General features: G+C 67.8%; 101 protein-coding genes and 1 riboswitch (1 of these 102 only partly in view). Of the genes, 45 read left to right on the top strand and 56 right to left on the bottom strand.

The window, feature by feature from the left end; all coding sequences use genetic code 11:
* Window positions 1–347, top strand: partial view of a cupin domain-containing protein gene (locus tag AC1DIX_RS02510; RefSeq protein ID WP_477251277.1) — the 3' portion only. The gene continues 43 nt to the left of window position 1, outside the view; only the last 347 of its 390 coding nucleotides appear in the window; its start codon lies beyond the left edge, outside the window; its stop codon occupies window positions 345–347.
* A gap of 24 nt (window positions 348–371) precedes the next feature.
* Here the strand turns inward: AC1DIX_RS02510 and AC1DIX_RS02505 are convergent, their stop codons facing one another.
* Together AC1DIX_RS02505 and AC1DIX_RS02500 are read right to left on the bottom strand one after the other, a co-directional pair.
* Window positions 372–998: a hypothetical protein gene (locus AC1DIX_RS02505; protein ID WP_477321762.1), complete on the bottom strand. Its 627-nt coding sequence runs from the start codon at window positions 996–998 to the stop codon at window positions 372–374.
* A 385-nt stretch (window positions 999–1383) separates the two neighbouring features.
* Window positions 1384–3798, bottom strand: coding sequence for a glycoside hydrolase family 31 protein (locus tag AC1DIX_RS02500; protein WP_477321760.1), 2415 nt, complete (start codon window positions 3796–3798; stop codon window positions 1384–1386).
* A 232-nt stretch (window positions 3799–4030) separates the two neighbouring features.
* Here AC1DIX_RS02500 and AC1DIX_RS02495 point away from each other — a divergent pair, with 232 nt between their 5' ends.
* Genes AC1DIX_RS02495 through AC1DIX_RS02480 form a run of 4 tightly spaced genes read left to right on the top strand, consistent with a single transcriptional unit; the run spans window position 4031 to window position 6474 of the window.
* Entirely contained in the window at window positions 4031–4684 is a 654-nt protein-coding gene (locus AC1DIX_RS02495) for an HAD family hydrolase (protein WP_477321758.1), read from the top strand.
* A 2-nt stretch (window positions 4685–4686) separates the two neighbouring features.
* On the top strand, window positions 4687–5307 hold the full coding sequence (locus AC1DIX_RS02490; protein ID WP_477321756.1) for an NUDIX hydrolase: 621 nt from the start codon (window positions 4687–4689) through the stop codon (window positions 5305–5307).
* Window positions 5308–5341: 34 nt separating this feature from the next.
* Window positions 5342–6118: an exodeoxyribonuclease III gene (gene xth, locus AC1DIX_RS02485; RefSeq protein WP_477321754.1), complete on the top strand. Its 777-nt coding sequence runs from the start codon at window positions 5342–5344 to the stop codon at window positions 6116–6118.
* A complete protein-coding gene (locus tag AC1DIX_RS02480) occupies window positions 6115–6474 on the top strand; it encodes a DUF7668 domain-containing protein (protein ID WP_477321752.1) in 360 nt (119 codons plus the stop codon). The genes xth and AC1DIX_RS02480 overlap by 4 nt, the downstream gene beginning before the upstream one ends.
* Window positions 6475–6484: 10 nt before the next feature.
* On the opposite strand, the gene AC1DIX_RS02475 is transcribed toward AC1DIX_RS02480, so the two are convergent.
* Both AC1DIX_RS02475 and AC1DIX_RS02470 read right to left on the bottom strand, forming a co-directional pair.
* A complete protein-coding gene (locus tag AC1DIX_RS02475; RefSeq protein WP_477321750.1) occupies window positions 6485–6880 on the bottom strand; it encodes a YybH family protein in 396 nt (131 codons plus the stop codon).
* 181 nt (window positions 6881–7061) lie between these two features.
* On the bottom strand, window positions 7062–7685 hold the full coding sequence (locus AC1DIX_RS02470) for a TetR/AcrR family transcriptional regulator (protein ID WP_442121483.1): 624 nt from the start codon (window positions 7683–7685) through the stop codon (window positions 7062–7064).
* A 93-nt stretch (window positions 7686–7778) separates the two neighbouring features.
* Between AC1DIX_RS02470 and AC1DIX_RS02465 the strand changes: the two genes are divergently transcribed.
* Genes AC1DIX_RS02465 through AC1DIX_RS02450 form a run of 4 tightly spaced genes read left to right on the top strand, consistent with a single transcriptional unit; the run spans window position 7779 to window position 11500 of the window.
* Complete coding sequence (locus AC1DIX_RS02465; protein WP_477321748.1) at window positions 7779–9257, top strand: flavin-containing monooxygenase; 1479 nt, start codon at window positions 7779–7781, stop codon at window positions 9255–9257.
* Window positions 9254–10063, top strand: coding sequence for an SDR family NAD(P)-dependent oxidoreductase (locus AC1DIX_RS02460; RefSeq protein ID WP_477321746.1), 810 nt, complete (start codon window positions 9254–9256; stop codon window positions 10061–10063). The genes AC1DIX_RS02465 and AC1DIX_RS02460 overlap by 4 nt, the downstream gene beginning before the upstream one ends.
* Complete coding sequence (locus tag AC1DIX_RS02455) at window positions 10060–11049, top strand: alpha/beta fold hydrolase (RefSeq protein WP_477321744.1); 990 nt, start codon at window positions 10060–10062, stop codon at window positions 11047–11049. The genes AC1DIX_RS02460 and AC1DIX_RS02455 overlap by 4 nt, the downstream gene beginning before the upstream one ends.
* A 4-nt stretch (window positions 11050–11053) precedes the next feature.
* Entirely contained in the window at window positions 11054–11500 is a 447-nt protein-coding gene (locus AC1DIX_RS02450) for an N-acetyltransferase family protein (RefSeq protein ID WP_477321742.1), read from the top strand.
* On the opposite strand, the gene AC1DIX_RS02445 is transcribed toward AC1DIX_RS02450, so the two are convergent.
* The gene (locus AC1DIX_RS02445; RefSeq protein ID WP_477321740.1) at window positions 11490–14711 is read right to left on the bottom strand and encodes a PAS domain S-box protein; all 3222 of its coding nucleotides are present in this window, start codon (window positions 14709–14711) and stop codon (window positions 11490–11492) included. The two genes, AC1DIX_RS02450 and AC1DIX_RS02445, sit on opposite strands and share 11 nt — an antisense overlap.
* A gap of 130 nt (window positions 14712–14841) precedes the next feature.
* Between AC1DIX_RS02445 and AC1DIX_RS02440 the strand changes: the two genes are divergently transcribed.
* From AC1DIX_RS02440 to lpdA, 5 genes are all read left to right on the top strand, one after another.
* Complete coding sequence (locus tag AC1DIX_RS02440) at window positions 14842–15987, top strand: SMP-30/gluconolactonase/LRE family protein (RefSeq protein WP_477321738.1); 1146 nt, start codon at window positions 14842–14844, stop codon at window positions 15985–15987.
* Window positions 15988–16198: 211 nt separating this feature from the next.
* Window positions 16199–17431 carry a thiamine pyrophosphate-dependent enzyme gene (locus AC1DIX_RS02435; RefSeq protein WP_477321736.1) on the top strand — a complete coding sequence of 411 codons (1233 nt, stop codon included), beginning with the start codon at window positions 16199–16201 and terminating at the stop codon, window positions 17429–17431.
* Window positions 17432–17471: 40 nt separating this feature from the next.
* Window positions 17472–18476: an alpha-ketoacid dehydrogenase subunit beta gene (locus AC1DIX_RS02430; RefSeq protein ID WP_442121491.1), complete on the top strand. Its 1005-nt coding sequence runs from the start codon at window positions 17472–17474 to the stop codon at window positions 18474–18476.
* Window positions 18477–18478: 2 nt separating this feature from the next.
* Window positions 18479–19834 carry a dihydrolipoamide acetyltransferase family protein gene (locus AC1DIX_RS02425; RefSeq protein WP_477321734.1) on the top strand — a complete coding sequence of 452 codons (1356 nt, stop codon included), beginning with the start codon at window positions 18479–18481 and terminating at the stop codon, window positions 19832–19834.
* Window positions 19835–19855: 21 nt separating this feature from the next.
* Window positions 19856–21298 (top strand): dihydrolipoyl dehydrogenase, encoded by a 1443-nt coding sequence (lpdA, locus tag AC1DIX_RS02420; RefSeq protein WP_477321732.1) that lies wholly within the window; start codon window positions 19856–19858, stop codon window positions 21296–21298.
* 60 nt (window positions 21299–21358) lie between these two features.
* Here lpdA and AC1DIX_RS02415 read toward each other — a convergent pair whose 3' ends face one another.
* On the bottom strand, window positions 21359–21634 hold the full coding sequence (locus AC1DIX_RS02415) for a hypothetical protein (RefSeq protein WP_442121494.1): 276 nt from the start codon (window positions 21632–21634) through the stop codon (window positions 21359–21361).
* Between the two features lie 21 nt (window positions 21635–21655).
* A complete protein-coding gene (locus AC1DIX_RS02410; RefSeq protein ID WP_477321730.1) occupies window positions 21656–22009 on the bottom strand; it encodes a hypothetical protein in 354 nt (117 codons plus the stop codon).
* Between the two features lie 101 nt (window positions 22010–22110).
* Between AC1DIX_RS02410 and kefF the strand changes: the two genes are divergently transcribed.
* The 4 genes from kefF (at window position 22111) to AC1DIX_RS02390 (ending at window position 26307) form a co-directional block, all read left to right on the top strand.
* Window positions 22111–22632, top strand: coding sequence for a glutathione-regulated potassium-efflux system oxidoreductase KefF (gene kefF, locus AC1DIX_RS02405; protein WP_477321728.1), 522 nt, complete (start codon window positions 22111–22113; stop codon window positions 22630–22632).
* Window positions 22633–22636: 4 nt separating this feature from the next.
* Window positions 22637–24445, top strand: a complete 1809-nt coding sequence (gene kefC / locus AC1DIX_RS02400) for a glutathione-regulated potassium-efflux system protein KefC (RefSeq protein ID WP_477321726.1) — start codon at window positions 22637–22639, stop codon at window positions 24443–24445.
* Window positions 24446–24579: 134 nt separating this feature from the next.
* Entirely contained in the window at window positions 24580–25236 is a 657-nt protein-coding gene (locus AC1DIX_RS02395) for a PEP-CTERM sorting domain-containing protein (protein ID WP_477321723.1), read from the top strand.
* 159 nt (window positions 25237–25395) lie between these two features.
* Window positions 25396–26307, top strand: coding sequence for an alpha/beta fold hydrolase (locus tag AC1DIX_RS02390; RefSeq protein WP_477321721.1), 912 nt, complete (start codon window positions 25396–25398; stop codon window positions 26305–26307).
* A gap of 52 nt (window positions 26308–26359) precedes the next feature.
* On the opposite strand, the gene AC1DIX_RS02385 is transcribed toward AC1DIX_RS02390, so the two are convergent.
* The 10 genes from AC1DIX_RS02385 to AC1DIX_RS02340 all read right to left on the bottom strand — a co-directional run bounded on the left by AC1DIX_RS02385 (window position 26360) and on the right by AC1DIX_RS02340 (window position 40068).
* A complete protein-coding gene (locus AC1DIX_RS02385; RefSeq protein ID WP_477321719.1) occupies window positions 26360–27340 on the bottom strand; it encodes a glycoside hydrolase family 43 protein in 981 nt (326 codons plus the stop codon).
* A 24-nt stretch (window positions 27341–27364) separates the two neighbouring features.
* Window positions 27365–30181 (bottom strand): TonB-dependent receptor, encoded by a 2817-nt coding sequence (locus AC1DIX_RS02380; protein ID WP_477321717.1) that lies wholly within the window; start codon window positions 30179–30181, stop codon window positions 27365–27367.
* Between the two features lie 85 nt (window positions 30182–30266).
* Complete coding sequence (locus AC1DIX_RS02375) at window positions 30267–31310, bottom strand: LacI family DNA-binding transcriptional regulator (protein WP_477321715.1); 1044 nt, start codon at window positions 31308–31310, stop codon at window positions 30267–30269.
* 9 nt (window positions 31311–31319) lie between these two features.
* Window positions 31320–32456, bottom strand: coding sequence for an ABC transporter ATP-binding protein (locus AC1DIX_RS02370; protein ID WP_477321713.1), 1137 nt, complete (start codon window positions 32454–32456; stop codon window positions 31320–31322).
* 22 nt (window positions 32457–32478) lie between these two features.
* Window positions 32479–33324: a carbohydrate ABC transporter permease gene (locus tag AC1DIX_RS02365; RefSeq protein WP_477251240.1), complete on the bottom strand. Its 846-nt coding sequence runs from the start codon at window positions 33322–33324 to the stop codon at window positions 32479–32481.
* Complete coding sequence (locus tag AC1DIX_RS02360) at window positions 33321–34208, bottom strand: carbohydrate ABC transporter permease (RefSeq protein ID WP_477321711.1); 888 nt, start codon at window positions 34206–34208, stop codon at window positions 33321–33323. Before AC1DIX_RS02360 ends, AC1DIX_RS02365 begins: the two co-directional genes overlap by 4 nt.
* 8 nt (window positions 34209–34216) lie before the next feature.
* Window positions 34217–35518 carry an extracellular solute-binding protein gene (locus tag AC1DIX_RS02355; RefSeq protein WP_477251238.1) on the bottom strand — a complete coding sequence of 434 codons (1302 nt, stop codon included), beginning with the start codon at window positions 35516–35518 and terminating at the stop codon, window positions 34217–34219.
* Between the two features lie 59 nt (window positions 35519–35577).
* Complete coding sequence (locus AC1DIX_RS02350) at window positions 35578–37608, bottom strand: glycoside hydrolase family 2 protein (protein WP_477321709.1); 2031 nt, start codon at window positions 37606–37608, stop codon at window positions 35578–35580.
* Between the two features lie 108 nt (window positions 37609–37716).
* Window positions 37717–39540 carry a family 43 glycosylhydrolase gene (locus AC1DIX_RS02345; protein WP_477321707.1) on the bottom strand — a complete coding sequence of 608 codons (1824 nt, stop codon included), beginning with the start codon at window positions 39538–39540 and terminating at the stop codon, window positions 37717–37719.
* A 195-nt stretch (window positions 39541–39735) separates the two neighbouring features.
* Complete coding sequence (locus AC1DIX_RS02340) at window positions 39736–40068, bottom strand: DMT family transporter (RefSeq protein WP_477321705.1); 333 nt, start codon at window positions 40066–40068, stop codon at window positions 39736–39738.
* Between the two features lie 69 nt (window positions 40069–40137).
* Between AC1DIX_RS02340 and AC1DIX_RS02335 the strand changes: the two genes are divergently transcribed.
* From AC1DIX_RS02335 to AC1DIX_RS02310, 6 genes are all read left to right on the top strand, one after another.
* On the top strand, window positions 40138–40686 hold the full coding sequence (locus AC1DIX_RS02335) for a TlpA family protein disulfide reductase (RefSeq protein ID WP_477321702.1): 549 nt from the start codon (window positions 40138–40140) through the stop codon (window positions 40684–40686).
* A 79-nt stretch (window positions 40687–40765) separates the two neighbouring features.
* Window positions 40766–41890, top strand: coding sequence for a transglutaminase-like domain-containing protein (locus AC1DIX_RS02330; RefSeq protein WP_477321700.1), 1125 nt, complete (start codon window positions 40766–40768; stop codon window positions 41888–41890).
* A 13-nt stretch (window positions 41891–41903) separates the two neighbouring features.
* Entirely contained in the window at window positions 41904–42257 is a 354-nt protein-coding gene (locus AC1DIX_RS02325) for a mercuric transporter MerT family protein (RefSeq protein WP_477321698.1), read from the top strand.
* 10 nt (window positions 42258–42267) lie between these two features.
* A complete protein-coding gene (merP, locus tag AC1DIX_RS02320; protein WP_442121513.1) occupies window positions 42268–42555 on the top strand; it encodes a mercury resistance system periplasmic binding protein MerP in 288 nt (95 codons plus the stop codon).
* A 96-nt stretch (window positions 42556–42651) separates the two neighbouring features.
* On the top strand, window positions 42652–43053 hold the full coding sequence (locus tag AC1DIX_RS02315) for a hypothetical protein (protein WP_442121514.1): 402 nt from the start codon (window positions 42652–42654) through the stop codon (window positions 43051–43053).
* A gap of 49 nt (window positions 43054–43102) precedes the next feature.
* Window positions 43103–43423, top strand: coding sequence for a hypothetical protein (locus tag AC1DIX_RS02310; protein ID WP_477321696.1), 321 nt, complete (start codon window positions 43103–43105; stop codon window positions 43421–43423).
* 311 nt (window positions 43424–43734) lie between these two features.
* Here AC1DIX_RS02310 and mntP read toward each other — a convergent pair whose 3' ends face one another.
* The 3 genes from mntP to wrbA all read right to left on the bottom strand — a co-directional run bounded on the left by mntP (window position 43735) and on the right by wrbA (window position 45489).
* A complete protein-coding gene (gene mntP, locus AC1DIX_RS02305; RefSeq protein WP_477321694.1) occupies window positions 43735–44301 on the bottom strand; it encodes a manganese efflux pump MntP in 567 nt (188 codons plus the stop codon).
* Window positions 44302–44310: 9 nt separating this feature from the next.
* Window positions 44311–44495, bottom strand: a riboswitch (yybP-ykoY riboswitch).
* 173 nt (window positions 44496–44668) lie between these two features.
* A complete protein-coding gene (locus AC1DIX_RS02300; protein WP_477321692.1) occupies window positions 44669–44893 on the bottom strand; it encodes a hypothetical protein in 225 nt (74 codons plus the stop codon).
* Entirely contained in the window at window positions 44890–45489 is a 600-nt protein-coding gene (gene wrbA, locus AC1DIX_RS02295) for an NAD(P)H:quinone oxidoreductase (RefSeq protein WP_477321690.1), read from the bottom strand. The genes AC1DIX_RS02300 and wrbA overlap by 4 nt, the downstream gene beginning before the upstream one ends.
* A 138-nt stretch (window positions 45490–45627) precedes the next feature.
* Here wrbA and AC1DIX_RS02290 point away from each other — a divergent pair, with 138 nt between their 5' ends.
* Complete coding sequence (locus tag AC1DIX_RS02290) at window positions 45628–47433, top strand: ATP-binding protein (protein WP_477321688.1); 1806 nt, start codon at window positions 45628–45630, stop codon at window positions 47431–47433.
* Between the two features lie 62 nt (window positions 47434–47495).
* Here AC1DIX_RS02290 and AC1DIX_RS02285 read toward each other — a convergent pair whose 3' ends face one another.
* The gene (locus AC1DIX_RS02285) at window positions 47496–47774 is read right to left on the bottom strand and encodes a substrate-binding domain-containing protein (RefSeq protein WP_442121520.1); all 279 of its coding nucleotides are present in this window, start codon (window positions 47772–47774) and stop codon (window positions 47496–47498) included.
* A 149-nt stretch (window positions 47775–47923) separates the two neighbouring features.
* Between AC1DIX_RS02285 and AC1DIX_RS02280 the strand changes: the two genes are divergently transcribed.
* Together AC1DIX_RS02280 and AC1DIX_RS02275 are read left to right on the top strand one after the other, a co-directional pair.
* Window positions 47924–48232 (top strand): hypothetical protein, encoded by a 309-nt coding sequence (locus AC1DIX_RS02280; protein ID WP_442121521.1) that lies wholly within the window; start codon window positions 47924–47926, stop codon window positions 48230–48232.
* A 198-nt stretch (window positions 48233–48430) separates the two neighbouring features.
* Complete coding sequence (locus AC1DIX_RS02275) at window positions 48431–50881, top strand: sensor domain-containing protein (RefSeq protein WP_477321686.1); 2451 nt, start codon at window positions 48431–48433, stop codon at window positions 50879–50881.
* On the opposite strand, the gene AC1DIX_RS02270 is transcribed toward AC1DIX_RS02275, so the two are convergent.
* Window positions 50882–51847 (bottom strand): diacylglycerol/lipid kinase family protein, encoded by a 966-nt coding sequence (locus AC1DIX_RS02270; RefSeq protein ID WP_477321684.1) that lies wholly within the window; start codon window positions 51845–51847, stop codon window positions 50882–50884.
* Between the two features lie 134 nt (window positions 51848–51981).
* Between AC1DIX_RS02270 and AC1DIX_RS02265 the strand changes: the two genes are divergently transcribed.
* Complete coding sequence (locus AC1DIX_RS02265) at window positions 51982–52515, top strand: LmrA/YxaF family transcription factor (RefSeq protein ID WP_477321682.1); 534 nt, start codon at window positions 51982–51984, stop codon at window positions 52513–52515.
* A 26-nt stretch (window positions 52516–52541) separates the two neighbouring features.
* Here AC1DIX_RS02265 and AC1DIX_RS02260 read toward each other — a convergent pair whose 3' ends face one another.
* Entirely contained in the window at window positions 52542–53669 is a 1128-nt protein-coding gene (locus AC1DIX_RS02260; RefSeq protein ID WP_477321680.1) for a branched-chain amino acid ABC transporter substrate-binding protein, read from the bottom strand.
* An 85-nt stretch (window positions 53670–53754) separates the two neighbouring features.
* Here AC1DIX_RS02260 and AC1DIX_RS02255 point away from each other — a divergent pair, with 85 nt between their 5' ends.
* The 3 genes from AC1DIX_RS02255 to AC1DIX_RS02245 are packed head-to-tail and all read left to right on the top strand — an operon-like array spanning window position 53755 to window position 55578.
* Window positions 53755–54636 (top strand): MaoC/PaaZ C-terminal domain-containing protein, encoded by an 882-nt coding sequence (locus AC1DIX_RS02255; protein WP_477321678.1) that lies wholly within the window; start codon window positions 53755–53757, stop codon window positions 54634–54636.
* A 38-nt stretch (window positions 54637–54674) separates the two neighbouring features.
* The gene (locus tag AC1DIX_RS02250) at window positions 54675–55112 is read left to right on the top strand and encodes a universal stress protein (protein ID WP_477321676.1); all 438 of its coding nucleotides are present in this window, start codon (window positions 54675–54677) and stop codon (window positions 55110–55112) included.
* 13 nt (window positions 55113–55125) lie between these two features.
* Complete coding sequence (locus AC1DIX_RS02245; protein ID WP_442121528.1) at window positions 55126–55578, top strand: universal stress protein; 453 nt, start codon at window positions 55126–55128, stop codon at window positions 55576–55578.
* On the opposite strand, the gene AC1DIX_RS02240 is transcribed toward AC1DIX_RS02245, so the two are convergent.
* The 4 genes from AC1DIX_RS02240 to AC1DIX_RS02225 form a co-directional block, all read right to left on the bottom strand.
* Window positions 55575–56495 carry a hypothetical protein gene (locus tag AC1DIX_RS02240; protein WP_477321963.1) on the bottom strand — a complete coding sequence of 307 codons (921 nt, stop codon included), beginning with the start codon at window positions 56493–56495 and terminating at the stop codon, window positions 55575–55577. The genes AC1DIX_RS02245 and AC1DIX_RS02240 overlap by 4 nt on opposite strands.
* Before the next feature lie 5 nt (window positions 56496–56500).
* Window positions 56501–58903: an LTA synthase family protein gene (locus AC1DIX_RS02235; RefSeq protein WP_477321674.1), complete on the bottom strand. Its 2403-nt coding sequence runs from the start codon at window positions 58901–58903 to the stop codon at window positions 56501–56503.
* Complete coding sequence (locus tag AC1DIX_RS02230) at window positions 58897–60144, bottom strand: YaiO family outer membrane beta-barrel protein (RefSeq protein WP_477321672.1); 1248 nt, start codon at window positions 60142–60144, stop codon at window positions 58897–58899. Before AC1DIX_RS02230 ends, AC1DIX_RS02235 begins: the two co-directional genes overlap by 7 nt.
* Before the next feature lie 171 nt (window positions 60145–60315).
* Window positions 60316–60864, bottom strand: coding sequence for a flavin reductase family protein (locus AC1DIX_RS02225; protein WP_477321670.1), 549 nt, complete (start codon window positions 60862–60864; stop codon window positions 60316–60318).
* Window positions 60865–60940: 76 nt separating this feature from the next.
* Between AC1DIX_RS02225 and AC1DIX_RS02220 the strand changes: the two genes are divergently transcribed.
* A complete protein-coding gene (locus AC1DIX_RS02220) occupies window positions 60941–61960 on the top strand; it encodes a DUF3108 domain-containing protein (RefSeq protein WP_477321668.1) in 1020 nt (339 codons plus the stop codon).
* Between the two features lie 21 nt (window positions 61961–61981).
* Here the strand turns inward: AC1DIX_RS02220 and AC1DIX_RS02215 are convergent, their stop codons facing one another.
* From AC1DIX_RS02215 to AC1DIX_RS02185, 7 genes are all read right to left on the bottom strand, one after another.
* A complete protein-coding gene (locus AC1DIX_RS02215) occupies window positions 61982–66253 on the bottom strand; it encodes a pilus assembly protein (RefSeq protein WP_477321666.1) in 4272 nt (1423 codons plus the stop codon).
* A gap of 13 nt (window positions 66254–66266) precedes the next feature.
* Complete coding sequence (locus AC1DIX_RS02210; RefSeq protein ID WP_477321664.1) at window positions 66267–66869, bottom strand: pilus assembly PilX family protein; 603 nt, start codon at window positions 66867–66869, stop codon at window positions 66267–66269.
* Window positions 66869–68065, bottom strand: coding sequence for a PilW family protein (locus tag AC1DIX_RS02205; RefSeq protein ID WP_477321662.1), 1197 nt, complete (start codon window positions 68063–68065; stop codon window positions 66869–66871). The genes AC1DIX_RS02210 and AC1DIX_RS02205 overlap by 1 nt, the downstream gene beginning before the upstream one ends.
* Before the next feature lie 8 nt (window positions 68066–68073).
* Window positions 68074–68514 (bottom strand): type IV pilus modification PilV family protein, encoded by a 441-nt coding sequence (locus AC1DIX_RS02200; RefSeq protein ID WP_477321660.1) that lies wholly within the window; start codon window positions 68512–68514, stop codon window positions 68074–68076.
* Complete coding sequence (locus AC1DIX_RS02195; protein ID WP_477321658.1) at window positions 68511–69149, bottom strand: pilus assembly FimT family protein; 639 nt, start codon at window positions 69147–69149, stop codon at window positions 68511–68513. The genes AC1DIX_RS02200 and AC1DIX_RS02195 overlap by 4 nt, the downstream gene beginning before the upstream one ends.
* Complete coding sequence (locus tag AC1DIX_RS02190; RefSeq protein WP_477321656.1) at window positions 69137–69571, bottom strand: type IV pilin protein; 435 nt, start codon at window positions 69569–69571, stop codon at window positions 69137–69139. The genes AC1DIX_RS02195 and AC1DIX_RS02190 overlap by 13 nt, the downstream gene beginning before the upstream one ends.
* Window positions 69572–69686: 115 nt before the next feature.
* Window positions 69687–70178, bottom strand: a complete 492-nt coding sequence (locus AC1DIX_RS02185; protein ID WP_477321654.1) for a GNAT family N-acetyltransferase — start codon at window positions 70176–70178, stop codon at window positions 69687–69689.
* 317 nt (window positions 70179–70495) lie between these two features.
* On the opposite strand from AC1DIX_RS02185, the gene AC1DIX_RS02180 reads away from it, so the two are divergent.
* The 3 genes from AC1DIX_RS02180 to AC1DIX_RS02170 are packed head-to-tail and all read left to right on the top strand — an operon-like array spanning window position 70496 to window position 76088.
* A complete protein-coding gene (locus AC1DIX_RS02180; RefSeq protein ID WP_477321652.1) occupies window positions 70496–72829 on the top strand; it encodes a GH92 family glycosyl hydrolase in 2334 nt (777 codons plus the stop codon).
* Window positions 72826–75114 carry a GH92 family glycosyl hydrolase gene (locus AC1DIX_RS02175; protein WP_477321650.1) on the top strand — a complete coding sequence of 763 codons (2289 nt, stop codon included), beginning with the start codon at window positions 72826–72828 and terminating at the stop codon, window positions 75112–75114. The genes AC1DIX_RS02180 and AC1DIX_RS02175 overlap by 4 nt, the downstream gene beginning before the upstream one ends.
* On the top strand, window positions 75114–76088 hold the full coding sequence (locus AC1DIX_RS02170; protein ID WP_442124564.1) for a LacI family DNA-binding transcriptional regulator: 975 nt from the start codon (window positions 75114–75116) through the stop codon (window positions 76086–76088). The genes AC1DIX_RS02175 and AC1DIX_RS02170 overlap by 1 nt, the downstream gene beginning before the upstream one ends.
* On the opposite strand, the gene sigJ is transcribed toward AC1DIX_RS02170, so the two are convergent.
* The gene (gene sigJ / locus AC1DIX_RS02165) at window positions 76076–76966 is read right to left on the bottom strand and encodes an RNA polymerase sigma factor SigJ (RefSeq protein WP_477321648.1); all 891 of its coding nucleotides are present in this window, start codon (window positions 76964–76966) and stop codon (window positions 76076–76078) included. The genes AC1DIX_RS02170 and sigJ overlap by 13 nt on opposite strands.
* A 110-nt stretch (window positions 76967–77076) precedes the next feature.
* On the opposite strand from sigJ, the gene AC1DIX_RS02160 reads away from it, so the two are divergent.
* Window positions 77077–77514: a carboxymuconolactone decarboxylase family protein gene (locus tag AC1DIX_RS02160; protein WP_477321646.1), complete on the top strand. Its 438-nt coding sequence runs from the start codon at window positions 77077–77079 to the stop codon at window positions 77512–77514.
* Window positions 77515–77546: 32 nt separating this feature from the next.
* Here AC1DIX_RS02160 and AC1DIX_RS02155 read toward each other — a convergent pair whose 3' ends face one another.
* Together AC1DIX_RS02155 and AC1DIX_RS02150 are read right to left on the bottom strand one after the other, a co-directional pair.
* Window positions 77547–77873, bottom strand: a complete 327-nt coding sequence (locus tag AC1DIX_RS02155; RefSeq protein WP_477321641.1) for a hypothetical protein — start codon at window positions 77871–77873, stop codon at window positions 77547–77549.
* 37 nt (window positions 77874–77910) lie between these two features.
* Window positions 77911–78069 (bottom strand): hypothetical protein, encoded by a 159-nt coding sequence (locus tag AC1DIX_RS02150; RefSeq protein WP_442124560.1) that lies wholly within the window; start codon window positions 78067–78069, stop codon window positions 77911–77913.
* Window positions 78070–78308: 239 nt separating this feature from the next.
* Here AC1DIX_RS02150 and AC1DIX_RS02145 point away from each other — a divergent pair, with 239 nt between their 5' ends.
* Window positions 78309–80768, top strand: coding sequence for a PAS domain S-box protein (locus tag AC1DIX_RS02145; RefSeq protein ID WP_477321639.1), 2460 nt, complete (start codon window positions 78309–78311; stop codon window positions 80766–80768).
* A gap of 14 nt (window positions 80769–80782) precedes the next feature.
* On the opposite strand, the gene AC1DIX_RS02140 is transcribed toward AC1DIX_RS02145, so the two are convergent.
* The 3 genes from AC1DIX_RS02140 to prsT all read right to left on the bottom strand — a co-directional run bounded on the left by AC1DIX_RS02140 (window position 80783) and on the right by prsT (window position 84939).
* Window positions 80783–81166: a nuclear transport factor 2 family protein gene (locus AC1DIX_RS02140; RefSeq protein ID WP_477321637.1), complete on the bottom strand. Its 384-nt coding sequence runs from the start codon at window positions 81164–81166 to the stop codon at window positions 80783–80785.
* 25 nt (window positions 81167–81191) lie between these two features.
* Window positions 81192–82049, bottom strand: a complete 858-nt coding sequence (locus AC1DIX_RS02135) for a protein phosphatase 2C domain-containing protein (RefSeq protein ID WP_477321635.1) — start codon at window positions 82047–82049, stop codon at window positions 81192–81194.
* Between the two features lie 139 nt (window positions 82050–82188).
* Window positions 82189–84939 carry an XrtA/PEP-CTERM system TPR-repeat protein PrsT gene (gene prsT, locus AC1DIX_RS02130; protein WP_477321633.1) on the bottom strand — a complete coding sequence of 917 codons (2751 nt, stop codon included), beginning with the start codon at window positions 84937–84939 and terminating at the stop codon, window positions 82189–82191.
* Here prsT and AC1DIX_RS02125 point away from each other — a divergent pair.
* Window positions 84929–85105 (top strand): hypothetical protein, encoded by a 177-nt coding sequence (locus tag AC1DIX_RS02125; protein ID WP_477321631.1) that lies wholly within the window; start codon window positions 84929–84931, stop codon window positions 85103–85105. The genes prsT and AC1DIX_RS02125 overlap by 11 nt on opposite strands.
* Before the next feature lie 105 nt (window positions 85106–85210).
* Complete coding sequence (locus tag AC1DIX_RS02120; protein ID WP_442124557.1) at window positions 85211–86005, top strand: hypothetical protein; 795 nt, start codon at window positions 85211–85213, stop codon at window positions 86003–86005.
* On the opposite strand, the gene AC1DIX_RS02115 is transcribed toward AC1DIX_RS02120, so the two are convergent.
* The gene (locus AC1DIX_RS02115; protein ID WP_477321628.1) at window positions 85992–86885 is read right to left on the bottom strand and encodes a LysR family transcriptional regulator; all 894 of its coding nucleotides are present in this window, start codon (window positions 86883–86885) and stop codon (window positions 85992–85994) included. The genes AC1DIX_RS02120 and AC1DIX_RS02115 overlap by 14 nt on opposite strands.
* Window positions 86886–86988: 103 nt before the next feature.
* On the opposite strand from AC1DIX_RS02115, the gene AC1DIX_RS02110 reads away from it, so the two are divergent.
* Window positions 86989–87984, top strand: coding sequence for an NAD-dependent epimerase/dehydratase family protein (locus AC1DIX_RS02110; RefSeq protein WP_477321626.1), 996 nt, complete (start codon window positions 86989–86991; stop codon window positions 87982–87984).
* 5 nt (window positions 87985–87989) lie between these two features.
* On the opposite strand, the gene AC1DIX_RS02105 is transcribed toward AC1DIX_RS02110, so the two are convergent.
* The 4 genes from AC1DIX_RS02105 to paoA form a co-directional block, all read right to left on the bottom strand.
* Window positions 87990–88436 carry a hypothetical protein gene (locus AC1DIX_RS02105; protein WP_442124554.1) on the bottom strand — a complete coding sequence of 149 codons (447 nt, stop codon included), beginning with the start codon at window positions 88434–88436 and terminating at the stop codon, window positions 87990–87992.
* Window positions 88437–88542: 106 nt separating this feature from the next.
* On the bottom strand, window positions 88543–90744 hold the full coding sequence (paoC, locus tag AC1DIX_RS02100; protein WP_477321624.1) for an aldehyde oxidoreductase molybdenum-binding subunit PaoC: 2202 nt from the start codon (window positions 90742–90744) through the stop codon (window positions 88543–88545).
* A gap of 3 nt (window positions 90745–90747) precedes the next feature.
* Complete coding sequence (locus AC1DIX_RS02095) at window positions 90748–91701, bottom strand: FAD binding domain-containing protein (protein ID WP_477321622.1); 954 nt, start codon at window positions 91699–91701, stop codon at window positions 90748–90750.
* The gene (gene paoA, locus AC1DIX_RS02090; protein WP_477321621.1) at window positions 91698–92378 is read right to left on the bottom strand and encodes an aldehyde dehydrogenase iron-sulfur subunit PaoA; all 681 of its coding nucleotides are present in this window, start codon (window positions 92376–92378) and stop codon (window positions 91698–91700) included. The genes AC1DIX_RS02095 and paoA overlap by 4 nt, the downstream gene beginning before the upstream one ends.
* A 236-nt stretch (window positions 92379–92614) precedes the next feature.
* Between paoA and AC1DIX_RS02085 the strand changes: the two genes are divergently transcribed.
* Window positions 92615–95458 (top strand): PAS domain-containing hybrid sensor histidine kinase/response regulator, encoded by a 2844-nt coding sequence (locus tag AC1DIX_RS02085; RefSeq protein WP_477321620.1) that lies wholly within the window; start codon window positions 92615–92617, stop codon window positions 95456–95458.
* On the opposite strand, the gene AC1DIX_RS02080 is transcribed toward AC1DIX_RS02085, so the two are convergent.
* The 6 genes from AC1DIX_RS02080 to AC1DIX_RS02055 all read right to left on the bottom strand — a co-directional run bounded on the left by AC1DIX_RS02080 (window position 95455) and on the right by AC1DIX_RS02055 (window position 102180).
* Entirely contained in the window at window positions 95455–95781 is a 327-nt protein-coding gene (locus AC1DIX_RS02080; protein ID WP_477321619.1) for a DUF5710 domain-containing protein, read from the bottom strand. The genes AC1DIX_RS02085 and AC1DIX_RS02080 overlap by 4 nt on opposite strands.
* 36 nt (window positions 95782–95817) lie before the next feature.
* A complete protein-coding gene (locus AC1DIX_RS02075) occupies window positions 95818–98385 on the bottom strand; it encodes a response regulator (RefSeq protein ID WP_477321618.1) in 2568 nt (855 codons plus the stop codon).
* 113 nt (window positions 98386–98498) lie between these two features.
* Window positions 98499–99380, bottom strand: coding sequence for an ABC transporter permease (locus AC1DIX_RS02070; protein WP_477321616.1), 882 nt, complete (start codon window positions 99378–99380; stop codon window positions 98499–98501).
* Window positions 99377–100216, bottom strand: coding sequence for an ABC transporter ATP-binding protein (locus AC1DIX_RS02065; RefSeq protein ID WP_477321614.1), 840 nt, complete (start codon window positions 100214–100216; stop codon window positions 99377–99379). Before AC1DIX_RS02065 ends, AC1DIX_RS02070 begins: the two co-directional genes overlap by 4 nt.
* A gap of 15 nt (window positions 100217–100231) precedes the next feature.
* Complete coding sequence (locus tag AC1DIX_RS02060) at window positions 100232–101272, bottom strand: ABC transporter substrate-binding protein (protein ID WP_477321613.1); 1041 nt, start codon at window positions 101270–101272, stop codon at window positions 100232–100234.
* A 20-nt stretch (window positions 101273–101292) separates the two neighbouring features.
* Window positions 101293–102180: a TauD/TfdA dioxygenase family protein gene (locus tag AC1DIX_RS02055; RefSeq protein WP_477321611.1), complete on the bottom strand. Its 888-nt coding sequence runs from the start codon at window positions 102178–102180 to the stop codon at window positions 101293–101295.
* Between the two features lie 183 nt (window positions 102181–102363).
* Between AC1DIX_RS02055 and AC1DIX_RS02050 the strand changes: the two genes are divergently transcribed.
* Complete coding sequence (locus AC1DIX_RS02050) at window positions 102364–102810, top strand: DUF2231 domain-containing protein (protein ID WP_477321609.1); 447 nt, start codon at window positions 102364–102366, stop codon at window positions 102808–102810.
* The gene (locus AC1DIX_RS02045) at window positions 102803–104125 is read left to right on the top strand and encodes a PQQ-dependent sugar dehydrogenase (RefSeq protein ID WP_477321607.1); all 1323 of its coding nucleotides are present in this window, start codon (window positions 102803–102805) and stop codon (window positions 104123–104125) included. The genes AC1DIX_RS02050 and AC1DIX_RS02045 overlap by 8 nt, the downstream gene beginning before the upstream one ends.
* 42 nt (window positions 104126–104167) lie before the next feature.
* Here the strand turns inward: AC1DIX_RS02045 and AC1DIX_RS02040 are convergent, their stop codons facing one another.
* The 5 genes from AC1DIX_RS02040 to AC1DIX_RS02020 all read right to left on the bottom strand — a co-directional run bounded on the left by AC1DIX_RS02040 (window position 104168) and on the right by AC1DIX_RS02020 (window position 111333).
* Complete coding sequence (locus AC1DIX_RS02040; RefSeq protein ID WP_477251153.1) at window positions 104168–105331, bottom strand: efflux RND transporter periplasmic adaptor subunit; 1164 nt, start codon at window positions 105329–105331, stop codon at window positions 104168–104170.
* Entirely contained in the window at window positions 105321–108533 is a 3213-nt protein-coding gene (locus tag AC1DIX_RS02035; RefSeq protein WP_477321960.1) for an efflux RND transporter permease subunit, read from the bottom strand. The genes AC1DIX_RS02040 and AC1DIX_RS02035 overlap by 11 nt, the downstream gene beginning before the upstream one ends.
* A 220-nt stretch (window positions 108534–108753) precedes the next feature.
* Window positions 108754–109719, bottom strand: coding sequence for a diguanylate cyclase (locus tag AC1DIX_RS02030; protein WP_442123812.1), 966 nt, complete (start codon window positions 109717–109719; stop codon window positions 108754–108756).
* 43 nt (window positions 109720–109762) lie between these two features.
* Window positions 109763–110722: a chemotaxis protein gene (locus AC1DIX_RS02025; RefSeq protein ID WP_477321605.1), complete on the bottom strand. Its 960-nt coding sequence runs from the start codon at window positions 110720–110722 to the stop codon at window positions 109763–109765.
* A 125-nt stretch (window positions 110723–110847) separates the two neighbouring features.
* Complete coding sequence (locus AC1DIX_RS02020; RefSeq protein WP_477321603.1) at window positions 110848–111333, bottom strand: Lrp/AsnC ligand binding domain-containing protein; 486 nt, start codon at window positions 111331–111333, stop codon at window positions 110848–110850.
* Between the two features lie 107 nt (window positions 111334–111440).
* Here AC1DIX_RS02020 and AC1DIX_RS02015 point away from each other — a divergent pair, with 107 nt between their 5' ends.
* Together AC1DIX_RS02015 and alr are read left to right on the top strand one after the other, a co-directional pair.
* Window positions 111441–112733, top strand: coding sequence for a D-amino acid dehydrogenase (locus AC1DIX_RS02015; protein ID WP_477321601.1), 1293 nt, complete (start codon window positions 111441–111443; stop codon window positions 112731–112733).
* Between the two features lies 1 nt (window position 112734).
* Window positions 112735–113841 (top strand): alanine racemase, encoded by a 1107-nt coding sequence (alr, locus tag AC1DIX_RS02010; protein WP_477321599.1) that lies wholly within the window; start codon window positions 112735–112737, stop codon window positions 113839–113841.
* The last annotated feature ends 195 nt before the right edge of the window (window positions 113842–114036 follow it).

Genomic DNA, 114036 nt, shown 5'->3' with positions numbered 1-114036 from the left:
GTAACAACTTCCGCGAGGTCCTGTACACGACCCCGCGCAGCCAGCTGGTCATCATGACCCTGCAGGCCGGCGAGGAGATCGGCATGGAACACCACACCGGCCACGACCAGTTCATCCGCGTCGAAGCCGGCACCGGTGTCGCCATCCTCGACGGCGAAGAGCACAAGCTGGAAGACGGCGTGGCCGTGGTGGTGCCGGCCGGTACCGAGCACAACGTGATCAACACCTCGAAGACCGAGCCGATGCGCCTCTACACCCTGTACACGCCGCCGGAGCACCCGGACGGCATCGTGCATGCCACCAAGGCCGAGGCCGACGAGTACGAGAAACACCACCACGAAGAGTGATGCCGCCCGCCGCGGCCTCAGGCCTCAGCCCTTGCAGGCGAAGCCGTAGCGGGTCATTTCGCAACCGCGCTGCAGGCACTGGCGTTCGTCATAGCCGTGGGCGCGGCATTGCATCAGCGTTTCCTCGCGGCGCTGGCGGGCCGAGGGTTCGGCGTCGGCGGCCCTGGCGCTGGCCTCGGCCTTGACGCGCTTGCGGACATGGCTGCGCTGGCGCTTGGGCGGCGGCGCGGTGTCGGCGGGCTGGTCTTCGGCCGGCACGGGCTGGCCTGCGCCGGCGTCGGTCTGCGCCGCTGCCGATCCGCCCACCGCGGTGCTTCGCTCCGCGGTGCTTGCCTCCGCACTGACAGGCGCAGGCGGCGCGGGCGCAGGCGTGACGGGCGCCGCCACGCTTGCCGGCAAGGCCCGCGATGCCTGCGCCGCTTCCGGGCCGGGGGCGGCGGATGCGGGGGCGGGATTCGTGTTCGCCACCACCACCAGCGCGTCTTCGACCTGGCTCTGGTCGTACAGATAGAGGCCGCCGCTGGCCAGCAGTGCCAGCAGCACGCCGGCCGCACCCCAGGCGACGAGGCGCCGCCCCCAGAGACGGCTGCGTTCCGTGCGCCGCTGCTCCTCGGCGTCCAGGGCCAGGCGTTCGGCGAGCCAGCCCGGCACCTGCTCCTCCGTGCTGTCGGCCGGTGCCCACGGTTCGGTCGCCTGCGCCGTCGCCCGCATCGGCGGCGGCCTTGGCGCTGGCGGCGGGATGGGCTCGGCGAAGGCCGGGGGCTGCGGCGCAAATCCCGTTGCCGGGACGGTGTCGCCGGGCTCCGCCGCTTGCGGACGCGGCTCGACGGTCGGGCGCGGCCGCGTGACTTGCTCGGCGGCGCCAGGGATTGGCGGCTTGGACTGCGCTGAGCCGCTTTCGTTGAGATCCTGCAGGAGTTGAGGCTTCATGGTGCGGTAGATCGCTTCTGCTTCCCCGCAGTTTAACGAATCGCCGACCATGCCGGAGCGCGCCTGAACACGGGCGCGCCCCCGACTCAAGCGTATGGGGCCCTGCTCAGAGCGCGATCGCCACCGCCATCGGCGCCTGGCGCAGAGCCGGCAGGCTCACTTCCAGCAGGCGCCGGCGGGCGTCCCAGCGGAAGACCTGGGCCTTGCCGTTGACCTGCACGGCACGTGGTTGTCGCCCCACGTTGTGGACCTTCAGCGTGAAGGCATGCGAAGTCGGGGCATAGCTGGCGCCGGTCTCCGGTTGCAGCGCGATCTCGAGCCTGCCGGCATCGAGCCGGCTGCTGAAGCGCACCAGCTCGTACTTGCCGGCCTCGAAGGCGTTCGGGGTCTTGCCGTCGTCGTCGTACAGCTGGCCGGACGAACTCTTCACGCCGGCGTCGTGCCAGTAGTGCAGGTCGAGCGCACGGGTCGAGTAGTCGCGGGTGCTCTGCACCACCTTCGCCAGCGGCACGAAGGCACCGGCCCGCACATAGGTCGGAATATGGTCGGCGACGGGCTTGACCACTTCGGTGATGCCGCCACGGTGCGGTTCGTCGGTATGGAAATCGAACCACGTAACGCCCTTGTCGGGGAAGTGCACTTCCTTGCGCGTCGCGCCCGGCTCGACCACCGGCGCCACCAGGAAGCTCGGGCCCCACAGATAGGTCGAAGAGATCGCCGCCGCCGCTTCCTCGTCCTGCTCCTCGAACAGCATCGGACGCATCATCGGCATGCCGCTGCGGCTGTTCTCGAAGGCGATCGTGTAGTTATACGGCAGCATCGCGTAACGCAGGCGCACCGCCTCGCGCGCCAGCGCTTTCGTCTTCGGTTCGCGGAACACCGGCTCGGCCGCCACCTCTTCCTGGGCGTGCGGGCGGAACAGCGGCTGGAACACGCCGTACTGCAGCCAGCGCACATAGAGTTCGTCGTCCAGCACCGGACCGGCAAAGCCGCCGAGGTCGGAATGCATCCAGGCCTGGCCCTGCATCYCCATCTGCAGCGAGATCTCCATCTGCGACTGCAGGCCACCCCAGCCGCGGCTGACGTCGCCGGACCAGGGGATCATGCCGAAGCGCTGCGAGCCCGAATAACCCGAGCGCATCAGGATGAAGGGGCGCTCGTCGGGATAGTCGCGCGCATAGCCGTCGTGGATCAGGCGCGCCCACTCGTGGCCGTAGATATTGTGGACCTGGTCGGCCGTGCCGGCCGCGTGCCGGGCTTCGGCCGGATGCACTTCGGGCTCACCCAGGTCGCCCCACCACCCGGCCACGCCGCCCGACTTCAGGTTCTTGTAGATGTTCCAGAACCAGGTCCGGGCTTCCGGCTTGAAGACGTCGACCAGGCCGGTGTTCCCGAAGTAGAAATCGTAGCGCAGGGGCTGGCCGTCGCTGCCGGTGGCGAGCACGCCCTGCTGCGAAGCTTCGTTCCAGCGCTTCGAGGTCGTCAGGATGAAGGGCTCGGTGATCAGGACGGTCTTGACGCCCTTCTGCAGGAAGTCCGCCATCATCTTTTCGGGCTGCGGGAAATTGTCGCGGTCCCAGGCCAGGTTGCCCATGGTGCCCTTGACGGTCTTGCCGAACCAGTAGAGGTCGAGCACGACCGCGTCCAGCGGAATGCCGTCGGCGATGAACTTGTCGACCACGGCGCGGGTTTCAAGCTCGGTGTGATAGCCGAAGCGGCTCGCGAAATTGCCGAAGGCCCAGCGCGGCGGCAGCGGCTGGCGGCCCGTCAGGCGGGTATAGCCGTCCATGATCTGGGCCCAGTCGTCGCCCGCCACCACCTGGTAGGTCTTGGGACCGCCGATGGCTTCGAAGCGCAGGGTGCCGTCCTTGCGGCTGTCGAGATCGAGGTAGCCGGCCTGCGGATTGTCGAAGTGGATCGCATAGCGCTTCGAGGACAGCGCCATCGGAATCCCGTAACCCATCTGCTCGGCGTGGCTGCCGAAGCCGTAGGAGGCCTTGTTATACAGCGGGAAGCGGTAGCCGCGGCGGTTCATGCCGACCGCGCGCGAACCGGCGCCGTACAGGGCTTCGCTGCCGTCGACCGCGAATTCGATCGACTCCAGCTGGTCGCCGCGGCCGTAGCCGCGCTTTTCGGCCACCAGCGGCTTGCCCTTGTAGCTGTAGCCGATGCGGAAGGGCGACTTCTCGACCGTGACCGTGATGCCCTCGGTGGCGAGCACGACGCGCGCCGCGTCTTCCTGCACCCGCACCGGCACCTGGCCCGCCGCCAGCACCACGGCGTGGGAGGCGGCCTGCGGCATGCCCTCTTCCGCGCTGGGCACGAAGCTGGTCTCGACGATGTTGGGCGCGTAGGGCTTGATCAGGTAGCGGCCGTCGCTGGTGGCGATCTCGTAGCCCTTGCCGCCGACGCTCTTGAAGCCGAGGAAGTGGCGGTCGGCGTTCTGGGCCTGGGCGAACGGGCTGGCGGTCAAGGCGGCGAACGCGGAGGCGAACGCCACCGCAAAGGTGGTGAATTTCATGGTCTCGTGGTCGTTGTCGTGATCTTGGCGGCCTGGGCGGCCGCAGGCAAGAGCATGCCAGAATTTACATGGTTGAGGTAGTTAATTTACACGCACGGGGCAAACGAGCTGGTATACCTCAGAAATTGCAAGCGACAGCCGTACGTAGTTTGACTACGCCGACTCAGCCCCTAACCGGTGCGGCAGCCCCTCCTCTGCTTGAGGTAACATCCAGGGGCCAGCCAGGAGAGCCATGAGTCCGACTACCCAACCCCGAGTACCGCCGCTTGTTCACACCGTCGTTTTTGATCTCGGCAATGTTCTGATTCGATGGGATCCGCGCATCCTGTACAGGAAGCTGTTTGCCGACGACGAAGCGGCAATGGAGCATTTCCTGTCCGAGGTGTGCAACATGGAATGGAACGAGCAGCAAGACCGGGGCCGTTCATGGAAAGATGGAATCGACATGGCGATTCAAACCCACCCTTCCCATGAACGTCATATCAGGGCTTTTCGTGAGCGTTGGGAAGAGATGATCCCGGGCGCGATCGAGGAGACCGTAGAGGTCCTCGCGGAACTCCGCGCGCTCGATGTCCGTCTGCTGGCCCTCACCAACTGGTCGGACGAAACCTTCCCCATCGCTCTCAGGCGTTTTCCATTCCTTGCCTGGTTCGAAGGCATCGTGGTGTCCGGCCGCGAACAACTCGTGAAGCCGGATCCGGCGATCTTCAGGCTTCTGATCGATCGCTACAAACTGGTCCCGGAGAACACCGTTTTCATCGATGACAGCATTCGCAATGTCGAGGCCTCCACGAAGGAAGGCCTGCGCGGCATTCATTTTCAAAGCGCCGCCGACTTGCGCTTCAGGCTGAGGGCATTGGGACTTCCCCTGCCTGTGACGGAATAAGAATGGAAAACGAATGGCTGACGTATGCCAAGCGCCTGCAGGCTACGGCGCTGACCGGCCTGGCATACGCCAAAGGGGAATACGACATCGAACGCTATCGGGAAATCAAGGAGATAGCCGATGCCATGTTGTCGAAGCTGTTCATGGCACCGACTACGCAGATCGCTGCGCTTGCGCCAGGCTCCAGGACCTATGTGACCCCGATGAACGACGTCCGCGGTGCCGTGATCGAAGATGACCGGATTCTGCTGGTTCGGGAAAGGGTCTCGGGCTTGTGGACTCTGCCAGGGGGATTCGCCGATGTCGGGCTCTCCGCCGCGGAGAATGTCGTCAAGGAGATCGCGGAAGAAGCATGCATCGATGTCGTCGCAAAGCAGCTCTACGGCGTCAGGCACAAGGCCAAGGGGCCGTTCAACCCCGATGCCCGCGAGTTCTACAAATTCTATTTTCTTTGCGAGCGTACCGGCGACGCAGTCCCCAGGCCCGGCCCCGAAGTGTCGGACGCCGCATTCTTCCCGCTGGACCGTTTGCCCAGGCTGTGCAAGGATAGAATCGTCGAGGAGGACATCGAGCGGGCATTCGCGCACTATCGTAGCCCTGGCCAAAGCACATTGTTCGATTAAAACAACCACATGGATACGGACCATGAAGCGAAGAATGAGAGTAGCGACCTTCAACGTCAACGGCATCAACAGCCGCCTGCCCGCCCTGCTGCAATGGCTGGAAGAGACCCGGCCTGACGTCGCCTGCCTGCAGGAGCTGAAGGCGCCGCAGGAGAAGTTCCCGGAAATGGAGATCCGTGCCGCCGGCTATCATCCGATCTGGCACGGCCAGAAAAGCTGGAACGGCGTCGCCATCCTCGCGCACGATGCGGAACCGCAGGAAATCGGGCGCGGCCTGCCGGGCGACCCGGAGGACGAGCAGAGCCGCTACATCGAAGCGGCGGTGAACGGCATCCTGATCGGCTGCCTGTATCTCCCGAACGGCAATCCGGCGCCGGGTCCGAAGTTCGACTACAAGCTGCGCTGGTTCGAACGCCTGCATGCGCGCGCCCAGGAATTGATCGACACTGGCGCGCCGGTGATCCTGTGCGGCGACTACAACGTGATGCCGACCGAACTCGATGTCTACAAGCCCGAGCGCTGGCTCGACGACGCCCTGTTCCGCCCCGAGACCCGCGCCGCCTACCGCAAGCTGCTCGACCAGGGCTGGACGGATGCCCTGCGCACCATGCATCCGGACGAAGTGATCTACACCTTCTGGGATTACTTCCGCGATGCCTACGGCCGCAACGCCGGCCTGCGCATCGACCACCTGCTGCTCAGCCCGGCGCTCGCGCCGAAGCTGAAAGCGGCCGGCGTCGACCGTGACGTGCGCGGGCGCGAGAAACCGAGCGACCACGCGCCGACCTGGGTGGAACTGGACTGGCCATGAGCGAAGACCAGCAAACGCCGGTGCCGGCCATCTGGCGGCCAACCCTCGCCGCCATCGTCGACGCCTTCCGCGAGGGCGACTTCGAACTGGCGCGCGGCATCCCCGAGGTCAGCCCCCTGTCGCCGGAGGACGCGCAGATCACCGCCGATAACATCGAGGATTACGGCGCGACCCTGGTCAGCCTGCCCGACGAAGCCTGGGAGACCTCGGTCTCCCAGTGGATGGACGGCTACTGGCATGTACTGGTCGACCTGTACACCGAGGACGAAGGCGCCAGCGACCTGGTGCTCGATGTACGGGTGCGCGAGCACGGCGCGGGCTACCTGTTCGAAGTCCACCTGGTGTACGTGCCCTGAGCAATGCCCGCTAGGCGTCCAGCAGCGCCGTCCCGTAGGAATTATCGATCGCGCACAGCCAGCGCCCGTCCGCGCCGCGCCTGAACACATAGGTGGCGCGGCGGTTCGCGTGCACCTGCGTCCCGTCCGCGTCCATGTAATCGAGGGTCGATTCCATGATCACCATCGCGCTGTCGCCGGCCTCCAGCACCTCCATCCTGCCCTGGCCCACGCGCAGGGTATGGCGGACGATTTCCGCGATCTTCACGAAGGCCGCGCGGATGCCCGCCTTGCCGGCCACGTTCAGTCCGGGCTTGACGACCAGGACGGCGTCGTCGGTATAGAAATCCATGAGCGCGTCGAAATCCTCGGCGGTGATGGCGCGGTCGGCGGACTGGATGAGTGCTTGCAGCGGATGCGGTGCCATAGGTGAGTCTCCTTGAAGTGAATGCGCGGAGACAGGCACTGGACAACCCGCCTCCAGGCGGGTTGCGATGATTGACAAGCGCTAACCCACCATCGAGGGAATGGCGGGAATAATGATGGCCAGGGTGGCGGATGCGCTCTTCATGCCTTCAGGCTAACAGCGAATCCAGGGCCGTGCAAGCTCAGGGCGCGGGCCTGGGCCTGGCGTCGACCATCACCAGGCGCATCGCGCTGTCGGTGACACTGTCGATGTCCGGGCTGTAGTCGTCCTCGATCCAGCGCAGCGCGATGTGGATCACGCCGCCCACCACGCCGGCCTGCAGCAGCGGGTCGGCGCCTTCTGCTTCGGGTCCGGCGATGCGGCCGACTTCCTCGCCGATCGCGCGCAGCGATGCATCGAAGGCCTTGTCGACGGCACGGCTGACGCCACGGATTTCGACCAGGAACACGCGCGCCGAGCGCGGATCCCTTTGCAGGGCCGTGAAGTAGGCGCGCAGCATGGCGCGCGCGCGCCCGGTGCGGACCGGCCCCGCTTCTTCGGCGGCCTTGCGGATCTCGCCGAACACGGAATACGTCACTGCGTTGTACGACGCGATCAGCAGGTCCTCGCTGTTGGCGAAGGATTCGTAGAAGTAGCGTTCCGTCAGGCCTGCCGCTTCGCAGACCGCCTTCACGGTGGCCTGGCGGTAGCCGCGCTCTCCGTACACTTCGATGGCGGCGGCGATCAACTGGCTGCGGCGCTGGGCGCGGCGCTCGTCTTGCGACATGCCGCGGTAGGGACGCGCTGGGAGAGTTTCTCGAGACATCCCTCTATTCTGGCATAGAACATTGCAAAATTGTTGTCAGACATAAACTGACAATGTACAGTGTCAGTACCAAGAACCAGAACAAGAGACACCATGCCCCAAGCTTCCACTGCGGGCGGCGAGATCCTGGACGTGCTGATCGTCGGCGCCGGCCTGTCCGGCATCGGCGCCGCCTGGTACCTGCAGCAGCGCTGCCCGGACAAGCGCTACGCGATCCTCGAGGCGCGCGCTGCCATCGGCGGCACCTGGGACCTGTTCCGCTATCCCGGCGTGCGCTCCGACTCGGACATGTACACCCTCGGTTACGGCTTCCAGCCATGGACCGCGGGCAAGGCGATCGCCGACGGCCCCTCGATCCGCGGCTACATCCGCGACACCGCGCGCGACAACGGCATCGACCGCCACATCCGCTTCCGGCACAAGGTGGTCGCGGCCGCATGGTCGAGCGCGGACGCCTGCTGGACCATCGAAGCCGACCACGACGGCACCCCTGGCACGATCCGCACCCGCTTCCTCTACATGTGCAGCGGCTACTACAGCTACGAGGAAGCCTACCGTCCCGCCTTCGAGGACGAGGACCTCTACCTCGGCCGCATCGTGCAGCCGCAGTTCTGGCCGCAGGACCTCGACTACGCCGGCAAGCAGGTCGTAGTGGTCGGCAGCGGCGCCACCGCCGTGACTCTGGTGCCGGCGATGGCCGGCGCGGCGGCCCACGTGACCATGCTGCAGCGTTCCCCGAGCTATGTGGTGACCCGGCCCTCCGAATACCGCTTCGCGCAGCGCTTCCGCAAGTGGATGCCGGAACGGGCCGCCTACTGGGCCACGCGCTGGCGCGTGATTCTTGAATCCATGCTGCTGTACCGCCTGGCGCGCAGCAAGCCGGATCTGGCCAGGCAGAAGATCGTGGCGATGGCGCGCCACCAGCTCGGCAAGGATTTCGACGTCGCCACCCACTTCACGCCCGATTACAAACCCTGGGACCAGCGCGTCTGCGTGGTGCCGGACGGCGACATGTTCAAGGCTATCCGCAAGGGCCATGCCTCGGTCGTCACCGACCACATCGAGCGCTTCACCGAAACCGGCATCCTGCTGAAGTCCGGCAAGGAGCTGGCGGCCGACGTGGTGGTGCTGGCAACCGGCCTGAAGATCAAGGTGCTGGGCGGCGTCGCCGTCACCGTCGACGGCAAGCCCTTCCACGCCGGCGAATCGATGTCCTACAAGGGCATGATGCTGAGCGAGCTGCCGAACTGCGTGATGACCTTCGGCTATACGAACGCGTCCTGGACCCTGAAGGCCGACCTCACCGCCGCCTATGTGTGCCGGCTGCTGCGCTACATGGATCGCAAGGGCGTTGCCATCGCGGTGCCGCGCCGCGAAGCCGGGGTCGAGCCCGAACCCTTCCTGAACTTCACCTCGGGCTATGTGCAGCGCGCCAAAGGCGAATTGCCGCAGCAGGGCTCGCGCCGCCCCTGGCAGGTCTACCAGAACTACCTGCAGGACATGATCACCATCCGCTACGGCCGCATCGCCGACGGCGTCATGCATTTTGGAGCGAAAGGAGTACTGCCTTGAAGCTGAAAAACCGGGTTGCCCTGATCACGGGCGCGGGCGGCGGCATCGGCCGCGCCACCGCGCTGGCGATGGCCAGGCGCGGCTGCCACCTGGCGCTGGCCGACATCGACCATGAGAGCGTCGCCGAAACTGCGCATCTGGCCCAGGGATTCGGCGTACGCGCCACCGCCCACCGCCTCGACGTCGCCGACCGCGAGGCCGTGCGCGCCTTTCCCGACGAGGTCCGGGCCGCGCAACGCAAGCTCGACATCCTGATGAACAATGCCGGCGTGGCCCTGGGCGGCACCTTCGAGCAGGTCAACGAGGCAGATTTCGACTGGCTGCTGGAGATTAACTTCCAAGGCGTGGTCAGGATGACGCGCGCCTTCCTGCCGCTGCTGCACGGCTCGGACGATGCCCGCATCGTCAATGTCTCCAGTATCTACGGCATCATCACGCCGCCCGGCCAGGCCGCCTACTCGGCCAGCAAGTTCGCGGTGCGCGGCTTCTCCAACGTGCTGCGCCACGAACTCGAAGGCAGCACGGTCGCCGTCTCCGTCGTGCATCCGGGCGGCGTCGCCACCTCGATTGCGAGGAATGCGCGGATCCCTCACGGCGCCCCGCAGGACGAGGTCGAGCACGGGCGCAAGACCATGGAAAAGCTGCTGCGCATGCCGCCCGAACAGGCCGGCGAGATCATCGTGCGCGGCATCGAAAAGCGCCAGGCCCGCATCCTGGTCGGCAGCGACGCCAAGGCCGCCGCCCTCCTCGAACGCCTGGCTCCGGTCGGCTACTGGGAGCTCCTGAAGAAAGCGATCAAGCGATGACTACCCTCCTGACCGTTGCCGGCTTCCTGCTTGGCGCGCTAGTGGTGCTGGCCGCCATCCTGGTCCTGTTCAGCGCCTGGACGGCGCGCAAGGTGCAGTCAGTGCTGCCGCCCAAGGGACGCTTCGTCGACGTACCCGGCGCACGCCTGCACATCCGTGAATTCGGCGAAGCGCGCGTAGGCGAACCGGCCATCCTGATGATCCACGGCCTGGCCGGGCAGCTCTCGCACTACACCTATGGCGTGGTCGGCCGGTTGGCCGAGCGTCACCGCATCGTGGTGGTCGACCGTCCCGGCTCCGGCTATTCGACCCGCGCGCCCGACACCTCCGCCGACCTTTCGGCCCAGGCCGCATCGATGGCGGCCCTGATCCGCACCCTGGGTCCCGGCCAGGCCTTCGTGGTGGGCCACTCGCTGGGCGGCGCGGTCGCGCTGACGCTGGCGCTCGAACATCCGCGGCAGGTGGCGGGACTGGCCCTGCTGGCGCCGCTGACCCATATGCGCGACGACGTGCCGCCGGTGTTCAAGGGCCTGGCGATCGAGTCGCCCTTTGTGCGCAAGCTGGTGGCCTGGACGCTGGCGATTCCGGCCTCCGTCAAGAACAGCGCCGCCACGCTGGAAGCCGTGTTCGGGCCGGAAGCGGTGCCGCGCGATTTCGCGACCAAGGGCGGCGGCCTGCTCTCGCTGCGTCCTTCCACCTTCCTGTCCGCCTCGGCCGACATGCAGGCCCTGCCGGCGCACCTGCCGCTGGTACAAGCGCGTTATGGGGAATTGCGGCTGCCCGTACACGTCCTGTACGGGAAGGACGACCGCATCCTCGACTGGAAGGCGAACGGTCAGGCGCTGGTTGACAAGGTGCCGGGTGCGAAGCTGGAGCTGGTCGAGGGCGGCCATATGCTGCCGGTGACGCAGGCGGCCCTGAGTGCGCGCTTCATCGAAGAAGCGCTCAGCGCTGCCGGCGCCGGCGCCGGCGCCGGAGTACAATAATCGGATGACCACGATCCGCCCAGCCCTCGCCGCCGACGCCCAGCTCGTCGCTCCCCTGTTCGATGCCTACCGCCAGTTCTACGGCAAGCCGGCCGAGCCCGACGTCGCCCTGCGCTTCGTGTCCGAGCGCCTGGCGAACGCGGACTCGGCGATCTTCCTGGCGCTCGGCGACGATGGCGAGCCGCTCGGCTTCACCCAGCTCTACCCGTCCTTCTCCTCGGTGTCCGCGGGCCGCATCTACATCCTGAACGACCTGTTCGTGGCGCCGCAAGGCCGCGGCAAGGGCATCGGCCGCGCCCTGCTCGACGCCGCAGCCGCCTTCGGCCGCGAACAGGGCGCCCTGCGCCTGGCGCTGTCGACCGCGCGCACCAATACCAYCGCCCAGGGCCTGTACGAGTCGCAGGGCTGGGTACGCGACGAATCTTTCTACGAGTACTCGCTCAAGCTGTAAAAGACACGTTGGTCAGCACTGCCGCCAGCGCCATCAGGTCGTAGGGCTTGCGCAGCACCACCGCATCCGGCCAGTTGCTGACCTCGCCCTTGCCGGTCGCGAACACGATCCGGATCCCCGGCGCCAGGACGCGCGCCTCGGCCGCCAGCATGTCGCCGGACATGCCCGGCAACTGGACGTCGGTGATCAGCACGTCGGATTCGTTCGAGATCAGCGCCAGCGCATCCTCCGCGGTAGCGGCCGAGCGCACCTCGTGGCCGAGGTGGATCAGCAGTGCTTCGGTACTGTCGCGGATTTCCTCTTCATCCTCCACCAGCACGATGCGCAGCGCCGGGCCCACCGTACTCTCGTCGGCACGCGGGCGCAGCGGCGCCGGTTCGCCCAGCGCGCGGCTGCGCTGGTTGGCCAGCACCTGGCGGATCCGGCGGGCCAGGCTTTCGCGGGTGTAGGGCTTACCGAGCAGCTCGACCCCGGGATCGAGGCGCCCGCCGTGGACGATCGCGTTTTCCGTATAGCCCGACGTGAACAGCACCGCCAGGTTGGGCAGGCGCTCGCGCGCCATGCGTGCCAGTTCCGGACTGCGCAGGGTGCCGGGCATGACCACGTCGGTGAACAGCACGTCGATCGGCACCCCGGATTCCACCACCGCCAGCGCGCTGGCGGCATCGGCCGCCTTCAGTACGCGATAACCGAGGTCGGTCAGCATCTCGACCACCGTGGTGCGCACGGCTTCGTCGTCTTCCGCCACCAGGATGGTCTCGGTGCCGCCGACGGGCGGCGAGGGCTCGACCGGCGGCGCCATCGCGTCCTCGGCGGCCAGGGTGCGCGGCAGGTAGATCTTGACCGTGGTGCCCTGCCCCGGCTCGCTGTAGATCTTCACGTGGCCGCCGGAYTGCTTGACGAAGCCGTACACCATCGACAGGCCGAGGCCGGTGCCCTTGCCCTCTTCCTTGGTCGAGAAGAAAGGCTCGAAGGCCTGGCGCAGCACCTCCGGCGTCATGCCGGCGCCGGTGTCGGTCACGCCGATCATCACGTACTGGCCGGGCGCGACGTCGGCATGGTTGCGGCAGTACAGGTCGTCGAGCACCGCATTGTTCGCCTCGATGGTGAGCCGGCCGGCGCCGTTCATCGCATCGCGCGCATTGATGGCCAGGTTCAGCACCGCATTTTCCACCTGGGCGACGTCGACCGCGGTATTCCACAGGCCGCCCGAGATCACCAGCTCGACCTCGATTTCCTCGCCCAGCGAACGGCGCAGCATGTCTTCCATGCTCATCACGACGCGGCTGATCTTGACCACGCGCGGCTCCAGCGGCTGGCGGCGGCCGAAGGCGAGCAGATAGCTGGCCAGCTTGGCGCCCTTCTCGACCGCCGAGCGGGCATTGCCGATCCAGCGCAGGGCTTCGCCGCCCTCGCACTGCACCTCGAGCAGCTGCAGGTTGCCGGAAATGATCTGCAGCAGATTGTTGAAGTCGTGGGCCACGCCGCCGGTGAGCTTGCCGATGGTCTCCATCTTCTGCGACTGCTGCAAGGCCAGCTCGGTGCGGCGGATCTGCTCGGCCTGTTCGCGGTCGGCCGTGATGTCGCGTCCGATTGCGTGGATGTAGACGGTGTCCGGCGCGGCCGACCACGACAGCAGGCACCAGCTGCCGTCCTTGCGGCGCAAGCGGTTCTCGAACTTGTACACGTGATGGCCTTTGCCCAGCGAATCCATCTGCGTCGTCGTGGCGGCCTGGTCTTCCGGGTGCACCAGATCGAGGAAGTTGCGGCCGACGACGTCGGCATCGCTCCAGCCCAGCAGCGAGCCGAAAGCCGGGCTGACCGCTTCGACCCGTCCGTCGAAACCGGCCACCAGCATGATGTCCTTCGACAGCCGCCACATGCGGTCGCGCTCGGCGGTGCGCAGGGACACCGTCTGCTCCAGGCTGGCGTTCAGGTGTTCGAGGCGCTGCTCGCCCCGCTTGCGGTCCTCGATGTCGGTATTGGTGCCGACCCAGCCGCTGACTTCGCCGTCCGCACCGCGCTGGGCGACCGCGCGCGACAAGTGCCAGCGGTAGCTGCCGTCCTGCGCGCGCAGGCGCATCTCGGCCTCGTAGGTCGAGCCGGAAGCGACCGCGATCGCCCAACGCGTGGTCACCTGGGCCAGGTCGTCCGGATGCACGATGGCGGTCCAGCCTATGCCGCCGAGTTCGTCCAGCCCCAGGCCGCTGTAGGCATAGGCGTGCTGGTTGAACCAGTCGTTCTTGCCGTCCGCGGTCGCGCTCCAGACCTGGTGCGGGATCGCCTGCGCAAAACTGTGGAACTTCGCCTCGCTTTCCCTCAGCGCCTGTTCGGCCAGCACCCGCTCGGTGACGTCGTGGCCCTGCACGAACACGCCGGTGACGTTGCCGCCTTCGTCGCGCATCGGCTGGTAGACGAAGTCGAGGTAGTACAGGCAGCGCTGGTGACCGTCCTCGGCCAGCCATATCGGCGCGGCATGGGCCGTGTGCGGCTCGCCGCTGTGGTAGACCCGGTCGAGCACCCCCACCAGACCCTGCGGCACCGTCTCCGGCAGCGCCAGGCGCAGCGGACGGCCGAGCACCGGGCGTCCGCCAATCAGCGCGCTGTAGGAGGCGTTGACGAGGGCGAAGACGTGGTCGGGTCCGGTCAACTGGGCGACGAAGCCGGGCGCCTGCTGGAAGATCGCGCGCAGGCGGCTGTGTTCCGCGCTCAGGCCGGCCTCGGCCATGACCTTGGCGGTGGTTTCGGTCACCACCGCCAGCACGCCGATCGCCTCGCCATCCTCGCCGGTGACCGGCGAATAGTCGAGGTCGAACCAGCATTCCGCCGGCTTGCCCTTACGCTCCAGACTCAATGGATGGTCGCGGTAGGACAGCGTGCCGCCCGCCAGCACCACCTCGAGCACATTGGCATTGAAGGCCGCGGCTTCCGGCCAGGCCTCGGCCACCCTGGCGCCGAAGATGGCCGGATGGCGCGCGGCGGACAACCCCGCATAGCCCTCGTTGTAGATCAGGACGCCCTCGCGTCCCCACAGGGTGGCGATCGGCACCGGCGAGCGCAGCACCAGTTCGAGCGTGGTGCGCATCGCAGCCGGCCAGCGGTCGACCGGTCCGAGGCTGGTCGTGCTCCAGTCGGCATCGTCGATCAGCTGTCCGAGGAGTCCACCGTTGCTGCCGAAGGTCCTGGCCGGGGCCGCGTCGCGCATCGCCATGTTGTCAATAAGTCCATGAAATTGTGAAGTCAGCGATTGTAAGGGGTTTCACCTTTCTATGGAACACAGTTCACCTGAAGTAATATCAGGAGCGATACCAAATTTATAACGATGACCCGATGGAGGCCGTATGCGACGCCGTCTTGCCGGTGCTGCCGCGCTGTTGCTGATTGCCCTGGGCGGCTGCCTGAGCCGCAAGCCGCTGCCGGTCGATCCGGTGGCCTGGGAAGCGCCGCCGAACCCCGGCTACACCGGTGTGTACGCAGCCAACCGCCGGCTCACCGGCCTCCAGACCATCGGCCTCGATGGCGCCATCGGTCCCGAACACATCGCTCTCGGGCCCGAGGGCCTCCTGTATACGGGGGTCGAGGGCGGCAGCGTGCTGCGCATGCGGCCGGACGGCGGCGGCCTCGAAGTGTGGGCCCAGACCGGCGGACGGGTGCTGGGTTTCGATTTCGATGCCGATGGGCGGATGATCGCCGCCGACGCGTATCGCGGCCTGGTGGCGATCGCCGCGGCGCCGCCCCATCACGTGACGGTGCTCGCCGACCGCTTGCCGGACGGCGATCCGATCCGCTTTCCGGACGCGGTGACGCTGGCGCGTGACGGCAGGGTCTACTTCACCGACGCCAGCCGGCGCTTCTCGCCGGCCGAGAATGGCGGCCCCTTCGAGGCCAGCGTCCTCGATTACCTCGAACACCGGCCGACCGGCCGCGTGCTGGTCTATCAGCCAGGCGGCAAGGTCGAAGTGGTGGCCGACGGCCTGTCCTTCGCCAACGGCATCGTCCTGTCGCGCAACGAGCGCTCCCTTTTCGTGGCCGAGAGCGGCGCCTACCGGGTCTGGCGCATCGATGCGGATGCGCGCGGCCTCGACCTCACCCGCGCTCCCGGYGCCCAGGCCCGTGTCATCCTCGCCGATCTGCCGGGCTTCCCGGACAACCTGATGCGCGGCATGGACGGCCGCATCTGGCTGGGCCTGGCGAAGCCGCGCACCGCCTCCGGCGACGTGGCGGCCGCCCATCCCTTCATGCGCAAGCTGGCCTTGCGCCTGCCGCGCTCCCTGTGGCCGGTGCCTCCCGCCTACGGCCATGTACTTGCCTTTACCGAGGATGGCCGGGTGGTCGCCGACCTGCAGGACCCGACCGGTGCCTATCCGGACACGACCGGCGTGCTGGAAACCGCGGACCGCCTGTACATCCAGAGCGTGCACGCGGGCGGCATCGGCTGGCTGCCGAAATCCCGCGCCGGCCTCGCCGAACGGTCCAATCAGCGCTGAGCAGTGCCGCGCACGCTTGCCGCAATCGGCATGGCTTCGCTGCGCCGCGTGCTAGTGTCTTGACCTGATCCTGCGGGCAGCCGCGATCTTTCCAGGCGCTATCCGTGCTGCAAAGCAGCAGAAAAATATTCTCGCAAAACATGCGTGCGCGGTCTTGCCGCAATTAATATGTTTTCTGCTGCACACACCTTTACCAAGGGGAAAGCGAACTATGAGCCAGAGTCAACCTCTGTCGCTGCACGTCCCGGAGCCTACCGGCCGCCCGGGTTGCAAGACTGATTTTTCGTATCTTGGAATTAATCCCGCGGGCATCGTCCCGCGTCCGCCCGTCGACGTGCGCTACCAGGACACCGCGGAGATCGCCTCCAGCCTGATCCGCGTGCTGGACGACAACGACGACGCCGTCGGCCCCTGGGCCCCGGCGCTGGACCAGGAGACCCTCCTGTCCGGCTTGCGCACCATGATGAAGACCCGTATCTTCGACGCCCGCATGGTCATCGGCCAGCGCCAGAAGAAGATGTCCTTCTACATGACCTCGCTCGGCGAGGAGGCCATCGGCACCGCCCACGCGCTGGCCCTGAAGGATGGCGACATGTGTTTCCCGACCTATCGCCAGCAAAGCCTGCTGATGGCGCGCAAGTATCCGATGGTCGACATGATCTGCCAGCTGCTGTCGAACGAGCGCGACCCGCTGAAGGGCCGCCAGCTGCCGGTGATGTACTCGTCCAGGAAAGATGGCTTCTTCACGATTTCCGGCAACCTCGCCACCCAGATTCCGCAGGCGGTCGGCTGGGCCATGGCCTCCGCCATCAAGGGCGACACGAAAATCGCCTCCGGCTGGATCGGCGACGGCGCCACCGCCGAAAGCGACTTCCACACCGGCCTCACCTTTGCCCACGTCTACCGCGCCCCGGTGATCCTGAACGTGGTCAATAACCAGTGGGCCATCTCGACTTTCCAGGCCATCGCCGGCGGCGAGAGCGTCACCTTCGCTTCCCGCGGCGTCGGCGCCGGCATCGCCTCGCTGCGCGTCGACGGCAACGACTTCCTGGCCGTGTACGCGGCCTCCTGCTGGGCCGCCGAGCGCGCCAGGAGCAACCTGGGACCGACCCTGATCGAATGGGTCACCTACCGCGCCGGCCCGCATTCGACCTCCGACGACCCCTCGCGCTACCGTCCGGCCGACGAATGGACCTATTTCCCGCTGGGCGACCCGATCGGCCGCCTGCGGCGCCACCTGGTCAAGAAGGGCTGGTGGTCGGACGCCCAGCACGAGGCCTTGCAGGCCGAGCTGGAAGCCGAAGTCCTGGCCGCGCAGAAGGAAGCCGAGCAATCCGGCACGCTGATCGATGGCCGCGTGCCGAGCGCCGCATCGATGTTCGAGGACGTCTACAAGGACATGCCCGAACACCTGCGCCGCCAACGCCAACAACTGGGGGTGTGAAGTGATGCGAGATATCGAGAAGGATGTAGTAGTAACCCCGATGACGATGATCCAGGCCCTGCGTTCGGCCATGGACGTGATGATGGAACGCGACGAGAACGTGGTCGTCTACGGCCAGGACGTCGGCTATTTCGGCGGCGTGTTCCGCGTCACCGACGGCCTGCAGGCCAAGTACGGCAAGCACCGCGCCTTCGACGCCCCGATCTCCGAAGGCGGCATCGTCGGCACCGCGGTCGGCATGGCCGCCTACGGCCTGCGTCCGGTGGTCGAGATCCAGTTCGCCGACTACTTCTATCCGGCGACCGACCAGATCGTCTCGGAAGCGGCGCGCCTGCGCTACCGCTCGGCCGGCGACTTCACCTCGCCGCTGACCATCCGCATGCCCTGCGGCGGCGGCATCTATGGCGGCCAGACCCACAGCCAGAGCCCGGAAGCCTTCTTCACCCACGTCTGCGGCCTGCGCACCGTGATGCCGTCCAACCCCTACGATGCGAAAGGCCTGCTGATCGCCTCGATCGAGAACGACGACCCGGTGATCTTCCTGGAACCCAAGCGCCTGTACAACGGCCCCTTCGACGGCCACCACGACCGTCCGGTCACTTCCTGGGCAAAACACCCGCTGGGCAAGGTCCCCGAAGGCTACTACAAGGTCCCGCTGGACAAGGCGGCGATCTTCCGTCCCGGCGCCGACCTCACCGTGCTGACCTACGGCACCATGGTCTGGGTCTCGGAGGCCGCCGCCAACGAGACCGGCATCGATGCCGAGATCATCGACCTGCGCACCCTGTGGCCGCTGGACCTCGACACCATCGTCGAATCGGTCAGGAAGACCGGCCGCTGCGTCGTGGTCCACGAGGCCACCAGGACCAGCGGCTTCGGCGCCGAACTCGCCGCCCTGGTGCAGGAGCACTGCTTCTACCACCTGGAAGCGCCGATCGAGCGCGTGACCGGCTGGGATACGCCTTACCCGCATGCGCAGGAATGGGCGTACTTCCCCGGACCGGACCGCGTCGGCGCGGCATTCAAACGAGCGATGGAGGCATAAAGGTGGGTATTCACGTCATCAAAATGCCCGACGTGGGCGAAGGTATTGCGGAATGCGAAGTGGTGGCCTGGCGCGTCCAGCCCGGCGATACGGTCACGGAAGACCAGATCCTGGCCGACGTCATGACCGACAAGGCCACGGTCGAGATCCCGTCGCCGGTGCATGGCACCGTCATGGCGCTGGGCGGCAAGGTCGGCGAATCGCTGGCCGTGGGCGCCGAACTGGTGCGCCTCGAAATCGAGGGGGCCGGCAATTTCAAGGGTGAGGCTGCGAAGCCGGCGGCTGCCGCTGCTCCGGCCGCCGCCCAGGTTGCGGACGAGCCGGCCGATCTGCCGCACGGCTTCGTGCCGGAGCCGCAGCGCATCGTGGCCGGCGCGGCGAGCGTGCCGGTCCCTGCCCCGGCGGCGAAATCCGCGGGCTCCGGCGACCGCGCCGGCAATGGCGCCGCCTCGCGCGCGACTTTCCGTGATGCGAACGAAAAACCCCTGGCCGCGCCCGCCGTGCGCAAGCGCGCCTGGGACATGGGCATCGAGCTGCAGTACGTGGGCGGCAGCGGTCCGGCCGGCCGCATCACGCATGCCGACCTCGACAACTTCGTCGCCGGCCGGAAGCAGGGCCATGCCGTGCACGGCAGCGCCGACAGCCGCTACGCCGAGCTGCATGGCGAGGAGGCGGTGCCGCTGATCGGCCTGCGCCGCAAGATCGCCGAGAAGATGCAGCTGTCCAAGCGCCAGATCCCGCACTTCACCTATGTCGAGGAAGTCGACGTCACCGAACTCGAAGCCCTGCGCACCCAGCTGAACGCGCGCTACGGCGAGGAACGCGGCAAGCTGACCCTGCTGCCGCTGCTGATGCGCTCCGTGGTGCTGGCAATCCGCAAGTTCCCCGAGGTCAACGCCCGCTTCGACGACCAGGCCGGCATCGTCACCCGCTACCAGCCGGTCCACCTCGGCATGGCCACCCAGACCGACGCCGGCCTGATGGTGCCGGTGATCCGCAACGCCGAAGCCCGCGACCCGTGGAACAGCGCCCGCGAGATCCTGCGCCTGGCGGAAGCCGCGCGCACCGGCAAGGCGGCGCGCGACGAGCTGTCCGGCTCGACCATCACCATCACCAGCCTGGGTCCACTGGGCGGCATCGTCAGCACGCCGGTGATCAACCATCCGGAAGTGGCGATCGTCGGCGTCAACCGCATCCTCGACCGTCCGGTCGTGAAGAACGGCGGCCTGGTGGCGCGCAAGCTGATGAACCTGTCGTCGTCCTTCGACCACCGGGTCATCGACGGCATGGTGGCGGCCGAGTTCATCCAGGCCGTGCGCGCTTACCTGGAAGCGCCGGCAACGCTGTTCGTGGAATAAGGGACAGAGGACATCAACAAGATGACGATGGAAACGACGACTTTACTCATCATCGGCGGCGGCCCCGGCGGCTACGTGGCCGCCATCCGCGCCGGGCAGCTGGGCATCAAGACCGTGCTGGTCGAGGGCGGCCAGCTGGGCGGCACCTGCCTGAACGTGGGCTGCATCCCGTCCAAGGCCCTGATCCATGCGGCCGAGGAATTTCATAAGGCGACGCATTACGCCGGCGAAGGCGGCGCTGAAAGCGCGCTGGGCATCCGCACGGCCGCGCCCAGCATCGACATCACCCGCACGGTGGCCTGGAAGGAAGGCATCGTCAAGCGCCTGACCGGTGGCGTCGGCGCCCTGCTCAGGAAGAACGGCGTGCAGGTGGTGCGCGGCTGGGCCCGGATCCTGGACGGCAAGACGGTCGAAGTGACGGGTGCCGAAGGCGGCGGCACCGGCGCCGCCAACGATGCCGGCGGACAGACCACCCGCATCCGCTGCGAGCACCTGCTGCTGGCGACCGGTTCGGAAGCGGTCGAGCTGCCCTTCCTGCCCTTCGGCGGCAACGTGGTGTCCGCCACCGAGGCGCTGTCGCCAGAGACCCTGCCCGGCCACCTGGTCGTCGTCGGCGCCGGCTATATCGGCCTGGAACTGGGCACCGCCTACCGCAAGCTGGGCGCGCGCGTGACCGTGGTCGAAGCGGCCGGCCGTGTGCTGCCGGCCTACGACGACGAACTGGCGCGGCCGGTGGCGGCGCGTTTGAAGGCACTCGGCGTCGACCTGCACCTGGAATCGAGCGTACTGGGCCTCAGCGAGGACGGCAAGTCGGTGCGCATGAAGAACGGCGGCGGCGAAGAAGTGGCGATCGACGCCGACCGCGTGCTGGTGGCCGTCGGCCGCCGCCCGCGCACCTCCGGCTTCGGCCTGGAAAGCCTGATGCTCGACATGAACGGCCGCGCGGTCCGCATCGACAACCAGTGCCGCACCTCGATGCGCAACGTCTGGGCCATCGGCGACCTGACCGGCGAACCGATGCTGGCCCACCGCGCGATGGCGCAGGGCGAAATGGTGGCCGAGATCATCGCCGGCAAGCGCCGCCATTTCATGCCGGCGGCGATTCCCGCCGTGTGCTTCACCGATCCGGAAGTGGTGGTGGTCGGCCTGACCCCGCAGGATGCGGCCAAGCAGGGACTGGACTGCATCAGCGCAAGCTTCCCCTACGCCGCCAATGGCCGCGCCATGACCATCGAAGGCACGGAGGGCTTCGTGCGCGTGGTCGCGCGCAAGGACAACCACCTGATCGTCGGCTGGCAGGCCGTCGGCAGCGCGGTATCCGAGCTCAGCACGGCCTTCGTGCAGTCGATCGAGCTGGGGGCGCAGCTGGAAGACATCGGCGGCACCATCCATGCGCATCCGACTTTGGGTGAGGCGGTGCAGGAAGCGGCGCTGCGGGCTTTGGGGCACGCGCTGCATATTTGAGCTGCCGTCGTTCCCGTGACAGCGGGAACGACGGTTTTTGTTTCGCGAGTACGACCTTGGCTATTTGCGGCTACCTTGCCCACCCGGCCGCATCTCCTCCTCCGACTGCCGGCTACCGGCATTCCCCGTACTCAGACTACCGATCCCACCCAGGCCGGTCTGCAACTCGCCAGCCTCCTCGGACGGAACCCCGGTATCCGATCCGACCACATCGTCCAGCCGCGAATCCGACTGCTTGTTGCCGACGTCGCTGTGACCCCAATCGTTGTGCTGGTTGCCGGCGCCGCCGATGTCGGCGCCGCCCTTCGGTTTCTGCGGTTCGTTCTGCACGCTCATGAAAGCCTCCTGTGCCCAGCTTTACCGCTGGCCGTCCTTGTTCGACTGCCGGTTCCCCGGGTTGCCGCCGATCTTGTTGCCCACGCCTTCCAGGCCGGTTTCGACGGCGCCCGGTTCGCTCGGGCGGTAACCCTGGCGGCGTTCCTCGTCGGTGCCGGTGGCGAGGAGATCGTCCGTGCGCGCATCCGACTGCGCGCTGCCGGTGTCGACGGCGCCCGACATGCGGCCGATGTCGCCGGTCCCGCCGGTGCCCATGGTGCCCGCCGAGCTGGTGCCGTCCTTCGTGACCTGATCGTAGTTGCGGCCTTTCGTATCCTTGCCTTCGCTTTGCATCGACATACCGATCTCCTTGACGGTGAGGTTTCCGGTCATCATAGTCGCACGCCTCGGCACGGCGAATAGGCCCGCGCCCGGCCGAATTGTAGGACATGTCGGGCGGGCCATTGTGGAATAATCAAGTTATGAACGAACAACACATGCTTGTCCTGTATGCCCACCCTGCCCCACACCGTTCGCCGGTCAACCGGCGCCTGGCGGATGCCGCCCGGGCCACACAAGGGGTCATCGTGGAAGACCTCTACAATACCTACCCCGATTTCGACATCGACGCCGAGCGCGAGCGCGCCCTGGTCCGCGACGCCAGCGTTCTGGTCTTCCTGCACCCGATCCGCTGGTACGGCATGCCTTCGCTGCTCAAGGAATGGATGGACGTGGTGATGGTACCGGGCTGGGCCTACGGCAAGCCGGACTCCGTCCTGCGCGGCAAAGGCTACTGGCTGGTCGCGACCACCGGCAGCGGCCTTGACGCCTACCGGCCCGGCGGGCTGCACGGACGCCCTTTCGCCGATTTCCTCGCGCCCTTCGAGCAGACCGCCGCCCTGTGCGGGATGAACTGGATCGAACCGCTGCTGATGCACGGCGCGGCCCAGGCCGGCGAAGCGGCGGTCGAAGCCCACGTGGCCGAATTCACACGCCGCCTGCGCGGCTACGCGGGGTGAGCGGATGGAACACAGCCTGCTGACGAATGCCCTGGTCTATCTCGCCGCCGCCGTGGTCGCGGTGCCGCTGTCGAAACGCCTGGGGATGGGCACCGTGCTCGGCTACCTGGCCGCCGGCATCCTGATCGGCCCCTACGGCCTGAAACTGATTGCCAACGTCGAGGACGCCCTGCACTTCGCCGAGTTCGGCGTGGTGCTGCTGCTGTTCCTGATCGGCCTGGAACTCGAACCGGACCGCCTGTGGGCGCTGCGCCGGCCCATCTTCGGCTGGGGCGGCGCGCAGGTGGTCGTGGTTGCCGCTGCCCTGTTCGGCGCCGCGCTGCTGGCCGGCGTCAACTGGAAGCTGGCCCTGATCGGCGGGCTCGGCCTGTCGCTGTCGTCGACCGCCATCGCCCTCGCCTCGCTGGAGGAACGCAACCTGATGCCGACCCCGGCGGGCCAGGCCGGCTTCGCGATCCTGCTGTTCCAGGACATCGCCGCGATCCCGATGATCGCCATCGTGCCGCTGCTCGGCATACCCGACGAAGCCGGTTCGAGCGGCAACTTCTGGCTGGCCACCTTCAAGGTCGTCGGCGTGCTGGCCGGGATCATCGTCGGCGGCCGCTACCTGGTGCGTCCGCTGCTGCAGGTCATCGCACGCACCGATACCCGCGAGATCTTCACCGCCTTCGCCCTGCTGCTGGTGATCGCGATCGCCCTGCTGATGCAGTGGATCGACATGTCGATGGCGCTCGGCTCCTTCATGGCCGGCGTGCTGCTGGCCGATTCCGAGTACCGCCACGCGCTGGAGACCGACCTCGAACCCTTCAAGGGCCTGCTGCTCGGCCTGTTCTTCATCGCGGTCGGCATGTCGGTCGATTTCGCCGTCTTCCTCGCCCATCCCTGGCTGATCCTGGGGCTGGTGGCCGGCTTCCTGCTGATCAAGACCGCCGTGCTCTACATTCTGTCGCGGGTATTCGGCATGGCCCGCGGCCAGCACCTGCAGTTCGCCCTGCTGCTGTCCCAGGGCGGCGAATTCGCCTTCGTCGTGTTCGGCGCGGCCGCCACCGCACGCGTGTTCAGCGAAGATACCGCCTCGATGCTGGTGGTCGTGGTCGCACTGTCGATGGTGGTCACGCCGCTGGTGCTGATGGCCTACGACAAGCTGTCGGCCCGCCGCGAAGCCGCCGGCGCCAAGCCCGAAGCCGACGCCATCGAACCGAACGAGGACCATGTGATCGTTGCCGGCTTCGGCCGCTTCGGCCAGATCGTCGGCCGCTTCCTGAACGCGAACGGGGTCAAGCTGACGGTGCTGGACCACGACCCCGACCAGATCGAGGTGCTGCGCCGCTTCGGCTTCAAGGTCTTCTACGGCGACGCCACCCGCGCCGACCTGCTGCGCGCCGCCGGCGCCGCGCGCGCCCGTGCGCTGGTGGTGGCGATCGACGACATCGAAGACAGCCTCGACCTGGTCGAGACCGTGCGCCGCGAGTGGCCGGAACTGCAGATCTTCGCCCGCGCCCGCAACGTCACCCACTGGTACCAGCTGATGGACCGCGGCGTCACCATGATCGAAAGGGAGACCTTCGAATCGGCCCTGCAGCTGGGCCGCACCGTGCTCACGGCCGGTCTCGGCCATAACGCCTATCGCATCCGCCAGGCCGCGCTGAAGTTCCGGAAGCTCAATATCGCCAACGTGCAGGCGGTCTATCCCTACTATAAGGACCGCGAACAGTATGTGTCGATGGCCAAACGGGCGCGCGAAGAGCTGGAAGAGATGATTGCGCGCGATCGCCAGGCGCAGGAAGGCGAAACCCGGCATGACTGGGACTAGCCCGATGAGTGTCGGATTTATTTACACAAATACATTCCATTTTCCGCTAAACAATTGATTTTTATCAGCAATTGTTTTATGGCATAGTTTTTGCTGTGAATTAAAGGCAAGTCCACCATAAAAAAGGGAATGTAATGAAACCAAGCTACCTGAAAGCCTCCATGCTTCTTTGTGCCGTCCTCGGCGCTTTTGCTGCAGACGCGACTGCCTCGGTCATYGACAACACGTCGATCGTCTCCAGCATTTCTCCGTTTGGCTATTCCGACACAGCCACATACGGCCAGACCTTTACAGTCGGTAGCGATAATGTGTTGAACAGCTTCTCGATGTACCTGTACGGCAATAACCAGTCGCTCGATTTCCGCGGTTATGTGGCCGGCTGGGACGGCAGCAAGGCCACCAGCATTCTCTACACGAGCCCAACGCGCTCGGTGACCCCTGGCCAGGGGCTGATGGAATTCTCCTTCGACACCGGCTCCCTGAGCCTGACGGCGGGCCAGAAATATGTGATGTTCCTTTCGGTCTCCGACCTCGGCACCCAGGGATACAGTACCTACAACATGCCTGCGACGAACAACAGCTATGCCGGTGGCGATTTCGTCTATTTCAATAACGGCTTGGACTTCGGCGCGCTGACGACCCAGGCCTGGGAGTGCCGCGAGTGCGGCTTCGGCGACGTCGCATTCAAGGCAGCGTTTTCGCCCTCGACCGGCGATGTACCGGAGCCGGCGTCGCTGGCCTTGCTGGGATTGGGCTTCGCCGGCATGGCTGCCCTGCGCCGCAAAACGTAATCATTGCGATCGCCGACCGGAAGCCCGCCACGTGCGGGCTTCCTTGTTCAGGACACTATCATATCTTTCAGGCAGCTTTTTCCGGCGCCCCAAGTTAGCATCCTGTCCACCTGCCCCGCAGCGCATGCGGCGGCTTCCGATCACGAACCAGGAGACAAGATGCAGCTCACTATGCTTTCCCGCCGTTTCACCCTCAAGGCCGCCACAGCGGTGGCAGCCCTCGCCCTCCTCGGCGCATCCGCCGGCGCCTGGGCCGCGCCCTTCGAATCGACCCGCATCACGGTCCGCACCGAAGGCGCCGGACCGGACGTGATCCTGATTCCCGGCCTGAACTCCTCGCCGCGCGTCTGGGCCGAAATGATCAAGGCCGTGCCCGGCTACCGCTACCACCTGGTGCAAGTCTCGGGCTTCGCCGGCCAGCCGAAAGCCGGCAACGCCGACGGTCCGGTCGCCGCGCCGGTGGCCGAAGACATCGACCGCTACATCAGGGAAGCCGGCCTGAAGCAGCCGGCCGTGATCGGCCACTCGATGGGCGGCACGATCGGCATGATGCTGGCCGCGCGCCATCCGGCCGACCTGTCGCGCCTGATGGTGGTCGACATGGTGCCCTTCCTGGGCATGTTCTTCGGCGGCCCCGGCGCCACAGTCGCCAGCGTCGAGCCGATTGCTGACCGCATCGCCACCGGTATCCGGACGGCCGCGCCCGAGGAACGCAGCAAGCGCGCCGTCGAGACCATCAACGGCATGGTCGCCACCGAGTCCATGCGTGCCGGCGCGATCGACGACTCGATGCGCAGCGACGTCGACGTCGGCGCCCGCGCCTACCGCGAACTGCTGGTGACCAACCTGGGGCCGGAACTGCCGAAGATTTCAGTGCCGGTGACCGTGCTGTACGTCCAGCCGAAGAGCGTACCGATTCCGGCCGAGCAGTTCGATGCGGTCTACAAGGGCGTGTTTGCGCCGGTGCCGGCCTTGAGCCTGAAGCGCATTCCGGACAGTGCCCATTTCATCATGTGGGATCAGCCGGTGCGGTTCCAGGCTGAGGTAAAGGAATTCCTTGACGGACGCTGAAGGCAGCGCGAACTCCGGCCTCCGATCTACACCTTCGCGGCAAGTGGCAGGGTCAGCGCGGTGCCGCCTGCTCCGTCCAGCTCGGCCCGCCGCTCACCGGCTTCCCATCGACCCAGTCGATGCGGTCGATGCACATCCGGCGCGCCGTCCGCGCCGGATCCCAGGCGTGGTAGACGATCCAGGTCTCGCTGCCGTCCGGCGACGTCGTAAAGGAATTGTGTCCCGGCCCCAGCAGCTCGCCGGAGGCCGGGGTGCGCATCAGCAGTGCCTCGTGGCCGCCTTCGGGCCGGCGGTACGGCCCTTCTGGGTGCTTGGCGATCACGTAGCTGACGCCGTAGTTCTCCTTCTCCCAGGCGCCGCCGCTGTAGAAGCAGTAATAGTGGCCGTCGTGGTACAGCACCGCCGCACCCTCGACCGTGTGCCAGTCGACAACCTTGCCGTACATGGAGCGGTCCTTGCGGAACACGTGCCAGTCGTGGTGCGGGCGCACCACCGTGCGCGGCTCGCCGGCCAGGGTGCACATGTCGAGCAGGCGGTCGACCACGATGCCGGTGCCGATCCGCTCGTCGTGCGCCATCTCCAGGAAATCGACGCAATAGTACAGCCACCAATTCCCGTCCTGGTCGCGGAAGGGATGGGCGTCGATCGAGAAGGGCTGGTCCGGCACCAGTAGCTTGCCGGCGTCGAGGAAGGGGCCGGCCGGATGGTCGGCCACCGCCACTCTCAGCTTCTGGTCGGTGCCCTCGGGCGCGTTGCCGGACGAGTAGTACATGTAGAAGCGGCCGTCGTGGCTGGCCACTTCCGGCGCCCAGAAATGCCAGCCCTGCCCGGCCTCCATGCCCGCGGCCGGCATCAGGGCGTGGCCGAGCGCTTCCCAGTCCACCAGGTCGTTCGAGCGCAGTACCGGGATCTGGCGGCCGTCATCGCCGCCGGGGGCGGTGCCGTAGGCGTAATAAACCCCTTCGTGCCGCAGCACGAAGGGATCGGCGAAGATGTCCGGATAGACCGGATTCCGGTAAGTCTTCCGCATCATGAGACCCTGGAGCGAGATGTGAGCTTAGAGCGAGAAGCGCAGGCCCAGCCCGTAGGTGGTCGGATTGTAGCGGATGTCGCGCGGACGGATCGGATCGTTCAGGTAGCTCTCGTAGTTCTCCTTCGTGATATTGATCGCGTCAAACTGCAGGGACACGTTCTTGTTGATTGCGTAGGACAAGCTCAGGTCCACGAAAGTTGCAGCCTTCACGTAACGGTCCTGGCCGAAGCGCGGCTCGGCGATCTGCTCGACGTAGTCGCCGCGGTGGGTGGACGTCAGGCGGCCGGTGATGCCATTGCCCTCGTACAGCAGGGCAAAGTTGTAGTTCTTCTTCGCCACGCCGATCAGCGGGGTGGTCGCGAACGTGTTGCCGGTCGAAGACACCAGGGTCTGGTTCTCGCCCGAGATCCAGGTGTAGTTTGCCTGGGCGCCGAAGTTGCTCCAGGGCGCAGGCAGGAAGTCGAAGAACTTCTGGATGCCGAGTTCGGCGCCCTTCAGCTTGCCGGAGCCCGAGTTCTGCGGACGCGTCACGCGGTAGTTCAAGCCGCCGATGGTCTCGTTCGACTCCATGTTCTGCAGGTAGCCGTCGATATCGCGGTGGAACAGCGCGATCTGGGCATATCCATTTTTCGGGAAATAATATTCCAGCGTGGCGTCGATGTTCTTCGACTTGGTCGGCCGCAGATTCGGGTTGCCGGCCGAGCCCGTGCCCGGCGCGTTGACGGTCGGCGGGATCAGCGACAGCGCCGGGTTCAGCGAGGCGAAGTCCGGATAGGTCAGGGTCTTGCCGAAGGACAAGTGGGATTGCAGGTCCTTGCGCCAGCCGATCACCGCCGACAGGCTCGGCAGGAAGTTGTTTTCGCGCGAGGACTGGTCGATCGGGCTGATCACGTCGCCGATGCGGCTGTTGCCCACCAGGCTGCGCGTGATGTGGGCATAACGGGCACCGACGGTACCGCTGACGTCGATGTCGCCCATCCTGGTCTGCCAGCGTCCCTGCAGGTAGAGGGTCGTGTTGTTCTCGTTCTGGCTGAAGGCGCGGGTCGGGTCTTCCACCACGCGGCCCGGGGCAGCCCCGTAGAAGGCGCGCACGGCGTCGGCCTGGTCGATCAGGAAGTCGTGCGACGGCGTGACCCAGGGACCGCCGAGCCGGTCCAGCCCTGGAACGAGGGTCTCGAAGGACGGACCGAAGGCGCCGATCGGGCTGGCGCGGGTGGGCCCGTTGATGTCGCTGTGGCCTTCGGCGCCCTTGAAGCCGGCGCGCCGCTGCGACAGGCGGATGCCGCTGTCGATGCTGCTGAAGAAGCCGTCGCCCAGGCGGTAGCTGCTGTCGAGCCGCCACTGCGACTGCTCGCCGGTCGAGATGCCCCAGTTCTGCACCATCCCGCGCAGCACGAACTGGCTCGGATCGCGCAGCGCCTGGCTGCTGGTGGGCGTCGTGACCATGTTGTAGCCGCCGTGGCCGTCGCGGCCATAGGTGTAGACGTCGATGCTGGCGCCCGGGATCTGCTGGTCGACGATCACGGTATCGTTCACGAAGGTCGACTTGGACCAGGCGTAGTTCGATGCCAGCTTCCAGGGGCCGTCCTTGTACTGCACGCCGAGGTTCAGGTAATGGGTGACCGTGTGCTCCTTCACGCCCCAGGTCGAGGTGGCGGTGTAGGGATCCCAGTCGTAGGGGCCGCCGAACCGGGCGGCGCCGGCATGGGCCGACTGGATCGGGCAGATCGAGCCGTTCGGGGTGTTGCAATAGCTGCCTTCGGGCGCCATCACCACATTGGTCAGGCGCGGGGTCCAGGTGACGATGCCGAGGATGTAGTCGACCGCGCTGCGGGCGCGGTAGCCGGTGCCGAGGTACTGGGCGCTGGCTTCCATCTGCGGGCTGATCTTCCACTGCAGGGCGCCGTGGATGCTGCCGCGGTCGCGCTTGCCCTGGTTGTAGATGCCGCCGACGTTGGGCAGCTCGCCGAGGCGGTCGCCGGGTTTCAGCGGTGCGATCGGCTGGTCGTCGTTCAGGCGCACCGCGGTGCCGTCCGGGCTGACCGAGAAGATGCGGTCGGGACGGTCGACCCATTGCACCGGATAGCCCCAGTGCTCGCGGTTGAACTGGACGTCGAACAGCGCGCCGATCTCGCCGTAGCTGGTGTTCCAGCGGTTGCTGACCGCGAAGCCGCCGTTCGGATTGTTCTTGTCGCTGGTCGCGCTCGACCCGTTCACCTTCTGGCGGCGTTCTTCGATGAAGGCGGTGGCGTTGAAGCCCTTGACGTCGAAGGGCGAGCGCAGCCGCACGTTGACGGCGCCGGCGATGCCGCCTTCGAGCTGGTTGGCGGTGGCGCTCTTGTACACGTCGAGGCCGCCGATCGACTGCACCGGCAGGTCCTGGTAGGACAGGCGGCGGCCGTTGCCTGTGAAGATCTGGTTGCCGTCGAGGGTCGTGACCACGTCCGGCAGGCCGCGGATGATGACGCTGCTGGTCTCGCCGCGGTCGCGGCCCACCTGGACGCCGGCGATGCGCTGCAGGGCGTCGCCGGTGGCGCGGTCGGGGAACTTGCCGATATCCTCGGCGTTGATGGAGTCGACCACCTGGTCCGCATTCCGCTTGATCGCCTCGGCACTGCGGATACTGCTGCGCAGGCCGGTCACCTGCACCTGCACGATCTGGCCCGGCTGGGTCGGGGCCGCCGGGCTCACCTGGTCCTGGGACTGGGAGGCGGGGTCCTGCAGCGTGGCCTGGTCGGGCTGCGAAGGCGGGTTGCCGGTACCGCTCTGGGCGCAGGCCGCCGCGTGGGCGATCAGGGCGAGGACGGCCACGCACACGGGCCGCAGCTGGAATGTGGTCATGCGAGTCTCCCAAAAATATTAGTAATAATTCTTAGCAGGAAGCTAACGCAAAACCGGACGCGGCGGCGCGCGCTTGGGCCCGTCGCTAGGATGCCGGCGGCGCCACCGAATCGCGGCTCACCAGAGGGCACTCACTCTGGAAAACGGCGTTGGAAACCTTGCCGCCACGGGCCAGCGCGATCAGGGTCTCGGCCGCCCACCGGCCCATTTCGTAGTTTGGTAACAACACTGTGCTCAGCGGTGGATGGGTATAGCGGGCCAGGTCCTGGTCGTCGTAGCCGACCACGGACAGCTCGCGCGGCACCGCCAGCTTGCGTTCGCGGGCCGCGTCCAGGGCGCCCAGGGCCATCAGGTCGTTGGCACAGAACAGCGCGCTGGGACGGTCGGGGCCGTCGAGCAGGGACAGCGCATGCGCATAGCCGCTCTCCACCTGCCAGTCGCCTTCGCGAACCAGGGCCGGGTCGAAGGGAATGCCGGCATCGAGCAGCGCATGGCGATAGCCCTTCAGGCGGTCGGCGGCGGCCTCGATCCAGCCTTCGCCGTTGATGAAGCCGATGCGGCGGTGGCCGCCGGCGACCAGGTGCATGGTGGCGCTGTAGCCGCCCTGCTGTTCGGCCGGCACCACCGCCGGGTGCCGGCACTCGCGCTCGTGGCAGTTGAGCAGCACGGTCGGCACGCCGTCCAGCGCCGCCGGCAACGTGACGGCGCGGGTGAAGATGGTGGCGTAGATCACGCCCAGCAGCGCCGGATGGTCGAGCATGCGGGCCAGCACCGCCTGCTCCCGCCCGGGGTCGCCACGCGTCGCGAAAACGGCGACCAGGCAGTCCTGGTCCCAGGCGCCGTCCTTGGCGCCATCCATGGTCTGCATCGCATGCGGGCTGGTGGTCAGCTCGTCGGTCAGGTAGACGATCAGGTTCGGCGCCTGCCCCGGGCGATTGTCGTGCCGGCCCTGGTGGCGCTCGAGGGGGTAGCCGAGTTCGCGGGCGATCCTCAGCACGGTCTCGCGGGTGGCGCGCGAGACCTTGGCCCCGCTCAGGTGGTTGATCACCAGCGAGACCGTCGACTGCGAGACGCCGGCCAGCTTGGCGATGTCGGTCATCGTCGGCCGCCCGCGCACCGCCTTCGTCATGGCGCGCCCCTAGCCCGCCGTGGCCGCCAGCACGCCGCGGCTGCGCGCCGGCATCGCCGCGCCGTTGGTGCCGAACAGATAGGCCGAGGCCGGGTCGAAAGCCAGCAGGACGCGGCTGCCGAGCGCCGGCAGCGCCTGGCCGCCGTTGCACTTCACCGCCACCATCTCCGCGACGCCCTCGACCTGCACATAGGCCAGCATGACGTCGCCCAGGTATTCGACCAGGCCCACCGTGCCCGGGATGCCCTCCCCGCCGGCGCCGCCTTCCGCCCGCTGCAAGCGCAGGTGTTCGGGCCGCACGCCCAGCGTCACCCTGGCGCCGACCGGCGCGTTGGCGGCGTCGGCGGCAACCTCGACCTCGGCGCCGCCCGCCAGCCGGACCGTGGCGATGGCGCCCTGCTCGCCCACCAGGCTGGCGTCCAGGAAGTTCATGCGCGGCGAACCCAGGAAGCCCGCCACGAACAGGTTGGCCGGCCGTTCATAAAGTTCGAACGGCGTGCCGACCTGCTCGATGCGGCCGCCGTTGAAGACCACGATCTTCTGCCCCAGGGTCATGGCCTCCACCTGGTCGTGGGTCACGTAGATCATGGTGGTGGCCAGTTCGCGGTGCAGGCGCGCCAGTTCGACCCGGGTCTGGGCGCGCAGGGCCGCGTCCAGGTTCGACAGCGGCTCGTCGAACAGGAAGACCTCGGGCTTGCGCACGATGGCGCGGCCGATCGCCACCCGCTGGCGCTGGCCGCCGGACAGGGCTTTCGGCTTCCTGTCGAGCAGGTGGGCGATCTGCAGGATCTCGGCGGCGTGCCCGACCCGTTCGCGGATCTCGTCCCGGGCTACCCTCGCCAGCTTCAGGGCGAAACCCATGTTCTCGGCCACCGTCATGTGCGGGTACAGCGCATAGCTCTGGAATACCATGGCGATGCCGCGCCGGGAGGGGTCGACGTCGTTGCTGGGCACCCCGCCGATCTCGAGTTCGCCCTCGGTCACCTCCTCGAGCCCGGCGATGATGCGCAGCAGGGTCGACTTGCCGCAGCCGGAGGGGCCGACGAAGACGACGAACTCGCCGTCCCCGATGTCCAGGTCGATGCCCTTGATGACGGGATTGTCCCCGTAGTCCTTCCTGATGCCGCGCAGCCTTACCGATGCCATACCCGCTCCTCTTCTTGTTCCATCATCCCTTCAAGCCGCTCGCCGCCAGGAAGCCCTGCGTGACCCGGCGCTGGAAAGCGATATAGGCCAGCGCCACCGGCATCGCGCCCAGCAGCGCCGCCGCCATCAGCTGGGCGTAGCGCACCCCGAAGGCGTCGTAGGTCTGGGTCAGCCCCAGCGGGATCGTCATCATGTCGTTCGAGGTGACGATGATGAAGGGCCACAGGAAGTTGTTCCAGGCGGCGATGAAGGTCACGATCGCCATCGCCCACACGATATTTCCCGAGATCGGCAGGTAGACGCTCCACAATACGCGCAGCGGGCCGGCGCCGTCCATCGTCGCGGCTTCACGGAAGTCGGCCGGGATCTCGTCGAAGAACTGCTTGAACACATAGATCACCACCGGCGACACCACCTGCGGCAGCACGATGCCGGCATAGGTATTGATCAGGCCGAGCTGGTTCATGGTGCGGAACAGCGGCACCAGCAGCGCCTCGAAYGGCAGCAGGAACGCCAGCATGGCGACGCCGAACAGCACGGTGCGCCCGCGGAAGCGCAGCTGCGAGAAAGCATAGGCCGCCATCAGGCTGATCGCCATCGTGACGACGGTTACCAGCAGCGCCACCAGGAAGCTGTTGAACAGCCAGCGCACCACGTTGCCGGCGCCGAGGGTCCTGGCGAAGGCGTCCAGGGTCCAGGTCTGCGGCAGCCAGTGGAAGTCGGCGGAGACGGTCTCCAGCTCGGGCCGCAGGGCCGTCGACAGCGCCCACAGCAGGGGTGCCGCCCACAGCGCGGCCAGCAGCACGGCGGCCAGTACGCCGACGATGGTCCAGCCAAGGTTGGAACGGCGCGTGATGCTCTCCCTCATGCTTCCCTCCTCGCCAGCAAGCGCACGACGCCGGCCTGCAGTATCGACAGCAGGATCACGATGGTCACGAACGCCATCGCGATGGCCGCCGCATAGCCGGCGTCGCTCTGGGTAAACGCGGTTTCGTACATGTAGTGCAAGGTGACCCGGGTCGTGTTGAAGGGCCCGCCGGAGGTCAGGATATAGGTCTGGCCGAACACCTTCAGCGAGGCGATGATCTGCAGGATCAGGGCGGTGGTCGCCACCGGGCGCAGCGCCGGCCAGGTGATCGAGCGGAACAGCTTGAAGCCGCGCGCCCCGTCCAGCGCCGCCGCCTCGTAGAGATCGGCCGGGATATTGCGCAGGCCGGCCAGGAACAGCAGCATGTTGAAGCCGACCGTCCACCAGACCGTGCCGATCGCCACCGCCGGCAGCGCCCAGTAGGGATCCGCCAGCCAGGGACGCTGGCCGCCGAGGATGTGGTTGATCACGCCGGACGAGGGCTGCAGCATCCAGTCCGCAATCAGGGTCATCACCGAGATCGGCAGCACGAAGGGCAGGAAGAACACGCCCTGCAGCCAGGCCTGGGTCTTGACGAAACGGTTGACCAGCAGCGCCATCACCAGCCCCAGCACCGTCAGCGGGATCACGGTCAGCAGGGCGAAATAGAAGGTGTTCAGCACCGAATCCCAGAACGAGGGGTCGTTCAGCAGGGTGTGGTAGTTATCCAGGCCGATGAAGGCATTGGTACGGGTCAGRCTGCTCTCGGTAAGGCTCATCCAGAAGGTGATGCCGGCCGGGATCAGGAAAAACAGCAGGAAGGCGATCACGAAAGGCGCCAGCAGCAGGGTCGCCGGCAGGCCCTCTCGGCGCGCGCTTGCCAGGACGAAGTCGTTCGGTTTCATCGATCTCCTCAGTAGCGTGGCGGCTGCTTGCGGATCAGGCGCGCGCCTTCCTGTTCGAAGCGCTTGATGGCCTGGGCCGGCGTCATGTAGCCGTACAGCGCGGCCGGCAGGAATTTGGAGGCGATCGCTTCCAGCGGACCCGCCGCGCCCATATACCAGCCATCCGGATCGTAGACCACCTTATGCGCCGCCTCCGCATACTGGGCGTTCGGCTGCAGCGCCAGCGCCTCCGGCGACTCCGCCACCGAGCGGTAGGCCGGGATGTGGCCGCCCTCGGCCCAGCCGAGGGAATGCTTGCCGACGTAGGCGACGAAGCGCAGCACGGCGTTCACTTTGGCCGTTGAGGCCGGATTGCCGGCGTTCGCGGGAATGGCGAAGGCGTGGGAATCGGCCCAGGTGCTGGCGTTCGCGTACATCTTCGGCAGCGGGACGATGCCGTAGTCGAAGCCCAGCGTGCCGGCCCTGGTGGCGCGCACCAGTTCCGGCACTTCCCACACGCCATTCAGCATGAAGGTGGCGCTGCCGCCCATGAACTGGCTGGTGGAAGCCGGGTAGTCGAGGCCGGCCTGGGCATAGCCCTTGCGGAACCAGTCGCTGATGCGGGCCAGCGTGGCTTCGCCGGCCGGGCCGTAGCTGTACTGGCCGTTGCGGACGATGGCGATGTTCTGCTGGGCCAGCATCGCCAGCCACAGGCGCCAGATCGCGAACGAGCTCTGGCTGCTCTCCATGGTCAGGCCGTGGCGGCCCGTGCGCTCGGTGGCGACGCGGAAGGCATCGCTGAGTGCGTCGACGCCCTCGATGGGCTTGAGGCTACCGTCGGCGCCCAGCAGGCCGGCCTGGCCGGCGAGCTTCTTGTTGTAGTAGAGGACCAGCGGGTGCACGTCCAGCGGCACCGCCCAGGTCTTGCCCTGCCAGCGCGCCTTCTCCCATTGGCGCGGCAGGTAGTCGCTGCCCTTCAGGCCGACCCGGGCCAGCTCGGCGTCCGAGATCGGCCGCAGCACGCCGCCGCCGGCCAGGTTGACCAGGCGCGACAAATGGATCGTGGCCAGGTCCGGCCCGGCGCCGACCACCGAGGAGGTGATCAGCTTCGTATAGAACGGCTCACCCCATTTCAGGGTCGTGCTCACCACGCGCACCTCGCGCTGGCTGGCGTTGAAGTCATCGACCAGGGCCCGCATGCGAGCGCCGTCGCCCCCGCTCAGCAGGGTCCACATCCTGACTTCAACCTGCGCCCACGCCGGCGCCGGCCCGGCGGCCAGCGTCACCAGCAGCGCGACGGCGGCGGCGAGGCTCCAGCCTCGTCTCGCCACATCGTCTCCAATCTTCTCGTTGTTTTGACCGTAGCGCCGTCGCCTGCCTCGCCTGCCCTTCAGGCTACCCGACGCCGCGGCCGCGCTCCCGCGCCACCACGGCCCCGGCGCTCGAATCCCCCAGCTCCTGCCGGCGGTGTTGCCGGTGGATCGTCCGGCCCCGGACCGTTCGATCCGCTGCCGTTCGATACGCCGCCGCTGGCCTGGCGCTCGCCCGGATAGGCTATCACTTCTGCAATTTCTCCGACGCGCGTCCATTCTATCGGGAAATCCGGTCCGCGCCGAGCCAGCCAGCGTTTCGCGTGCCCGAGGGGGTCGAGGTGCCAGTCGTGCAGGTGGGCGTCAGGGCCGCGCGTGGCCGCCGCCAGCGCGTCCACGGGCGCCTTCGGCACCCTGTCCTCGCTCAGCAGGCCGTTCTTTTCGAGGAAGGTATCGGTCAGCTGGGTATAGCAGAAGCCGGACAGCGGGCGGCAGGCGTGGATCGCGGCCATCAAGAGCTGGTAGCGCGCCAGCAGTTCCTTGCCGTCCTTCGCCACCGAATAGCCCCAGCCCGGCTCCTCGCGGTTCTTCATGACGGCGATGCCGCCGAATTCGGACAGGAAGAGCGGCTTGCCGACGCCGGTGAAGCCGTCGATGACCAGGCGCCGGCGGTCCGGCTGCACGTGCTGCAGGGTGTAGGCGACGGCGTCGCGGCTGCCGTAGCGCTCGACCAGCACCTTCGGGTCCTGCTCATAGTCGTGGACGCAGACCAGGTCGCCGCAGGGCATCTCCCAGCCGTCGTTGCCGACCACCGGACGGGTGCCGTCCAGCGCCCGGGTCATGTGGTAGAGCGCGCGCACGAAGTCGACCTGGCGGCGGTCGTTCATCAGCTCCGGCACGCCCCAGGATTCGTTGGTCGGCACCCAGGCCACGATACAGGGATGGGAGATGTCGCGCTCGACCAGTTCCTTCCACTCCTCCATCACGCCGTGYACGGTGGCGCTCGAGAAGCCGTAGGCCGAGGGCATCTCGCCCCACACGCACAGGCCCAGCACGTCGCACCAGTAGAGCCAGCGCGGGTCCTCGGACTTCTGGTGCTTGCGCACGCCGTTGAAGCCCAGCCGCTTGATCAGCAGGACGTCGTGGCGCAGCTGGTCGCTGGAGGCCACCATCAGGCTGTCCGGCCAGTAGCCCTGGTCGAGCACCATGCGCAGGAAATACGGACGGCTGTTCAGGACGAAGCGGTCGCCCTCGACGCTCACCGTGCGCAGCGCCGTGTAGCTCTGCACGCTGTCGATCAGGTTGCCGTCGGCCGAGCGGATCTCGATCTCGGCGTCGATCAGTTGCGGGCTTTCCGGACTCCACATCCACAGCGCACGGGCGTCGTCGATGCCGGGGTCGGGCAGCTGGAAGATGCGCGACAGGCGCGGCCCGGTCAGCAGGCAGCGATCGGCCACCAGCAGCTTGTCGCCGAGGCGCAGGGTCACGTTGGCGATGCCGCCGTCGGGCACGTGGGCGATGTCGGCATCGAGCCGGATCTGCCAGGACGCGACGTCGGCGATCCAGCGCAGCTGGCTCACGTGGGCGCGCGGCACCTTCTCGATCCACACCGTGCGCCAGATGCCGCTGGTGCGCGGATACCAGATCTTGTGCGGCTCCGGCTCCCAGTCCATCTTGCCGCGCGCCTTGTGCATGTCCTGCGGATCGTCCTCGGCCTGCACCACCACCTCGAGCAGCGAACCGTCGAGGTGGCGGCTGACGTCGATCGAGAACGGGCTGTGGCCGCCGCGGTGCTCGACCGCGAAACGCCCGTTCACCCACACCCTGGCGCGGTAGTTGACGGCGCCGAAGTGCAGCATCAGGCGTTCCTCGCGCGACGGTGTCATCGACGGGTCGAGCTGGATCTGGCGCTTGTACCAGACCCGGCGCCGGTAGCCGCGGTCGTGGACGCCGCTGGCGCGCGCCTCGGGCGGATACGGCACCACGATGGTGCGATCCCAGTTCACTTCGGGAGGGTCGGCGCAGGCGGCCATGTCGTCGAGCATGGCCTGCCATGGGCCATCCAGGCTGCGCCACGCGGCGCGCCGCAGTTGGGGGCGGGGGTATTCCACGATGAACTCCTGGTCTTCGGTGTTCTTATGAAGTCTATTTAATGACCCGCCGTCCATGAAAGCAAGCGCTTTCGAACACCGTTACAAACGGTTTCACGCCCTGTGTTTTTAAGGCGACAGGCTGCCGACGGCGACCCGCACGAAGGTGGCGTGCCGTCCGGCGCCGCCCATCGCGACGAGCCCGAGGCGGGCGTCCTTGCCGAGGCGGTGCGTCCAGGTTCCGCCGCCGGTCCAGGTGCGCCCGTCCTGGCTCGAATAAGCCATATAACGTTCCTGCCCCCCTGTGCGGTGGACATCGAGACGCAGCCAGGTGGCGGGGCCCGGCGTGCCGGCCAGGGTATTCCCGTAGCGCGGCTGGTACTGCTCGACGGGCGCGACTTCCTTCGCGAACTCGACCTGGCGCAGCCCTCCGCGCGCCATCTCGACCAGCTTGACATAGTTGTCGTCGTCGCGCATGACCACCAGGCCGGCCTGCACCGCGGTGGCGCAGCAGTCCTCGGGCGCATCAAGGCGGATCTCCGCCTCGACGCGGTAGTCGCCATCCGGCAGGGCCGCCTGCAGCACGCTGGCGGTGTTGCGGTCGACGTAGAGGTCGGCGTCCTGGGTTGCCATCGTCAAGCCTTTGCCGCCGAGCGACCAGCCGCCGTCGGCGCGCGGGCGCAGCCAGTGCCAGCGCGGTTTCAGGGCCTTGCCCCGGAAGTCGTCGTGCCACAGCGGGCGCACACGCGGTGCCACCTGCACCGCCAGCGGATGCGCCTCGGCGCGCGCGCCCTCGAGCACGATCGGTGCCGCCATCGCCTGGTCGCTCGGCGCCAGTCCGCCACCCGCCACCGGCCAGCCGCCGACCCAGTCGATACGGTCCAGCAGCGCCAGGCGCCGGGTCAGCTTGTCCTTGGCGCTGAAGAAGGGCTCGTTGACGTCGATGCCGTGGTAGATGGTCCACCACTGGCCGGCGGCGTCCGTGAACACGGTGTTGTGGCCGACCCCGACCCAGCGGTTGCCGTTCTGGAGCAGCAGCGGCGTGCCGCCCGCGCGTCCCTTGGCCATGTCGTTGCCGTAGCGGTCGAGGAAGGGGCCTTCCGGCGTGCGTGCGCGGCCGGTGAAGACGGCGTAGCCGGTCAGCGGGCCGTTGCAGCAATCGGTGCTTGATGCGAACAGATACCACCAGCCGTCGTGGCGCTTGACCTCGGCGCCCTCGTAGCGGCCCGGCGCGCCGACCATCGTGGCCGCACCGATGGCGCGCAGGCCGTCGTCGCTCAGCCGCGTCACGAAGATGCCGCCGCCATAGCTGCCGTAGTAGAGGTATTTGCGCCCTCCGTCTTCGATCACCTTGGGATCGAAGGTCCAGTGGAAGTTGCAGCCCGGTCCGGCGCGGCGCGGCATCACCACCGGCGTGGTGCTCGCCTTCCATGGACCGGCGGGCGAATCCGAGGTCGCCACGCCGATCGCGCTGTCGTTTTCGCAGCCCTTCTCGGGGCTGTGCGCGTCGACCACGTCGGTGACGGTGAAGTAGAGGTAGTAGCGCCCGTTCAAGTATTCCGGCTCCGGCGCCCACAGGCCGGAGGTCGGCGCGGCCAGTCCGGCCGGGCGGTCGGAAAAAGCGTCGGCGACGAAATCCCAGTGCACCAGGTCGGTCGAGCGGTAGATCGGGATCATGCGGAAATGCCAGCCGCCGTCCTTGCCCTGCGGGTCGCGCTCGCGCTTGCTGACCGGGTCGCTGGTGCAGTACAGATACCAGGTGGGCGCCTCGGCCCGCGGGTCGCGCAGCACGGCCGGGTCGGCGCAGTTCTGGGCCAGTTCGCCGCTGGCCAGGCGTACGGTCAGGGGATTGTGGTAGGCGCGGGTGGCGGGAGCGGATTCGGCGGCGGCCAGCAGGGGCAGCGCGAGCAGCAATGCGTGCAGGTGCGCAAACAGGGAACGGATGTGGGGCATGACGTCTCCTTGATTTTTGCCGAAGAGAATACCGCAGTGGGTGGCGAGCTGTTGCACGTTTGAAAACAAGGATCAAGTGCGGCGGCCACCGCCTGCACCCGCCATTCCCGCGAAAGCGCGAATCCATGCTGAAGTTCCGTGCCCGCTCAGTATGGGTTCCCGCTTTCGCGGGTACGACAGGCACCTGCAGCAGGCCTAGTGCCCAGCCGTCTCCGAAAACAGATTCATCACCAGCACCCCGGCCACGATCAGCGCCATCCCCACCAGCGCCCCGGCATCCAGCCGCTGCCCGTACAGCAACCAGCCCGCCAACGCAATCRGCACGATCCCGACCCCCGACCACACCGCGTAGGCCACCCCCAGCGGTATTGAACGCAAGGTCAGCGCCAGCATATAGAAGGCAATGCCATAACCCAGTACCACCAGCGCCGAAGGCAGCACGCGGGTAAAGCCGGCGCTGGCTTTCAGGGCCGTGGTGGCCACGGTTTCGGCAAGGATGGCGATCGCCAGGAAGAGCCAGTTATTCATCTTGACACCATATTCATGAGCGAAAGCGCGATTATCGGTGCAGAACCCGGCAGGCGCCAGTCTGGTATCATGACGCCCTTTCTCCCAGCCGTAGCGACGCCGATGCAGACCAGGACCATCCGCCGTTTCCTCGCGCTTGCAGCATGCCTGCTGGCGGGCACGGCAGGCGCCGCCGATGCCATGCTGAAGCCCTGGCCGGCCAGGCAGGCGACACCTGCCCTGCGCCTGAGCGACCTGCAGGGCAAGGAATGGCTGCTGAGCCAGTTGCGCGGCAAGGTGGTGGTGGTGAATTTCTGGGCCAGCTGGTGCGGTCCCTGCGTGGACGAGCTGCCGGTGCTGAATGCGCTGGCGCGCCAGGATCCGGACAAGGTGGCCGTGGTGGGCGTCAACTACAAGGAACCGCTCGACACCATCGAGCGCTTCTCCGGCGCCCATCCCTTCGCCTACCCGGTGCTGCGCGACCGCTCCGGCGACATGTTCCGGCAGTGGACCGCCGGCGTGATGCCGACCACCATCCTGGTCGACCGCCAGGGCCGCGCACGCTGGCGCAGCGTGGGCGAGATCGGGGCCGGCGATACCCGCCTGAAGGCGGCGATCGACGCCCTCGTGGCAGAATGAAGAGCACCAGGAACAACGCATAAGCGACGACAATAAGCAACGCCAATAAGCAACGACATCCAGACAGGAAGAATCGACCATGAAAGACAGCAAACCGACGAACCGCCGACACCTGCTCAAGGCCGCCACCGGCGTCCTGCTGGCCGGCGCCCTGCCGCGCACCCTGCTGGCGCAGACCGCCGCCGCCGAAGCGGAGCGCCACTTCGACCCGCGTCCGGGCGACTGGAAGAGCTACGAAGTGGTCACCCGCGTGAACCTGCAGCGAGCCTCCGGCCCGTCGACGGTCTGGATTCCACTGCCCTCGGTCGACACCGACTGGCAGCGCACGCTGTCGAACAACTGGTCGGGCAACGCCAAGAGCATGAAGGTGGGCAACGACCCGCACTACGGCGCCCGCTTCCTGGTGGCCGAATTCGACGGCTCCGCCCCCCCCAGGCTGGAAGTGGTCTCGCGCATCCAGACCCGCGACCGCGCCGAGAACTGGAAGACCCGCACCCCGGGCGTCGAATCCGCGGACGACCTGAAACTGTGGCTGCAGCCGACCGACCTGATGCCGCTGGACGGCATCGTGAAAAAGACCGCGCTGCAGATCACCTCCGGCGCGAAGACCGATGAAGACAAGGTCCAGCGCATCTACGACTGGATCGTGCTGAACACCTTCCGCGAACCGAAAGTGCGTGGCTGCGGCACCGGCGACATCAAGACCATGCTGGAGACCGGCAACTTCGGCGGCAAGTGCGCCGACCTGAACGGCCTGTTCGTCGGCCTGTGCCGCGCCGCCGGCGTGCCGGCACGCGACGTCTACGGTATCCGCATCGCACCGAGCGCCTTCGGCTACCGCGAACTGGGCGGCAAACCGGCGTCCCTGCAGGGTGCCCAGCACTGCCGCGCCGAGGTCTACCTGAAGCAGCACGGCTGGGTTGCGATGGATCCGGCCGACGTCGCCAAGGTCATGCGCCAGGAAACCCCGAACTGGATCAAGGATCCGGACCACCCGCTGGTCGCCCCGGTTCGCCAGGCCCTGTTCGGCGGCTGGGAAGGCAACTGGATGGGCTACAACTTCGCCCACGACGTGCGCCTGCCCGGCTCGAGCGCAGGCAAGGTCGGCTTCCTGATGTATCCGCAGGCCGAAAGCCATGGCGAGGCCTACGACTCGCTGGCGCCGGACAGCTTCGCGTACACCATCACCGCGCGCGCGATCTGACCGCGAGCCGACGATGCGCCAACCGACCGACCGCAAACTCGGGGGCATCATGGCGTTTGCCGTGCTGGCCTCGATCCTGGCCTCCACCTGCTGCGTGCTGCCGCTGGTGCTGGTCCTGGTCGGCATTACCGGCGCCTGGATGGTCCACCTGACGGCGCTGAAGCCGTTGACCCCGTACGCGATCGCGCTCACCCTGGGCGCGCTCGGCTGGGCCGGCTGGCTGCTGTTCCGGCCGGCCGCGGCCTGCGCGGTCGACGACCCGGCCTGCGCCACCACCCGCCCGGCCATGCGCAAACTATTCGCCGGCTGCGCCGTGTTCATCGCCCTGCTGCTGGGCTTCCCGCTGATCGCTCCCCTGTTCTATTGAGACCACGACCATGAAAACGCTGAACGCCGTTTCCCTCATCGTCCTGCTGGGCGCCGCGCCCTTCGCGCTGGCCAAGCAGCAGACCGTCAAGCTGAACGTGCCGACCATGGATTGCGCCACCTGCCCGATCACCATCAAGGCGTCCTTGTCCAAGGTGCCGGGCGTGAGCAAGGTCCAGGTCAGCTATGCGAAGCGCGAAGCGGTGATCGTCTACGACGACGCCCAGGCCACCGTGGCCGACCTCAAGAAGGCCACTGAAGATGTCGGTTATCCCTCGATGCTGAAGACGGCGCGATAGCTTGAAACGCTGACCGCAGGAAAGAACTGTTCCCTTCGTAATAGTTTGGAACAATTTCGTTCCGTGCGCGGCTGACTGCAGGATTACGATTCCTGCATGAACTTTACTTTTTCTTCAACCGACGCCGGCGTCTGCGCCGTCAAGCTGTGGGCCAGCGGGCGCTACGGCTTCTCCCTGCCGAAGAAGGTCGACATCGTCACCGCAGGCGGCATGACCGCCACTTTCCTGTACTACAACCGGAAGATGCGGCTCACGGCCGAACTCAGCAACCGTGCCATCGTCAAGATCGCCATCGCCCAGTTCCTGGCCGGCGAAGGCCGTGGTGCGGAACCCACCGAAATCGACCACACCACCCCTCCCTACGAGGGACCTTTGACGCCGATCCGCTCCAACACGCCGCGCGCACCGCTGCGGGTGCGGCCGGGAAAGCTCCATGCGCGCATGCGGCCCGAGTTGTATCCGGAACCGCAGCGCGGGCAGAGCCTGGCGGACCAGTAGGAAAGACGAGACCATCATGCGACACCAGTTCACACCAGGACAGCTCCGCATGCTCATCCAGCGCGCGGAAACACAGTTCGAACAGACCATCGCCCAATCGCTGGCAATCGATCCCGGCGGCACGCACATCGCGCGCGCCTTGCACGCCGCCGTGCACGAATCGGTCGTCGGCCTGATCAAGCTGTTCCGCGACCAGATTCCCGGCGCGGCCGAGGCCGCGACCAGGCTGGCCCGCATGTACGCCAAGGGCGCGGATGCCAACGCCGGCGCACCCACCCTCGACTGCCTGCGCGCCATCGCCCAGCTCACGCGCGAGGCCCGCGAGCGTTACCTGCCAGTGCCGGAGGGCGCCGAAGCGGAAGGGCGGTAGACCCGCACGTAGTCGACCAGCATGGGTTGCGGAAAGCTGCTCGAACACCCGCTCGCCCATGACCAGGTCGGGGCGCGCTGTGGTAGAGGATGCCGTCGCGGTACCTGCGGATCTCGCGCGGCTCCCATTCCACCGCATTCACGTGGAAGTCGTCGGAAAGGTCGGCGGCGAAGTCCCCAACTAGACCACCTGCTTCGTGAACAAGTCGCGCCTGAAGGTCGACGGCAACCCGTGGGGTACGCTGGTGCTGAAGGACTTCCACCGGTCGATCCGCGGCCTGATGAAGTCGCGCGCCGGCCACGGCGCCTGAATCAACCCGCGCCCAGGTGCTCGTACAGGATCAGCGCACCGATCGCAATCAGCACGAAACCGCCGATCAGCTCCGCCCGCTTGCCGACCAGGTGACCCAGGCCGCGCCCAAGCATCACGCCGATGGTCACCATCACGAAGGTGGCCAGGCCGATCGCGCCGGCGGTGGCGGCGATATTCGCGTCGATGAAGGCGAGGCTGGCGCCGACCACCATGGCGTCGATGCTGGTGGCGAAACCGGTGATCGCCAGCAGCCAGAAAGAGTGGCTGCTGGGCTTTTCCTCGTCGTTGTCGTCCGCGCTCAGGCTGGCGTAGATCATGCGCAGCCCCAGCGCCCCCAGCAGGGTGAAGGCGATCCAATGATCCCAGGCTTCGACGTAGGGGGCCGCCACCTTCCCCATGGCCCAGCCGACCAGAGGCGTCAGGCCTTCGATCACGCCGAAGATCAGGCCCGTGCGCAGTGCTTCCTTGAGGTGGGGACGATGCAGGGCTGCGCCCTTGCCGATGGCGACGGCGAAGGCGTCGGTGGACATGGCAAGCGCGATGGCTAGCGTGGCGGCTACATTCATGAATATCTCACTGGCCGGGCAGAGACGATGGCATACCCGCACGGCCCAGCCTGAGCACGCGGAATGCCAAAGGTCTTGCCAACCGAGACGGCTGCCCGTACCACGTCGCGACAATGCAGTCAAACGGCGACGAGTATGTTGATACGGGCGCTTCCGCATGACGCGGAAGCAGGCTACTCCCCAATGGGTGCCGATATCTTACACGAAGCCCCATAAAAAACACAGCGGGGCGTTGCGGCACGGCGGGATCTATCGCGCGTCGTCACAGCCATCATGGACAGGCCCGCCCTTCGTGAAGCCGCCGCCAGGGAATCCGGTGCCTCGACCATTATCTCTATTGACGCCTTCTCAGACTTCCAGTGCGGGGTCAAAAAACGCCCTCCCGGCGCTTCCAGGCGGCCTTGCGTCGGCGTCCGGCAGCCTCCGACAGCGATGCGCGCAGGCTCACGCTGACCGGGAATTTGCGGGTCACCGGACGCTTCATGTCGTAGTACAGGTTGAGCAGCGCGTTGATGCCGTTCTGGGTCATCTCGCGCCACGGCATGTGCACCGAAACGAGGGCGCAACCGTGAACGCGCTGTCTCGCGATCACCCAAACAACTTCGCCGCCGTCTTCGCCACCAGATCCCCCTGGAAGCGCGCGCCGTCCAGCTCCAGCTGGCTGGGCTGCCGCTGCCCTTGTCCGCCCGCGATGGTGCTGGCGCCGTAGGGACTGCAGCCGGTGATCTCGTCGAGGGTCATCTGGCCGGCGAAGCTGTACGGCAGGCCGACCACCACCATGCCGAGGTGCAGCAGGTTGGTGATGATGGAGAACTGGGTGGTCTCCTGGCCGCCGTGCTGGGTCGCGCTCGAGGTGAAGGCCGCGCCGACCTTGCCGTGCAGGGCGCCGCGCGCCCACAGGCCGCCGGTCTGGTCGAGGAAGGCCGCCATCTGCGAGGGCATGCGGCCGTAGCGGGTCGGCGCGCCGATGACGATGGCGTCGTAGTCCGGCAGCTCGTCGACGGTGGCGATCGGCGCCTGCTGGTCGAGCTTGAAGTGCGCCGGCCGCGCGATGTGTTCGGGCACCGTCTCCGGCACGCGCTTGAGTGCCACCGTGGCGCCGGCCGCGCGCGCCCCTTCGGCCACCGCCTCCGCCATCTTTTCGATGTGGCCGTAAGTGGAGTAATACAGAACCAGTACTTTCGCCATGCCGTCCTCCCGGGTAGATGTGTCAGTGCCGGGCCTCATGCTATCCCAAAGCGCCGGGCCGGGACGCGCGCGTGAAATGCCGAGCACGGTCACGGGAGTGCACGTACAATGTAGCTTCTTAGCAATTTCTTAAGCCGGATGAAAGCCCGTACTTACCTGATCCTGATGGCGGCGGCCATCCTGGTGCCCGTGGTGCTGATCGCCTCGGTGGGCCTGAGCCGGCTGCTGGACTCGGAACGGGCATCGCGTATCCGCGGCGTGCAGGAGACCGGACGCGCCACCGCCCTCGTGATCGACCGCGAGATCGCCGTCGCCGACGCTTCGCTGCGCGGGATCGTCAACTCCGAGGCCCTGCGCCGCGCCGACTTCGCCCAGCTGCACCGCGAAGCCAGCGCCATGAACCGCGGCACGCCCTGGTCCTGGACCCTGCTGATGGACTACGACGGCACGCCCAGGCTGAACACCCTGGTGCCCTGGGGCTCGCCGCTGCCGGACTACAAGGCGAAATGGGTCGGCGATGTCTACGAGGCCCAGAAGACCCGCGTCTCCGGTTACTTTCTCGGCATCCTGGCGAAGCGTCCCACGGTCTCGATCGACGTGCCGGTGCCGCGCGTGCTCGGCGAGCGCTACGTGGTCAGCCAGATCTTCGATGCCGCCTACTTTGCGCGTGTCTTCGACGACCCGGCCATCGGCCGCGACTGGGTGATCACGATCTTCGACGCCAGGGGCATCTCTATCGCCCGCAACCGCAACGCCGAAGAGCTGGTCGGCAAGCCGGTGCGCCCCGAGCTGTACCAGGCCTCGCGGCGCCAGCCGAACGGCATCCTGCGCCACACCACCCACGACGGCGTCGACGTCTACAGCGTCTACACCCGCGCGCCGCTGTCCGGCTGGACCCTCGCGATCGGGGTGCCGGCGCCCGAGATCGAGGGACCGGCGCGCACCGCCACCCTGTACGCGGCCCTGGCCCTGCTGGGCGTGATGGGACTGGCGATCGGCATCGCCGTGTTCCTCGCCAAGCGGCTGTCGGTATCGCTGGACCAGGCCCACGCGGCGGCCCAGGCCCTGGCCGGCGGCGCCGAACCGGCCGGTGCGCCGACCCGGGTCGTCGAAGTCGACACCCTGCTCGACGGCCTGCGCCGCACCAGCGACGACCTCGCACGCGAACGCGGCGCCCGCCAGCAGCTGCAGGACGAGCGCGAAGCCCTGCTGCGCAGCGAACAGGAGGCGCGGCGCGAGGCCGAGGGCCAGAGCCATGCCAAGGACGCCTTCCTCGCCATGCTGAGCCACGAGCTGCGCAACCCGCTGGCGGCGATCGCCGGCGCGCTGCAGGTGCTCGACCTGCCGGGCGTGAAGCCGGCGCTGGCCGCCCACGCGCGCGAGATCGGCCGGCGCCAGGTGCGCCACCTGACCCGCATCGTCGACGACCTGCTCGACGTGCGCGGCATCCTGTCCGGCAAGGTGACACTCAAACGCTCGCGCATCGATGCCGGCGCCCTGCTGCGCCAGTGCTGCGCGACGCGCGAACTGGCCGATGCCGGCGCCCACGTCTGGAAGGTCGAAGCCGGCGCGCTGTGGATCGACGCCGACCCGACCCGCCTCGAGCAGATCTTCGACAACCTGCTGCATAACGCGATCAAGTACACGCCGGCCGGCGGCAGCATCGCGGTGCGCGCCCGCGCCGCCGGGACGCAAGCCGTGATCGAAGTGGCCGATACCGGGGTCGGCATCGCCGCCGAGGTCCTGCCGACCATCTTCGACGTGCTGGTGCAGGGACCGACCGCGATCGACCGGTCACAGGGTGGACTCGGGCTCGGGCTCGCGCTGGTGAAGGAGCTCACCGCGCTGCACGGCGGCAGCGTGGATGCGCGCAGCGCTGGTGCGGGGATGGGTTGTACTTTTACGCTGCGTTTTCCGTTGGCGGAGGCGGTGGCGGCGGCGTAGGCGGCGCGTTACCGTCGTCCCTGCGAAACAGTGTTTCAGCAATACGGACTCCGGACCCTCATTCAGGCGCTCTCGCGTTCGCGCAGGGTAAAGCCGAGGTCGATGCGGCGCGCCGGCGGCGTCTTGCCCGCGATGACGTCCAGCAGCAGCGACGCCGCGCGGTAGCCGACCTGGTAGCGCGGGGTTTCGACCGTGGTCAGCGAGGGCACCAGTTCCGGCTGGCCGATGGCGCGCGAAGCGTCCATCGTCGAGACCCCGGCGCGCACCGCCACCTGCTCCAGCGTGGCCCTGCCCGAACCGCGTCCAGCACCTCGTCCCTTGCCTGTCCCGCTACTGCTCATCGATTTCGTCCGACCCTGGATTGCGCCATGCCCTGGCAGGTTTGTCAATGTCATGTCCGAGTGATCCTACGCACCGTCCGCCTGTTTTCCGATTGTCCGCCGCCGTGGGCGGCCTACCATGGAGGCTTCGGCAYGGAATAGGAGCGCATATGCCCAGTAACCAGGAATACAAAGGCAAAGGCACCAAAGGCCGCAACCATGATGAACTCAGCGGCGTAGGCACCAGCAGCGCCGGCAGGACCGGCACCGCTGGCAACCTCAACGACGGCGGCCGCGATCGCGGCATCGGATCGCCCGACCTCGCCGACTCGGGCAACCTGCAATCGGCCAACGCCGGCCAGCCGGGCGGTACCCCGGCCCAGGGTAGCTCCCAGCGCGGGCAGGCGAATCCGGGCAACAGCCAGCAAGGAGGATTAAGTAATCAGCAACAGGGCAAGCAAGACAAACAGCAACCTTGACCACCTCGAGCGGCGGGCGCCCTGCCCGCCGCGTCTCCCCTTCCGCCGGCGTCGGAAGATTCTGAACTGTCGCTAACACGCACCAGTCCGCTGGAAGTTTCCATGCGGAATGATTATACTCGGCCGCGCAGAGCCTACCCGGAGCGCATAAGCGCGCCGCCCCTCCCCCCTTCGCTCCCGCCCGAACGGAACCACAACATGAACGCGCCGGCCCCGATTGCCCTTGCCGCCAATGCGCAGTTGCGCATCGACGATGCCCTCGACGAGCTGAAACGTTCGCGCGAGCGCATGGACGCCATGCTGGAGAACATCGGCGACGCCTTCTTCGCTGTCGACCGCGACTGGCGCATCATCTACGCCAACCGCAAGGCCGCCAGTTTCGTCGACATCGAAATCGGCGATGCCCTCGGCCTGCCCCTGCTGGAAGTGGCGCCCGCGCTCGAAGGCAGTTCGCTGATGGACTGCTACCGCCAGGCGATGGCCAGCGGGCAGCCCGGCATCGTCGAAGCCTGCTGGGGGCCGACCGGCGAGTGGGTCGAGGCGCGCGCCTACCCGACCCCGGACGGCCTGTCGGTCTACTTCCACAACATCACCGAAAAGCGCCGCGCCACCGAAGCGGTACGCAAGAGCGAGCAACGTTTCCGCAACCTGTTCCAGCAGGCCGGCGACAGCATCCTGATCACCGACCGCGAGCTGCGCATCATCGCCGCCAACGGGCGCGCCTGCGCCCACTTCGGCTACCGCGAGGACGAGATGATCGGCCTCTCGGCGCGCGCGATCGACAGCGGATTCACCTACGGCCCGCACCTGCTGGACAGCCTGCGCCAGGGCCGGACCCACCTGCTGCGCATCACCAAGCGGCGCAAGGACGGCAGCACCTTCCCGGCCGAGGTGCACGTATCGCGCTTCGAGGACGGCGACCAGGAGTTCTTCCAGGCGATCATCCGCGACCTGACCGAACGCGAGGAAGCCGAGCGCCAGCTCCGCGAAAGCGAACAGCGCTTCCGCGAAGTGATCGAAATGACGCCGGCCGGTTATGTGGTGGCGAATGCCGAAGGCCGCATCCTGGACGTCAACCCGGCCCTGTGCGCGCTCTCGGGCTACCCGCGCGAGACACTGGTCGGCTCGCGCCTGGCGCGCCTGCTCGAAGCCTTTCCATGGGACGAGTTCGAACCCGGCCAGCAGGGCCATGCTACCGTGCAGGGCTTCGACGCCGTGCTGCGCCATGCCGCCGGCCACCCATTGCACGTGCTGCTGAACGGCAGCACGCGCTGCGATGCCGACGGCCGCCTCGAGACCATCACCGGCCTGCTGACCGACATCACCGGCCGCAAGCAGGCCGAAAGCCGCCTTCAGGAACTGGCCACCCACGACACCCTGACCGGCCTGCCGAACCGCGCCCTCCTGCACGACCGCCTGCGACACATGCTCGCGAACTGCGCGCCCGGCCAGGCGGTGGCCGTGATGTTCCTCGACCTCGACCGCTTCAAGGAAGTCAACGACTCCTTCGGCCACGACCACGGCGACGTGCTGCTGTGCGAAGTCGCCGCCCGGCTGCGCAGGATTCTGCGCCCGGCCGACGTGGTGGCGCGCCTGGGCGGCGACGAATTCGTGGTGGTGGCCGCCTGTACCGGCGGCGCGGCCGATGCCGGCCGCGCGGCCGCGCGCATCGCCGCCAAGCTGCTGGAGGCGCTGACCCTGCCGGTGGCGGTCGGGAGCCAGGACGTGGTGGTCGGTGCCTCGATCGGCATCAGCATGTACCCGCGCGACGCCGCCACCCGCGAGCTGCTGTTCCAGACCGCCGACACCGCGATGTACCGCGCCAAGGCCGAGGGCCGCAACCGCTACCGATTCTTCGAGCCGGAGATGACGGTGGYGGCGCGCGCCCGCATGGCGCTCGAACTGTCGCTGCGGCCGGCGCTGGCGCGCGAGGAGTTCGAGCTGCACTACCAGCCGCGCGTCGACCTGCGCAGCATGGCGGTAGTCGGCATGGAGGCGCTGATCCGCTGGCGCCATCCGCAGCAGGGCATGGTGCCGCCGCAGCAATTCATCGGCATCGCCGAAGAGACTGGGCTCATCAATCCGATCGGACGCTGGGTGCTGCGCGAAGCCTGCCGCCAGACGCGCCGCCTGGTCGACGAGTTCGACAAGCCGATCCGCGTGTCGGTCAACGTCTCGGCGCGCCAGCTGGCCCAGCCGGGCTTCGTGGCCGAAGTGCGCGAAGCGCTGGCCGACGCCGGGCTGGCGCCGTCTAGCCTGGAACTGGAGCTGACCGAGAGCACCCTGATCGAAGACCTTGAACGCACCGCCGCCATGCTGGCCGAACTGCAGGCGCTCGGCGTCAAGCTGGCGGTCGACGATTTCGGCACCGGCTATTCCGGCCTGGCCTACCTGCGCCGCCTGCCGATCGACGTGCTCAAGCTGGACCGCTCCTTCGTGCTGCAGGACGACGGCCGCATCAGCGCCTTCGCGTTCGTGAAGGCCTTCGTCGACATGGCGCACGCGCTGCAGATGTCGGTGGTGGCGGAAGGCGTGGAGACCGCCGAGGTGCTGGACTTCCTGCGCGCGGCGTCCTGCGACGAGGCCCAGGGCTATCTGCTCGGACGTCCGCTGCCGCTGGCGGATCTGCGCGCCTTGTTGCAGGGCTGATCAGGCCGCGCCGGGCGGCTGTTCCAGCGCATCCGCCACCAGCAGCGCCAGCCGGCCTTCCAGCGCCTCGAAGCGCAGCGGCAACGCCAGCTGGCAGACCTCGCCGTCGACCGCCACCTTGACGCGCCGCCGCCCGGACATCAGCGGCGCGCGCACCGTCATGCCGCGGAAGGCGAAGGCCCGCACGTCCTCGGCCTGGCCGAGCCGTCCCAGCGCACCGCGCAGCACCAGCGCCAGCATGCGCAGCCGTCCCACCGGGCGCGGGGCGATCGCCGCCAGCCGCCCTTCCTCCACCGCGTGGTCGAGCGGCTGCATGCCGACCTGTTCCATCTGCAGGCGGTTGTTCCCGACGAACAGGGTCGGGCTCCTCAGGCGCTGCGTATGCCCGTCCAGATCGATCGCGATACGCAGGTTGCGGTGCCGTCCCAATACCGTCTTCAGCGCCGACAGCAGGGCCACCACGCGGCTGCGCCCGAACTGGTGTTTGTCGTGCTCGCGCTCCTCGAGCAGGCGCGGATACAGGCCGACGCTGGCGTTCACCAGGAAGCTGCGGCCGTTGACCAGGCCCACCTGCACATGGCGCACCCGCGCGCGCAGCAGCGCATGCACCGCCTCGCGCAGGTCTTCGGGAATGCCGTGGGTGCGGCCGAAGTAGTTGAAGGTACCCTGCGGCAGGACGCCGAACACGCAGCCGCGGCACACCGCCTCGTGCGCTACCGCGTTGAGAGTGCCGTCGCCGCCGGCCGCCACCAGGACGCCGCCTTCGCGCGCGGCCCGCTCCGCCACCGCGGCGGCGATTTCCGGCAGGCGGGAGCCGTCCTTCACGACCTCCAGCTCGCAGCGCCGGCCGGCCCGTTCGATCACCTCGCGGATGGTGGCGCAGCGCAGGCCGGTGTCGGTGCGGCCCGAACCGGCATTCAGCACGATATGAAATGGCGCATCGGGCCGGGGATCCTGCATGACCATCGTGAAACTGTCCTCCTGCTCGCTGGCGTCTTTACAGGATAGCAGTTGCTGACGAAGGGCCGATTACGCTTGCCGCGCAGGCTGTCGCCAATTCTGCGACGCGGCGCGCCCACCCCGGGCGTTATAATAGTGACATGAGAACCAGCAAGGAAAAAAGCGCCGAAAACAGGGCTTCCCTGGTCCGGTCCGCCAGCAAGCTCATTCGCGAGCGCGGCATCGACGGTGTCGAACTGGCGATGGCCGCCCTGTCGTTCGGCCTCGAGCAGACCCGCGTGCGCCTCGAGGAACACGCGCGCGACGGCATGCCGGGCCTGGCGCGCTTCGTCGACCATTTCCTGTCGGCCGACTGCCGCGACGACTACGCCGGCGCCTGCCCAATCTCGGCCTCGGCCAGCGAGATCGGCCGCCAGGACCGCGCCATCAGCCTGCGGTTTTCGGCGGCTTACCTGGACATGGTGCGCACCTTCGAGCGCGAGCTCGAAGCCGCCCAGCCCGGCAACGACGCGCATGGCCGCGCGCTGACCCTGGTGGCGACCCTGGTGGGCGCCCAGGCCGTGGCGCGCGGCGCCGCCAAGGGCGACCCGGCGCTGTCGGAACGGGTGCTGAGCGCGGCCCGTAAAGTGATTGGCGAGAGCATCGTGGCGCCGGCGGACAGCCCGGCGCGCTGAGGCCCCGCGGACGGCCCGGTAAAGGCTTATTTTGTGACCGCGAGCTGGGTGCGGTGACCGCCCTTGAAGGTGTACAGGGTGATGGTGCCGTCGCGGATGTCGCCATGCGGATCGAAGGCGATATTGCCGGTCACGCCCTTGTAACGGATCTTCGCCAGTTCCGGCAGGTATTTCGCCGGCGCCGAGGAAGCGGCCTTGTTCATCGCCTCGGCCAGCAGCATGGTCGCATCATAGGAATACGGTGCGATGATCTGGACGTCGATGCCGAAGCGCTTGCGATAAGCAGCGCGGAAGTTGTCCATGCCGGCCTTGCCCGATTCTTCGACGCCGCCGGCTTCCGCGCACACCACCTGGCCGTCGGCCATGGTGCCGCCGGACAGCTTGTGCATCTCGTCCGAGCAGATGCCGTCGCCGCCCATCATCTTGACGTTCAGGCCGAGCTGCTTCATCTGGCGCAGCATCGGACCGGCCACCGCGTTCATCCCGCCGAAGAACACCAGGTCCGGATTGCTGGCGCGGATGCGGGTCAGGATCGCCGAGAAGTCGGTCGCCTTGTCGTTGGTGAACTCCTTCGCCACCACGTTCACGCCCTGCTGGCGCAAGCCGTTGACGAACTCGGTGACCAGGCCCTGGCCGTAGGCGGTGCGGTCGTCGATCACGGCGACGCGCTTGGCGGCCATGTTCTTGACCGCGTAGCGGCCCAGCGCGCGGCCGAGCTGGATGTCGTTGGCGACCACGCGGAAGGTGGTGTTGAAGCCCTGGCGCGTGTAGGCCGGATTGGTCGAGGAGGCGGTGATCTGCGGGATGCCGGCATCGTAGTAGATCTTCGAGGCCGGGATGGTGGTGCCCGAGGTCTCGTGGCCGATCACGCCGTTGACCTTGGCATCGGCCAGCTTCTGGGCCGCCGCCGTCGCCTGCTTCGGTTCGCCCGCGTCGTCCTCGGCCACCAGCTGCCACTTGACCTTGCGTCCGCCTATCGTTGCGCCGCGTGCATTGAGCGCGTCGATCGCCATGCGGACGCCGTTTTCGCTATCCTTGCCGAAGTGGGCCACCGGTCCTGTCATCGCGGCCACGTGGCCGATGCGAACGACTTCCTGGGCCGGTGCCAGGCCTGCGGCCGTCAGGGCGGCCAGGGCAAACGCGTACTTCTTCATTCCATCCTCGTATATACAGGTGATTCTTTATATCAAAAACGATATGTTACAGCGGAAAGCCATAACGAACAACAGTTGATAAGCCATGTCCAATCTTTCATTGTCCCTTCCGCTGCCGCCGATGTCCGCGGCGACCCTGCTGCGCGCGCTGTTCAAGCGGCCCGCACCCTCCTCCGCCGCGACGGCGGCGCCGACCCGCTACCGGCTCGACCGCATCGACGAGGCCAGCGTGGCCCGCTACCGCGCCGCCCTCGGCTTCGAAGGCACCCGCATCCCGCTCACCTGGTACTACCTGCCGGCCCAGCGCGCCCACCTGGCGACCATGCTGGGCGCCTCCTTCCCCTTCCGCGTGGTCGGCGCCATCCACGTCGACAATGCGCTGGAAGCCAGGAGGACGCCGGCGCCCGGCCGCCCGCTGGAACTGCTGACCGAGGTGAAGGTCGAACCGCCGGCCGCCAACGGCGCCGTGCACGCCCTGCTGGACACCCGCGCGGCCCAGGACGGCGAACTGGTGTTTATCTGCCGCAGCAACTACCTGGTGGTGCGCGGCACACGCATGGGCCACCACCACCGCCCCGCCGCACCGGAAGCGCCGAAGCCGGCGCCGATCGCCGGCTGGCAGCTGTCCGCCACCAGCGGACGCGAGTATGCCTGGGTGTCGGGCGACTGGAACCCGATTCACCTCTGGCCCTGGACCGCGCGGCTGATGGGCCTGAAGGCGCCGATCATCCAGGGCATGCACACCCTGGCCCGCAGCTGCGCCGAACTGGAGCGCGCCGGCGGGCGCCGCGTGCTGCGGCTCGACGGCCGCTTCCGCGCGCCGATCGAACTCGGCGCCCGGGCGGCGCTGGCGGCCGAGCTCGAAGGCGGCCGCTACACGGTCGAGAGCGGTGGACGCCTGGCCGTCGAGGGCGGCTTTGCATTTGATTCAGGTCAAACTATACTGGATGCATATCCACCATCCTGAATGAACCAGCCAACTGGGACATTCATGGAGGGAAAGCCATGTACAAGCGCATCCTGATCCCGAGCGACGGTTCCGAAGCCTCCGAACGCGCGATCCTGGCCGGCGTCGATTTCGCCCGCGAAGTCGGGGCCGAGGTCGTGGGGCTGACCGTGACGCCGCCCTTCCGCGTCGTCACCGCCGACAGCAGCATGCTGGAAGACACGCCCCAGCAGTTCGACGCCGCCAGCAGCGCCCGCGCCCGCCGCATCCTGGCCGTCATCGAGGACGCCGCGCGCAATGCCGGCGTGCCCTGCCGCAGCGAACACGCGGTCGAGGACGATCCCTGGGCCGCCATCATCGGCGCCGCCCAGCGCCTGGGCTGCGACCTGATCGTGATGGCCTCGCACGGACGCCATGGGTTGAAGGGCCTGCTGCTGGGCAGCGAGACCCAGAAGGTGCTAGTGCACGGCACGATCCCGGTGCTGGTCCACCGCTGACAGGGGTACCATCATGTACCAACGCATCCTCGTTCCCACCGACGGCACCGAATTGTGCAGCGGTGCCCTCGCCGCCGCCCTCGAACTGGCGGCGCTCGGCGGCGGTTCCATCCTCGGCCTGCATGCCGGGCCGCCCGCACGGCTGGAGCCCCTGGCCGACGAAGACCCGGTGCGCGCCGCCTGGCTCAAGGAACGCGAACGCAACGGCGCCGACGCCCTGGCCTGGATCGCGCGCCGCGCCGCCGAAGCCGGCATCCCCTGCGAGACCCTGCTGCTGCCCTATGAAAGCCCGGCCGCGGCCATCGTCGACACCGCGCGCGACCGCCATTGCGACCTGATCGTGATGGCCTCCCACGGGCGCGGCGGCCTGCGCGCGCGGCTGCTGGGCAGCGAGACCTGGAAGGTGCTGAGTATCTGCGCGATTCCGGTGCTGGTGGTGCGCGGGCCTTCCAACGGAGGATCCTAGTCGAGACCCAGCCAGCGGCGGTAGGAGGCGTAGTGATGCACCACGAAGCCGCCAAAGGAGCGCATGCCGCCCACGCTGCGCGAGGTCGCCGCCAGCTCGCGCTCCAGGTCGGGCTCGCCCAGGTGATTGAACGACACCTTCTTCAACTCGTTCGGCATGGTTTCGATGCCGATCAGGACCGGGCGGCCAATGGTCTCGCCATACGCAAGCTCGTCCATCGCATGGCTGACCAGGCCGTCGCCGCCGTCCGCATGGTCGCGGTAATCCATCAGCGCAACATAGTCGTAGATGTCCTGCACGTGCTGGTTGACCGGCTTGCGCCTGCCATGCCAGTCGAGCTGGATGCCGTCCAGCCAGAACGGGATGGCGGGGCCGATCGGCAGCGCCTGGCCCGACTGGGCCTTCACCCGCATCAGGGTATCCGACATGTCGAGGAAGTTGGCCAGCAATTCCATCTTGCGGGTCGACCACTCGGCTAGGATATGAGGTTCGATGTCGAGGTTGATGCCGTCGAAGCGTTCTTCGGGGGCCGCAACCTTGTTATAGTCGAGCACACGCTGGAGCATGGCGACGGCCTCCTCGCGGTGGCGCGGCAGCACGTAACGCTCGGTGTTCAGGTAGCCCGAACCCAGCAGGGCGTAGACCTTCAGGCCGGACCCGTGCAGGCGGCGCAGCAGGCGGCGGTAGCGCTCCGGTTGCGAGACGATCAGGTTGCGGCCGCGCCAGGCGTCGGCGTACAGGTAGACGGTGCCGATCGATTTCGCCTTCAGGAAGGCGATGCCCTGGGCGGCCATGCCCTCGCTCTCGAGCATGGCGTAGGACTCGCCTTCCCAGGTCCAGATCGCCCGCGGGCCGGCTGTCTCTGCGGCATGCGCACTGCCGGCGACGAGCGCAGCCAGCAGCGCGGTACGCAGCATTTGCCTCACAGCGGCATCTCCACGTGGTACTGGCCGATGCCGATCGAGCGCCCGGTCTCGGGATGCGAAGGAATCACGGACACGAAATAGGTCGCGTGCGGCAGCTTGCCCAGCCTGGCCGGCAGCGCAATCGTCAGTGTGGCGCCCGCCTCCATGGTCCGCGGCTCGCCGGCGACTTCGCCGACTTCGAGTCCGCCGGCAGTGCTGATCACCAGCAGCGGCACGAAGGCGCGCGATCCCGTGGACGACTCGTTGTGCAGGGTCGCCTCGACCATCGCCGCCCCGTCGGGTCCCGGCGCCGCCGCGCGGCGCACATTGGAGACGCCCACACCGCCGCCCTCGGCCGCCAGCGCCACGCTGCGCAGATTGCGGCTGGTGGCGCCATAGGCTGCCAGCGCGTCGACCGCATCCGGCGGCGCCAGCGCGGGAGAGCGGCCGGCCACGGCGTTCGCCTGCAGGAAGGACTGGAACTGGGCCCGTGCCACCGATAACGCCTTGCCTTCCGGCGCGCGGTCGGTCCGCATGCCGTCGGCCAGCGCATACAGCCGGCCTTGCGCCAGGTAGACGGTGCCGGACACGAAGTCGCTCAGCTCGGTCTTGGTCTGCTTGAGCGGGACCACGTGCAGGTTTCGGAAAGCCGCTTCGGTATCCAGGCCGGTGCCGAGCCAGGTCACGGCCGGCGGCGATTTCAGGCCGTGATTGTTCGACAGGTAAGCCAGCAGCGAGGGCGCGATGTCGAACTGGGAACTGACCGACTTGATGGCGCGCGGCTGCTTCAGCAGCGGCGAGTAGACGATCAGCGGTACGTGGTAGCGCTCGATGCGGGTGTCCATCGGCAGCTCGGGCAGGCGGTGGTCGCCGGTGATCACGAAGATGGTGTTCTCATAGCCCGGCAGCTTCTTCGCGCCGTCGAAGTAGCGGCGCAGCGCGTCGTCCGTGTAGAGGACGCTGGCGAAGATCTCGCGCTGGGCCGCATAGCCCGGGTTAGCGTTCGGCGCGATGCCCAGCTGGGCCAGGCGCTGCCCCACCTTCTCCATGTAGCGCGGTTTGTCCGGGAAGGTGAAGGGGTCGTGCATGCTGGTGGTCTGGATGATCGTCAGCGACGGCGCCTGCCTCTCCTTTGCCGCAATGCTTTCCCTGCGCAGGGTCATGTCGACCAGCTCGCCGTCGGCATAGCCCCAGTCGTTGCTGCGCTGGGCCGGCGGGCCGTAATCGCGCTCGCTGACGAACTGCTCGACACCTTCCTGGCGCAGGAACCTGCCTTCGTTGTCGAAGTCGAGGTCGGACCCGCTGTAGAACCCCAGGCGGTAGCCCTGGGACTTCAGCACGCTCAGGATGGACGCGTGGCGCGGCGCCTTGTCGCCGAGCGCGGCCAGGCCGTTCTCGCCGAAAGGCAGCGATCCGAACATCGTGGTCAGCACGCCGAAGGTGCGGCCCTGGCCGGACAGGAAGTTCTCGAAATACAGGCTGCGGCCGGCCAGTTCGTCGAGGAAGGGCGTGAAGCTGCCCAGGCGGGCGCCGGGACCGGAGAAATTGCGGCCCAGACCTTCGACGATGATGAAGACCAGGTTCGGCGGCGTACCGGCGCGGCGTTCGAACAGCGGGCCGAGCGTGTCCGGCGTGCGCTCCGGATGCAGGAAGGGATAGCGCCCGTCCTTGCCGGCCCAGGGCAACTCGCCTGAGCGGGGTTCGCCGGCTGCGCCGCCGCCGCTGCCCATCAGGTGGGCCAGGTTGCGGTCGGCAAAATAGGCGGTCTTGTTCAGCAGATAGTCGATGCTGGCTTCGCTCTGGGCGGCGGTGGGCGCGTAATGGTCGGGCAGGAAGGCGAAGGCCAGCAGGCTCGCGGCGCCGAAGATCAAGCTACTGCGCGCGTCCGCGCGCGGCCACCAGGGACGGCCGCAGGCCCGCAGCGCCAGCCACAGCACGGCCAGCGCGCATGCCAGAGCCGCCACCAGCGGCACATCGGCGCGCCAGCCGCCGGCGACCGTGGTCGCGACTTCGGCGCTGGTATAGCCGAACAGGTCGGCGCCCAGCGGCACTCCGGCAACCCAGTGGTATTGCAGCAGGCCGGCCTGGGCCACCAGCAGCAGCGACCAGCAGACGCCCAGCAGCGCCCTGCGCCAGCGTGGCGCCGGCACCAGCGCCACCAGCGGCGCGCCCAGCACGAACAGGAAACCGTAACGGAGCAGTGACAGCAGATCGTTCGCCAGCGCCGGCCCGAACAGGATCGAAACTTTCATGTCGCCGCCGGCGGCATGCCAGCTCTCGGCAACGCGCAGGCAGAGCCAGGCCAGCACCAAGGCCGGCAGGCAGCCGAGCACTTCGCCGAGGGCGGCGCCCAGGGCGCGGGCGGCCGGGCCGCGGTGTTTCGCCGGTGCGGCGGCCGGCTTGTCGGCCACTGCTACCATCGGCGGTACAGCGCGAAGGACAGGCCGCGCTCGTCGCCGCCGTTACCCGAGGCGGTATGCGAGAAGGTCGCGCCGATCTTGCCGCCCCATTGCGGGCTGAAGTAGCGCACCCAGGCAAGACCGCCGCCGCCCGAACGGGCGCGCCCGCCGACCAGGCTGAGGGGATCGTCGCTGCGGCCGCTGTTGACGCTCATTTCGAGGTAGTTGTCGGCGTCGCCGAGGTAGTACCAGCGCCCCAGCAGACGCTCGCCGGTGCTGTGGGAGCCCACCGACACGATGTCCTGGTGGCGCAGCTGGACGTAGAAATTGCCAAGGTATTTGGCGATGCTGGCGCCATAGATGTTGACGCGCGAATCGAAGCCCAGCACGTCGTCGCTGAGCGAGGCCTCCCAGCCGCCGCCCAGGGCCTGCCAGACCTCGACGCGGCCGGAATTGGCCGGGAACAGGCGGCTGGCGGCCGAATGCTGGTAGCGCAGGTTGGCATAGGCGCCGCGCCACAGGCCGGTATAGGCATCCAGCGCCCAGGCGTAGTCGCGCTCGCCGAAGCGGTGGGCGCGCAGGGTTTCGAAGCCGATCGAAGCGCTGGCCATGTAGCGCCGCACGCTGGCGGTCTGGTCGTTCCAACGCGGACCGTTGCCGACATCGGTCCAGCCCGAAGACAGGCTGGCACCCCAGGCATGGCCGGCGGCGCTGGCGAGGTCCGGATTGCCGGCCGATGGCACCGCGGGACGCGGCTGCATCTCGGCCAGCAGGCCGTCGATCTCGCCAGCCTCGCCGCCGAGGGCGCGCGCGCGTTCGAGGTCGGCCTTCGCCTCGGCGGACTGGCCGAGGGCGCGCCGGGTACGCGCCCGGGCAACATAGGCCGCCGGGTCGTTCGGGCGCAGGGCCACGAGACGGTCCCAGGCTTCCAGGGCCTTCGCCGGCTGCTCGCTCCAGCGGTAGGTATTGCCGAGCGCTTCCCACACGTCCGCATAATCGGGCGAGGCCTTCGCCGCCGCACCGAGGTCGGCCTCGGCTTCGCTCCAGCGCCCCAGGCGGGCATACACGATGCCGCGGCCAAGCAGGACGTCGGGATTGCCCGGCGAACGGGCCAGCAGCGCGGAATACGTGGCCAGCGCCAGCGCCGGCTGGCCGCCGTTGGCGAGCGCGCGCGCCCTGGCGTACTGGTCGTCGAAGGATGGAGCACTGGCTGGCTGAATCTGGGCGGGCGGATCCGAAGGAAGCTGGAAATCGATGGGCATGTAGGGAAAAGGCTGGGTGAAATCGGCGCGCGGGTTCGAGCCCCGCGCAGGCGAAACTGTGCCGGAGTCCCTGTATTGCGTCAAGGAAAGCGCCCAACCTGTTCCCTATCTGTCGCGCAAAACCCTCAAAGCCTTTACCGCTTCGTCATCGAAGCTGCAGGGCCGGCAAGCCTACTTCAGTCCGGGGCGGCTCAGGTCGACCGTAGGCCCGGACAGCATGAAGTGCCCGTCGCCGCGGTAATGCAGGGTCTCGGGGTAGTCCGGGGTCGACGCCACGCGCGCGGCCACCACTTCCCAGATGAAGAAGTTATAACGCTCGACCAGGCTGTCGTCGTGCAGCCGGCATTCGAACTGCGCGTGGCATTCGCGGATGGCGGGAGCGGCCACCAGCCGCGACGGCTGGGGCGTCAGGCCGAAAGCGTCGAACTTGTCGATGTCGGCGCCGCTGGTCGAGCCGATGCCCAGCACCGCTTCCGTCAACGCCGTCGTGGGCAGGTTGAGCACGCATTCGCCGCTGCCGCGCACCAGCTCGAAACTGTGGTTGCTGGAAGCGATCACGCAGCCGACCAGCGAGGGCGAGAATTCCATGACCGTGTGCCAGCCCATGGTCATGATGTCGCGCCGTCCCTGCCAGGCGGAGGAGACCAGCACCACCGGGCCGGGTTCGAGATAGCGCCGCACCTGGTGCAGGGGCAGCTTGTGCTTGCGAGGGGTATCCATGCCTGCATGATGGCGCGGCGGCCGATGCCTGGGCGCACGGATGGGCAGGGACGGTCCCAGGCGCTACACTAGCGGGATGAGGTCCAATGCTTTCCTGTCGCCCAACCGCCGCCTGCTCGTCCTGTGCGCGCTGTCGCTCGCCCTGCATGGCGCACTGCTGGAACTGGCGGCGCGGCGCATGCCCGGCCCGCTGGCGCCGCCGGCGGCCGGCGCCCCGCTGGTGCTGCGCCTGATGGACACGGCCGCGGCGCCGCACCGTCCGCAGGACAGCCGGCCCGCGCAGGCTGCGGACAGGCCGGTCGACGCAGCGCCCGAGCCCACCCCAAGGCGGCCCCCTCCCCCGCCGCCCGCTGCGGCCGTGACCGAAGCGCCGCCACCGGCCGGCGTGGCCACCCCGGCCATCACCGGCCCCACGACCCGGCCCGCCCCTGCCGCCTCCCTCGGCGAGAACGCACTGCTGCCGATGGCGGGCCGCTACCGCCTGCGCCTGCCGGCCAGCGCACGCCTGAGCTTCACCTCGCCGGGACGGCCGGACGGCCAGGCCTACCTCGACTGGCGCAGCGACGACAGTGGCTACAGCCTGGAATTCGACGGCATCCTCGGCCGCCTGTCCAGCCGCGGCATCAGCGGCGATACCGGCATCGCGCCGGCCCTCGCCACCGAAACCCGGACGGACGGCAGCACAAGCACCAGCTTCGATGCGACGACGGGCGAGGTCCGCTTCCAGGGCGCCGGCAATCCCGCGCCGGGCGCGGTCGGCATGCAGGACCGCGCTTCCGTGCTGGTGCAGCTGGCCGCCATCGCGCTGGGACGGCCCGAGCAGCTGCAGAACGAGATCAGGATCGTGGTGGCCGGCGCATCGCAGGTGAGGGTCGAACGCTACCAGGTACTCGGCCAGGAAGAGGTCGACACCGGCATCGGCAGCATGCCGGCCTGGCATCTGGCGCGGCTGGCGGCGCCTGGCGAAGCCCGGCTCGAACTGTGGCTGGCGCCCTCGCAGGACTGGCTGCCGGTGCAACTGCGCGTGAGCGGGACTGACGGCAGGGTCGAGACCCAGACCCTCAGCGGGGCCGTGCGCGCGGTCCCGGCTCCCTGATACGCAAGTCCAGCCGATGCCTTAGTTGCGCACCCGGCGCCAGCCGGCGCGGTGGGCCTCGACGTCGCTGGCGCGCGCCACGCTCGAAGTGATGGTATTGCCGTCCGCGGTGGTGGTGACCATCTTCAGGGCGCCCGAGGGCAGGCGCACGATGATGAAGCCGACCGCCGCCGAATTGCCCGACAGGGACTGGCCCGCGATCGCGCCGATGCCCTGCTGGGTGTTGACCGGCGCCGCCGTGCAGACGTTCAGCTGGTAGACGTTGCTGCTGCCGCCGACCTTGCACGAGGACGAGGACGAAGGAATATTCGACACCACGGTCAGGGTGCCGGCCGCCACCTTCGGGTCGAGGTTGACGCGTTCGCCGGCGTTCTGGTCGAGATCGAAGAACCAGCCGGCCTGGCTGCCGAGGTTCACGGCCGGGCCGCTGATCGTGTAGGCCTGGGTGCCGGCCGGACGCGCCAGCGACTGCTTGGCCATCGAGGTCGAATTGCGCCAGCTGGCGGCGCCGATGCCGGTGCCGCTGTCCTTCAGCACGTAGACGCTCTGCTTGCTGGTATCCGCGATATCGGGCAAGTCGAGCAGGCGGCCGGTGCCGAACACCACGACCTTCTGCGCGCCCACCGTGGTTTGGCCAGAGGCGTCGGTCGAAGTCACCTGGCACAGGGTGACCTCGGGGCGACTGGTGACGGGCTGGCCGGTGCCGGCGTCGCCCATCTGCAGCACCGTCGGGTTGCCGCCGGCGGTAAAGTCGAAGCGCCACATCTTGCCCTGGTTGTCGCCGCCGTAGACATAGGTCACCAGCGGGTCTGTGAGCGGATTGTTGGTGATCGCGGTGATCTTGGCCAGGCCCGAGGGCGTGGTGGTGTCGCCGACATTGGTGCTGGTCTTGCTCAGCACCTGGCCGCTGGCCACGTCGACCACGTACAGGTAGCCCTTGCCGTTGCCGCCGAAGCCGGTGGACGGCACGTTGTTGTAGCCGGAGGTCAGGAACACCACCCAATGCTCGGTGCCGGAGGCATCCTTCCAGGTGCCGAACTGCGGGTTGCCGAAGCTCAGCCCGATGTCGGCGTCGAAGCGGTTGCCGGTGCAGACTTCCGCGTCGGCGCAGAGCTCCCACAGCGCGGACGGATTGGCGGGGTCGGTGACGTCGACCGCATAGTAACCGCGACCGCCTCCGTTCAAGCCGGCCACCACCACCGAACGCCAGATGCCATTGATCTTGACGTCGCCGAGTTCGGGCGAACCGTCGGTGGTGAACTGGTGGTTGGTACTGTAGGTCGTGCTGGCCTGCTGGTACAGCTTCTTCATGGTGATGCGCGGGACGTAGGCCCACAGCTCGCTGCCGTTGGCGGCATCGAAGGTGTGCAGCATGCCGTCGTTGGCGGCAACGAACACCACCGGCTTACGCGCCGCATTGTCGACCTTGAACTTGCTGTAGCCGGTGGCCGTGTAGTTCTTGCGCGGCTCGCGCTGGTAGGCCGGCTTGGACGAGGCAATGTCGCCGAGCACGATCGGCAGCACCTGCGTGACGCCGTCGTCCTTGGGGTTCGACAGCGTGTAGGCGCGCAGGCGGGTGTCGTCCGCATACTGCTGCTGCCCGCGCAGCCAGGCGACGATATTGCTGCCGTTGTTGACGACCAGGCGGTCGGCGGCCGACAGGTTGGAGCACTGCGCCAGCGCGCCGCACTTGTTGTCGAACCAGGCTTTCTCGGTGGCGTTCATCCCCGCGTACAGGAAGTCCTTGAGGCCGCCGTTGTCGACGTCCAGCATCTTGATGCTGCGGGTATCGGTAGATGCCGCCACCTTGGCGCCGACCGTATTGCTCGAGTGCCAGGCGATGGTCTTGATGACTTCCCCGCTGACCGGATCGAGCTTGCGGTCGGTGAGCACGCCGAACCATTTGACGGTGGTGAAGGTGGCCGAGAAGATGTCGTTGTCCTCGAGCGTGATGTTGGGGGTCGAGGTGGCCGATGCCGCGGCCGCGCCGACGTGCACTTCGATGTTCGCCAGTGCCTTGCCGAGGCCGGTCACGACTTCGGCCGGGTCATTGGCGCTGAAGTACTTGCCGTGGCCGTTGATGGCCGCATGCCACAGGTCGTCGACCCGCTCCTGGTAGGCCGCGCCGCCGCTGGCATCGCCGGTGTTCGGGTCCGGCCACACATAGGCGCCCTTGTTGTTCCAGGGGCAGCCGGTGGTGACGCCGGTGACCAGCTTGTAGAAGTCCGATCCTTCGGTGGCACCGGTGTCGTACTTCGGGTCGAAGGCCATGATCCCGTCCACGCCCAGGCCGAGCGCGTAGGTGTTCATGTGCAGGTGCTGGTTGTCGCCGGCGGCGGCCGGCACCACGCCGTCCTTGCTCATGTCGTCGATATCGGGGCGCAACGAGGTGGTGCTGGTGCTGGAGCCGCCGTTGTACCAGTGCAGTGCGACGTCGGCCAGCGAGGCCGCGGTCTGGGCGCGCGGGTCGACGCAGCCGAGACGCTTGCTGCAGAAGCGAGCCAGATTTTCCACGTTGTCGCTGCTGGAGACGCTGGTGGCAGCGCCGCCGTTCCAGTAGCCGTCGGTCGTGACGAAGGCGAAGTTCTGCTGGCAGGGATACTCGATCACTTCGGAACCGGCCGGCCGCTGGAACTTGCCCAGGTTCGCATACATCCTGCCGACCGCGTTCAGGGCCAGGCGCATCGGTGTCGAGCCCGACGCGCTCATCTTGTACAGGGCGTTGTACCAGGCGGTCCGGTTGGCGCCGGAGAATTCGGCGGGATAGGTGAAGCCGTTGGCCGTCTCCGGCTGGGCCGCCGCGTTCGACAGCGAGACGATGCCGACCTTGTAGTTGCCGTTCAGCGCCTGGAAGGCCTGGCCGACCGCCGTCTTCATCATCTGGTTGCGCGTCTTGTAATAGGCGTACCAGTTGGCGAAGTTGGTCATCTCCTCGTCGTAGGTGCAGGTGCCGCCGGCGCAGTCGGTGCGCGCTGGCGCCTTCGGATAGCTGTTGTTGGTCGAGACGATGTCGGTGCGGACGAACACGGGCGCGCCCGCGCCGATGGCAGTGACGGTGGTCGGGATCACGTCGCTGGTCTTCTTGTCGATCGCCTTGGTCTGGGCGCTGACGCTGACCGCCCAGCCGTTGCGGCTGCCGTCCGCCACCACCGTGCAGTCCGGGCTGTCCTTGGCGGCGCCGCTCGGGCAGACGATCGGCACGATCGCGACCACATTGCTGGTGCCGATATTGATGCCGTAGGTCGAGCAGGCCGGCACCGAGGAACTGGTCGGCGCCAGCACGCAGGCCATGTACTGGTTCTTCAAGCCGGTCTTCGCGATGATCGAGGCGGCCAGCGCGGTGGCCAGGCTGGCCTGCTTGGACAGGGTGGTGGTGCCGCCGACCGCGGTGATCGCGCCGCCGGTGATGACGACGGTGCCGCTGGACTCCGCCACCGAAATGCTGTTGATGACCAGGTCGCTGGTGGTGCTGGAGGCGCCGATGGTGACGGTGCCGTAGGCCGCGGTCACCGTGCTGGCCGAAGTCGAAAAGCGTGGATAGATGTATTTGTCGACCTTCGTGTTGACGTACTTCGCCTGGCAGTCGCTCATGCTGGTGCTGTTGCACCAGCGGACCTTGGCCGGATAGGGATAGCCTGCCGGCGCCGGCGAACCGACCGCGACGCCCTTGCAGTTGATCAGGCCCGCTTCCTTGCAGTACTCGGCCACGTTGATGGTGTAGTAGTACGGCGCCGTGGTGTAAGGCGTCGAGGTCTTGTAGGTGCCGTCCGGATAGGCGTAGTTGGGATTGCCGTACAGGCAGGTCTTCGAGTTGCACCAGCCGAGGTCCGGGAAGCCGCTGGCCAGGTTCGACTTGCTCTCGCCCTGCATCGAGATATTGCTGTTGTTGATGCCAAAGCCGTCGGTCGGCACCGAGGTCCAGTTCGTGGTCTGGGTACGCGTCATCGACGCATAGGAGTTGCCGAGGTCGTCGACCGGCGGCGTGTAGCGGATCGCCGGGTTGTAGTACTGGCGGTTGAAATCGGCGCTGTTGAACGGCGGGTAGCCGGGCGTGCAGTTGGTGGTGCCGCTCGCCAGCGTGGACCCGGTGCGGCAGCTGGTCGAATCGACGATGTAGTCCGGCGTATAGGTATAGGTCATCGAGCCCGAGTTATCGTACAACAGCATCAAATTGGGCTTGACGTTGCCGCTGCCCGAGATATTCAGCAGCGGCAGTTGGGCGATATTGGTCGGGGCCGCGGACGCGCCGAGGGCGAGCACGAGCAGGAACAGGAAGGCGAAGAGTCTTTTCATGGGAGGCCTGAGCTTAAACGCCGATCAGCACGATCATCTGGTTGATCACATTGCTGCCGCGCGGACCGTTGATACGCGAGGCGATCACATAATGAAGTTGCGGCGCGCCGTCGTAGCTGGGGGCATCGGCGGCCAGGCTCTCGCCCAGCGCCACGGCGTTGCCAAGGCTGCCCTTCACCGACGAAGTCTGCACGCAGCGGTTGTCCTTGCCGTCGTAGCGGCCGTCGCGCGCGCACAGGCGATGCACCACGTAGTCGATCTTGTTGCCGTCTGCATCGGTGACGGTCTTGGCCGAGTCCCAGAAACCAGCGTCGCGCGGGGTCACCTTGGTGTCCAGCGAGGAGTGGTAGCCGTCGGCGAGGTCGTCGGCTTCGAGCGCGGTCTTGTTGCTGGCGGCCGTCGTGCTCAGCCACTGGAAGCCCTGGTGGAGGCCGAGGTCGGCGGCGCGGTTGAGGGTGGCGTCATAGGCCAGGTTACCGGTCGCCAGCGCGGTCGAGTGGCTGGACCTGAGCAGGTACACGCTACCCAGCAACATGACCGCCAGGATGATCAGCATCACCGGCAGTGCGGCGCCCTGCTCGCGCGCGCCCCCAAGCAGGCGGTACGGCTTCTTCATTACGGCCTCCACACGAAGTTGCGCAGCGGGACCACGGTCTCGAACACGCGGTAGCGGTAGCAGCGCCAGTCGACGCTGTCGCCCGGCACCGCCAGGCTGACCTTGACCGGCGCCGCGGCGGTGCTGCCGGTGGCGTTGGCGAACACCTGCAGCGGCGCCGGCGTGGCAGTGCAGCTGGCGCCGGCCGCCGGCGACTCGGGCGACTTGCTGCGCGCGACCACGGCCAGGCGCACCGCGGCGATACGCAGGTAGTCGCCGGCGCCGCCGGTCACGCCGTCGCCGTCGGCGTCGATCATGGACGCCGACCACTGCTTCACCTGCATGCCGGCGTCCGGCGTGAAGTTCATGCCGGCGCGGTTGTCGAAGCCGTATTGCGCCTTGATCGAGACGATGTCGCCGGCGACGGCGGCCGCATTGGCGCCGGCGCCATCGAGGTCGGTCGAACGCAGCTGCAGGAAGCCGTCCGCGACCGACCAGGTATGGAAGGACAGGGATTCCGGCGGGCCGAGGTTGAACACGCGCGAGACGCCGGCGCCGAAGCTGGCGCCCAGCGCCCCGCTGTTGTAGCGGTAAGCATCGTCCTTGATGACGTCGATCGATTGCTGGGCCGGCAGCGCGGGCAGCGCGTCGGGATCGGACGACACCTGGGCCAGCGAGCACTTGCCGCCCAGCTGCTCGGGTACGACCACGATCACGTCGCCCTGGCGGAAGCCGTAGGGCCGGCGGTCGACCACGATGCGGGTGCCGCTGGTGTAGCCTGACAGCAGGCGCAGGGTGCCGGTGCCGGTGATCGAGCTGCCGGCGTAGAAGCTGATGCGGTCGGGATTCTCGCCGTTGGTGGCGGCATTGGCGTTGGCGCCGGCCGCCTGCGGCTCGATGATGATGGGTGCCAGCGGCTGCACGGCGGCGCCGCCGACGTTCACCGAGGCCAGCGTGTAGCCGCCGGTGTCCTTGAAAATGGTGTTGCAGCCCGCGATCAGCGGGTCGTTCAGGCCATAGCCGGCCTGGGCGGCGTCGCCGCTCATCGAGAACAGCGCCAGCATCCCGTTCTGCATCGCGTCCGAGCCGCCGACCGCATGCCGCTGGGTGCTGTCGGCGCTGGTCACCAGGCGCACCGCGAACAGCAGCGCCAGCATGCCGATCACGATGCTGACCATCAGCTCGATCAGCGAGAAACCGCCCTGCGGTGAGCGCATGTGCTTCCTCATTGCTTGCTGCCCGAGACGTAGGAGGTGACGCGGTACTGGTTGGCCTTGGCGCCCCCTTTACGGGTCCAGGCGATCGCGATATCGATCCGGCTGCCGGAGGCGTCGGTGGCCGGCGTCACCGTCACGCTGATCACGGCCGACGGAATCCGTTTGACGGTCGCGTCGAACCAGGGCTTCAGCTGGGTGCTCGGCGCGGCCGTCTCGACCACCGCATAGGACGTCAGGTTGGCCTGGTCGGTGGCCATGGTGCCGAGCAGCGATTCGGCGGCCAGCGTGGCTTCCGTGCGCATCGCCGAATCCTCCAGTGCCGAATAGGACCGGGCCTGCAGGCCCAAGGTGCCGATCAGGCCGATGGCGAGGATGACCACCGCGACCAGGGCTTCGATCAGGGCGAAGCCCCGCTGCGCGCCCGGCTTCAGCGTGCGCGGGCGGCTCATCGCGGGCACCTGCGGCGGTCGGGCGCGGCCACGCCCGGGTCGCAGCGCGAGGCCACGCCGGCCAGGGTCAGCGACACCGCCATCGGCGTGAAGCTGACCGAACCACCGGCCGTGGGCGACAAGGTGATGCGTGCGATCTGCGGCGAGATCCGGGTGTCGACCCAGCCGAGGGCAGTGAAATAGGCGGCGTTTGCGCCGGAAGGGCCGACCACGAGCGCGACCGCGCTCGACGAAGGCAGGCCGTCGGCACTGCGCACCACCGACTTGTCGCCCTGGGCCCCGCGCGGATCGCCGGCCGCCGCCGCGGTCGGGGTGGACCAGCCGGTGCTGGCGTCGTCGCAGAGGTCGTCGCTGCTCGGGTAGCAGAGGTCGACCCGCCACTGCAGCTGGCCGGAGGCCGGATGGTCGTCCAGCACCAGCCGGCTGGCGGTGTTGTGACTGATGGCCTGGTTGCGCGCGAAGGCGAAGCCGTCGGCGTAATAGCCGGTGGCGGCCATGGCCTTGCGTCCCACCAGCCAGCTGGACATGCTGGGAATGCCGACGCCGGCCAGGATCCCGATGATCGCGACCACGACGGCCGCCTCGACCAGGGTGAAGCCGCCGGCGCGCGGCGCTGCGGGGCTTATTGCACGCACCGGCCGTCCTTGCGGTCGATCCAGCAGGTGGTGCTGGTCGACCAGCCGGTGGGCGCCTTCGGCGTGGCCCGGTTGCCGTTCTGGTCGATGGTGAAGGAGAAACCGGTGGCCGGGCCCTTGCCCGCCGCGGTGACCACATAGCTCGAGGCGTCGCCGCTGGTCAGGACGTAGCCGAAGTTGGCGCTGTCCGGCGGCAGGCGGTCGAACTTGGCGTAGGTGTGGTTGTTCGACCAGAATTCCTCGGCATTGGTCTGCACGGTGCCGAGGCCGGAATACGCTTCCGCCAGGCGCGCGCGCATCACGTGATTGTTGTAGGCGGGGATCGCGACGGCGCTCAGGATGCCGACGATGGCCACCACGATCATCAGTTCGATGAGGGTGAATCCGCGCGCCCGCGCAGTCGTACGGATGGTGCTCGACATAGGAATTCCCGGAAAAAACTTGCCCACCGACAATATTAGCGTAAGCGGGGCAATTTTGGGCTCGTCTGGCGACAAAAAACAACGAATTACGCAGGAAGATATGGAACAGACATCGCTATCCGGCATGCAGGGCGCGCGCCATATAGAGCGCACCGTCCGGATAGCTCAGCAGCGCCCGCGCCCCCTGCCCGCCAGGCGCCAGGTCGTGGGCGGCAAAACCCAGTCCTTCCCAGAAGCGGCGCGAATCCTGCACCGCCACCAGGGCCGACCAGGCCAGGCCGCGCGACCGTCCGCGTTCCAGCAGGCCGCCGGCCAGCCGCCGCGCCAGTCCCTGGCCGAGCGCACGCGGCGCCACCGCCATGTCGTGGATGTACAGGGTGTCGGCATCGGCGGCCGGCTGGAAGGCGGCATCCAGCGGCGTGACCGCGCCGCGCCGCGACGCATAGGCGAACACATAGGCGCAGACGCCCTCGGCGTCGCAGGCGACCAGGCAACTGTCCCGCGCCGCGCGCAGGCGCGCCAGCACGATATCGGCCGGCTCCTGCATGGACGGCGGGTAGCAGGCGGCCTGCACGGCCAGTACGGCGTCCAGGTCGTCTTCGGTCATCCACCGCGGCGTGGCCGGCGGCGTGGGCTTTGTCGTGATATCTCGGCGGTTCTGCATGGCCCGGCATTATGCCCGATCGGGCGCTTCACGGCAGCTCCCGGCGCTAGGCACCCGACTAAACAAACAGGGTAGCGCGTCGCCGTCCGGCTTCCCCTTCGCCTTCTCTGCTCCATGCGTACTGGGTAAGCGGAACGGTGGCATGGCGTCTGCACGACATTTGTTTAGTAAACGCTATAAACAGGAGGCCCGGCATCGTGCGCTTGTTGCTGACCGAAAAAAATCGGGCTATGTTTCCGGAATAACAGCAAGGAGACACGATGGGCAAGCGCATTTCTCTCTCCGCCATTTCACTGGCGGCCGGCCTGCTATGCGCCGGCGTCGCGGGGGCCGCGGCGCCCGGCAGCCGGGTGGCGGAGGTCAACGTCTTCGTCGGCACCGGCGGCGACGGCCACACCTTCCCCGGCGCCACGCGGCCGTTCGGCATGATCCAGTTGAGCCCCGACACCCAGGTCCGCCACTTCAAGCAGAGCTATCCCTGGGCCGCCGGCTACCGCTACGAAGACGACTCCATCCTCGGCTTCTCGCATACCCACTTTTCCGGCGCCGGCCACTCCGACCTCGGCGACGTACTGCTGATGCCCACCAGCGGCGAGCTGAAACTGGAGCCCGGCTATCCGGAACGCCCCTTCAGCGGCTACCGCTCGCGCTTCTCGCACAAGGACGAGCATGCGGAGCCGGGCTACTACGCGGTCAAACTGCTCGACAATGAGGTCGACGTCGAACTCACGGCCAGCGAGCGGGTCGGTCTGCACCGCTACCGCTTCAAGCCGGGAGCGGACGCCCGGGTCGTGCTCGACCTGCGCAGCAGCATCTACGACTGGTCCGGCAAGAACCTGTGGTCGCGCCTGCGCCTGCGCGGGCAGGACACGATCACCGGCATGCGCGAGACGCGCGGCTGGGCACCGGGCCGCCAGCTGTATTTCGCGATCCGCTTCTCGCGCCCGCTCCAGTCGCACCAACTGATGAATCGCGAGGAAGGCGTCGAGTACCGCGGCTTCGCTTCGCCCGGCAAGACCCCGCTTGACAAAATCCTGGTCGAGGGCAAGGCGCTCGAGGCGGCGCTCGACTTCGGCAAGCTCGGCGACGCTCCGCTGCTGGTGAAGGTGGCCGTCTCCGCCGTCAGCGAGGATGGCGCCCTGGCCAACCTGGACGAGATGCCGGACTGGGACTTCGACAAGGAACGCGCGAACGCCAGCGCAGCCTGGGAGCAGGCCCTCGGCGCCGTCGACATCGAGGCGCCGCAGCCGATGAAGCGCATGGTCTATACGAGCCTGTATCACAGCCTGCTGGCGCCGAGCCTCTTCATGGACCGCAGTGGAGCCTACCGCGGGCCGGACAACCAGGTCCACCAGGCGGACGGTTTCCGCTTCCACTCCACCTTCTCGCTGTGGGACACCTACCGCGCCCTGCATCCGCTGCTGACCCTGATCCAGCCGGAACAGCGCAACGCCGACTTCGTGCGCTCCCTGATCGCCTCCCAGCAGGCCAGCCCCTACGGGATCCTGCCGGTGTGGCAGTTCGCCGGACTCGAAACCTGGTGCATGATCGGCTACCACGCSGTGCCGGTGATCGCCGACGCCTACATGAAGGGCATCCGCGGCTTCGATCCGGAACAGGCGCTGCGGGCGATGACCGCCAGCGCGGAATACGGTCCCTACGGCGGCCTGCAGCACTACATGAAATACGGCTACGTGCCGATCGACCTCGAACCGGAGGCGGCCTCGAAGACCGTCGAATACGCCTTCGACGACTGGACCATCGCGCGCATGGCCGAGAAGATGGGCAAGAAGGACGTGGCCGAACGCTATTACAAGCGGGCCCAGAACTGGCGCAATGTGTTCGATCCGAAGACCGGCTTCGTCCGCGCCCGCAAGTCGACCGGCGAGTTCCGCACCCCCTTCGATCCGGTGCAGTCGAACTTCGGCAGCGACTATACCGAGGGCAGCGCCTGGCAGTATTCCTGGTACATGCCCCACGATAACGCGGGCCTGGTGAAGTTCCTCGGCGGCGACGCCGGCCTGGTCAGCAAGATCGACCAGGTGTTCGACGCCAGGGTCGATGCCAACGTCTACGCCCACATGGAAGACATCTCCGGCCTGATCGGCCACTACGCCCACGGCAACGAGCCTTCGCACCACGTGGCCTACCTGTACAACTATGCCGGCGCACCGTGGAAGACCCAGGGGCGCCTGGCCCAGATCGTGGCCAGCCAGTACAAGGATGCGCCGGATGGCCTGGCCGGCAACGACGACCTGGGCCAGACCTCGGCCTGGCTGGCCTTCACGGCGATGGGCTTCTATCCGGTGGCGCCGGGGACCAACGAGTACGTGATCGGCCGTCCCTTCGTCGAGAAGGCCACGCTGAACCTGCCGAACGGCAGGCAGTTCACGGTGCGCGCCGTGAACCTGTCGGACGCCAACGGCTACGTCGGCAGCGTCACCCTGAACGGCAAGGCGCTGGCGCGCAGCTATCTGCGCCACGAAGACATCCTGGCGGGCGGCGAGCTGGTATTCACCATGCAGCCGACCCCGAACACCAACTGGGGCAAGGACAAAACCGCCCGCCCCTACACGCAAACGGCCTACCAATGAAACCGACTCTCTTCGCCGCCGCACTCGGCCTGGCTGCCATCGCCAGCTTCCACGTCCAGGCCGCCCCGCTCGACCATGTGAACCCGCTGATGGGCACCGACAGCAAGCCCGAACTCTCGAACGGGAATACCTATCCCTCGGTCGGCATCCCCTGGGGCATGAACTACTGGACGCCGCAGACCGGCAAGATGGGCAATGGCTGGGCCTATACCTATACGGCCGACCGCATCCGCGGCTTCAAGCAGACCCACCAGCCTTCGCCCTGGATGAACGACTACGGCCAGTTCGCCATCATGCCGGTGACCGGCGCCAAGCGCTTCAAGGAAGACGACCGCGCCAGCTGGTTCTCGCACAAGGCGGAGCTGGCCAAGCCCGACTACTACCGCGTCTACCTGGCCGACAGCGACGTCACCGCCGAGCTCACGCCCACCGAGCGCGCCGCCCAGTTCCGCTTCACCTTCCCGAAGGCCGAGCAGGCCTGGGTGGTGATCGACGCCCTCGACAAGGGCTCCTACGTAAAACTGATCCCTGGCGAGCGCAAGATCGTCGGCTACTCGACCCGCCACGCGGGCAAGCCGCTCACCAACTTCCGCAACTGGTTCGTGATCCAGTTCGACAAGCCCTTCAAGAGCGGCGAAGTGTGGGACGGCGACAAGATCCTCGCCGGCGCGCAGGAAGCGAAGGTCGACCATGCCGGCGCCATCGTCGGCTTTGCGACCGCCGACGGCGAAAAGGTCGGCATGCGCGTGGCCTCCTCCTTCATCAGCCTGGAACAGGCCGAGCGCAACCTGGCGCGCGAGATCGGCAACGACGATTTCGAGGCCACCCGCGCCAAGGCCGCGAAGCGCTGGAACGAGGTGCTGGGCCGGGTCGAGATCAAGGGCGCCAGCCTCGACCAGCAGCGCACCTTCTATTCGAGCCTGTACCGCATGGTGCAGTTCCCGAACAAGCTGTACGAACTCGACGAAGCCGGCAAGCCGGTCCACTGGAGTCCCTACAACGGCCAGGTGCTGCCGGGCCGGATGTTCGCCGGCACCGGCTTCTGGGACACCTTCCGCGCCCTCTACCCCTTCCTCAACCTGATGTACCCGTCGGTCAACCGCGAGATGCAGGAAGGCCTGGCGAACGACTTCAAGGAAGGCGGCTGGCTGCCCGAATGGTCGAGCCCCGGCTATGCCAACGTCATGGTCGGCAATAACTCGGCCTCGGTGGTGGCGGAAGCCTGGCTCAAGGGCCTGCGCGGCTACGACATCGAGACCCTGTGGCAGGCCCTGGTCCACGGCGCCAACAACGCCGGACCGATGGAAGCCGTCGGCCGCGCCGGCGTCGAGGACTACAAGCGCCTCGGCTACGTGCCCTACGATTCCGGCATCAAGGAAAACGCCGCCCGCACCCTCGAATACGCCTACGACGACTTCGCCATCTACCAGCTCGGCAAGGCGCTCGGCAAGCCGCAGTCCGAGATCGCCGTGTATGCGGAGCGGGCCCGCAACTACCGCAAGCTCTTCGATCCGGAAACCGGCCTGATGCGCGGCAAGAACAAGGACGGCAGCTTCCAGGCGCCCTTCAATCCCTTCAAGTGGGGCGATGCCTTCACCGAGGGGAACAGCTGGCATTACACCTGGTCGGTGTTCCACGACGTCGCCGGCCTGATCGAACTGATGGGCGGACGCCAGGCCTTCGTCAACAAGCTCGATGCGGTGTGGACCATGCCGCCCGTGTTCGATGACAGCTATTATGGCCAGGTGATCCACGAAATCCGCGAGATGCAGATTGCCGGCATGGGCCAGTACGCCCACGGCAACCAGCCGATCCAGCACATGATCTACCTGTACGACTATGCCGGCGCCCCCTGGAAGACCCAGTACTGGGCGCGCGAAGTGATGAACCGCCTGTACCGCGCGACGCCGGACGGCTATTGCGGCGACGAAGACAATGGCCAGACCTCGGCCTGGTACGTGTTCTCCGCCCTCGGCTTCTATCCGGTCACGCCGAGCAGCCCGCAGTACGCGCTGGGCGCGCCGCTGTTCCCGGAAGCCGTGCTGCACCTGGAGAACGGCCGCAAGGTGAGCATCAAGGCGCCCGGCAACAGCGATACGCGGCGCTACGTGGATGCCCTCAGCATCGACGGCAAGCCGGTCAGCCGCAACTGGATCGGCCACGATGAGCTGATGCACGGCGCCCAGCTGGAGTTCCGCATGTCGGACAAGCCGAACCAGCGCCGCGGCACGGCCGCCGCCGATGCGCCCTACTCCTTCTCGCAGGATCCTTCGGAGAAACGCTGATGACCGTCACCGTCCGCGATCTGGCGCACCTCACCGGCTGCTCGATCGGCACGGTGTCGCGCGCCCTGAAGAACCAGCCCGGCCTGGGCGAACCGACTCGCGCGCGGATCCTGTCCGCCGCGCGCGAGCTGGGTTACGACTTCAACCGCCTGCGCCTGGGCGCGATCCGGCGCATCGCCTTTTTACTACACGAGCAGCACAACACCCTGTCGTCCAGCCCCTTCTACTCGCCGGTGCTGCAGGGCGCCGAACAGGCTTGCCGGCGCGCCGGCGTGGCCCTGTCCTTCTACGTCGTTCACCCGGGCGAAGCGGTGGCCGAGCTGGTGCGCGCCCAGCAGCCGGACGCCATCCTGTGCGCCGGCTACTTCGAACCGGAGCTGGTGGCGGTGCTGCGCGACAGCGGCAAGCCCCTGGTGCTGGTCGACATGCACCTGCCCGGCTTCACTTCCGTCAATCCCGACCACCACCTGGGCGGCTACCTGGCCACTCGCCACCTGATCCGCACCGGCCGCCGCCGCATCGCCATGATCGCCGGCTCGCTGGCCCACTACAGCATCCACCAGCGCGAGCGCGGCTACCGCAAGGCCCTGTTCGAGGCCCGCATGCTGGCCGATCCGGAACTCGAAGTCCACGTGCCCGGCTGCGCCGACCCGGCCGAGGGCGTGCGCCAGGCCATGCTGAAGCTGCTGGCCATGAAGCCGCGCCCCGACGCCCTGTTCTGCTACAACGACAGCGCGGCCCTGACGGCGATGCAGACCTGCCTGGACGCCGGCCTCAAGGTGCCGTCCGACATCGCCATCGTCGGCTTCGACGACATCAGCGCCGCCGCCCAGGCGATCCCGCCGCTGTCCAGCATCGCGATCGACAAGGAAGCCCTGGGCGCCGCCGGGGTCGCCCTGCTGCTGGACAAGCAGAACGCCGAACAGACCCTGCCCGTGCAGCTGATCGTGCGCGAGAGCAGTTACGACGACTGAGGCCGCCCTGCCAGCTTCGGCAGGGAGCCCAGCTTGTCCGGGTTGCGCACCACGTAGATGCCGGCGATGCGGCCATCGCGGATCTCCAGCGAGGTGACCGAATCCGGCTGGCCGTCGCGCCAGGTCAGCAGCCCCGGGGCGCCGTTCACTTCGATCAGCTGGTGGTGGCCGCGGTCCGTCCACTTGCGTTCGATGCCCACCACCAGGCGCGCCACGCGGTCGGCGCCCAGCACGGCGCGCACCGTGGTCTTGGCCTTGCCGCCGCCGTCGCCCATATAGCTCACATCCTCGGTCAGCAGTTCCTGCACGCGTGCCGCCTCGCCCGAGCGCGAGGCCTCGACGAACCTGGCCAGCAGCGCCAGGTGCTGCTCGCGCCCGACCGCGAAGCGCGGACGCTCCGCGCGCACCCGCTCGCGCGCCCGCTGCAGGATCTTGCGGCAGGCCGCCTCGGTCTTGCCGACCATCGCCGCGACCTCGTCATAGCCGAAGTCGAATACCTGGTGCAGCAGGAACACGGCGCGCTCCTCGGGGCCGAGGCGCTCCAGCATCAGCAGGAAGGCGGTCGAGATATCGCCGGCCGCTTCCAGCGCGGCCTCGGGCGACTCGGCGCTGTCTTCGACCAGCGGTTCCGGCAGCCAGGGGCCGACATAGCGCTCGCGCTCGAGCATGGCGCCGCGCAGGCGGTCGATGGCCAGGCGGGTCACCACCGTCACCAGCCAGGCTTCCGGAATCCGGGCGGCGTCGACGCCGCCGTGCTGCCAGCGCAGCCAGGCTTCCTGCACGATGTCCTCGGCGTCCGCGCGCACGCCCAGCATGCGGTAGGCGATGCCGAACAGGCGCGGGCGCAGGCCCTGGAAAATGTCGATTGTCGTGTCCATGATCATTAGACGGTACGGGCCGCAGGTTTGTGACAGCAAAAAAAACTGTCACAAACGGCGCGACCGCTTCGACTAAGGAGTGTAAGCCAACCAAACTGAAGGAGTACACCATGCAACGCCTCGATTTTTACAAAGCCTCGCCGTCCGCCTACAAAGCCCTGCTGGGCGTCGAGAACTATGTCCGCGAGTCCGGGCTCGAACACAGCCTGCTCGAACTGGTCAAGCTGCGCGCTTCCCAGATCAACGGTTGCGGATACTGCGTCGACATGCATGCCGCCGATGCGCGCAAGGCCGGCGAAAGCGAACGCCGTTTGTACGCGGTGGCCGTGTGGCGCGAGACGCCCTTCTTCAGTCCGCGCGAACGCGCCGCCCTGGCCTGGACCGAAGCCCTGACCCGGTTGTCGGAACAGCCGGCGCTGGATGCGGATTATGCGGCGCTGCGGGAACAGTTCACCGAGCGCGAGATGGTCGACCTGAGCCTTGCCATCGGGGCCATCAACAGCTGGAACCGCCTGGCGATCGGCTTCGGCGCGCAGCCGGCGGCATAGAACGGAGGAGTGCGGGTGGCTCGGCTGCCCGCTCAGCTGCCCGCGATCGGGCTGCCGAAGATGCCGACCGCGAGTTCGGCCCAGACCAGCATCAGGGTCAGCAGCAGGCCGCCGCCGATGGCGCGGCGTTGCGTGGCGGTTCGAAGCTTAAGGGTCAGCAGGACGTAGAGGCTGCCGATGCCGGCCAGCAGCACGCCGGCGACGGCGAAGTCCAGCACGCCCCAGTTCACCTCTGCGGTGAAGCGCATCGCCACCAGCGGCACCAGCAGGATCGCGCCGGTGCCCAGCAGCACCCGGCGCAGGTCTCTTGCCACAATGCCCTCGTCCCGGGTGCCGAATTTTCCGTGGCGTGCGCGCATGTCCGCTTCCCCGTAATGTTGTTGTGGCCTGGTTCTGTCAGAGCGGCGCGGATTGCACCAGGCCGAGGCCCGACTTGGCCAGCGCCATGGCTACCGGGAGGGCGCACAGCACCAGCACCACGCCGATGCGGACCCGGCGGGCGCGCTGTTTCTGCTGCGAAAGACGGGAGAGGCGAAAGCCTTTATCGGTGGTCATGGAATCCCTTTCATGTGCGTTTGAGTATCCTTAATGATAATACGCGCGCTCCGGAACCCGCGACACGAATGGATTGCTATATCCATATGCATTGTTTCAGCGCATACAGCCCTGTCTCCCCGTCACAACAGCGATTTCGTGCAGGATCGCTCAACCGAACCTTGCCCTCAATCATCCTGCGCTAGCATGCATTTCTTTTAACGCGTCGGCGACTCATCGACGCGAGTGCCGGAGCGACGATGGGCAATACGCAGGACCGCTTGAACCTCGAAAGCGTGAAGGACGTGCTGGCCCTCGCCGTCCGCGGCGCCCCGTTCGACAGCCTGCTCGCCAGCCTGCTGCAGGCGGCCTGCCGGCTGACCGGCGAAGCGACCATGGCGACGATCCATGTGGCCGAACCAGGCAGCGGTGAACTGACGCTGGGGGCGTCGATCGGCATGGACGCAGCCCTCAGCGCCGCCCTCGCGCGCATCCCGATCGGTATCCAGGAAGCCACCTGCGGCCGCGCCGCCCACCTGCGCGAGTCCGTGATCGTGCCCGACATCGCGGCCGAGCCGCGCATGGCGCCCTGGCTTCAGCTGGCAAATGCCCACGGCATCCGGGCCTGCTGGTCCTACCCGCTGCACGCGCCCGGCGGCGGGGTGATCGGCACGATCGCCTTCTATCACCGTGCGCCGTGCTCGCCCGAACCCGGCCTGGGCGACGACATCGCCTATTTCGCCGACCTGGCGGCGCTGATCGTGCAGCGCCACCTGCGCGAACGCGACAACGATCGCCGCGACCGCCTGTACGAGGCGATCCTGTCCGCCACGCCCGACCTCGTCTATGTGTTCGACCTGCAGCACCGCTTCGTGTATGCCAACGCCGTGCTGCTGCAGATGTGGGGCAGGTCCTGGGATGAGGCGATCGGCAAGAATTGCCTCGAGCTGGGCTACCCGGACTGGCACGCCGCCATGCACGACCGCGAGATCGAAGAGGTCAAGGCCACCAAGCGCCCGATCCGCGGCGAAGTGCCCTTCAACGGTACTTTCGGGCGCCGCATGTACGACTACATCTTCGTGCCGGTGCTGGGTCCGGACGGCGAGGTCGAGGCGGTGGCCGGCACCACCCGCGACGTCACCGAGCGCAAGCAGTTCGAGGACGAGCTGCTGGCAAGCGAGCGGCGCGCGCTGGAAGCGGCGCGCGAGGCCGAAGAGGAAAGGCAGCGCTTCCGCACCATCACCAACGCAATGCCGCAGATGGTCTGGACCGCCCTGCCGGACGGCAGCATCGATTACCACAACGACCGGTTCTACGACTTCGTCGGCCTGCGCCGGGGCGGCGCCGAAGGCATGATGTGGGCCGACGCGGCACTGCACCCGGACGACCGCCAGGCCGGCCGCGAGATCTGGGCCCGCAGCGTGGCACGCGGCGAGCCCTACGAGATGACCTACCGGCTGCGCCACCACAGCGGCGAATTCCGCTGGATCCTGGCGCGCGCGCTGCCGCTGCGCGGCGCCGGCGGCGGCATCGTCAAGTGGCTGGGCACCGATACCGACATCCACGAAAAGAAGCTGGCCGAGGATGCCCTGCAAGACGCCAACCGGCGCAAGGACGAATTCCTGGCGATGCTGGCCCACGAGCTGCGCAATCCGCTGGCGCCGATCAGCGCCGCCGCCCAGGTGCTGCGCATCGCCCCCGCCGACCCGGCCAAGGTACGCAACTTCGCCGAGGTGATCGGGCGCCAGGTCAACCACATGACCTCACTGGTGAACGACTTGCTGGACGTCTCGCGGGTCACCCGCGGCATGGTGCAGTACGAAAAAGCGGAAATCGACCTGCGCAGCGCGATCCTGAGCGCGGCCGAACAGGCGAATCCGCTGATCGAAGCGCGCCGCCACGACCTGTCGCTGGCGCTAGGCGCGGACGGCGCCCCGGTGCTGGTGCTCGGCGACCGCGCGCGCCTGATCCAGGTGTTCGCCAACCTGCTGGCTAACGCCGCCAAGTACACGGCGGCCGGCGGCCGCATCGGCGTGACGCTCGATGTGAGCGGCGGCCACGCGCGGGTCCTGGTGAGCGACAACGGCAGCGGCATCGACGCGGCCCTGCTGCCGCAGGTGTTCGACCTGTTCACCCAGGGCACGCGTACGCCCGACCGCGCCCAGGGCGGCCTCGGCCTGGGCCTGGCGCTGGYGCGCACCATCGTGCTGGCCCACGGCGGCAGGATCCACGCCCACAGCGGCGGTCCGGGCCAGGGCAGCTGCTTCACGGTCGAAGTGCCGCTGGCGGCCAGCGCCGCCGCCGGCCACGACGGCGGCGAGGATGGCGCGGCGTCGGCCGCCGGCGCACCGCTGTCGCTGATGCTGGTGGACGACAACGTCGATGCCGTCACCATACTGGCCGCCCTGCTGGCGGCCGCGGGCCACCGGGTCGAGAGCTTCAGCGATCCCCGCAGCGCGCTGGCGGCGGCGCCGGCCGCCGCCCCGGACGCCTTCATCCTCGACATCGGTATGCCGGGCATGGACGGTTACGAGCTGGCGCGGCGCCTGCGCGCCCAGCCGGGCTGCCGCGGCGCCCTATATGTCGCCCTGACCGGCTACGGCCAGCAGGGCGACCGCGAACTCTCGCACGAGGCCGGCTTCGACCACCATTTCGTCAAGCCGGTGGACGCCGGCCAGCTGCTGGCGGTACTGCGCCAGCGCGCGCCGCGCACCGGCTAGCGCAACCCGGCGGGTCAGCTGCGGTCGACGATCCTGGCGATGCCGGACGCGCCGAAGGCGAACTCGGAGCGGCCCTTCATTTCGAGCAGGGTGCCGGCGGGCGGACCGCCGGGAACGTCGGCCGCCAGCCGGCCGCGCCAGGCGATCTCCACCACCAGCAGCTCGCCCTCGCGCACCATGCCGGTCACGCGCTGCTCGCGTTCCGAAAACAGGCCTTTCGACTGCTCGGCGAGCTGGCGGAAGGCCGCGATGCCGCTGCTCTCGGCGGTGAGCTGGCCGCCCGAAAAATTCTCGAAGCGGATGCCGGGCTCGAGCTGGGCCAGCATGGCCTCGATGTCGAAGGCGTTATATGCCGCCAGGTAGCGTTCGATCAGTTCCTGCTGCCCTGCTTCACTCATGGCTTCCTCCTCGTTGAAAAGACGATCAGCAACGCCAGGCCACGGCCGAGGCGTCGTCGGCCTGCTTGACCGCCAGCCCGGTGCCGGCGCCGCCGCTGCGCTCGTGGGCACGCAATTCGGCCAGCAGCGTCTCGAGGCCGTCGCGCGCGCAGGCGCGGGCCAGGCCGGCGTCGGTGTACAGCGCATAGGTGTCGGACAGGCGGTAGAAACCGTCGGTCATGGCCAGCAGCATGGACCCCGGTTCGGCGCGCAGCGCATGGCGGCGCGCGGCAAACGGTCCGGCGGGTTCCAGGCACAGCCCGGGCGGCTGCAAGGCCGTGTTCTGTTCCTCGCGGCGGCGCCTGAGCATGGGCAGCAGGCGCTCGCGCCGCGCCGCCGGGTCCAGCACGCCTTCGCGCGCCAGCGCGGCGACGGCATCCTGGACCACCGCCTCCTGCGGGTTCACATAGGGATCGAGGTCCTGCACGCCGCCGTCCGGGCGCAACAGCAGGGTCTTGCAGTCGCCCAGGCAGTAGAGGATCAGTTCGGAGGCGCCGCGTCCCGGCATGATGCGGATCCAGGTCATGGCCGCGATCGGCCAGGCATACACCGGCACCGCCACGCCGTCGGTACGCGCATGAAATTCGGCGCGGACCTCGTCCAGCGCCGCGCGCACCACCTGCTCCTGCGACCCGCGCCCCGTCAACGCCCTGCCGAAGGCCGCGCCGAAGCGGCGCACGAACCAGGCGACGTCGCCGTTCTCACTGTCGATATAGTCTTGCTGCGCCACCGAACTGGCGCCGTCCAGCACCACGATATCGGTCACCTCGTCCCGCTCGAATACCGCCACATGATCCTCGTTGCCATGGCCGTCGGCCGCCGAGGACACTGATGTCCACCTCATCCATCTCTCCACCGGATACATTGCCTCAACTATAACTCAGCCGCCCAGCACGGTCACCCGGCGGCGGTGATGTCGCGGGTGCCGCGTCCGGCGGTCTTGAATTCGAGGGTGGTTTGCCAGGTCATGGGGCCTCCGGTCGTCAGTCGCGCCGCAGCGCCGCCAGCAGCCCGCGCACCTGCGCGGCCTGGGCGAAGCGCATGTCGCCGGCCGCCAGCGCTTCCAGCTCCTTGCGCGCGGCGGCACGGTCGCCGGTCTTCGCCAGGGCCGCCGCCAGATGGTAGCGGACGTCGCGGGCCTTCGGCGCAAGCAGGTGGGCCTTGCGCAGCAGCGCCAGGCCGCGCTCACGCTCCGCGCTGCCGGCGCCGTTCTCGACCAGGATCCAGGCCAGGGTGTCCATCACGTCCGGCTGTTCGCCGGCGCGCAGGTAGGCCGCTTCGGCGGTGGCCTGGGCGCGGGTGTCGCCCAGTTCCTGGTAGGCCAGCGCCAGGTTGTTGAGGACGACCGGGTTGTCCGGCTGGCGCTTCAGCACCGCCTCCAGCTGGCCGGCCGCCTGCCGGAACTCGCCCGCGGCCATCAGGGTCTGGGCCTTGTAGGCCAGCGCGCGCACGTCGTCCGGGTGGGCCGCCAGCCAGCGTTCGAGTCGGCCGCCGGCTTCCGGGACGCGGCCGGACTGGCGCAGCGCATCGTCGATCTTGATCGCCAGCTCGGTGCCCGGCTTGAGCTGGAAGGCGCGTTCGTACAGCGCCAGCGCCTCGGCAGACTGGCGCTTGGACATCAGGATGTCGCCCTGCAGCTGGTAGCCGGCCGCGGCTTCCGGATGGCGGCGCTGGAGCTGGTCGGCGACCAGCAGCGCAAGGTCGCGCGACCCCTTGCGCACATAGATTTCGGCCAGCGCGACCTGGGCCGACGGAAAGTCGGGCTGGATCGCCAGCACACCCTTCAGCGCGTCCTCGGCCTGCGCCGGCAGGTTCTGCACCAGCGATAGGGCCGCCACCTGCATCAGCGCCTGGGCCGAACGCGGCAGCGCCAAGGACAGCTTGCGGTAGGTCTCCAGCGCCTCGCTTCGTTCGCCGTTCGCGAGCTGGCTCTTGCCTAGCAGGTCGAGCAGGTCGGGATTGTCCGGGTGTCCGACCTGCAGCGTGCGCGCCAGGTTCAGTGCCTTCTCCTGTCGGCCGGTGCGCAGGTACTGGCCGATCAGGTTGACGGCCGGGCCGACCGCGTTGGGGTCGACGGCGGCGGCCTGCTCCAGCCAGCGCGTCGCCTCGTCCTGCCTGCCGGTGGCGTCGGCCAGCGAGGCCAGCATGGTCAGCGCCGGCACGCTGGCCGGGTTCCTGGCCTGGAAGTCGAGCATGAGGGTGCGCGCCAGGCCGGGGTGCTTCTCGTCCAGCGCCAGCTGGGCCAGGTCGGCCGCGGCCGCAAAATATGCCGGATCGAGAACCAGCGCGCGCTGCAGCGAGGCGCGCGCCGCGCCGGGGTCATGGCGGGCGATCGCCACCAATCCCTTGAGTTCCTGGACGACCGGTTCGTTCGGCTTCACCCTTTCGAGGGCCTGCACCGCCTGGCCGGCGGCGTCGAACTGGCGCAGCCGCAGTTCGGTGCGGATCAGGGTCACCGCCGCGTCGAGCGAGGCGCGGTCCAGCTCGACCGCGGCCTGCAGCTCGCGCAGGGCGCGCGCGGTGTCGCCTTTCTCCAGCCTGGACAGGCCGAGCGAGGTGCGCAGGCTGCTCGAACCCGGATCGAGTTCGCTCGCCTTCTCGAACATGTCGGCGGCCCTGGCGAAGTCGCGCGCGCGCATCGACGATTCGCCGGCCAGCGCCAGCAGCTGGGCGTCGCCGAAGCCGCTGGCCTGGGGCGTGAGCAGCATCGGTTCCAGCGCTTCGCGCGCTTCCTGGCTATGGCCGCTGCCGAGCAGGCTCGATGCCAGCATCTTGCGCGCGTACAGATTGTCGGGATTGCGCTCCAGGTAGTGGCGGAAGTGGTGCTCGGCCAGGTAGTAGGAGCCGAGCCGGTAATTCACGACGCCGGCCAGCAGCACGCTGGGCATGTGTTCCGGCGCGACCCGCAACACCTTCAGCAGCGCATCGTGGGCGGCCTGGGTGCGCCCCCGCGAATAGTCGAGCAGACCCTGGGTATAGGCCACCAGCACGCTGCCCGGCGCCAGCTTGAGCGCGGCGTCCAGCTCGGCCTGGGCCATGTCGTAGCGTCCCAGGCCGATCGCGGTATAGGCCTTCTCGACGTGGGCCGAACGATGCTGGGGCTGCAGCGTCAACACCTGGTCGTAGATGTCGAGCGCCCGCCGGCCCTGGTCCCCGGCGCGCAACAGCTCGGCCTTGAACATCAGGGCGTCGATCTGCGCGGGTTCGCGCGCCAGGATGCGTTCGGCCCAGGCACCGGCGCCGTCCGGATCGCCGTTCAGGTAGGCCAGCCGGCCCATGCCGATCATGGCGGCGGCATCGAAGGGCCGCGCCTGCAGCGCCCTTTCGTAGAGCGCTCGCGCACGATCCTGCTTGTCGAGGGCCAGCCAGGCGTCGGCGCGCGCCGCCAGCAGCCCGCCGGCGGCGTCACCGTCCTTGCCGGTGTCGTCCAGCGCCTTCTGGAATTCGGCCTGCAGCGTGAGCGACTTCGCCAGCAGCGCCAGCGCCGCCTCCTTGGCATAGCCCAGGTTCAAGGCCTGGCGCGCCTCCTTCTCCGCCGTCATGCCGTCGCCCGTCTCGAGATAGGTGGCGGCAAGCAGATAGCGGGTCTCGGCGTTGCCGGGTTCCGCCGCCACCGCGTTCTTCAGCGTGATCACTGCGCTGCGCTGGTCGCCGTGCTGGCGGAACTGCCTGGCCCTGGCGCGCAGCTCGGCGCCCGACTCGCTCTGGCAGGCGGCCAGGAGGATGGGCAGCACCAAGGTGCACAGCAGTCTGGAAGTGCTGAGGAAAGCAGGCATCGTCGACACCGTTCGAGATCAAAAACGTATTGTCGCGGTGCCATCAACGGGCAGGCAAGAAAAATTTCCTAATCGAACTCCTTTCAGCGAGGCGCTGGTGACGGGAAGTTTTACAGTTGCGTAGATCGCACAAACCGACCCAAAGTTAAATGCCTGATTTACAAGGCATGTTTATTTGTGGCATGATTTCTGCTTAAAAAATAGTGACAACAAGACCACTGGGGGATCCGTGAAAAGCCTGCTCAAGCTCGTCCTCGGCGCCATCGCGCTCGCCGCTGCCATGAACGCCCACGCCGGCGGCATCAGCGATACCGGCGTCAACGCCTATTGGGGATCGGACAGCCACGGCTACGGCGACGTCATCGGCGGCAGCACCTACGACATCCAGGGCGCCACTATTTCCCGGGTGGGGAATGTGCTGACCATCGCGATCGCGACCAGCTTCGCCGGCCACGCCGGCATGGACTCGAACATCGTCCCCGGCGGCATCGGCTACGGCGACCTGTTCCTGGCCCAGACCTGGAACCCCTACGGCAGCGACGCCAACCACGTCAAGGACAACGACAATAACGGCACCCTGTGGTCCTACGGCTTCGCGCTGGACGACCGCTTCAGCAACAGCGGCGGGAGCTTCAAGCTGTACCAGTTGAACGGCAAGACCAACGACGCCAACGTGCTCGACTCCGACTACTTCATGAACTGCTACCGGGGCAGCAACTGCGTCTACCGCAACGGCCAGGCGACCGCCGTCAACACCAAGAGCAACCCGAACGTGTCCTACACCGGCATGACCGGCAACTGGACCGTGACCGCGAACAAGGAACTCAAGTTCACCATCACCCTCGCCTCCTCGTCCGACCTGCTGAAGTACTCCTCGCTGGCCATGCACTGGGGCGAGACCTGCCAGAACGACGTCATCGAAGGCCAGGTCAGCCTGGTGCCGCTACCAGGCGCGCTGCCGCTGACAGGCCTCGGCCTGCTGATGCTCGGCCTGTCGCGCCGGCGCCGTTTCAAGCGCCCCTGACATAGTCCAGCAGGCCCTCGGCCAGGGCGTCGAAGGCGGCCTTGCAGCGTGGACTGCCGCGCAAATCCTCGTGCATCGCCACCCAGGTGTCCAGCGGCAGCGCCAGCGCGTCCGGCAACAGCCGCACCAGCGAGGGAGTACGCCTCGCCAGCGGCGCCTGGCAGACGCCGATGCCGGCCCCGGCCCGGATCAGCGCCAGCTGGGCCAGGTCGCTGTCGGTGCGCAGCGAGAACAGCTCGCGCCCGATGCCGGGCAGCCGCGCGAGCGCCTGCCGCACGAAGGGCGTCATCCGGTCGAAGCCGATCACCGTATGGCCGGCAAGATCGTCCAGGCTTACCGGGCTGCCGTGCCGCGCCAGGTAGGCAGGACTGGCGTGCAGGCCCAGTTCGATCGTGCCGATGCGCCGCGCCACCAGCTGGTCCTGGTGCGGCGGCGCCATGCGGATGGCGATGTCGGCTTCGCGCTGCAGCAGGTCCTGCATCTCGTTGGACAACACCAGCTCCACCTTCAGCGCCGGATAGCGCTCGCGCAAGGCGCCCAGGATCGGCGGCAGCACCTCGACACCGATCACTTCGCTGGCCGTCACCCGCACCACGCCGCGCACGCCGTCGCCGAAGCCGGCCGCCGCCCGCTCCAGCGCGGCGGCCGTGCTCTGCATCGCTTCGGCATGCGGGCGCAGGGCCTGGGCGGCGTCGGTTGCCAGCAACCCGGTCTGCGAGCGGGTGAACAGGACCAGGCCGAGCGCCGCCTCGAGCGCCGCGATGTGACGGCCCACGGTCGGCTGCGCCACGCCCAGCAGGCGCGCGGCGCCGGACAGCGAGCCGGTACGCAACACGCCGAGGAAGGAGCGGTAGAGCTCCCATTCGATGGTCGGAGTCATGCATAAATGTATACCGGATATGCCATCTCATGCAATTCCATTTACCCCGGCGATCACGCACACTGTGCCGCATCTTCAAGCGAACGGCACGACGGGAGGGCATATGGAAGGCGGAAAGACGGCATTGGTACTGGGGGCTGGCGGCGGCATCGGCGGAGAAGCGGCGCGCCAGCTGCGCGCGGAAGGCTGGACGGTCAAGGCGCTGAAACGCGGCCTGGCCCGGGAAGGGCGCGGCGCCGATGGCCTGGACTGGATCGGTGGCGATGCGCTGAAGGCGGCGGACGTGTTGCGCGCTGCGGCCGGCTGCGCCGTCATCGTCCATGCCGTCAATCCGCCCGGCTACCGCGACTGGGACAAGCTGGTGCTGCCCATGCTGGCGAATACGATCGCCGCGGCGCAAGCCGGCGGCGCGCTGGTCGTGCTCCCGGGAACGGTCTACAACTACGGTGAAGACGCGTTTCCGCTGCTGACGGAAGACGCGCCCCAGCACCCGGCCACGCGCAAGGGCGCGATCCGGGTGCGGATGGAGGCGGAGCTGCGCGATTTCTGCGCCCGCGGCGGACGGGCGCTGGTGCTGCGCGCCGGCGATTACTTCGGCCCATGCGCCGGCAACAACTGGTTCGCGCAAGGCATGGTCTCAGCCGGCCGCCCCGTCACCCGCATCCTGAATCCGGCGCGGTTCGGCGCAGGCCACCAGTGGGCCTACCTGCCGGATGTGGCCGCGGCGATGGTGGAACTGATCGGCCGGCGTGAACGCCTTGAATCCTTCGCGTCCTTCCACATGGGCGGGCATTGGGATGAAGACGGCACCGGCATGGCGCAGGCAGTGGTGGGCGCGGTCGTGCGCGCGGGAGGAAGGCCGCCGCGCATCGCCGCGTTCCCGTGGTGGCTGGCGCATATCGCCGCGCCCTTCCACGCCACCATGCGCGAGCTGCTGGAGATGCGCTACCTGTGGCAACAGCCGGTCAGGATGGACAATACGAAGCTGCTGGCGGTGCTTGGCAAGGAAGCGCACACGCCGCTGGACCAGGCGGTGGAGGCGACGCTGGCGGGACTGGGCTGCCTGCCGGCGCCGCCACTGGCCGAACGTCCCGCCTGATCGGCTTACTGGAGCAGGCGCGGCGCCGCCGACTTGCGGAATTCCGCCAGGTGGGAGGACGGGATCAGGTTGATCTCGGCCGAATGGAAATGCTCGCACAGCGGCCGCACGGCGCCGCCTTCCGGCTTCCAGCAGGCGGCCTGCTCGCCGTCTTCGTAGATGTCGACGGTCCAGCCGGAGCCGCCGATGGATTGCACGATGCCGCTCACGCCCGACTCGTAGCCGGCCGGCAGGTCGAAGGCGATCCGCAGCACGGTGGCATCCGGCAGGCGCGGATACGGCGTCGTGTAGAAATCGTAGAGTTCGGCCACCGGCCAGAACAGGGCCAGCACCTGCTGCAGCACGGTCTGGGAATTCGCGCTGCCACGTCCGGTGACGACGATGCGCACGCCCAGGCGCAGCCATTCGTCGGCCGCCGCTTCGGGACGTTCCAGGGTTTCGACTGTCAGCATGGCATTCGGGCTCCGGTAGGTTGACGCTCGTCATACTACTACCGCTACCCCTAAAGAAGCTCTCCAAAAATCACAGGATCGCGATTCTCCCTTCTGCCGGTTGCAGCTACGCCACGGAAGGCAATTTCGGCAACAGCTTGTCGAGGGTGACAGGATAATCACGTACCCGCACSCCGGTGGCGTTGTAGATSGCATTGGCSACCGCCGCGCCGACSCCGCAGATSCCCAGTTCGCCCACGCCCTTGGCCTTCATCGGCGAGGAAACCGGATCGGTCTCGTCGAGGAAGACGACTTCCTGGTGCGGGATGTCGGCATGCACCGGCACCTCGTACATGGCGAGGTCGTGGTTGATGAAACAACCGATGCGCTGGTCGACCACCAGTTCTTCCATCAGGGCCGCGCCCACGCCCATCGTCATCGCACCGATCACCTGGCTGCGCGCCGACTTCGGATTCAGGATGCGGCCGGCCGCGCACACGGCCAGCATGCGCCGCACCCGCGTCTCGCCGGTGACGGCGTCGACCCCGACCTCGACGAAGTGGGCGCCGAAGGTGGATTGCTGGTATTTCTTGTCGAGCTCACCATACTCCATCTTGTCCTCGGCATTCAGCTCGCCGCCCTCGGCCGCCTGGCGCAGCGGGAAGCGCTTTCCGCCGGCCGACACCATGCCGTCGGCAAATTCGGCACCGGCCGGATCCAGGCCCAGCTTCTGCGCCACCAGTTCGCGCAGGCGCACGCAGGCCGCGTAGACGCCGGCGGTCGAGCTGTTGCCGCCCCACTGCCCGCCCGAACCGGCGGACACCGGGTAGTTCGAGTCGCCCAGCCGCACCACCACCTGTTCCAGCGGCAGGCCCATCATCTCGGCCGCGGTCTGGGCGATGATGGTGTAGCTGCCGGTGCCGATGTCGGTCATGTCGGTTTCCACGGTCACCTGGCCGTCGCGCTCCAGGCGCACCCGCGCCGCCGAGCGCATCACCAGGTTATTGCGGAAGGCCGCGGCCATGCCATGGCCGACCAGCCAGCGGCCGTCGCGCACCTGGCCCGGCACCGGATTGCGCTTGTTCCAGCCGAAGCGTTCGGCGCCCTGGCGCAGACAGTCGACCAGCCGGCGCTGCGAGAATTTGCGCTCTCGCTTTTCCGGATCGACGCTGGTGTCGTTGATGATCCTGAAGGTCACCGGATCCATCTTCAGCTTCTCCGCCATCTCGTCGATCGCGATCTCGAGCGCCATCATGCCCGGCGCCTCGCCCGGCGCGCGCATCGCGTTCGCTTCCGGCAGGTCCAGGGTCGCCAGGCGCAAGGCCGTGTAGCGGTTCGGGCCCGCATACAGCAGGCGGGTCTGCTGCACCGCGGTTTCCGGCTTCCCGTCCGGCAGGTCGCCCGACCAGCTCTCGTGGGCGATCGCCGTGATGCGGCCTTCGCGCGTGCAGCCGATGCGGATGCGCTGGATGGTGGCCGGCCGGTGGGTCGTATTGTTGAACATGATGGCGCGCTGCAGGGTCACCTTCACCGGCCGCTTCGCCGCCTTCGCGCCGAGCGCCGCCAGCAGGGCTTCGGAACGCAGGAACAGCTTGCCGCCGAAGCCACCGCCCACGTAGGGCGAGACCAGGTGCACGTTCTCCTCGTCGATGCCGAGGGTCCTGGCCATGTCCTTCATGCCCCAGTTGACCATCTGGTTCGAGGTGAAGATGGTCAGCTTGTCGCCTTCCCATTTCGCGATCGAGGCATGCGGCTCCATCATCGCGTGCGACTGGTCGGGGGTGGTGTAGATGGCGTCCAGCTTGACCGGGGCCGCGGCCCAGGCGCCCTTGAAGTCGCCGGTGCGGGTCTCGGGCTTGTCTTCCTTCTTCGCGAGGCCGGCGCCGTCCTTGGCCCTGGCCAGGTCGTACTCGCCCTTGGTCTTCGCATACTCGACCTTCACCAGGGCGGCGGCGGCGCGCGCCTGCTCGAAGGTCTCGGCCACCACCAGCGCCACCGCCTGGTGGTAGTGCTCGATCTCCGGCCCGCCCAGCAGGACCGCGGTGTTGAACTTGCCCTTGCCCAGCCTGCCGGCATTCTCCGCCGTGACGATGGCGATCACGCCCGGGGCGCGCTTCGCCGCCGACAGGTCCATGGCCACGATGCGGCCCTTGGCGATGCCGGCGCCCACCACATAGCCGTAGGCGGCATCCGGAATCGCCTTGTTCTGTTCATAGGCATAGGGCGCGGTGCCGGTCGTCTTCAGCGGACCGTCGATACGGTCGGTCGGGCGGCCGACCACCTTCAGGCGGTCGATCGGATTGGTCCCGGCTGGCGTCGTGAATTTCATGCTTCATGCCCTCCTTGCTTCGAGCAGGACCCCGTCGATCGTGCGCTGCACGAGGGGCACCTTGAATGCGTTGTCCTGGGTGGTGCGGGCGCCGGCCAGCAGCTGCTCCGTCACCGCCCTGCCGCCGCGCGCCAGCTGCTGTTCGGCGCCGGGGATGCGCCAGGGCTTGTGGGCGACGCCGCCCAGCGCCACCCTGCCGCTGCCGTCCGCCTGCACCACCGCCGCCACCGACACCAGCGCAAAAGCGTAGGAGGAGCGGTCGCGCACCTTGTGGTAAAAATGGCGCCCGCCCAGCGGCTTCRGCAAGGTCACCGCCGTGATCAGCTCTCCCGGCGCCAGCACGTGCTCGAGGTGCGGCGTGTCGCCCGGCAGCCGGTGGAAGTCGGCGATCGGGATCACGCGCTTGGCGCCGTCCGCGCGCACCGTCTCGACCTGCGCATCCAGCAGCCGCATCGCCACCGCCATATCGCTCGGATGGGTGGCGATGCAGGCTTCGCTGGTGCCGACGATGGCGTGGTGGCGGTTGAAGCCGCCGATCGCCGAGCAACCGCTGCCGGGATGGCGCTTGTTGCAGGGCTGGGCGGTATCGTAGAAATAGGGACAGCGGGTGCGCTGCAGCAGGTTGCCGGCAGTGGTCGCCTTGTTGCGCAACTGCGGGGAGGCGCCGGCCAGCAGGGCCCGCGACAGCACGGCGTAGTCGCGCCGCACGCGCGGATCGGCCGCCAGGTCGGTGTTGCGCACCAGGGCGCCGACCCGCAGGCCGCCGTCGCCGGTCGGCTCGATGCGGTCCATGCCGGCGCCGTTCACGTCGATCAGGTGGACCGGCGTCTCGATCTCCAGCTTCATCAGGTCGAGCAGGTTGGTGCCGCCGGCGATGAAGCGCGCCCCTTGCGCCGCGGCGGCGGCCTGCGCGGCCTCGGCCGGGGTGCCTACGCGCTGGTAGGTGAAGGCTCTCATGCTTTGGCTCCCACGCCGGCGACTTCCGAAATCGCCTCGATGATGTTGGAGTAGGCGCCGCAGCGGCAGATATTCCCGCTCATGCGCTCGCGCATCTCCATCGGCGAAAGCAGAGGGCGGGCGTCCAGGTCGGCCGTGACGTGGCTCGGAATGCCCTGCCTCACCTCGTCCAGCATCGCCGTGGCCGAGCAGATCTGGCCGGGCGTGCAGTAGCCGCACTGGTAACCGTCGTGCTTCACGAAAGCCGCCTGCAGCGGATGCAGCTGGCCCGGCCTGCCCAGGCCCTCGATCGTGACGATCTCGGCGCCCTCGTGCATCAGCGCCAGGCTGAGGCAGGAATTGATGCGTCGGCCGTCGGCGATCACGGTGCAGGCGCCGCACTGGCCCTGGTCGCAGCCCTTCTTGGTGCCGGTCAGCTGCAGGTGTTCGCGCAGCAGGTCGAGCAAGGTGGTGCGCGTATCGACTTCCTTCTCGTAGCGCTGGCCGTTCACGCGCAGCGCCACTCTGGACAGCACCGGCGCCGGGGTCGATGCCTCGGTCGCCTTCGCCGCCGCCGGCGCCTGGGCAACGGCGCCGGCCGGCAGCGCCGCCGCGGTGGCCGACAGCGCCCCCGCGATCAGCAGTTCGCGCCGCCCGCTGTCGACGCCGGCGCCCTCGATCCTGAAATGTTCGTTCATGCCTGCTTCCTTTCCGGAGATTCGCGTCGCCATCTTAAGTCGATTCCCGCCCTGCACCGCACACTGTTCGGCCTGGAGGAACCTGCACCAGATCGATGCAAGCCGAATCGCTGCATTTCCCGAAGCAATTCGTGCCCTGAAGCATCGCCAACCCCGGGCCCGCGGCCGAGGCGTGCGGGCGGCGCCAGCAATACTTCGGTACAATCCTTTGTTTGACCCGACCGGATCCGCCCACGATGAACCACCGCGATGCTTTCCTCGCCAACGGCGGCAACGCCGGTGCGCGCACCCTTGCACGCGACTGGAACGCCCATCCGCTCGGACCGCTAGACGGCTGGCCGGCCTCGCTGCGCATGTCGCTGGGCATGGTGCTGGGCTCCTCCTTCCCGACCTTCCTGGCCTGGGGCGAGGAGCTGTTCGTCTTCCACAACGACGCCTATGCGCCCATGCTGGGCAACAAGGTCGAGGGCGCGATCGGCACGCCGCTGCCAAGGCTGTGGTCCGAAGTCTGGGACACCATGGCCCCGCTGGCGCGCCGCGTACTGGACGGCGAGGCCCTGTTCTTCGAGAACTTCAAGCTGACGGTGGGGCGCAATGGCTACCCGGAACAGGCCTGGTTCACCTTCTCCTACAGCCCCCTGCGGGACGACAGCGGCGTGGTGCGCGGCCTGCTGTGCACCGTGGTCGAGGTCACCGACAAGGTCCTGGCTCTGGCGCGCCACAAGGAAGCCGAGGAACGCTACGCCCTGTGTATCGAGGCATCCGGCAATATCGGCACCTGGGCGTATGAACTCGATACCGGCGCCACCTTCGTCGACGAGCAATTCGCGCGCCTGTTCCAGGTCGATGCGGCGCTGGCGCGCGCCGGCACCGAGCTCGAACGCTTCACCGACATGATCCATCCGGACGACCGCCCGCGCGTGGTCGCCGCGATCCAGCACGCGATCGCCACCGATACACCGTACAACATCGACTACCGCATCCCGCAGCTGTCGCGGCCGGATGCCTGGGTCAACGCCCGCGGCAAGGTCTTCCACGACCTCGTCACCGGCAAGCGCCGCTTCGCCGGTGTCGCCGTCGACATCACCGAACGCAAGAACGCCGAACTGGCGCGCGACGAGAGCGAGCGGGTCGCCTCGAAGGCGCTGCTGCGCGAGCTGGAAAACCGGCGCCGCCTGGACGTGCTGCTGGACGCGGCCCCGGTCGGCATCGTCTACGTCGACGCGGCCGGCGACCTGATGGCGGCGAACGCCACCAACCGCGAGATCTGGGGCAGCCATCCGGCGCCCGGCGAGACCGAGGGTTACGAAGAGTGGAAAGGCTGGTGGCCGGCCGGCGATCCGCGCGCCGGCCACCGCATCCGCGCCGACGAATGGCCGATTTCGCGCGTGCTGCGCGGCGAAGATGTCAGCGGCGGCATCGCCGAGATCGAACCTTTCGGCGCACCCGGCACCCGGCGCACGATCCTGATCCGCACCGCCGCCATCCGTAACGAACGCAACGAGATCGTCGGCGCGGTGGCCGCCAACCTCGACATCACGGCGCGGATCGCGGCCGAGCGCGCGATGAAGGACAGCGAAGCCCGCTTCCGTTCGATCGCCGACCTGATCCCGCAGCTGGTCTGGTCGGCCGACGCCAGCGGCACCAACGACTACCTGAACATGCGCTGGCGCGAGTTCACCGGCATGCCGGAGGAAGAGCTGGGCGGCCATGGCTGGGGCAAGATCGTCCATCCCGACGACCTGCCCGGCCTGCGCGAGGCCTGGGCCCGCAGCCTGGCGGCGGGGTCGCCCTACGAGGTCGAGCATCGCCTCTACCACCACAGCGGCGAATGGCGCTGGGTGCTGAACCGCGCCCTGCCCGTCACCGGCGAGGACGGCGCCATCGTGCGCTGGATGGGCGCCCTGGCCGACATCCACGACAAGAAGCGCAACGAGGAAGAACTGAAGGCGGCGGCGCGCCGCAAGGACGAATTCCTGGCGATGCTGGCGCACGAGCTGCGCAACCCGCTGGCGCCGATCAGCAGCGCCGCCCAGCTGCTGGTGCGCGCCGCCGCCGACGAGAAGCGGGTACGCCAGTCGAGCGAGATCATCATCCGCCAGGTGCGCCACCTGACCGGGCTGGTGGACGACCTGCTGGACGTCTCGCGCGTAACGCGCGGCCTGGTCGAGCTGCAGCACGAACGGGTCGACCTGAAGGCGGTCGTGGCCAGCGCGGTCGAGCAGGCGCGCCCGCTGATCGAAGCGCGCCGCCATCGCCTCGACCAGGCCATGGACGCCGCCCCGGCCTGGGTCGACGGCGACCGCATCCGCCTGGTGCAGGTGGTGGCGAACCTGCTCAACAACGCCGCCAAGTACACGCCCCAGGGCGGCGCGATCGCGCTGTCTCTGGAAACCGGCGACAGCAGCGTGGCGGTCTCGGTACGCGACAACGGCATCGGCATCGGGCCCGAGCTCCTGCCCCAGGTGTTCGAGCTGTTCACCCAGGCCGAACGCACGCCGGACCGCGCCCAGGGCGGACTGGGCCTGGGCCTGGCGCTGGTGAAGAGCCTGGTGGGCCTGCACGGCGGCAGCGTCGAGGCCGACAGCGCCGGCGCCGGCCAGGGCAGCACCTTCCGCATCGTGCTGCCGCTGGCGCGGTCCGGGCGCCATCCGGCGGCCCGGGACGCCGTCCCGGCAGCGTCCGAGCAGCTGGCCGGCCTGTCGATCCTGATCGTCGACGACAACCTCGATGCCGCCCAGTCGCTGGCCGAGATCCTGCACGCCCTCGGCCACAAGGTCGCGGTCGCGCACGAACCCCAGCTCGCGCTGGCGCTGGCGGAACAGGACTGGCCCCAGGTCTTCATCCTCGACATCGGCCTGCCGGACATCGACGGTTATGCGCTGGCGCGCCGCCTGCGCGCGATGGCGGAACAAAGGCCGCACGAGCGCCGTGCGGTGTACCTGGCGCTGACCGGCTACGGCCAGGCCCACGACAAGGTGCTGTCGAAAGCGGCCGGTTTCGACCGCCATTTCGTCAAGCCGGTCGACCTCGAGGCCCTGCTGAGGGCACTGGCGGAAGCGCCCGCGGCGAAAACCTAGCGCGGCGCCAGCGCCTTGAGCGCCTTCAGCACGTCTTCGCGCGCGGCGGTCCAGCCCTTTTCCGCCAGCAGCGGCGCGCAATGGGCGCAGGGCTCGAAGGGATTGCAGGCGTGGTCGATCTCGATATAGCGGGTGCCGGTCACCAGCTTGGCGGCGCGGGCATCGCGGTCGGAAGGGGGCTCGCCCTCCTTCGGCATCCAGCGCGCGAAAGCGTCGAGGGCGACGCCGGGCGGCACGTACCAGCGCTTGCGGCTGGGATTCCAGCGTGCGCCGAGTTCGCGGGCCTGGTCTTTCTCCGCGTAGGGAACATTCAGAAACGTCATGCCGCCATCATACCATCCGCGCCGCCAGGCCGGGCCTCAGCCCAGCCGCTCCAGCACGCCCTCCAGGTCTTCCAGGCGATAGGGCTTGGCAACGATCCAGAACGGGAATCCGACCTCGTCGCGGTCCGGCGCGCCGTAGCCGGACGCGAACGCCACCCGCAGCGCCGGCTGGCGCTCCACCGCGATCCGCGCCAGCTCGACCCCGGACGCGCCGGCCAGGTCGATGTCGGTGAACAGCAGGTCGAAGCCGCTTTCCTCCAGCAGGCCCGTGGCCGCGCCGAAGGTGCCGGCGCCCTTGACGTCGTGGCCGAGGGCATCGAACAGGCTGCAGGTGGTCCGCATCAGGTCCGGATTGTCTTCCGCCACCAGGATGCGGCGCCGCGCCGCGGACGGCGTCGTACTGCCGGGTTCCGGCGCCGCCGGGATGCTGCGGTTGGCCAGCAGGTGGCGTACCTTGCGCGCCAGCTGCTCGCGGCCATAGGGTTTGGACAGCAGCTCGACACCGGGGTCCAGGCGGCCGCCGTGCACGATCGCGTTCTGCGTATAGCCGGAGGTGAACAGCACCGCCAGGCCGGGCAGCAAGTCCTTGGCCTGGCGCGCCAGCTCGGGGCTGCGCAGCGGGCCCGGCATGACGACGTCGGTGAACAGCAGGTCGATCGGCATGCCGCTCTTGACGATGGACAGCGCGGCCGTGGCATTGTCGGCCTTCAGCACGCGGTAGCCCAGGCTGCCCAGCATCTCGACCACGGTGCGCTGCACCGCCGGATCGTCCTCGACCACCAGCACGGTCTCGCTGCCGCCTTCCACCGGACCGCCGGTCAAGCGGGTGACCGTGTTCTCGGCCTCGAAGCTGCGCGGGAAGTACATCTTCACCGTGGTGCCTTCGGCGGGCTCGCTGTAGATCTTGAAGTGGCCGCCGGTCTGTTTGACGAAGCCGTAGGCCATCGACAGGCCGAGGCCGGTGCCGGCCCCTTCCGGCTTGGTCGTGAAGAAGGGTTCGCAGGCGCGCTCCAGCACCTCGCGCTCCATGCCGCTGCCGGTATCGGATACCGCGATCATCACGTACTGGCCGGGCGTCATGTCCGGCTCGGCCGCCACGTAGGAATCGTCGAGCAGGGCGTTGCCGAGCTCGATGGTGAGGCGGCCGCCGCCCGGCATGGCGTCGCGCGCATTGATCGCCAGGTTGAGGATCACGTTCTCGAGCTGGTTGGGGTCGACCACCGTGTTCCACAGGCCGCCGCCGCGCACGGTCTCGATCTGGATGGTCTCGCCCAGCGCGCGCCGTAGCAGGTCGTCCATGCCGCCGACGATGCGGCCCGGATTCACCACCACCGGCTGCAGCGGCTGGCGACGCGCAAAGGCCAGCAGCTGCGAAGACAGCTTGCCGCCCCGCTCCACGGCCTGCAGGGCGGAGCCCAGCAACTGCTGGCCGTCGCCATCCGGCAGGCGGCGCTGCAGCAGTTCGAGGTTGCCGCCGACCACCTGGAGGATATTGTTGAAGTCGTGGGCCACGCCGCCGGTCAGCTTGCCGATCGCCTCCAGCTTTTGCGAGCGCTGCAGCGCATGCTGGGCCGCCGACAGCTCCTCGGTGCGGGCGCTGACCAGGGATTCGAGTTCCAACTGGTGCCGGGCCAGCTCGTCCTGCGCCAGCTTCTGCTCGGTGACGTCGCTGCCCTGCACGAAGATGCCGATCACGGCGCCCATCGGATCCAGCACCGGCTGGTAGATGAAGTCCAGGTGGCGGGTGGCGCTGGTGCCGTCCGGACCGCTGTCCAGCGCCACCGGCACGGCGCGGCCGATGAAGGGCTTGCCGCTCCGGTAGACCTGGTCGAGCAGGTCCGTAAAACCCTGGGCCACGACTTCCGGCAGGGCCGCGCGAATGGTCTTGCCGATCAGTTCGCGGCCGCCGGTGAGGGTGYGGTAGGCGGCGTTCGCCAGTTCGTACACATGCTGGGGTCCACGCAGCACGCAGATGAAGCCGGGCGCCTGTTCGAACAGGCGCTGCAGGTGCATCTTGTCGCCCTGCAGTTCATTGGCCAGCTTGAGGGCGGCGTGGGCCTCGGCCAGGGCCGCGGTGCGCTGCTCCACCATGCGCTCGAGTTCTTCCTGCTTGCGGCGCAGGCCGTCCTCGGCCAGCACCCTCTCGGTCACGTCGTTCCCCTGCGAGAAGATGCCGACCACGGTGCCGCCGTCGTCGACGATGGGCTGGTAGACGAAGTCGATGTAGCGCAGGACGGCCTCGCCGCCGCTGGCCGGAATCACCCCCAGCGGCAGCGCGTTGCCGACGAAGGCCTGGCCGCTGGCGAACACCTGGTCGAGCAGCTCGAAGAACTGCTGGCCTTCGAGTTCCGGCAGGGCGACCCTGACCGGCTTGCCGATGATGTCCTTGAAGCCGGCCAGGCGGTGGTGGGCATGGTTCTGCAGCTCGTACACATGTTCCGGCCCGCGGAAGAAGCAGACGAAACCCGGCGCCTGCTCGAACAGGCGCAGCAGCTCGCGGTAGGGACGGCTGATCTTGGCCTGTTCGAGCGCGGATTCGGTGGCGAGGGTAGGCAGGTGCTGGGCGATGGTGTTGAGGTGCTGGCTGGTCGACGAAGGGCTCATGTTGCGGAGGATACCTCAAGCAGGGGCCGTTTCAGACAAAATGCAAACGGCAATTTCGTCAATTTTACCTTTTCCTCCCCCGACTCGACAAGAAACCTTCGTACCATTTCTCCTCAGCCCTGCATGCCCCAACGCCGCACCGTCAGTCGTTCCAGCGCGTCGAACACGATGTGCTCGAACAGCAGGCCGATCACGATCACGGCGGCGAGTCCGGCGAACACCTTGTCGGTGAACAGCTCGTTGCGGCTCTGGAAGATATACCAGCCGAGACCACCCTTGCCCGAGGTGGTGCCGAACACCAGCTCGGCCGCGATCAGGGTGCGCCAGGCGAAAGCCCAGCCGATCTTCAGCCCGGACAGGATGGCCGGCAGCGCCGCCGGCACCAGGATCTGGGTGACGATGCGCAGCCCGCCCAGGCCGTAGTTGCGGCCGGCCATGCGCAGTGTCTGCGGCACCGCGCGGAAGCCGGCATGGGCGTTCAAGGCCAGCGGCCACATCACGGAGTGCACCAGCACGAACACCAGGCTGCCCTTGCCCAGGCCGAACCACAGCAGGGCCAGCGGCAGCAGCGCGATCGCCGGCAGCGGGTTGAACATGGCGGTCAGGGTCTCCAGCAGGTCGCGGCCGATGCGGCTGCTCATCGCCACGGAAGTCAGCAGGAAGGCGCCGGCCACGCCGGCCAGGTAGCCCTGCAGCAGCACGCCCAGCGACACGCCGACGTAACGCGGCAGCTCGCCCGATACCACACCTTCGGCGAAGGTGCGCGCGGTTTGCAGGAAGCCCGGCAGCAGCAAGTCATTGCCGGCCACCTGCGCCGCCCATTCCCACAGCGCGGCCAGCACGGCCAGCAGGGCGGCCTTGCGCAGCCAGCCGGCCTGCGGCAGGCTCCGGCCCAGGCGTTCGCGGGGCATGGCGGGAGCCGTGATTGCCTCCGGCGGCGGAAGCAGCGGCAGCTCGTATTCCGGCCGCACCAGCGGTTCGACGCGGGGGTTCATGAGCGCACCGCCAGTGCCGGCGCGGCCGCGTCTGCGCCGGCCCGGGCCGGCCCGCCGCTCTCGTCGCCGAACAGCAGGCGGTGGATGCGCTGGGCGGCGGCCTGGAACTCGGCACTGCCGCTGCTGGCCAGGCCGAACTGGTGGCTGTTGATCTCGGCCCGCACCCGGCCCGGATGCGGCGACAGCAGCAGGATGCGGTTACCGACCACCAGCGCTTCCTCGATCGAATGGGTGACGAACAGCATGGTGAAGCGGGCCTCTTCCCACAGCGTCTGCAGCTCTTCCTGCATGCGGCGGCGGGTCAGCGCGTCCAGCGCCGCGAAGGGTTCGTCCATCAGCAGGATGTCGGGCTGCATCGCCAGCGCGCGGGCGATCGCCACCCTCGCCTTCATCCCGCCCGACAGGGTGTGCGGATAGCTGTCGGCAAAGCGCGCCAGCCCGACCGTGCCGATCCAGTGCAGGGCGCGGGCCTCGGCCTCCCTGCGCTTCACGCCGCCCGCCAGCAGCGGGAACATCACGTTCTGCCTGACCGTCTTCCACGGCGGCAGCTGGTCGAATTCCTGGAACACGACGATGCGGTCGCGGCCCGGCCCAACGATGCGGCGGCCGCGCAGCAGCAGGCCGCCGGAGGTCGGCTGGACGAAGCCGGCGGCGGCCTTCAGCAGGGTCGACTTGCCGCAACCGGATGGCCCCAGCAGCACGAAGCGGTCGCCCTCATGGACGTCGAAGCTGACCTCGTGGGTGGCGCGCACCCGGGCGCCGCCGGTCGTGTAGTCGATGCTGAGGTCCTGGGCCCGCAACAGGGGCGCCGGCGCCTGGAAAGGATAGATGTTCATGCTGCGCCCTCCCCTTCAGCTGCCCGATGCCAGCGCCGGGTGCTCGAAGAAGTAGTCGCGCCACGACGCCGGCTGCTTCCTGATCGCGCCGGCCTGGTGCAGGAACCGGGCCAGGCCCAGGGTATTCTGCGGCGCCACCTTGAACTGGATCTGCGGATTGCCGATCACCTTCAGGAGGAAAGCGCGGTCGGTCCTGGCCTTGGTCACGCGCAGGTAGGCGTCGGCGGCCAGCTCGCGGTTGGCGGTGATCAGCTGGGCCGCTTCGTTCAGTGCGTCGATGAAGGCGCGGTAGGTCTTCGGGTTCTCCTTCACCCATTTTTCGGTGGCGTAGAGCACCGTGGACGACGCCGGGCCGCCCAGCACCTCATAGGAATTCAAGACGATGTGGGCCTTCGGATTGCCGGCCAGTTCCTGTTCCTGGAAAGGCGGATTGCCGAAGTGGCTGTTCAGTTCCGTCTGGCCGGCGATCAGCGCGGCCGCCGCGTCCGGATGCGGCAGGGATTGCGTCAGGCGGTCCAGGCGCGCGAACTCCGCCGTGCCCCAGCGCTTCGCCGCCGCCATCTGCAGGATCCGCGCCTGCACCGATACCGACACCGCCGGCAGCGCGATGCGGTCCTTGTCGCTGAAGTCGGCGATGGTCTTCACCTTCGGGTTGGTGGTGACGAGATAGTAGGGAAAGTTGCCGAGCGACGCGATGCCGCGCACGTTCTGGCGGCCGGCGGTGCGGTCCCAGATCGTCAGCAGCGGGCCGACGCCGGCGCCGGCCACGTCGATGGAGCCGGACAGCAGGGCATCGTTGACGGCATTCCCGCCCGACAGCTGGACATACTCGACCTTGACCGGCACGCCCTGCAGCCTGGCGTGCTTCTCGATCAGCTTCTGGTCCTCCGCCACGTTCAGCAGCAGGTAGACGAGGCCGAACTGCTGGGCGATGCGCAACTGGCCCTCGGCGCGGGCCGGGGTGGCGAGGACGGTGGACAGGGCCAGCGCGGACAGGGTCAGGCCGGCGGCGATCTTCGATACGTAGCGAAACGGGGTGCGGAATGGGGTGCGCATGGTGGTCTTTTTATGATGGTTCAGAACGGGACGTCGCCTTCGATGGTGGTGCGGTAGAGCTTGCGGCGCTGCTGGTCCGGGCAGCCGGCCGCCAGGTGCATCAGCGAGCGGTTATCCCAGAACACCATGTCCTGCGGCTGCCACTGGTGGCGGTAGATGTGCTCGGGGCGGGTGCTGCGCTCGAACAGCTCGTCCAGCAGCGCGCGGCTCTCGTCGTCCGGCAGGCCGACGATGCGGGTCGTGAAATGCTCACTGACGAACAGCGCCTTGCGGCCGGTCTCGGGATGGGTGCGCACCACCGGATGCACGACCGGCTTGACCTCGTCGATCTGGGCCTGGGTCAGGTTCGGGCGCCAGGGATTGCGCTTCTGCAGGTCGGCATAGCGATTCAGGTAGCTGTGCTCGGCCTTCAGATCCGCGACGGCGCGCTGCAGGTGCCCGGGCAGCCGCTCCCAGGCCGTGTGCTGGTTGGCGAACAGGGTATCGCCACCCACGAGCGGCAGTTCCTGGGCGTGCAGCATCGAGCCGAGGCTCGGCTTTTCCTTGTACGACAGGTCGGAATGCCAGAAGTGGCCGGCATCACCAAGGCCGATCGGCTGGCCGTTCTCGCGGATGTTCGAGACGATCAGGACTTCGGGATCCGACGGCAGCTGGAACTGGCGCAGCACGTGGATCTGCAGCGGACCGAAACGGCGGCTGAAGGCCACCTGCTGGCCGGGCGTGATGTGCTGGTGGCGGAACACCAGCACATGGTGCTCGAGGTGGGCGCGGTGCAGGCGCGCGAGGTCCTCGTTCGACAGGGGCCGGGACAGGTCGAGGCCGAGCACCTCGGCCCCCAGCGGGGCGTCGAAGGCCTTGATGACGAAGTGCTGGCGGGTGTCGGAAACTTCTTTGAGGACGGCGGACATGGGCGCTTTCGGATGAGTCGGGATGCGTCCAGCTTATGCCCGCATGATTGCATCGACAACGAAGCTTTTCGAGGAAGCTCATGCAAATTTTGCTGCGCCGCCAGTGCTCCAGTCATGCGACGTGCTGTTCCATATCCATGCTAGTCTCACAACACATTTGTTCACATACAGAGAGGCATCAACATGAAAACGGAAACACACACATCCCGATTCAGCATCACATCGGCGATATTCGACGTACTCGACCCGATACCCTTCGGTTTCTTCGTGGGCGCGCTCATCTTCGACATCCTCTATTTCAATACCTACACCGTGCTGTGGGTAAAAGCCGCTGCCTGGCTCATCAGCATCGGCCTGGTGTTCGCCATCATTCCCCAGCTCATCAATCTCGGCCGCACCTGGTTCGGCAAGCGCCGGATCCGTACGCCTAACCTGGCCATCAATTTCTGGCTCCAGGTGGTCGCGATCGTCGCCGCCCTGTTCAATGCTTTCGTGCACAGCCGCGACGCCTATGCCACGATGCCGGCCGGGGTCTGGCTGTCCGTGCTGACGGTGCTGGCCTTGGTGATCGGCCGGATCGTGCTCGCCACCGACTACGTCGTGTACAAGGAGGAGGTCAGCCATGGATAAGCATAAACACGGATGGCGGCTGAGCCTGGGCATGGCGGCCGTGATGACGCTGGCGCTGAGTGCCTGCGGCGACAAGGCCCAGCTGAACATCTCCCAGCAGGTGGGCGGCAATCCGCAAATGCCGAAACCCAAGGACTTCCTGGTGCCGCCGATGCAGGTGCCCGACGGCGTCGGCTGGAAGGGCGATGCCAAGCCGCAAGTCATCGCCGGCCTGCAGATCGAGAAGATCGCCTCCGGCCTGCTGCACCCGCGCCAGCTGCTGGTGCTGCCGAACGGCGACGTGCTGGTGGTGGAAGCCAACGGCCCCGGCGAGGAAGCCGTGACCACGCCGAAACAGGTGATTGCCGGCAAGGTCAAGAACAATTCCGGCAAGGGTGGCAAGGGCGGCAACCGCATCACCCTGCTGCGCAGGAAGCCCGGCGGCAGCGGCGAATGGGACAAGTTCGTCTATATCGAAAAGCTGCACTCCCCCTTCGGCATCCAGCTGGTCGGCGATACCCTGTACGTTGCCAACACCGGCAACATCATGAAATACCGCTACACCCCGGGCGAGACGAAGATGTCCGACCCCGGCGTCGAGCTCGCTGACCTGCCCAGCACCGTCAACCACCACTGGACCAAGGCGCTGCTGGCGACCCCCGACGGCAAGCACCTGTATGTCGGCAGCGGCTCCAACAGCAACATCACGGAGAACGGCCTGGAAGTGGAATACCGGCGCGCCGCCGTGCTGGAAGTCGACGCCGCGACCGGCGCCAGCCGCGTCTACGCCTCGGGCATCCGCAATCCGACGGGCCTGGGCTGGGAGCCGCAGACCGGCAAGCTCTGGGCCATCGCGAACGAGCGCGACGAGATCGGCGCCGACCTGGTGCCGGACTACCTGACCTCGGTACAGGAAAAAGGCTTCTATGGCTGGCCCTACAGCTATTACGGCCAGAATGTCGACCGCCGCGTCCAGCCGCAGCGCCCGGACCTGGTCGCGAAAGCCATCAAGCCGGACTACGCGCTTGGCTCCCACGTCGCGGCGCTGGGTCTGTGGTTCTATACGGGGAATATGTTCCCGCAGTACAAGGGCGGCGCCTTCGTCGCCGAGCATGGCAGCTGGGATCGCACGCCGCTGAGCGGCTACCAGGTCATCTTCGTGCCCTTCACGAACGGCATGCCCAGCGGACCGGCCCAGTCGATCGTGACCGGCTTCCACTCGGCCGACGAAAAGCAGCTGTTCGGCGCGCCGGTCGGCATGGCGCAGGATGCGGACGGTGCGCTGCTGATCGCGGACGACGTTGGTAACGTGGTCTGGCGCGTCACCAGGCGCTGACAAACCTGACGTGGGCACGGGGTGCCCACGGCGGTTCCCGAGTCAGCCCGCTTTGCGCGGCTGGGCCGCGGCGGCCACCTTCACCTGGTCGCCATCCGCCAGCCCGTCCGGCGGGCTGTCGATGATGCGGTCGGCCTTGCTCACGCCATCGCCCAGCTGGATCACATTGCCGTAATCGCGCGCGATCGTCACCTTCCGGATGCGCACGCGGTTGCCGGCATCCAGCACCGCGACCTGGGCGCCGTGGCGGCCCATGATCAGCGCTCCCGGCGGAATCGCCACTGCGTCGTCGGCCATTGCGGCCTGGTCGAAGCGCACGGTGGCGAAGGCGCCCGGCAGCAGCTCTCCCTTCGGATTCTCGACCGCAAGCTGGACCAGCATGGTGCCGGAGCCGGCATTGATGGCCTGGGCCAGCGACTCCACCCTGGCCTGGTAGCTGCTGCCCGGACGTTCCGGCACGCTCACGCGCGCGATGCTGCCGGGGTGGATCGCGGCCAGCTGGCGCTGCGGCACCTGCACGTACACACGCAGGCGGTGCAGGTCGGACACCACGAACAGCTCGCTGCCGGCGCTGGCGGTGGCGCCGGCATTCACCAGGGCGCCGACGTCGGTATTGCGGGCCGTGACCATGCCGTCGAAAGGCGCCACCAGCCGGGTGTAGCGCTTGAGCGCCTGCTGGCGGTCGACGCTGGCCTGCAGCGCCTGCACATTCGACTGCTTGGAGATGAAGTCGCCCTGCTTTTCGTCGGCTTCCTGTTTGGAGACGGCGTTCTGCGCCACCAGCGACTGCCAGCGCCTGGCCGTGCTCTCGGCCAGCGCCAGGTTGCTGCGCGCCACCGCCAGCTGGGCCTGGGCCTGGCGCAGGTCCTGGTCGAGGTCCGGGGTCTCGATCGTCGCCAGCACCTGGCCGGCCTTGACCGGCGCGCCGATGTCGACGTTCCAGTGCGCCAGGTAGCCGGACACGCGGGCATAGATCGGCGCCCGCGACCAGGCTTCGATGCGGGCCGGCAGCTCCATCGGACTACCGGCGACGTCCTTCATCGACACCAGGCTCACGGTCGGCACCGACTGCTCCGCGGCGGACTCCTTGAGCTGCTCGGCCTGGGAGTGACGGGTGGCGAGGCCGCCGATCACCACCGCGGCGGCGACGGCCAGCGCGAGGGTGCCGACGACCAGCGGCCGCCTGGAAGAAGATTTAGCTTGCATGGGCAGGAACTCCGGATTGGGGTGGCAGGCTGGAATCCGCCGCGCGGCGCTGCGCGCGGCCGTGGACCAGGCTGAAAACGACGGGGACGAAGACCAGGGTGGCGATGGTCGAGAACACCAGGCCGCCGATCACGGCGCGGCCCAGCGGCGCATTCTGTTCGCCGCCCTCGCCCAGTCCCAGGGCCATCGGCAGCATGCCGATCACCATGGCCAGGGCGGTCATCAGGACCGGGCGAAAGCGCACGAAGCCGGCTTCGAGCGCGGCCGCGGCGGCGTCGCCCGATTCATCCAGTCTCTCGCGCGCGAAGCTGATCACCAGCACGCTGTTGGCGGTGGCCACGCCCATGCACATGATGGCGCCCGTCAGCGCGGGCACCGACAGGGTGGTATGGGTGGCGAACAGCATCCACACGATGCCGGCCAGCGCCGCCGGCAGCGCCGAGACGATCACCGCCGGGTCGAGCCAGGACTGGAAGTTGACGACGATGAGCAGGTAGATCAGGCCGACCGCGCCCAGAAGACCAAACAGCAGACCCGAGAACGCGCGCTCCATGGTGCGCACCTGGCCCAGCATCTCGACCGTGGCGCCCTTCGGCACATCGGCCCTGGTTTCTTCGAGCACCTTGCGGATGTCGGCGGCGACGGCGCCGAGGTCGCGGTCCTGGGTGGTGGCGTGGATCTGCACCATCGGCGCGACGTCGTACTGGCTCACCAGCGCATTGCCGCTGCCGCGCTCGAAGCGCGCGATCCCGCCGAGGGTGGCGGCATTCGCGTTCGAGCCGTTGCCGACCGGGAGATTGGCCAGTGCGGACAGCGAGTCCAGCTCGACCTCGGGCGTCTGCATCACGATCGGATAGGTCACGCCGGTGGCCGGGTTCAGCCAGTAGGTGGGCGATACCTGGCTGGAGCCGGCCAGGTTGACCACCATGCTGTTGGTGACGTCGCGCGTGGTCAGGCCGAGCAGCTGGGCCTGGGTGCGGTCGACTTCGACATTGAACATCGGCGAGCGGTTCGACTGCTGGATGCGGGCATCGGCCACGCCGGGGATCGCGCGGATGCGCTTCAGCAGCTGGTTGGCATAGCCGAAGTCGGCGTCCAGGTTACGGCCCCGCACCTGCACGTCGATCGGCGCCGGCGAGCCGAAGTTCAGGATCTGGCTGACGATGTCGGCCGGCGGGAAGGAGAAGGTGGTGTCCGGGAATTCGCGCGGCAGCACCTCGCGCAGCTTGCGCACGTAGTCCGCGGTCGGGGCATGGTCCTCGCCCAGCGCGATCTGGAAGTCGCCGTCCTGGGTGCCGATCGTGCCGGTGTTGTTGTAGGTGAGATTGATGCTCGACGAGGGCTTGCCGATATTGTCGACCATCGTCACGATTTCCCTGGCCGGGATGACCTTGCGGATCGCCTCTTCGATCTTCGCAAAGCGCTTGGCGGTCTCCTCGACCCGCGTGCCGATCGGCGCGCGCGCATGGATCAGCACCTGGCCGGAATCGACGGCGGGGAAGAAGTTACTGCCCAGGAAAGGCACCAGCAGGAAGGACAGCGCCACCACGGCGATGAAGCCGATCAGGAAGGGCCGGCGATGCCGGATCGAGTGCTGCAGGATGCCTTTGTAGCGGTGGCGCAGGCCTTCGAAGCGCGCCTCGAAGCCGCGCTGGAACCGTTGGAAGGCATTGGTCGGCTTGTGCGCGTGCTCTTCGCGTGGGTCATGGGCGCGCAGCAGCCAGTTGGCCATGGTCGGCACCAGGGTGCGCGACAGGATGAAGGAGCACACCAGTGCGAAGATCACCGCCTTCGCCATCGGCACGAACAGGAAGCGCGCCACGCCTTCGAGGAAGAACATCGGGATGAACACGATGCAGATGCACAGCAGCGACACCAGTGCCGGCGCCACGATCTGCTGGGCGCCATCCATGATCGCCGGTTCGACCGCCTTGCCCTGCTCCAGGTGCCAGTTGATGTTCTCGATGGTGACGGTGGCGTCGTCGACCAGGATGCCGACCGCCAGCGCCAGCCCGCCGAGCGTCATCAGGTTGAGCGTTTCGCCGGTCGCCGCCAGGGCGATGATGGAACCCAGGATCGACAGCGGGATCGAGACCGCGATGATCACGGTCGAGCGCCAGCTGCCCAGGAACAGCAGGATCATGATGCTGGTGAGGGCGGCGGCAATCGCGCCTTCGAGCGCCACGCCCTTGATCGCGGCGCGCACGAACACCGACTGGTCGTTGATCGGCACCACCTTGAGGGCGTCCGGCAGGCTGGCCTTGAGCTGGTCCAGCTTGGCGCGCACGCCGTCGACGATGGCCAGGGTGGAGGCGGATCCGTTCTTCAGGATCGACATCAGCACCGAGCGGCCGCCGTCGACGTGCACGATATTCGTCTGCGGCGCATTGCCGTCGTGGACGTCGGCGACGTCGCCCAGGTAGATGGTGGCGGCCGGCATCCCGGCGCCGTTCACGACCTTCACCGGCAGGCGCGCCAGGTCCTCGATCGCCGACGGCGCGTTGTTCAGCTGGATCGTGTATTCGAGCGCGTCGATCTTCTGGCTGCCGACCGGCGTCAGCACGTTCTGCGCCGCCAGCGCGTTGGCGATGTCCTGGGCCGACAGGCCGCGCGCCTGCAGCGCTTCGGGCTTGACGTCCACCTGTACCTGGCGCTGCTTGCCGCCGTAGGGCAGCGGGATCGCGGCGCCCGGCACCGTCACCAGCGGGGTGCGGATCGTGTTCAGGCCGAGGTCGAACAGCTGCTGCTCCGACAGCCCCTTGCCGGACAGCGCCAGCTGCAGGATCGGCACCGTGGCCGCGTTGTAGTTGAGGATCAGCGGCGGCGTGATCCCGGCCGGCATCTGGCGCGAGGCCGACTGCGAGATCGCCGTCACCTGGGCGTTGGCGACCGCGATGTCGACGCCGGGCTGGAAGAAGATCTTGACGACGCTGATGCCGGAATAGGTATTCGCCTCGATGTGCTCGATGTCGTTGACGGTGGTCGTCAACGAGCGCTGGAACAGGGTCGATACCCGCCCCGCCATCTGGTCGGGCGGCAGGCCGGTGTACTGCCAGGCCACCGCGATCACCGGCATCTTGATGTCGGGGAAGATGTCGGTGGGCGTGCGCACCGCGGCCAGCGGGCCGATGATGAGCAGGGTGAGCGCCAGCACGACGAAGGTATAAGGCCGTCGAAGCGCGACGCGGACAAGACCAAGCAGCATGTAATACTCCGGGCAAGGGCCTACTGCCAGCAATCTGCCGTCATCGTCCTGTAATGACAGCGCATCTGCAGCAAAGCCGGGATACAAACCCGGTAATATGCGCCAAAACCGCCACGCTGGCTAGGGCGACGGCCCGCAAACCGGCATGAATTTCCTGCATCAATACGCGCCGGCGCCGCGGCGTCAATACGAACCCGCCGTCACACCCGTATGTGCGTCAAGCTTCGCCGTCGAGCACCACGCGGTCGCGGCCGCCGCGCTTGGCCGCGTACAGGGCCTTGTCGGCGGCCTCGATCAGTGCCTTCGCATCGTCCAGTCGCCCCTGCTCCATGCTGGCCACGCCAATGCTGAGCGTGACATAGGGACGCACGGCGCCGGGTGCATGCTGGAGGTTCAGCGAGGCGACGTATGCGCGGATGTTCTCGGCCAGCTGGCGCGCCTGGGCGGCATCGGTGTCCGGCAGGATGGCCGCGAACTCCTCGCCGCCGTAGCGCGCGGCGACGTCGGCCGGACGCTTCAGCTTTGCCGCCAGCGCCTGCGCCACCGCCGCCAGGCAGGTATCGCCGGCCTGGTGGCCGAAGTGGTCGTTGTAGGCCTTGAAGGAATCGATGTCGGTCAGCAGCAGGGATAGCGAGCCTTTGATGCGCTGGGCGCGCCGCAGCTCGCGGTCGAGGGCGACGTCGAAATAACGGCGGTTGGCGATGCCGGTCAGGCCGTCGACATAGGAACGGGCGCGCAGCGATTCAGCGTGGTCGAGCAGGCGGCGCTCGCGCTCGACGGTCCCACTGACGTCGCGGATCTCGACCAGGCAGAAGGTCTCGCCCTCCTCGCGGAACGGCGACACCGATACCGCCTGCTCGATCAAGGGGCCGTCGAAACTGCCCGCGGCGCGCAAGGGAAAGGGGCTGCGGTTATCGAGCTGCGGGATCGCGGTGGCGGTATCGTCCGCCAGCGCGGCCAGCACCGCCGCCTCCACCCTCGAGCCGCGCAGCTCGGGAAAGACCTCGAACAGCGTGCGTCCCATGACGCGGGCGGCGGCGCGGCCGCAGCGCGGCGTCAGCCAGCTGTTCCAGAGCACGATGCGCTGGCCGGCGTCGAGCACGATGACGCCGCCGTTGACGAGATTGAGGACGCGCGCGGCCAGCAAGGCGGGTGCGTCGGCTTCTGGCTTGGTAGTGATCACTTGGCAGTTCGGAAACAAATCGACTGCCGGATCATACCGGAACTCAGGGGCGCAGAATAGCGCGCAAGGTCCGCGAAAGGTCTTCGGCCGAAAACTTCGCCACGTAGGCGTCGGCGCCGACCTTTTTCACGTGCTCCTCGTTGGTGGTGCCCGACAGCGAAGAGTGGATCACCACCGGCAGGCTCGAGAAGCGCTGGCTGGTCTTGATGCGGCGGGTCAGCGTGAAGCCGTCCATCTCCGGCATCTCGAGGTCGGTCAGCACCGCGGCCACCTTGTCGTAGACGCTCTTGCCTTCCGCTTCGGCCGAGGCGGCGATCGCGTTCAGCTGCTCCCAGCACTCCTTGCCGCTCTTGGTCATCACGAAAGGCAGGCCCATCGCGTCCAGGCCCTGCTCGATCAGGGCGCGCGCGACCACGGAATCGTCGGCGGCCAGCACCACGGCGCCCGGCTTCACGACGATCTTGTCGCCGACCGCCTGCTGGACCTGGCGGTCGTCGGTCGGCGGGTTCAGGTCGCGCAGGATGGTCTCGACGTCCAGCACCTGGGCCAGGCGGGYCGGCTGGCCGTCCTGCGGCTCGAGGCGGGCGATGCTGGTCACCATGCCGCTGCCGGCGCTGTGCTCGGACGACATCACCTGGCTCCAGTCGAGGCGCACGATCTCTTCCACGCTCTCGACGGCGAAGGCCTGGGTGGTGCGCGCGAATTCCGTCACCAGCATGATGTTCAGGCCGGTGACCGGCTTGACCCCGGCGATGCCCGGCAGGTCCAGCACCTGGATGATCTGGCCGCGCAGGTTGACCACGCCGAGCACGTGCCTGGGCGCGCCGGCGATGGCGGTGATCTCCGGCATCGCGACGATCTCGCGGATCTTGAATACATTGATGCCGAACAGCTCGCTATGCGCACCGTTCTCGTCGCCGCCGAGGCGGAAGAGCAAAAGCTCGAATTTATTGGTACCGGTAAGGTTGCTGCGCTCGTCGACTTCCTGCTGAACCGATTTCATGTCCCATCCTGAAAAGTTATGATTCTCCTGGGAAATGATTTTAGTGAGGATTGGGAGCGCTGTGTCAGTACGAGGCTAAGTCTTGCTCAGTTTCATCAGTTTGTGTTCCAAAAAACCACGGAACCTCAGGCGCCAATCGACAGCGCCAAGGTTTCTTTCACTTCCTCCATCACCACATACGATTTCGACTGCGCCGAATCCGCCAGATGCAGGATCTCCCCCAGCAGCCGCCGGTACTCCGACATCTCCGGAATCCGCGCCTTGATCAGGTAATCGAAGTCGCCCGACACCAGATGGCATTCCATCACTTCCGGAATGCCCAGCATCGCCCGGCGGAAGCGTTCGAAGGCTTTTTCCGACTTCTGCAGCAGGGTGATCTCGACGAACACCAGGATCTGCAAGCCCATTGCCTGCGGATTGACCCGCGCGTAATAGCCGGCAATGWCGCCGTCGCGCTCCATCTTCTTGACGCGTTCGATGCAGGGCGTCAGCGACAGCCCGACCCGCTCGGCCAGGTCCTTCATCACGATCCGCCCGTCGCTTTGCAGGATGGAGAGGATGTGGAGGTCGATCTTGTCGAGGACCCGGCTCGACTCCTTCTGGACGCGCATGAAGATTCACCAAATCTGGAAATAAATATAGAAACAATTATGGCTATATCAGATATAAGATAGCAAGATCTTCTGTAACATCCAAATCAATTTTTTCTGAGAACACTATGCGAGTAATCGTGCTGGGAAGCGGTGTGGTCGGCGTCACGACTGCGTATTATCTGGCGAAGAGCGGCCACGAGGTGACCGTGATCGACCGACAACCGGGGGCGGCGCTGGAAACCAGCTTCGCCAACGCCGGCCAGATCTCGCCCGGCTACGCCTCGCCCTGGGCCGCGCCCGGCATTCCGCTGAAGGCCTTCAAGTGGCTGTTCCAGCGCCACGCGCCGCTGGCGATCCGGCCGGACGGCTCGCTGTTCCAGCTGCAGTGGATGTGGGAGATGTTCAAGAATTGCGACGCCGACCGCTACGCCGTCAACAAGGAGCGCATGGTGCGCCTGGCCGAGTACAGCCGCGACTGCATCCGCACACTGCGCAACGAGATCGGCATCGACTACGAAGGCCGCCAGCAGGGCACCCTGCAGCTGTTCCGCACCCAGGCCCAGTTCGACGGCGCCGCCAAGGACATCGACGTGCTGCGCCAGGCCGGCGTGCCCTTCGAGGTGCTGACCCGCGAGCAACTGTCGAAGGCCGAGCCGGCCCTGGACAAGGTACGCGACAAGCTGGTCGGCGGCCTGCGCCTGCCGAACGACGAAACCGGCGACTGCCAGATGTTCACCACCAGGCTGGCCGCCCTCGCCGCGGAGATCGGCGTGCGCTTCGAATACGGCGTCGACATCCGGGCGATCGAGTCTCAGGGCGACCAGATCACCGCCGTGCGCACCGATAAAGGCAGCTTCACCGCCGACCGCTACATCGTCGCCCTGGGCAGCTACTCGCGCCTGCTGCTCAAGCAGTTCTTCCGGGTCCCGGTCTATCCGCTGAAGGGCTACTCGCTCACGGTGCCGATCACCGACGCCGCCCAGGCGCCGGTATCGACCATCCTCGACGAGACCTACAAGATCGCCATCACCCGCTTCGAGAACCGGATCCGCGTGGGCGGCATGGCTGAAATCGCCGGCTACAGCAGGCAGCTCAACCCGGCCCGCCGCGAAACCCTGGAGATGGTCGTGAGCGACCTGTTCCCGGGCGGCGGCGACGTCTCCAAGGCCAGCTTCTGGACCGGCCTGCGCCCGATGACGCCGGACTCGACCCCGATCGTCGGCGCCACCCCGCTGCGCAACCTGTTCCTGAACACCGGCCACGGCACCCTGGGCTGGACCATGGCCTGCGGATCGGCCAGCGTGATCGCCGACCTGGTCAGCGGCAAGGTCCCGGCCATCCATACGGACGACCTGGCGATCTTCCGCTACGCCGGTTCGCGCCAGGCGGACGCCCGTACCGAATTCGCGAAGGCCTGAGATGGTCGCCAGCGTAGATACCGCCCGTGCCGGGGCGGTGCTGACGGTCGACCTGGCAGCGGTGCGCGCCAACTGGCGCCTGCTGCAGGCGACCGTCGGCAAGGCCGCTTGCGCGGCCGTGATGAAAGCCGATGCCTATGGCCTCGGCATGGACATGGTGGCGCCGGCGCTGGCCGACGAAGGCTGCCGCGTGTTCTTCACCGCCCACCTCGAGGAAGGCATGCGCCTGCGCCCGCTGGTGCCGGCCGACAGCACGATCTACGTGCTGCACGGACCGCCGCCCGGCGCCACCGCCGAATTCGTCGGGTACGGCCTGATCCCGGTGCTGAACGATCCGGCCCAGATCGCCGACTGGCGCGCCGCCTGCCGCAGGCACCAGCAGCGCCTGCCGGCCGCGCTGCAGTTCGATACCGGCATGTCGCGGATGGGGTTGGCCCCGGTGGACGTCGACAGGCTGCTGGCCGACCCGGTCTGGAAGGACGAGTTCAAGCCGGTGCTGGCGATGAGCCACCTGGCCTGCGCCGACGACGCCGAACATCCGATGAACCGCGCCCAGCGCGAACGCTTCGCCGTCCTGCGCGCCCGCTTCCCGGGCATTCCAGGCAGCCTGGCGAATTCCTCGGCCGTGTTCCTGGGACCGGACTACCTCCACGACCTGGCGCGTCCGGGCGCGGCCCTGTACGGCATCAACCCGCATCCGGGCAAGGACAATCCCTTGCGCCAGGCAGTCGGGCTGCGCGCCCGCATCCTGCAGTCGCGCATGGTGCAGGCCGGCGACGCGGTCGGCTACGGCGCGCGCTACGTCGCCGACGGCCCGCGCCGCATCGCCACCATCGGGATCGGCTACGCGGACGGCTGGCTGCGCTTCCTGTCGGGGCGCGGGCACGCCTATATCGACGGCCTGTCCGTTCCCATTGCAGGCACCGTGTCGATGGACAGCATCACGCTGGATGTGACCGGGATTCCGGAAGCGCGCGTTGCCCCCGGCTGCGAGGTCGATCTGCTGTGTGCGCAACAGACGGTCGACGATGTGGCGCGTGAGGCGGGGACGATCGGGTATGAGGTGTTGACGCGGCTGGGCAGCCGCTTTCATCGGCAGTACCTCTAACGCTAATACCGTCACTCCCGCGACAGCGGGAATGACGGCTTAAAACAAGGCGCTGTTCGCGTACATGGACGCCCCCTGTTTGCAAGGACTTCTTCAATCGCTGTAGGTAACAGGTAAGGTTACAACCGTACATTCGGACTTTGTGTTGGCTTGAGCCCTGTCCCTGATGGGTTCCGCTGGTCGACCTCCCCAATC

The sequence above is a fragment of the Massilia sp. 05N420 genome, from assembly GCF_056397205.1.
The sequence above is the reverse complement of the archived record's forward strand: the minus strand, read 5'-3'. Positions and strand labels throughout refer to the sequence as shown.

Excerpts from the sequence above, each read along its gene's own strand:
- kefF (WP_477321728.1), top strand. The coding sequence starts at position 22,111 with ATGCTTGTCCTGTATGCCCACCCTGCCCCACACCGTTCGCCGGTCAAC.
- sigJ (WP_477321648.1), bottom strand. The coding sequence starts at position 76,966 with ATGGACACGACAATCGACATTTTCCAGGGCCTGCGCCCGCGCCTGTTC.
- xth (WP_477321754.1), top strand. The coding sequence starts at position 5,342 with ATGAGAGTAGCGACCTTCAACGTCAACGGCATCAACAGCCGCCTGCCC.
- AC1DIX_RS02495 (WP_477321758.1), top strand. The coding sequence starts at position 4,031 with ATGAGTCCGACTACCCAACCCCGAGTACCGCCGCTTGTTCACACCGTC.
- AC1DIX_RS02110 (WP_477321626.1), top strand. The coding sequence starts at position 86,989 with ATGGAAGGCGGAAAGACGGCATTGGTACTGGGGGCTGGCGGCGGCATC.
- AC1DIX_RS02310 (WP_477321696.1), top strand. The coding sequence starts at position 43,103 with ATGCTCATCCAGCGCGCGGAAACACAGTTCGAACAGACCATCGCCCAA.
- AC1DIX_RS02390 (WP_477321721.1), top strand. The coding sequence starts at position 25,396 with ATGCAGCTCACTATGCTTTCCCGCCGTTTCACCCTCAAGGCCGCCACA.
- AC1DIX_RS02115 (WP_477321628.1), bottom strand. The coding sequence starts at position 86,885 with ATGACTCCGACCATCGAATGGGAGCTCTACCGCTCCTTCCTCGGCGTG.
- AC1DIX_RS02245 (WP_442121528.1), top strand. The coding sequence starts at position 55,126 with ATGTACCAACGCATCCTCGTTCCCACCGACGGCACCGAATTGTGCAGC.
- mntP (WP_477321694.1), bottom strand. The coding sequence starts at position 44,301 with ATGAATGTAGCCGCCACGCTAGCCATCGCGCTTGCCATGTCCACCGAC.
- AC1DIX_RS02325 (WP_477321698.1), top strand. The coding sequence starts at position 41,904 with ATGCGCCAACCGACCGACCGCAAACTCGGGGGCATCATGGCGTTTGCC.
- wrbA (WP_477321690.1), bottom strand. The coding sequence starts at position 45,489 with ATGGCGAAAGTACTGGTTCTGTATTACTCCACTTACGGCCACATCGAA.
- AC1DIX_RS02150 (WP_442124560.1), bottom strand. The coding sequence starts at position 78,069 with ATGACCACCGATAAAGGCTTTCGCCTCTCCCGTCTTTCGCAGCAGAAA.
- AC1DIX_RS02370 (WP_477321713.1), bottom strand. The coding sequence starts at position 32,456 with ATGGCATCGGTAAGGCTGCGCGGCATCAGGAAGGACTACGGGGACAAT.
- merP (WP_442121513.1), top strand. The coding sequence starts at position 42,268 with ATGAAAACGCTGAACGCCGTTTCCCTCATCGTCCTGCTGGGCGCCGCG.
- AC1DIX_RS02290 (WP_477321688.1), top strand. The coding sequence starts at position 45,628 with ATGAAAGCCCGTACTTACCTGATCCTGATGGCGGCGGCCATCCTGGTG.
- lpdA (WP_477321732.1), top strand. The coding sequence starts at position 19,856 with ATGACGATGGAAACGACGACTTTACTCATCATCGGCGGCGGCCCCGGC.
- AC1DIX_RS02105 (WP_442124554.1), bottom strand. The coding sequence starts at position 88,436 with ATGCTGACAGTCGAAACCCTGGAACGTCCCGAAGCGGCGGCCGACGAA.
- AC1DIX_RS02050 (WP_477321609.1), top strand. The coding sequence starts at position 102,364 with ATGAAAACGGAAACACACACATCCCGATTCAGCATCACATCGGCGATA.
- AC1DIX_RS02265 (WP_477321682.1), top strand. The coding sequence starts at position 51,982 with ATGAGAACCAGCAAGGAAAAAAGCGCCGAAAACAGGGCTTCCCTGGTC.
- AC1DIX_RS02250 (WP_477321676.1), top strand. The coding sequence starts at position 54,675 with ATGTACAAGCGCATCCTGATCCCGAGCGACGGTTCCGAAGCCTCCGAA.
- AC1DIX_RS02080 (WP_477321619.1), bottom strand. The coding sequence starts at position 95,781 with ATGACGTTTCTGAATGTTCCCTACGCGGAGAAAGACCAGGCCCGCGAA.
- AC1DIX_RS02335 (WP_477321702.1), top strand. The coding sequence starts at position 40,138 with ATGACGCCCTTTCTCCCAGCCGTAGCGACGCCGATGCAGACCAGGACC.
- AC1DIX_RS02455 (WP_477321744.1), top strand. The coding sequence starts at position 10,060 with ATGACTACCCTCCTGACCGTTGCCGGCTTCCTGCTTGGCGCGCTAGTG.
- AC1DIX_RS02190 (WP_477321656.1), bottom strand. The coding sequence starts at position 69,571 with ATGTCGAGCACCATCCGTACGACTGCGCGGGCGCGCGGATTCACCCTC.
- paoA (WP_477321621.1), bottom strand. The coding sequence starts at position 92,378 with ATGAACGAACATTTCAGGATCGAGGGCGCCGGCGTCGACAGCGGGCGG.
- AC1DIX_RS02015 (WP_477321601.1), top strand. The coding sequence starts at position 111,441 with ATGCGAGTAATCGTGCTGGGAAGCGGTGTGGTCGGCGTCACGACTGCG.
- AC1DIX_RS02480 (WP_477321752.1), top strand. The coding sequence starts at position 6,115 with ATGAGCGAAGACCAGCAAACGCCGGTGCCGGCCATCTGGCGGCCAACC.
- AC1DIX_RS02175 (WP_477321650.1), top strand. The coding sequence starts at position 72,826 with ATGAAACCGACTCTCTTCGCCGCCGCACTCGGCCTGGCTGCCATCGCC.
- AC1DIX_RS02040 (WP_477251153.1), bottom strand. The coding sequence starts at position 105,331 with ATGCAAGCTAAATCTTCTTCCAGGCGGCCGCTGGTCGTCGGCACCCTC.
- AC1DIX_RS02135 (WP_477321635.1), bottom strand. The coding sequence starts at position 82,049 with ATGAGGTGGACATCAGTGTCCTCGGCGGCCGACGGCCATGGCAACGAG.
- AC1DIX_RS02155 (WP_477321641.1), bottom strand. The coding sequence starts at position 77,873 with ATGCGCGCACGCCACGGAAAATTCGGCACCCGGGACGAGGGCATTGTG.
- AC1DIX_RS02255 (WP_477321678.1), top strand. The coding sequence starts at position 53,755 with ATGTCCAATCTTTCATTGTCCCTTCCGCTGCCGCCGATGTCCGCGGCG.
- AC1DIX_RS02285 (WP_442121520.1), bottom strand. The coding sequence starts at position 47,774 with ATGAGCAGTAGCGGGACAGGCAAGGGACGAGGTGCTGGACGCGGTTCG.
- AC1DIX_RS02415 (WP_442121494.1), bottom strand. The coding sequence starts at position 21,634 with ATGAGCGTGCAGAACGAACCGCAGAAACCGAAGGGCGGCGCCGACATC.
- AC1DIX_RS02070 (WP_477321616.1), bottom strand. The coding sequence starts at position 99,380 with ATGAACCCCCGCGTCGAACCGCTGGTGCGGCCGGAATACGAGCTGCCG.
- AC1DIX_RS02430 (WP_442121491.1), top strand. The coding sequence starts at position 17,472 with ATGACGATGATCCAGGCCCTGCGTTCGGCCATGGACGTGATGATGGAA.
- AC1DIX_RS02315 (WP_442121514.1), top strand. The coding sequence starts at position 42,652 with ATGAACTTTACTTTTTCTTCAACCGACGCCGGCGTCTGCGCCGTCAAG.
- AC1DIX_RS02260 (WP_477321680.1), bottom strand. The coding sequence starts at position 53,669 with ATGAAGAAGTACGCGTTTGCCCTGGCCGCCCTGACGGCCGCAGGCCTG.
- AC1DIX_RS02465 (WP_477321748.1), top strand. The coding sequence starts at position 7,779 with ATGCCCCAAGCTTCCACTGCGGGCGGCGAGATCCTGGACGTGCTGATC.
- AC1DIX_RS02225 (WP_477321670.1), bottom strand. The coding sequence starts at position 60,864 with ATGGATACCCCTCGCAAGCACAAGCTGCCCCTGCACCAGGTGCGGCGC.
- AC1DIX_RS02230 (WP_477321672.1), bottom strand. The coding sequence starts at position 60,144 with ATGCCCATCGATTTCCAGCTTCCTTCGGATCCGCCCGCCCAGATTCAG.
- AC1DIX_RS02060 (WP_477321613.1), bottom strand. The coding sequence starts at position 101,272 with ATGCGCACCCCATTCCGCACCCCGTTTCGCTACGTATCGAAGATCGCC.
- AC1DIX_RS02055 (WP_477321611.1), bottom strand. The coding sequence starts at position 102,180 with ATGTCCGCCGTCCTCAAAGAAGTTTCCGACACCCGCCAGCACTTCGTC.
- AC1DIX_RS02380 (WP_477321717.1), bottom strand. The coding sequence starts at position 30,181 with ATGACCACATTCCAGCTGCGGCCCGTGTGCGTGGCCGTCCTCGCCCTG.
- AC1DIX_RS02490 (WP_477321756.1), top strand. The coding sequence starts at position 4,687 with ATGGAAAACGAATGGCTGACGTATGCCAAGCGCCTGCAGGCTACGGCG.
- AC1DIX_RS02345 (WP_477321707.1), bottom strand. The coding sequence starts at position 39,540 with ATGCCCCACATCCGTTCCCTGTTTGCGCACCTGCACGCATTGCTGCTC.
- AC1DIX_RS02270 (WP_477321684.1), bottom strand. The coding sequence starts at position 51,847 with ATGGTCATGCAGGATCCCCGGCCCGATGCGCCATTTCATATCGTGCTG.
- AC1DIX_RS02240 (WP_477321963.1), bottom strand. The coding sequence starts at position 56,495 with ATGCTGCGTACCGCGCTGCTGGCTGCGCTCGTCGCCGGCAGTGCGCAT.
- AC1DIX_RS02280 (WP_442121521.1), top strand. The coding sequence starts at position 47,924 with ATGCCCAGTAACCAGGAATACAAAGGCAAAGGCACCAAAGGCCGCAAC.
- AC1DIX_RS02235 (WP_477321674.1), bottom strand. The coding sequence starts at position 58,903 with ATGGTAGCAGTGGCCGACAAGCCGGCCGCCGCACCGGCGAAACACCGC.
- AC1DIX_RS02410 (WP_477321730.1), bottom strand. The coding sequence starts at position 22,009 with ATGATGACCGGAAACCTCACCGTCAAGGAGATCGGTATGTCGATGCAA.
- AC1DIX_RS02140 (WP_477321637.1), bottom strand. The coding sequence starts at position 81,166 with ATGAGTGAAGCAGGGCAGCAGGAACTGATCGAACGCTACCTGGCGGCA.
- AC1DIX_RS02170 (WP_442124564.1), top strand. The coding sequence starts at position 75,114 with ATGACCGTCACCGTCCGCGATCTGGCGCACCTCACCGGCTGCTCGATC.
- AC1DIX_RS02200 (WP_477321660.1), bottom strand. The coding sequence starts at position 68,514 with ATGAGCCGCCCGCGCACGCTGAAGCCGGGCGCGCAGCGGGGCTTCGCC.
- AC1DIX_RS02215 (WP_477321666.1), bottom strand. The coding sequence starts at position 66,253 with ATGAAAAGACTCTTCGCCTTCCTGTTCCTGCTCGTGCTCGCCCTCGGC.
- kefC (WP_477321726.1), top strand. The coding sequence starts at position 22,637 with ATGGAACACAGCCTGCTGACGAATGCCCTGGTCTATCTCGCCGCCGCC.
- AC1DIX_RS02435 (WP_477321736.1), top strand. The coding sequence starts at position 16,199 with ATGAGCCAGAGTCAACCTCTGTCGCTGCACGTCCCGGAGCCTACCGGC.
- AC1DIX_RS02470 (WP_442121483.1), bottom strand. The coding sequence starts at position 7,685 with ATGTCTCGAGAAACTCTCCCAGCGCGTCCCTACCGCGGCATGTCGCAA.
- AC1DIX_RS02160 (WP_477321646.1), top strand. The coding sequence starts at position 77,077 with ATGCAACGCCTCGATTTTTACAAAGCCTCGCCGTCCGCCTACAAAGCC.
- alr (WP_477321599.1), top strand. The coding sequence starts at position 112,735 with ATGGTCGCCAGCGTAGATACCGCCCGTGCCGGGGCGGTGCTGACGGTC.
- AC1DIX_RS02125 (WP_477321631.1), top strand. The coding sequence starts at position 84,929 with ATGGGCAGCACCAAGGTGCACAGCAGTCTGGAAGTGCTGAGGAAAGCA.
- AC1DIX_RS02385 (WP_477321719.1), bottom strand. The coding sequence starts at position 27,340 with ATGATGCGGAAGACTTACCGGAATCCGGTCTATCCGGACATCTTCGCC.
- AC1DIX_RS02375 (WP_477321715.1), bottom strand. The coding sequence starts at position 31,310 with ATGACGAAGGCGGTGCGCGGGCGGCCGACGATGACCGACATCGCCAAG.
- AC1DIX_RS02085 (WP_477321620.1), top strand. The coding sequence starts at position 92,615 with ATGAACCACCGCGATGCTTTCCTCGCCAACGGCGGCAACGCCGGTGCG.
- AC1DIX_RS02205 (WP_477321662.1), bottom strand. The coding sequence starts at position 68,065 with ATGCGCTCACCGCAGGGCGGTTTCTCGCTGATCGAGCTGATGGTCAGC.
- AC1DIX_RS02185 (WP_477321654.1), bottom strand. The coding sequence starts at position 70,178 with ATGACCGAAGACGACCTGGACGCCGTACTGGCCGTGCAGGCCGCCTGC.
- AC1DIX_RS02065 (WP_477321614.1), bottom strand. The coding sequence starts at position 100,216 with ATGAACATCTATCCTTTCCAGGCGCCGGCGCCCCTGTTGCGGGCCCAG.
- AC1DIX_RS02210 (WP_477321664.1), bottom strand. The coding sequence starts at position 66,869 with ATGAAGAAGCCGTACCGCCTGCTTGGGGGCGCGCGCGAGCAGGGCGCC.
- AC1DIX_RS02045 (WP_477321607.1), top strand. The coding sequence starts at position 102,803 with ATGGATAAGCATAAACACGGATGGCGGCTGAGCCTGGGCATGGCGGCC.
- AC1DIX_RS02475 (WP_477321750.1), bottom strand. The coding sequence starts at position 6,880 with ATGGCACCGCATCCGCTGCAAGCACTCATCCAGTCCGCCGACCGCGCC.
- AC1DIX_RS02220 (WP_477321668.1), top strand. The coding sequence starts at position 60,941 with ATGAGGTCCAATGCTTTCCTGTCGCCCAACCGCCGCCTGCTCGTCCTG.
- AC1DIX_RS02330 (WP_477321700.1), top strand. The coding sequence starts at position 40,766 with ATGAAAGACAGCAAACCGACGAACCGCCGACACCTGCTCAAGGCCGCC.